Origin of the sequence: Shimia sp. FJ5, assembly GCF_032918335.1 — a bacterium.
Lineage (GTDB): Bacteria > Pseudomonadota > Alphaproteobacteria > Rhodobacterales > Rhodobacteraceae > Shimia > Shimia aestuarii_A.
Window position 1 is genome coordinate 110635 of sequence record NZ_JAWJUV010000003.1, and the last position, 110129, is coordinate 220763.

The following is a 110129-nucleotide window of genomic DNA, read 5'->3' on the forward strand; positions in this document are numbered from 1 at the left end:
GGTCGAGACCACGCCGAGCACGGCAACCCCGGATTGGCCGTCACGCAGGGCGCGCACCTTGTCGAGGCAGCTATCCAGGACGGAATCGATTTGCAGCGCGGTGGACAGAAGCGCCTCGCCCTCGGCGGTCAGCACGGCGCCGCTTGCGCCGCTGCTGGTGAGGACGCGAGAGCCGATGGCGGCGTCGAGACCGCGCAGTTGGGTGTGCACCGCCGGGGGGGTGAGGCCGAGTGTCTCAGCCGCGGCGGTGATGGTGCCGTGATCGGCCACCGCCGCCAGCGCGCGTAACTGCTTGAGAGTTATAGACTCTTTCTTTGGCATCTTCACCACATATTAAAATGTGCTTATGCAGCACGTCCATTTTTTAAATTTTCTAACAATCGCGATTATGGAATGCAATGTCCAACAAACGCCAGTTGGGACAGTGCCATGCCTGAAAACATCTCTCCGATTGTGACCGATCACATCCCCGAGCCGCTGCGCCCGGTGATGGCGGCGATCTGCGCCGTGTCGATGGATGTGGCGCGGATCATTGCGCGCGGGCCGCTTGGCGCTGCGCTGGGCGCGCAGGTGGGGGCGGCGAATGCCGATGGCGATGATCAGAAGGCGCTCGACGTGATTGCCGATGAGATGTTCGCCAAGGCGCTTGCCGCGACCTCGACGCGGTTCTGGGCCTCGGAAGAGCGCGACGAAGTGATCGAGCTCAACCCGAAAGGAAAATATGTCGTTGCGATGGACCCGCTTGATGGGTCGTCGAATATTGACGTCAATGTCTCTATCGGGTCGATCTTTTCGATCTATGAGGCCAAGGAGACGGGCGAGGCGAGTGTCTTGCGACCGGCCTCGGAACAGCTTGCGGGCGGCTACGTGATCTACGGGCCGCAGACGGGGCTTGTCGTGACCTTTGGCGATGGCACGCAGCACTACATCCTTGATCCCGAAACGGGACAGTTCGAACTTGCCGAGGCGCGGATGGTGATACCGGCACAGAGCAGCGAGTTTGCCATCAACGCTTCGAACTATCGCCATTGGACCAAGCCGGTGCGCGCCTTCATCGACGATTGCATCGCGGGCGATTCAGGGCCGCGCGGGCGCAATTTCAACATGCGTTGGGTCGCGTCGCTTGTCGCGGAAACCCATCGGATCATCACGCGGGGGGGCGTGTTCCTTTATCCGTCGGACGAGCGTGAAGGCTATGAGCAGGGGCGGCTGCGGATGCTCTATGAATGTGCGCCGATTGCCTTTGTCGTCGAACAGGCGGGCGGGCGGGCCACGGATGGCTGTGACCCGATCATGGGCAAGGGCGCGAGCCGCCTGCATCAGCGCACGCCCTTCGTATTTGGTTCGTCCGAGAAGGTCGCCCGCGTCGCGACCTATCACGATCTTCCCGACCACGAGGTCTCGGCGCTGTTCGGCAGCCGTGGTCTGTTCCGCAACTGACGCGCGCAAAGGACTCTGACATCATGAGCAAGAAACACCCTATCATCTCTGTCACGGGCTCTTCCGGCGCGGGCACGTCGACGGTCAAATCCACCTTTGACCAGATTTTCCGCCGCGAGGGGATCAGCGCGGTGAGCATCGAGGGCGACGCGTTTCACCGCTATGACCGCGCGGCGATGAAGACCGAGTTGGAAAAGCGCAAGGCGGCGGGCGACGAGACGTTTAGCCATTTCTCATATGATGCCAACGAGTTGGGCGAACTGGAGCGGGTGTTTCGCGACTATGGCGAGACCGGCAAGGGGCGCACACGGCACTATGTGCATGACGATATGGAGGCCGAACGCTATGGCGTGGCGCCGGGGCTTTTCACCGATTGGTCCGAGTTCGAGGAGGGATCGGACCTATTGTTCTACGAGGGGCTGCATGGGGCGGTCGTCAATGACGATGTGAACCTTGCCAAGTTTGCCGATCTCAAGATCGGGGTGGTGCCGGTCATCAACCTCGAATGGATCCAGAAGATCCACCGGGACAAGGCGCAGCGGGGCTATACGACGGAGGCGGTCACGGACACGATCCTGCGCCGGATGCATGCCTATGTGCATTGCATCTGTCCGCAATTTATCGAAACGGACGTGAACTTTCAGCGTGTGCCGGTGGTCGATACCTCGAACCCGTTCTGTGCGCGTTGGATTCCGACTGCGGATGAAAGCATCGTGGTGATCCGGTTCAAGAACCCGCGCGGCATCGACTTCCCCTATCTCACCTCGATGATCGAGGGGAGCTGGATGAGCCGGGCGAATTCCATCGTCATTCCGGGGGGCAAGATGGACCTCGCGATGCAGCTTATTTTCACGCCGATGGTTCACCGTCTGGTGAGCGAGAGCAAGCGCGCCTGAGGCGTGCGCGAGAGGGAGGAGAGACCATGAACCAGCAGGCCAAAATTTCGACCGATATGGAAACCCGGATGGCCAATGCCATTCGTGCGCTCAGCATGGACGCGGTGCAGGCGGCAAATTCGGGCCACCCCGGCGCGCCGATGGGTATGGCGGATGTGGCGACGGTGTTGTTCAACCGTTTCATGACTGTGGATCCGAGCGCCGACACGTGGCCGGACCGGGATCGCTTTGTGATGAGCGCGGGGCATGGCTCGATGCTGGTCTACGCGATCAACAACCTCTTGGGCTATGACGATATGGGCATGGACCAGATCCGCGCCTTTCGCCAATGGGGATCGCGCACGGCGGGGCATCCGGAATATGGCCATGCCAAGGGGATCGAGACGACAACCGGCCCGTTGGGCCAAGGGATCACCACGGCGGTCGGCATGGCGCTTGCCGAGCGGATGATGCAGGCCCGGTTCGGGGATGAGCTGGTCGATCACTACACTTATGTGATCGCGGGGGATGGCTGTCTCATGGAGGGGATCAGCCACGAGGCGATTGATTTCGCGGGCCATATGGGGCTTGGGCGGCTGGTTGTCCTGTGGGACGACAATGACATCACCATTGACGGCAGTGTGAGCCTTTCCTCCTCGACCGATCAGAAAGCCCGGTTTGCCGCGAGCGGCTGGCATGTGCAGGCGGTGGACGGGCATGACCGCGAGGCGGTGGCCGAGGCGATTGCGGCGGCCAAGGCGGATGCGCGCCCGTCGCTCATCGCCTGCAAGACGATCATCGGTTTCGGGGCGCCGACCAAACAGGGCACCAGCGCGACGCATGGCGCGCCGCTTGGGGCAGAGGAGATCGCGGCGGCGCGGGAGGTTTTGGGCTGGCCGCATGATCCGTTCGTGATCCCGGCGGAGGTGCGTGAGGCGTGGGAGGTGATTGCCGCGCGCGGCAAGCGGGCGCGTGAGGCTTGGGAGGCACGGCTTCAGGCCTCGACGTCGCGGGCCGCTTTTGAGGAAGCGATGGCGCCTGTGGATGGGGCCAAGCTCGGCACGGCGATCAATGCCTATAAGGCCAAGCTCTCGGCGGACGCGCCCAAGGTGGCGACCCGCAAGGCGAGCGAGATGGCGCTTGAGGTGGTGAATGCGACCTTGCCGAACACCGTGGGCGGCTCGGCGGACCTTACCGGGTCGAACAACACCCGCACCGGCGGCATGACCCCGGTCAGCCGCGAGAATTACGGCGGGGAGTATATCCATTACGGTATTCGCGAGCATGGCATGGCGGCAGTGATGAACGGGATCAGCCTGCATGGGGGTCTCAAGCCCTATGGCGGCACGTTCCTGGCCTTTGCGGACTATTGCCGCCCGGCGATCCGCCTCTCGGCACTGATGCAGCAGCCGGTGGTCTATGTGATGACGCATGACTCGATCGGGCTTGGCGAGGATGGGCCGACGCATCAGCCGGTCGAGCATGTGGCGAGCCTGCGGATCATGCCGAACGTAAACGTGTTTCGGCCCGCCGATGCGGTCGAGACGGCGGAGGCTTGGGAAATCGCGATCAGCGACACGTCCACACCTTCGGTCCTTGCGCTGTCGCGCCAAGGCTTGCCGACGGTGCGCACCGAGCATGACGAGGAGAACCGAACCAAGCGTGGGGCCTATGTCCTGCGCGAGGCGGAGGGCACGCGCGACGTGACCCTGATGGCAAGCGGGTCGGAGGTTGAAATTGCGCTCACAGCCGCCGATCTGCTTGCTGCTCAGGGGGTACGGGCGGCCGTGGTTTCGGTGCCTTGCATGGAGCTTTTCGCAGCGCAGGACGCAGGCTATCGCGCCGAGGTTCTTGGCGCTGCGCCACGCGTCGCCGTCGAGGCGGCGGTGCAGAGCACGTGGAACGCACTCATTGGAGAGAATGGCGGTTTCGTGGGCATGACGGGCTTTGGCGCGTCGGCCCCGGCGGAAGACCTCTATCGCAATTTCGGCATCACGGCAGAGGCCGTCGCCGACAAAGCCCGCGCCTTGATGGCCTGAGCTGGGAGAGAACAAGACACATGACGATCAAGATAGGCATCAACGGCATGGGGCGCATCGGGCGATGCACCCTCGGCGCGATCATCGAGAGCGGGCGGGACGATATTCAGGTGGTGAAAATGAACGCCACCGGCCCGATCGAGACCAACGCCCACCTGCTCAAATATGACTCGGTGCATGGCCGGTTTCCTGGCGAGATAACCGTCGACAGCGATACGATGGGTGTCGGGCAGGGTCCGATCAAGGTCTTCTCGACCTATGATCCGACCGAGCTCGATTGGTCGGGGGTCGATGTTGTCCTTGAATGTTCGGGGCAGTTCAATTCGCGCGAGGCCTCGGCGGTGCATCTGGGGCAGGGGGCAAAGCGTGTGCTTGTCTCTGCGCCTGCGAAGAATGCCGATCTGACAGCGGTTTACGGTGTGAATCATGAGAAGATGGAGACCGGGCACGCGGTTGTCTCGAACGGATCCTGCACGACGAATTGCCTCGCGCCGATTGCCAAGGTGCTCAACGATGCGGTGGGGATCGAGAACGGGATCATGACGACGGTGCATTCCTATACCGGGGATCAGCCGACGCTCGACCGGCGTCACAAAGACCTCTACCGCGCGCGGGCCGCAGCGATGAGCCTCATCCCGACCTCAACCGGGGCGGCGGCGGCGATTGGCGAGGTGCTGCCGGAGCTGAACGGGAAGCTCGACGGGTCAGCCATACGCGTGCCGACGCCGAATGTCTCGGCTGTGGATCTGACGTTTCAGGCAGGCAAGGATGTCACCGAGGCCGATATCAACGCGATCATCGCAGAGGCGGCGGCGGGCCGGATGCAGGGCGTCCTGTCCTATGAGACCGAGCCGAAAGTGTCGGTCGACTATAACCACAACACCCATTCGTCGAATTTTGCCAGTGACCAGACGAAAGTCATGGGCGGACGGCTTGTGCGTGTCCTTGCTTGGTATGATAACGAGTGGGGGTTCTCGTGCCGGATGGCCGACAACGCCGCTTACATGGGCCAGCTTTAAGGAGACCGCCGACATGGCTTTGATTACGCTTCGCCAACTTCTCGATCACGCCGCCGAAGAGGGCTATGGCGTGCCCGCGTTCAACATCAACAATATGGAACAGGGCCTTGCTATCATGAAGGCGGCCGAGAAGGTCGATGCGCCGGTGATCCTTCAGGCGAGCCGCGGGGCGCGCTCTTATGCGGGCGATATCATGCTGCGCCACATGGTGCAGGCGCTGGCCGAGATGTTCCCGCAAATCCCGGTCTGTATGCATCAGGACCACGGCAACAACGAGGCGACCTGCATGACAGCGATTCGCCACGGGTTCACCAGCGTGATGATGGATGGCAGCCTCGAGGCGGATATGAAGACGCCCGCGTCTTATGAATACAACCTCGACATCACCAAGCGCGTCACCGACATGGCGCATTGGGTCGGCGCGTCGGTCGAGGGTGAGCTTGGTGTTCTTGGCTCGCTCGAGACTGGCGAGGCGGCGGAAGAGGACGGCTCCGGCGCGTCCGGCAAGCTTAGCCAAGAGCAGCTTTTGACCGACCCGGATCAAGCGGTGGATTTCGTCACCAAGACACAGTGTGACGCGCTCGCCATTGCCTGTGGCACGAGCCACGGCGCCTATAAGTTCACCCGTAAGCCCGATGGCGATATCCTGTCGATGAAGACCATCGCGGCGATCCATGAAAAGCTGCCCTCGGTGCATCTTGTTATGCATGGCTCGTCCTCGGTGCCGCAGGAGTTGCAGGACCTCATCAACGCCTATGGCGGCGAGATGCCCCAGACCTATGGTGTGCCGGTCGAAGAGATCGAGAAGGGCATCAAGATGGGTGTGCGCAAGGTCAACATCGACACCGATTGCCGCATGGCGATGACCGGGCAGTTCCGCAAGGTGGCGACGGAAACGCCGACGCAGTTCGACCCGCGCAAGTTTCTCACCGCTGCGATGAATGAGATGGAAGACCTCTGCCGCGACCGGTTTGAACGCTTTGGCACGGCGGGCAACGCCTCGAAGATCACCGTGATCGACATGGACGACATGGCAGCGCGCTATGCCGACGGGGCGCTGGTACAGAAGTCCGCATGAGTTTCTGAGGGGCGGAGGCGTGTCCTCCCCTCAGATGCCCGGCGGGGCGGTCCTCCACTGCCCCGCCGTTTTTGGAAATATATCAGGGGGCTGACCCATGACCTTCAACCGCAACATCAAGATCGCGCCGTCGATCCTTTCTGCTGATTTCGCCAATTTCGGGGCGGAGATTCGGGCGATTGAGGATCAGGGGGCGGATTGGGTGCATGTGGACGTGATGGACGGCCATTTCGTGCCCAACCTGACCTTTGGCCCGCCGGCTGTGAAGGCGTTTCGCCCGCACGTGAAGACCTTTATGGACGTGCATCTGATGATCGCGCCGGTGGACCCGTATATTCAGGCCTATGCCGATGCGGGCGCCGATATGATCGTGGCGCATTATGAGGCCGGGCCGCATCCGCATCGCACGTTGCAGGCGATCAAGGCGACGGGGGCGAAGGCGGGGATCAGCCTTAATCCTGGCACGCCAGCTTCGGCGGTCGAGTATCTGCTCGACCTGTGTGATATGGTGCTTGTGATGAGCGTGAACCCCGGCTTTGGCGGGCAGAAATTCATCCAATCAAGCGTCGAGAGAGTGCGTCAGATCCGCGAGATGATCGGCGATCGGCAGATCCATATTCAGGTCGATGGCGGGGTCGATCCAACGACGATTGGCGCTTTGGTCGAGGCGGGCGCGGATTGCTTTGTCGCGGGCTCGGCGGTGTTCAAGGGCGGCACAGTGGACACGCCCGAGGTCTACGGCGCGAACATCCGTGCCTTGCGCGAGGCAGCGGCAAAGGCGGGGTCGGCATGAGCCCATTGCTATTCATATCTGTGAATGTCAGCATGTTCAGCATCTCGAAACAGGATTAAGAGGATGTTCACATGACACTGACGCGGAGGACCCTTCTTCAGGGAGCAGTGGCCGGAACAGCATTGGCAGGGCTTGGCGGGCGTATGGCCTTTGCCTCGGACAGCGCGACACTTGGCGAAAAGACACTCACCACGCTTTCGGACGGGAACCTTGTCCTGCCAGTCGATTTCACCTTCAACGGTGTATCCGAGGCCGACCGTGCGCCGATCTTCAAGCAGTTCGGCTTTGGCGACGGGATGCTTGAGCCGGAGTGCAATGTCACGCTTTTGCAAGACGGGGAGCGGACGATCCTGTTTGACGCGGGTTCTGGCCCCGCCTTCATGCCGAGCGTCGGGAGGCTTCCCGATGCGCTCGACGAGATGGGACTTTCGGTCGACGATATCACCCATGTGGTCTTTACCCATGCGCACCCCGATCACCTTTGGGGCGTGCTTGATGATTTCGACGATCCGCTCTTTACCGAGGCGACCTATATGATGGGCCGCAAAGAATGGGACTATTGGTGGAACCCCGAGACCGTCGACACGATCGAGGAGTCGCGCAAGACCATGGCCGTGGGCGCCAAGCGCCGGATGGAGGCGCTTGAGGACGCGATCACCTTCTTTGACGATGGTGAGGAAATCCTGCCCGGTATCGCAGCCCGCGCCAGCTATGGCCACACGCCGGGGCACATGGCCTTTGAGGTGCGTTCGGGAAGCGAGAGCGTCATGGTGCTTGGCGATTGCATCGGCAACCACCACGCGGCCTTCATGGCACCGGGGCTTGGCCTTGGTTCGGATCAGGACCGCGAGACAGCGGCTCAGACGCGGCTTGGCCTCATGGATCAGCTCGCCGCCGAGCAGACCCGTATCATTGGCTACCACCTGCCCGGCGGCGGCATGGGCCGTGTCGAGCGCAAGGATGGCGCCTATCGCTTTGTGCCGGAAGGCGCATAATCATGGAGTGCTCGCATGGCCACAATCCCTCCTGTCTGTGACTTCGGATGGCGGGCGCCGGATTTCAGGCTCCCGGCCACGGATGGCAAGACCTATGGGTTTGGGGATGTGGCCGGCGAGAACGGCACGCTCATCATGTTCATCTGCAACCACTGTCCTTATGTGATGGCGGTGCTGGACCGGATCCTGCGGGATGCGGAAGACTTGCAAAAGCTTGGCATCGGTGTCGCGGCGATCAGTTCGAATGACGCCGAAGCCTATCCGCAGGACGGGTTTGACGAGATGAAGAAACTCGGCCTGCCGTTTCCCTATCTTTATGATGAAGATCAATCGGTTGCGCGGGCCTTTGATGCGGTCTGCACGCCGGATTTCTTTGGCTTCGACGCGACAGGCGGCTTGCAGTATCGCGGGCGTCTCGATGCGTCGCGCAAGGAGGCCGGGCCGCCTGATTTGCGGCGCGATCTCTATGAGGCGATGAGGCAGGTGGCCGAGACGGGCAAGGGGCCGCAAGACCAGGTGCCCTCGATGGGCTGTTCGATAAAATGGAAGGAAAGCGCATGAAGGCGATCATCTTTGACCTCGACGGGACGCTTATCGATAGCGCGCCGGATATCCATGCTTCGGTGAACAAAATGCTGGCGGCCGAGGGGCAGGACGCTTTGGACCTTTCCACGGTGACGGCGTTCATCGGCAACGGGCTGCCGAAGCTTGTCGAGCGGGTGATAAAGCGGGTCGGGATGGACATGGCGGAGTTTGATCGGATCGTGGCGGATGTGCTGGCGATCTATAACGCCTCTGCCGCCGATCTGACGCGGCCCTATCCGCATATGGCGGAGGTGCTGGCGGGCTTGAAAGAGGCCGGGTATCGGCTTGGCGTCTGCACCAACAAGCCGCATGAGCCAGCGGTGATTATCCTTCAAGATCTTGGGCTTGAGGGGTATTTCGACGTGGTGATCGGGGGCGACAGCACGGAGGCGAGAAAGCCCGATCCCAAGCCCCTACAAGCGGCGATGGCGGCGCTTGGCGGCGATGTGCTTTATGTCGGCGATAGCGAGATTGATGCCGAGACGGCGGAGCGCGCGGGCGTGCCGTTTGCGCTCTTTACCGAAGGGTATCGCAAGGTGGGCATCGACGAGATGACCCATGCCTATGCCTTCGATGATTTCCGGCAGTTGACCGAGATCACGGGGGCGGTTTTCGCGTGACGCTCAAGGCGTTGATTTTCGACGTGGACGGGACGCTGGCGGAGACGGAAGAGGCGCATCGCGCGGCGTTTAACCGGGTGTTTTCCGAGGAGGGCTTGGGCTGGCATTGGTCGGTTGAGGACTATCGCGCGCTGTTGAAAACCACCGGCGGGAAAGAGCGGATGCGGGCCTTTTGCGGGATGCCCGAGGCTGGGGATGTGACGCTTTCCGATGCGGAGATCGCGCGGATTCATCGTGTGAAAACAGGCTATTACGTGGATATTCTGGCGCAGGGGGACTTGCCCTTGCGGGATGGCGTGCGGGAGGTGATCTCGGCGGCGCGGGCGAAGGGGCTGCGCGTGGCTGTGGCGACGACGACCTCGCGGGAGAATGTCGAGGCGCTGTGCCAATGTTGCTGGGGCGCGTCGGGGGCGGCGGTGTTCGACGTGATTGCCGCAGGCGACGAGGTGCAGGCGAAGAAACCGGCGGGGGATGTCTATGAATTGGCGCTCGCGCGGTTGGGGCTTCGGGGGGAGGACTGTGTCGCGTTGGAGGATAGCGGCAATGGGGTTTTGTCGGCTTGTGCGGTGGGAATTCCGGTTGTCGTGACGCCGTCGGTTTATACGGAAGCGGATGATTTCAGCGGTGCGGAGGCGGTGGTGCCGTCGCTCCGGGGGGACGATTTGGCGGCGACGCGATTGGCGGGTTTGGTTGGATAAAACGCGGGTCTGTATCGCGTCGGTATGACGTCGGTATTGCGGTGGTGGGTTGGAAACCCGGCCTACGGGGTGGTTAGGTCATCGCCCTTGCCACAAGATGCGGGATGCCTGCATCCCGCACGCGCCCGACCCGCCCCCATGGGCGGGCGCGTTCCGCACCCACCCTCGGGTCGGGCGCGGGGTTTGTGGGAGAGATGGTTTGTAGGGTGGGGTTTCCCCAATCTCCTTCTTTGGCGTTCTAGAGATGGGTATTGTGAAGCCCACCCTGCAAACGGCTCATCTGCAACAGCTTTAGCTATTGGATGGAGATTGAAGCCCTAGAAATTAGGCTAGGTGGAATTCCTTCCCGCTTGTTGGACATCCTCAATGAGTAACCGTTCTCAATGTAATTAATGACGTCATCGATTTTCTGAAGCCGTACATAGTCTTTCTTAAAACGTGTCTTGGATACGACATAGGCACCATCTCTATGCCTATGAGGAAAAAGGGATTTGCCAAGATTTTTGCCTCTGGATACGGTAGCGTGAATTTGCATGTGGCCTGTCCAATCTCGAATGTCGTTCTCAAGCGAATCTAAAGTATTTCAATGAGAATTTCTTGAGAATTCGAGAGAATTCGAACGAACAGGTTCAATGCAGATCACTCAAACATCCAACTCCTCCACAAACCGCGCGTTTTCCTGAATATACTGGAAGCGCAGTTCTGGCTTTTTGCCCATGAGACGCTCTACAAGATCGCCGGTTTCGCCGGGTTCGTCCTCGTCGATGGTGACGCGGATGAGTTTGCGTGAGGCGGGGTCCATGGTGGTTTCTTTCAAATCCTTGGCGTCCATTTCGCCCAAGCCTTTGAAGCGGCTCACGTCCATTTTGCCTTTGCCGCCGAGACCCTTCGCAAGCACGGCGTCTTTTTCGGCCTCATCAAGGCAATAGACACGGCGCGCGCCTTGGGTGACGCGGAAGAGGGGCGGGCAGGCGAGGTAGAGGTGGCCTGCGTCGATCATCGGGCGCATCTGGGTGAAGAAGAAAGTCATCAGCAGCGAGGCGATATGGGCGCCGTCCACGTCGGCGTCGGTCATGATGATGACCTTGTCATAGCGCAGGTCGTCGACGTTGAATTTCGATCCCAGCCCGACGCCGAGCGCCTGGGTCAGGTCGTTGATTTCCTGGTTGGAGCCGAGTTTTGAGGACGCGGCGCCAAGGACGTTGAGAATCTTGCCGCGCAGGGGCAGGAGGGCCTGGGTCTTGCGGTCGCGGCCCATCTTGGCCGAGCCGCCCGCCGAGTCGCCCTCGACGATGAAAAGCTCGGTGCCTTCGCGGTTGGTCGCGGTGCAGTCCACGAGCTTACCCGGCAGGCGCAGGCGCTTGGTCGCGGATTTGCGCTGGGTCTCTTTTTCCTGACGGCGGCGCAGGCGTTCCTCGGCACGCAGGATGAGGAAATCGAGGATGGCGCCTGCGGATTTGGTATCGGCGGCGAGCCAGTTGTCGAAATGGTCGCGCACGGCGTTTTCAACAAGGCGTTGGGCCTCGACGGTGGCGAGGCGGTCCTTGGTCTGGCCGACGAATTCCGGCTCGCGGATGAAGCAGGAGACGAGGGCGCAGCCCCCCGTTATGAGGTCTTCGCGGGTGATCTCCTTGGCCTTGCGGTTGTTGACCAACTCGCCATAGGCCTTGATCCCCTTGAGGATCGCCGCCCAGAAGCCCGCGACATGGGTGCCGCCTTCGGGAGTGGGGACGGTGTTACAGTAGGACTGGATGAAACCGTCGCGCGAGGGGGTCCAGTTGATCGCCCATTCGACCTTGCCTGCGGTGCCGAAGCGTTCCTGAAAATCGACGGTGCCGGCGAAGGGCTGGTCGGCATAGGTCGAGGAGCCGTTCATCGTCTCCTTGAGGTAGTCCGAGAGGCCGCCGGGGAAGTGGAAGGTGGCCTCGGTGGGCGTTTCCTTGTCGTCGATGGCGGATTTCCAGCGGATCTCGACACCGGAGAAGAGATAGGCCTTGGAGCGGATGGATTTGAATAGGCGCGCGGGCTTGAAACGGTGCGAGCCGAAGATATCGGGGTCGGCGTGGAAAGTGACGGTCGTGCCGCGCCGGTTGGGGGCGGCGCCGACTTTTTCCACCGGGCCTTGCGGCAGGCCACGCGAGAAGCGTTGCTCGTAAAGCTCTTTGTTGCGGGCGACCTGAACGATCATGGAATCGGAAAGCGCGTTGACCACGGAGGCGCCGACACCGTGGAGGCCGCCCGAGGTCTGATACGCCTTGCCGGAGAATTTCCCGCCCGCGTGAAGGGTGCACAGGATCACCTCGAGCGCGGATTTGTCCGGGAACTTGGGGTGCGGATCGACAGGGATACCGCGGCCGTTGTCGCGGATGGTGATCGAGTAGTCCTCGTGCAGTTCGACCTCGATCCGGTTGGCATGGCCTGCAACGGCCTCGTCCATCGAGTTGTCGAGGACTTCGGCGACCATATGGTGCAGCGCGCGCTCATCGGTGCCGCCGATATACATGCCGGGGCGTTTGCGCACCGGTTCAAGCCCCTCGAGAACTTCGATGGAGGAGGCGTCATAGGTTTGCGATTGGGTCTCGGTCAGGAGATCGTTTGCCATGCGGGTGCGCTGCTCTTCTTGGTGTTGATTGGCACGCATTATGGCAGGGGAGCGGGGCAGGGGAAAGAGCGGTTTCGCGCTGTGCGATCCCCGCAGATTAGGTCATTGGGCGGTGGGAAGGTCTTTGTTCCGCTGCGGCATTTGGGGGTGATGTAGGGGAAGAGTGCAGGCAAGGAGTGTTGCCAATTCTTTTTGCTACCTCTAGAAGAAACTCTTTAAGCGACTTCAATCATTTGGGTGGTTATCCTTACTATGCTCGGACCAGTTATTCAGGGAATTTCAGTGCTTGCACTGTTGGTATCATTGGTGCCGACCTTTTGGCATGGCTACAAATGGAAGCAGAGACATCCAGAGAAGCTTGGCTTTAATTGGGGATACTTCATCGCCTATAGCACGGCATTTTTTTATGTCTTTCCGTTGGGCGGATTGCTTGCGGCTGTTGTTGGGAGCCCGAAAGGCGTTGATTTCGAGTTCGCAGCCCCCTAGCGGTGCTTCTGGTTGTGATAGTGGTGGCATCATTTATGGCCGTGAAGCGCCGTAGATGGGCTTTGATCGTGGTGACGCTGCTTTCGCTGAACCCGCTCTGGATGATTATCAATGTGTTTTACCTGAGAAACCGCTGGGCAGAGTTTCGAGAGGAAGCGGCGGGACGCAGAGCGATTCCTTCGACCTGAAATGCATTGAGAAAGGGTTTTGCCCTGCGTCTGGGTATGCGGAATTGAGCCGCTGACGTCGCAAGCAGATCGAGAGTCAATCGGGGCCGAACTTGGAGATCAGCTCCAGTCGATCACGAGCTCTTCGCGGAAGGCGAAGCGCAGGATGTGGCGGTCGACCACGTCGCGGAAGGTTGCGAGGTCAGCTGTATCCGGGGTCGTGGCCTGCATGGCGAGGTGATCGGGCGCGGCCTGCATGGCGAGTGTGTTGCCATTGGGAAAGGCGATGGTTGCGGCTTCGGGCGTCATGGAGACCTCGGCCTTGTGCGACCAGTGTTTGCCGAGTTGTTGCAGGTAGCGCGAGGCGTGCGCGGTTTGCGCGGTGGCGGTTGCTGTCTGGGTCATGGGGGGTGTCCTATGTTGTGTTGCCCAAGATATCGGCGTTGGCGCGGTTCTGTGCAACGCACAGGAGCGCACCGCCTCTGTGCGCAAAAACAGGCCCGACAAAGGCGCGATTTGTTGACGTGTATCAAGGCCACGTCAAGCAGGATGCAGTAGTCTTCGCACAAGTTCAGAAAAAGGAGACACGAATGACCGCATCCCCTGCGAATGCCCCTGCTGCGATCACGAAAGCCGAAGAGGAGGTCAAGGTTGCATCGGTGAAAAAATCCAGTGCCAACCGCAAGGTACAGCCGACCGCCGAAGAGGTGCGCCGCGCCTTTGAGACGGGCGAGTACCCTTATGACACCAAGCTCTCGCGCCGCGTCTATGAGCGTCAGAAGGCGCAGATTCAGGCCGAGCTTCTCAAGGTGCAGATTTGGGCACAGGAGACCGGGCAGAAATTCGTGCTTCTGTTCGAGGGCCGAGATGCGGCCGGCAAGGGCGGCACGATCAAACGCTTTACCGAGCACCTTAATCCGCGTCAGGCCCGCGTTGTCGCGCTGAACAAGCCGACTTGGGAGGAAAAGGGCCAGTGGTATTTCCAACGCTATATCCAAGAGCTTCCGACAGTGGGCGAAATGGTGTTCTACGACCGCTCTTGGTACAACCGCGCCGGTGTTGAGCGGGTGATGGGCTTTTGCGAGCCGAACGAATATCTCGAATTCATGCGCCAGACACCGGACCTTGAGCAGATGCTCGTGCGCTCGGGTATCCGGCTCTACAAATACTGGTTCTCGGTGACGCAGGATGAACAGCGCGCCCGTTTTGAGAGCCGGGCCACAGACCCGCTCAAACAGTGGAAGCTGTCGCCGATCGATAAGGCGTCTCTCGACAAGTGGGACGACTATACCGAGCCGAAAGAGGCGATGTTCTTCTATACTGACACGGCGGATGCGCCTTGGACGGTGATCAAATCGAACGACAAGAAACGCGCGCGCCTGAACTGCATGCTGCATTTCCTCGATTCGCTCGACTATCCGGGCAAGAACCTCAAGATTGCCCATGCGCCGGACCCGCTCATCGTGTCTTCGGCACACCATGTGATCCACCGCTCCGAGCATATCCTCGGCACGGCGCTGCATCCCGATACACGCAAGGGATAAGGGCCTTCGTAGCACTGTCGCAGGAGGGGCGCGGTGCTGTCTGAACGTCGAATGGTCCTTACTGGACGGCTCTGATCGATGGGCGATCAGGGCCGTCTTCGTCTTTCGAGGCCAAGCCCGCCCGCGTTGGGCCGGTCTCGTCGCAGAGATGCGCCTGTGTCATTTGTGCCGCGGGGGGCTGCTGGATCGCGCATAGCGTGTCTTGCCAATCCCGAAAGCCGCTTCTACTGCTTTTGCCATGACGACGCGAACCCTACCTTCTGCGATGACCCCTCGGGGCCATCTGGCCGCGATTCTCGGCCTTGGCGTGCCCCTGATCGGGGGCCACGTGGCGCAATTTGCCATCCATCTGACAGATACGGTCATGCTGGGCTGGTATTCGGTCGAGGCGCTTGCGGCAGTGGTGCTTGGGTCGAGTTTTTTCTTTGTCCTGTTCATCCTTGAATCGGGCTTTGCCATCGCGGTGATGCCGCTGGTGGCCGAGGCGGCGGCCGAGGATGACGAGACGGCATTGCGCCGTGCGACGCGGATGGGCATGTGGCTCTCGGTGATCGCGGCGCTCCTCACCTTGCCGGTAATGTGGTTCTCCGGGCCGATCCTGCGTGGCCTCGGGCAAGCACCGGCGCTGGCGGCGGATGCGCAGGTGTATCTGCGGATTGCAGGGGTGGGGCTTATTCCGGCGCTTCTCGTGATGGTGCTCAAGTCCTATCTCGCGGCGCTCGAGCGCACGCGGGTGGTGTTCTGGGTCACGGTCGGCGCGGCGGCGTTCAATGCGGTGATCAACTACGCGCTGATCTTCGGCAACTGGGGGGCGCCAGAACTCGGCCTGCGTGGCGCGGCCATTGCCTCGCTCGGTGTGCAGGCGGTGTCGCTCTTGGGGATCGCGCTATATGCGGCGCGCGCCTTGCCTGAGCATGATCTTTTTGCCCGGCTCTGGCGGCCCGACTGGGATGCGTTTGCGCATGTGTTCCGGCTTGGTGTGCCAATCGGGGTCACCAACCTTGCTGAGGTCGGGCTTTTTGCGGCCTCGAGCGTGATGATGGGCTGGCTGGGGACGGTGGCGCTTGCGGCGCATGGGATCGCGCTGCAACTGGCCAGTGTGAGCTTTATGGTGCACTTGGGCCTCTCCAACGCGGCGACGGTGCGTGCGGGCAATGCGCTTGGGCGGCGGGACGCGGATCATCTCGCGCGTGGGGCATGGATCGTCATCGCGCTCTCGATGGGAGTCGCCGTGGCGACGGTGGCGGTTTTCCTGACCGTTCCCGAGGTGCTTTTGGGTCTGTTCCTTGCGCCGGAAGACCCGGACCGCAGCCTGATCATCGCCACCGGGGTGATGCTCTTGATGATGGCGGCGCTGTTCCAGGTGGTGGATGCGGCGCAGGTCATGGCGCTGGGGCTGCTGCGCGGGGTCAAGGATACGCGAGCGCCGATGATCATCGCCACGGTGAGCTATTGGATGGTGGGCGCGCCCTTTGCCTATGTCTTCGGCTTCGTCCTGGGCTGGGAGGGGCCGGGTGTGTGGTTTGGCCTCGTCATGGGGCTGAGCGTGGCGGCGGTCCTGCTGATGCTGCGCTTCTGGCGTGGCAAACTGCCTGCGCTCCGCAGCCATTTCGCGCGCTCCTGATCTTCCCCTTTGTGGAAATACTCCGGGGGTCTGGGGGCAGGGCCCCCAGTTGCAAATGGGGTCTGGGGGCTGCGCCCCCAGCCACGCCCAACACTTTGACGGCGCAGGCTTTGGCCTGCGTTTCAAAAGGGGCGGGAGCCTCCCCCTCAATCCTCTTTCATCAACCGGTCGGCTTTCTTGCGCACAAGCACCGAGCGCAGGTCATGCATCGCCAGAAGAAGCGCATCCGTAACCTCTTCGAGCTGGTCTTCCGAGGCACGGGATTGGGCCCATTGCGTCGTCAGGTTGAGGTGATCCACTGTGCGCAGGATATCGTCGATGTCACGGGCGGCGAGGACGCCCTGGCGTTCGCTCATCCAGTCGCGGATGACCGCGACATCTTCTTCCGACAGCGCGCGATCGCCATGCGGCTTGATCTCGCCGTTGCGGATATTGACCACGGCGATCTGGTCCATCTCGATCCGGCGCTGGCGGTTGTCGCTATCGACGCGGAACACCACGGCGCCGTTCTCGCGGACGCGGAAATAATATTCTGGCAGGTCTGCGCTCATGCCGGGCCTCCGTCTTCCATGATCCGCCACAGGCTGCCGTCGGGATCAATCATGCAGAACATGCCGGGCACGTCGCCCGCTGGGTCGGTGATCCCGGTCAGGCGGGGAATATCGGTCTCCTCTGACCAACATCCTGCCGCGGCCCAGCGGTCCCGGATCGGCGCAATCGCAGGTGTGCGCAGCCCGGCGGAGAACCAGCTTGTCTTCGGGTCGAGATCCGGATGGGGGAAGAACTCCACCAAAAGACCGTCGAAATGCAGGATCATCCAGCCATCCCCCCGGTAGGCGCGTTCAAAGCCGAGCGCGGCGTAGAACGCCTCAGTCGCGTCGAAATCGCGGCTGGGGAGGTTGGCAGTGATCCTGCTTTGTTTCATGACAGCCCCGCGCAGAAGGTCTGGATCCGGGTGCAGGCTTCTTTGAGGTTCTCGTCCGAGGTTGCATAGCTGACGCGGAAGTTCGGCGAGAGCCCGAAGGCCGCGCCAAAGACCACGGCGACGCCGGTTTCTTCGAGCAAGGCAGTGGCGAAGGCCTCGTCACTATCGATCTTGGCGCCGCCCTTGGACGTCTTGCCGATCAGACCGGCGATCGAGGGGTAGACATAGAACGCTCCTTCCGGCACCGGGCAGGTGATGCCGTCGATCTCGGACAGCATGGAAACCACGAGGTCGCGGCGGCGTTTGAAGATCTCGTTATTGGTGGGCAGGAAATCTTGCGTGCCGTTGAGCGCCTCGATGGCGGCCCATTGCGAGACCGAGCAGGGGTTCGAGGTCGATTGCGACTGGATCTTGCGCATGGCGGCAATGAGTTCGACCGGACCAGCGGCATAGCCGATCCGCCAGCCGGTCATCGCATAGGCCTTGGAGACGCCGTTGCATGTCAGGGTGCGGTCATAGAGCGCCGGTTCGATCTCCGCCGGGGTGCAGAACTCGAAATCGTCATAGGCGAGGTGCTCGTACATGTCGTCGGTCATCACCCAGACATGCGGGTGCCGCATCAACACATCTGTCAGCGCCTTCAACTCGTCGCGGCTATAGCCTGCGCCGGTCGGATTGGAAGGCGAGTTAAAGATCAGCCATTTGGTATTGGGGGTGATTGCCGCCTCGAGCTGTTCGGGGGTCAGTTTGAAGCTGTTCTCGAGCGTCGCGGCGGCGATGACAGGGATGCCGCCCGCGAGCAGCACCATGTCCGGATAAGAGACCCAATAGGGCGCCGGGATCACCACCTCATCGCCTTCGTTCAGCGTTGCCATGAGGGCATTGTAGAGGATCTGCTTGCCGCCCGTGCCGACGCTCACCTGCGCCGGGGTATAGGACAGGCCGTTGTCGCGCTCGAGCTTGGCGCAGATCGCCTGTTTCAGCTCGGGGATGCCGTCGACGGGGGTATATTTCGTCTTACCGGCCGCGATGGCGGCGACGGCGGCGTCCTTGATATTCTGCGGCGTATCGAAATCCGGCTCGCCCGCGCCGAGGCCAATCACATCCTTGCCCGCAGCGCGCAATTCGGCGGCCTTGGTCGTCACGGCGATGGTCGGTGACGGTTTCACGCGAGAAAGCGTCTCGGAAAGGAAGGACATGGGAACCTCGTTTGTGTTCAGTACCCCCATGTCTTAGGGTGCGCCCGGGACCCGATCAAGCGGTTAGGCAGAGGAGACCGATAAATGACGGAAGAAACCATCTTGGACCAGACGGACGACAACTGGTTCGGGGAGGACGTGGCAACGTTCGGAGATCGTCTTGCCGCGGCCCGCAACAATGCCTCGATGACGCAAGGCCAACTTGCCCGCCGTCTGGGTGTCAAGCTGACGACCGTGAAAGGCTGGGAGGACGATATTTCCGAGCCGCGCGCCAACAAGCTTCAGATGATGGCCGGCCTTTTGAACGTGTCGGTTGGCTGGCTCCTGATCGGGGAAGGCGAAGGCGTCGATCTCACCCCAGAGGAAGAAGCGGTCCCCGGTCTTGATGCGATCCTCGTCGAGATGCGTGATTTGCGCACTGATCTCAAATTGAAGCTTGACCAGATGGCGCGGCTGGAAAAGAAGCTTCGGTTGAAACTGAAGGATATCGGCTAAGATGACAGAACCCCGCGAGACCCGCCTGAAACGCCTCAAGATGCGCTCTATGCGCCGGGGCATCAAGGAAATGGATATCATCCTCGAGCGCTATGCGGATGATAACCTCGCGGGGATGGATGCAGCGGCTCTCGATCTTTACGAGGATCTGCTGCACGAAAACGATCAAGACCTCTATCAATGGGTGACGGGCCAACAGCCCGCACCCGACCGGTTTCAGGGGCTGATCGGGAATATCTCGCGCGCCATCAGCGGCTAGCGCAGCTTTCACTTTGCATTTTATCTATTCCCGACGCGGTTTAACCGATTGTTGGGCTTTGTCGCGCAATCTCCGACCTCAACACGGACGAGTCGGAGATGCAGATGAGCATTCACACACAGCTTGAGACGCGCCTCGATCAGGGGTTCATGGCCTCCTATCTTGATGCGCTGGCGCTTGTCGAGCGGCTGCATCGGCTCTTGCTCGACGTCATCAAGGACGAATTCGAGCGAGTCGGGGTGCCAGAGATCAACGCGGTTCAGGCGCTTCTTTTGTTCAACATCGGCGACAACGAGGTTACGGCGGGCGAGTTGAAATCGCGCGGCTACTACCAAGGCAGCAATGTCAGCTATAACCTCAAGAAACTCGTCGAGATGGGGTTTATGCACCATCAACGCTGTGAGATTGACCGCCGCTCGGTGCGGGTCCGGCTGACGCAGAAGGGGCGCGAAATCCGCGATGTGGTCGCCGCCCTGTTTGAGCGCCATGCGGATGGCTTGCGCGACAAGGGCGTGCTTGGGGCGGAAGGGATCGAGGAGATCACCTTTGCGCTGCGCCGGGTCGAACGCTATTGGGCCGATCAGATCCGCTATATTTACTAGGCTGTGCACCCCGGACCCCGCGCGTTTTGCACAGTCCTTGGTTAACGAGTGCGGGTGTCTTCCACAGGGGGCAGGAGGCCGAGCGTCGGCGGGCTTAGTTCGCGCTCCAACTTGCGCTTCATGGCGCGTTCGAAATCGGCATAGCCTGTGGCGATCTCGAGAAAGGCGCCGGGGCCGTGCAGGACTTCGTTCTTGTAATAGGGGATGAGATCGGTTTCGGCCTCGAACTCGGCAGCATTGATCGCCAGACCGTTGACCACGATGTCACGGAAGGCAAAGGCGTTGTAGGCCTCTTCCGGGCCGAAGCCTTCATTGTTCTTGCCGTCGCCGGAGACATCGATCGTATTGTAAAGACAGCGTGGCGCGGATTGGAACATCGTCGCGCCATAGCCAAGCGCATAGCCAAGCGCGGTTGGGAATTTCGTGGTGCTGCGCTCGGAGGACGCCAGTGTCGCCGCCGCCTCATAAAGCGCGGCAGGGCTCTCAATCAGGGTCCAGTTGAGGAGGATCTTCTGATTGTAGCGCCCGCTCCATTCATAGACCGCCAGCGCCACATGCTGCGGCGCGATGAAGAAGGCGCGTTCCACATCTGGCGACAAGAGCGCGCGGGCAAGGCCGCGCCGTTGCAGCGCGTCCTCTGTTGCATTGACCGAACTGGACACATCGAGCGCCAGCAGCAGCGCCAAACGACACTCGACCGCACGCGCAGGCCCGGCCGCAAGAAGCGCAAGCCCGGCAGCGGCATATCCCAGCCGCCGCACAGTGCGGAAAGCGCGACCGCGCATCGCGATCACCAGTGGCCCGTGTTTTCCATGCTGAGCCAGGGCTCGGCGGCAGGCAGGGCCTCGCCCTCTTGCAGAAGTTCGATCGAGATATTGTCGGGCGAGCGCACGAAGGCCATGCGCCCATCACGCGGCGGGCGATTAATGGTGACGCCGTTGTCCATCAGGTGCTGACACATCTCGTAGATATTGCCGACCTCATAAGCGAGATGGCCGAAATGACGCGAATCCGAAGGCAGCTCGTCATCGCCGTCCCAGTTATAGGTGAGTTCGACCGGGCAGTCTTCCTGCCCCTCTGGCGCCATGAAGATCAGCGAAAAGCGGCCCGCCTCGCTATCGTAGCGGCGCGTTTCCTTGAGGCCGAGCAGGGCATAGAAGGCCATCGAGGCCTCGAGGTCTTTCACGCGGACCATGGTGTGCAGGTATTTCAGATGCATGTGCGGTTTCCCTTGTCGTCGCTCTTGTTCGTCGTTGCCCCGATGAAAGCAAACCCGCGCCGCCATGGCCAGTGTAATCCGCCTTCCAACGCGATCACGAAGTCTTTATGAGGGAAGGGAGGGATTTTGGATCAGGGAGACCGCCCGTGCAGCAATATCACGACGCGCTGAGGACGATTCTGGATCACGGGGTGGAGTCCTCGGACCGCACCGGCACCGGCACGCTTTCGTATTTTGGGATGCAGGCGCGCTATCCGCTGGCGGATGGGTTTCCGTTGGTGACGACGAAGAAACTGCACCTGCGCTCGATCATCCATGAACTGCTGTGGTTCCTCGCGGGCGATACCAACATCGGCTATCTCAAGGACAATGGCGTCTCGATTTGGGATGAATGGGCCGATGAGAACGGCGACCTTGGCCCCGTTTACGGCCATCAATGGCGCCATTGGCCGGGGCATTTGGGTGAGATCGACCAGGTGGCCGATCTTGTCGAGGCGATCAAGACGACGCCGGATAGCCGCCGTCTCATCGTGTCGGCGTGGAACCCGGCGGATGTGCCGGATATGGCGCTGCCGCCGTGTCACACGCTCTGGCAAGTGCGGATCGCGGGCAACAAGCTGCATCTGCAGCTATATCAGCGGTCGGCGGACATGTTCCTTGGCGTGCCGTTCAACATCGCCTCTTATGCGTTGCTGCAGGTGATGTTGGCGCATGTGACGGGCTATGAACCGGGCGATTTCATCCACACGATCGGCGACGCGCATATCTATTCCAACCATATGGAACAGGTTCAAACACAGCTTGCGCGCCGCCCGAAACCCCTGCCGCAGTTGCGGATCACGCGGGATGTGCCATCGCTTTTTGATTTCAAATACGAGGATTTCGAAATCCTCAACTATGATCCGGACCCGGCGATTTCGGCTCCGGTTGCGGTGTAACTCTATGATTTCATTGATGGTTGGTCGGGGTCGTAACGGCGCGATCGGCAAGGACAACGATATCCCGTGGCACGTGCCGGAAGACCTCAAGGCGTTTCAGCGCGAAACCCTCGGCGGTGCGATCATCATGGGCCGCAACACTTGGGATAGCCTGCCCGTGAAGCCGCTCAAGAACCGGATGAACATCGTCGTGACACGGCAGCCGAGGCTCACGGAGCATCAGGCGGGCTCGGTCGAGGAGGCGATCGCAATCGCCTATGCGGCGGGGTATCGGCGGGTCTATGGCATTGGTGGCGCGGGGATCTATCGTGCGATGATGCCGCTGGCCGAACGTCTATTGGTGACGGAAGTGGATCTTGCCATCGAGGATGCGGATACGTTCTTCCCGGACTTTTCGGAAGAAGATTGGCGGCGGATTGGGACGTATGATCTGCGGGCGCAAGACCCGACTTGTGTCCTGCATGAGTACCTGCGGCGCTAAGCCCGTGAGGGCGCTCCGGAAAACACCTTGTTTCCATTAGGGAAATTGACAGCGCGGCCAGCGCGCCCGTAGGATCGCGGCATTCAACATGCATATTCTCTTCGATGGGAAGGATTCCCGATGACGACGGTTCTCAAGACGATTTCCAAGCTGTCTGCGGCGCTCGTGTTAATGGCGGCGCCGGCCATGGCCCAGACATGGAGCAGCAACGCGCCGCAGATTGGCCAAGTGAACAAGCCAGAAGGCCTGATGATCCACCCCTATCCGGCCTCGGGCAACTACTGTCCGAGCGGGCTTCAGCCGATCACGATGGGGGGTGTGATCTGTTGCGGCACGCCGAACACGGGCGAAACCTATTATAACCGCGCCTCGTATCGCCGCAGCTATGGCGGCTACGATTGCCCGGCTGGTGTCAAAGGGTGTGATTGAGGCAAATCTCGCCGAAAGAGCGGGGCGCTGATCCGGCGCCCCGGCCCACAGCGGGCGTCAAAGCGCCTTGAGATCGCCTGCCATCTGTCGTCCGTCGCGGCCTTCAATCAGTTCGAATGAAATCTTCTGATTGTCCGCAAGTCCGGTCATACCCGAACGTTCCACGGCGGAGATATGGACAAAAATGTCCTTGCCGCCATCTTCCGGCTCAATAAAGCCGTATCCCTTGGTGGTGTTGAACCATTTAACGGTGCCGACCGGCATACCGTGTCTCCTTCTATTGCCTTGCTTGCCGCCGGAGTTCCGGCCCGACGACCGCATTCAGCCGCGCACCCCGGGCCATGGCGCCGCGAGACGAACGGAAATGCTACACCGAGGATTGCACGGCGATTGTAAAAAGCAAGCAAAACGACTTGAAAAACAGGCGTCTTGGCGTCAGGTCTTGGCGCAAAAGAGGGGTAATCCATGCGACTCTATGGTCTTAAGACATGCGATACGTGCCGTAAGGCGTTGAAGGTTCTAGGAAATGCAGAGTTCGTGGATGTGCGGGCAGAGGGCGTTCCGGAGGCGCTTCTCAATCGGGCATATGCGGAATTTGGCGGCGCTTTGGTCAATACACGGTCAACGACATGGCGCGGTTTGAGCGCGGCAGAACGCCAAGAAGCACCGATTTCCCTTTTGCAGAAGCATCCGACTCTGATGAAACGACCGCTGATCGAGGTCGATGGGGCGCTCTATCTTGGCTGGGGTAAGGATGTGCAGGCGGCTCTTGGCTAAGGGCGCGGGCGCTCTTATGTAGACGGTCTGACACGATAACAGGAGGCCTCATGCGCAACGCGGCTTTGACCCTTGGAATTATTGCCGGGCTCGGCGGAATGCTGATCGGCTTTTTCAGCTGGGGCTATACGGACCTCATTGATCGCTATGGCGAGGTGCCAGACCTGTTTGAGCAGGTGCAGAACGTGCAGCTTGTGCGTTTTGGCGGGCTGTTTGCGCCAATGCTGGCGATTGCCGGGGGTGCGATGGCGCGGGCGCGGGCGCTTTGGGGCGGTGTTCTGATGCTTCTGTCGGCGCTCGGCATGTATGTGGCGTTTGATTTCAATGCCTTCACCATGTTCCCGATCAGCTTTGCCCTTCTGGGCGGTGTGCTGGCGATTGCCGCCGGGAAGCCGGATGAGCCGAAATCACATTTCTAAGGCGCGGCGGGGCGCAAGCAGGCGGTCGAGAGCGACCGGACCTGCGCCCTTGATGACCAGAACCAGCAAGAGAAACACCCAGAAGGCGCGTTGATCGAGGATCACGGCATCGGGGATGCGGTCGAACCATGCGCCGAGGGTTTCGGGGTGTTCGATTCCGCCGTGGCCATAGAGATCGGTCAGGGATTGCACAGTGACGAAGCCGATCATGCCAAGCGCGGCAAGGCGGGTTGCGAGGCCGAGAACGATTAGGGCGGGGAGGATGAACTCGGCCCAAGTTCCGGCGAGCACGACGAGGTATTGCAGCAGCGACATTTGCGAACTGTCATAACCTGCGGCCTCGAAGGCGCGCGGGAAGATTTGCACGTATGCGCCTGTCGAGGGAGAGAAAAGCCCGGACACGCCATCGCCGAGCTTGGTCAGGCCAGAGGCCCAGAAATAGCCAAGCAGAACGGCAGCAAAGATCAGCCGCGCAAGAAGCGGCAGGAGGGCATCAAGGCGGGACAAGCGGGCGGTGACGGCGGTGTAGAGCTGGATCAGGGACGACATGGGAAGACCTCAGGGTAGGATCGCGGTGATGGCCTCGGCAGAGAGGAGGCACGCGAGACAGGTGGACAGATCGAAATCGGGGCTGGCCTTGGTGGCGGTCTCGGCGGCTTCGCCGAGGGTTTGGCCCGCCATGAGGGCCGTTGCAAAGGTGAGCCCGCCGGGCGGCAGGAGATGCGGCAGGGGATCATAGCCGGTGCGCGCGACGAGGACGGACTGTGCCTCGGCGCGGGGCTTGGGCGCCTTGGGATCAAGGGCAAGCCGGTAGATCGAGAGAAGCGGCCACTCGGAGCCCAGAAGGCAAACCGCCGGGGCAAAGCCAAAGCGCGTCTCGGGCAGGTCTTCGGGCGCGATATGGGCCAGCGCGTCGGGCGCAATCGGCGCGTGGTCGGCGGCGTGATATGCAGCGCGCAGGGCCTGTTCGAGGCGCGCCACGTCAGCGAGGTAGCCCTTTGCGGCCAGCGCGTCGAGCGAGGCGAGGAAATCGGGAAACCCGGCGCCGTAATGCATCATCAGAGGGCTTTCCGGCGGCGAGCTGCGCAGGAAGCGGCCCGCGACAGCGCGGAAATTTTCGTCCCCGAGAAGGCGTGCCGTGGCAGGAAAGCTTGCCTCGAGCGCCTCGGTCAGGGAAACCGCGACGTTGTTGCGATAGACGTTGAAGCGTTTGGTCGCACTGCGGCCCAGCCCGTCCTGAAGATCGGGCGGCGCGGGGCGCTCGGCGTCAAGGATTGCGGCGCGAAAGGCGCTTTGACGGCTCATGCGGGCACCTTGGCGAGGGCGTCTGCTGCGCGGGCGGCTTCGGATTCTAGCTCGGGCCAGGCGGGCACATCATTGTCCCACTCGATGAGCACAGGGCGCGGGCCGGAGAGGGCAAGCGTGTGGTCCAGAAGCGCCCAGACGGGATCGACGATGGGCGCGCCGTGGCTGTCGATGAGGAGCGGTGCGCCGTGTTCGTCTTCGTCCTCGTCATGGCCGCCGAGATGAATCTCGCCCACGGCGTCGAGGGGAAAATCGTTGATATAGCTGCGCGGATCATAGGCGAGGTTGGTGGCGGAGACGAAGACGTTGTTGACGTCAAGGAGCAGGCCACAGCCGGTGCGGCGGCTCACTTCGCGCAGGAAATCAGGTTCGGACCATGTGCTTTCGGCAAAGGCGAGGTAGCTTGACGGGTTCTCGAGCAGCATGGGGCGGTCGAGGGCCTCTTGCACCTGATCGATATGGGCGCAGACGCGGGCCAGGGTGTCTTCTGTGTAGGGCAGGGGCAGCAGGTCGTTCAGGAAGGCGCTTTCATGGGTGGACCATGCGAGATGTTCTGAGAAGGAGGCGGGGTTGAGCCATCCAATAAGGTGTTTCAGGCGCGCGAGGTGATCGGGATCAAGCGGGGTTTCGCCGCCGATCGAAAGGCCGACACCGTGCACGGAGATCGGGAAGCGTTCGGCCAGCGCACGCAGCTGTGCAAGCGGGCGGCCGCCATCCCCCATGTAATTTTCGGCATGGATTTCGAGCCAGCCGACGGTGCCGGGGTTTTCTACGATGTCGTTGAAGTGCTGTGGCTTGTAGCCGACACCCGGCGTTGCGGGCAAGGCAGGAAAACGGGAGCTTGCATCGAGCATCGGAGGCACCTTTCGTTAGAGAATGTGGCGCCCCGCCGAGGGACGGGACGCCGGGGGTGGCTTATGCCGGCAGGTCGCGGTCGAGTTCTTCGAGCGAGCCCATACGCTTGGAGCCGTCTGCCATGTCGGGCAGTTCGATATCCATGCAGGTGCCCGCGTCGACGAGGGTCCAGGCGTTGCCCTGGTAGTCAACGGTCGAGGTGCCTGCGCAGGTCGTGCCAGCGCCTGCGGCGCAGTCGTTTTCACCTGCGAGCGAAACACCGTAGCACTTTTCCTTTTCCATCGCGGAGGCCGCTTGGGTGGTTGCGGTGAGGGCAGCAGCGACGGCGCTTGCGACGGCGAGGGTTTTGACGGTCTTGGACATAGTTTCTCTTCCCTTTGGTTTAGAAAACTGGCCGACCCGATTGGGCGGCATGGGAAGAACTTAGGTGTGGCAGCCTGTCACGGACCAATCACGGGGCCGTGTGTCACGCGTCCGTCAGGGGACGTGACAAAAGCGTGAGAAATCCACGTTGGATCGGGCGGTTTTGTTTCAAAACGCGAAACGCGCCCCGGTTTTCCGAGGCGCGTCTGCGATTTTGTTGCAATTTCGGCCCACTGCGCTAGGCGAGATCGGGCGGCAGTGCCTCTTTCGCGAGTTCGGTTACAATCTCATCAAGGCTCTGGACCTTGCTTTGCTTCTCGCCGAGGCGGCGGGTCGAGACAGTGCGCTCTTCGACTTCCTTGCGTCCGATGGCGAGGATGACGGGCACCTTACCGACCGAATGTTCGCGGACCTTGTAGTTGATTTTCTCGTTCCGCGTATCGGCCTCGGCACGCACACCCTTGGCGCGCAGGGCGTCCACGACCTCGTACACGTAGTCATCGGCCTCGGAGACAATGGAGGCCACGACAACCTGACGGGGAGCAATCCAGAAGGGCAGCTTGCCTGCGTGTTCCTCGATCAGGATACCGATGAAGCGTTCGAACGAGCCGAGCGTCGCGCGGTGCAGCATGACCGGGCGGTGTTTCGCCCCGTCCTCGCCGATATAGGTCGCGTCGAGGCGTTCGGGCAGGACGAAATCGACCTGCAGCGTGCCACATTGCCAATCACGCCCAATGGCGTCGGTTAGCACGAATTCGAGCTTCGGCCCATAAAAGGCGCCTTCACCGGGGTTCAGATCGAAATCACAGCCCGCCGCGATGGTCGCGGCCTTGAGCGCCTCTTCGGATTTGTCCCAGACCTCGTCCGAGCCCGCACGGGTATCGGGGCGATCGGAGAACTTGATCGAGAACGTCTCGAAGCCAAGGTCGCGATAGATGCGCGACAGGAAGTCGATGAACTTCTTGGTTTCGTCTTCGATCTGAGCTTCGGTGCAGAAGATATGCGCATCGTCCTGCGTAAAGCCGCGCACGCGCATGATGCCGTGCAGCGCGCCCGAAGGCTCATAGCGGTTACACGAACCGAATTCGGCCATGCGCAGGGGCAGGTCGCGGTAGGACTTGAGGCCTTGATTGAAGATCTGCACGTGGCAGGGACAGTTCATCGGCTTCAGGGCGTTGATCGCCTTTTCGCGCGCGTGTTCCTCGTCCACTTCGACGATGAACATGTTTTCCTGGTACTTGTCCCAGTGGCCCGAGGCTTCCCAGAGCTTGCGATCGACAACCTGCGGTGTGTTGACCTCGACATAGCCGCCACGGGTCTGCTGACGGCGCATGTAGTCTTGCAGCATGGTGTAGATCGTCCAGCCGTTCGGGTGCCAGAAGATCTGACCGGGGGCTTCTTCCTGCATGTGGAAGAGGTCCATCTCGCGGCCGAGCTTGCGGTGGTCGCGCTTGGCGGCCTCTTCGAGCATGTGGAGATGCGCCTTGAGGTCTTCCTTGTTCTTGAAGGCGACACCGTAGATGCGCTGAAGCATGGCGCGGTCACTATCGCCGCGCCAATAAGCCCCGGCGACGCTCATCAGTTTGAAGGCATCTGCGGGCACTTGGCCGGTGTGCTGAAGGTGCGGGCCGCGGCAGAGATCTTGCCAATGGCCGTGCCAATACATGCGCAGCGGTTCGTTGCCGGGGATCGCTTCGATCAGCTCGACCTTATAGGGTTCGTTGTTGGCCTCATAGAAAGCCACCGCGCGGTCGCGCTCCCAGATTTCGGTGGTGACGGGATCGCGGCGGTTGATGATTTCCTTCATCTTCTTCTCGATGGCGCCGAGATCTTCGGGGGTGAAGGGCTCTTCGCGGTCGAAATCGTAATACCAGCCATTGTCGATCACCGGGCCGATGGTGACCTTCACGTCAGGCCAGATCTCCTGCACGGCGCGGGCCATGATATGAGCGAGGTCGTGGCGGATCAGTTCGAGCGCCTCGGCGTCGTTGTCCTTCATGGTGTTGATGGCAATAGAGGCGTCGGCCTCGATCGGCCATTGCAGATCCCAATGCTGACCATCGACGGTCGCGGAGATCGCTTTCTTGGCAAGGGAGGAAGAAATGGAAGACGCGACCTCGGCAGGCGTTACGCCTTTGCCGTAAGAACGTGCATTACCATCAGGAAAAGTCAGGGAAATATCGGCCATCAGCCTCAAGCTCCTCGTCAGTTTGGCGCCCACGGAACGCCCGGTTGCGGGTATATGGTTCGGAGACTATTTGCGCCGGATGCGCAGACATGTCAACCGGGCAGCACGCGCCGCCCGGTTGCAAAGATCAAATGTCGCGCCAGAAGGTCAAGCGCGCATGCGTGGCACGTCATGGGGATCAAGGTGCAGCTCGATCAGGGCCGGACCGGATTTATGGCCGCGCAGCATGTCGAGCGCCTTTTCAAGATCCGCGTCCGAGCGCACCTCGACCCCGATTCCGCCAAGGGCGTTTGCCGTGGCGGCGAAAGAGGGCCATTGGAATTCCGACAGAGACGGATCCATCTGGCGGTCGAGGAACTGAATATGTTCGGCGCCATAAGCGGCATCGTTGGCGACGATCACCGTCAGGTTCAGCCCCATACGCACGGCGGTGTTGAACTCGTTGATGCCCCCCATCATGAAGCCGCCATCGCCGGTAAAGAGAACGGTGGGGCGGTCCGGATCGGCCACGGCGGCGCCGATGGCTTCCTGAAGGCCAAGGCCGATGGAGCCGAAATTCACCGTCGGCACAAAGCTATGCGGGTTCGGCACGGAGAGGCGGCACCAGACCTCGGTCATGAAGCGGCCGCCGTCTGTGACGAGGATGCGGTCCTTGGGGAAGAGCTCTTCGAGGTGTTCCAGCGCGTGCACGAAGTTCACGCACCCTTCGGCGGTCTTGTTGGGGCCGACCGGGTGATGGGTCAGTTCGCTGGTCTCGAGGTCGCGGGTAAAGCCGCTGCCGGGGATTTCGGCCTCATCAAGCCAATAGAGGATGGTCTCTGCGGTGAGGCCCGCATCGGCCACGAGTGCGGCATCGGGGTGCAACCCGCCGCCGATCTGCGACGGGGCGATATCGATCTGCACGATGCGTTTGCCCGACATCAGCTTGCCCTTGTCGGTGGTGAAATCATGCAGGCCGGTGCCGAAACAGACGATGCAGTCGGCCTTGGCGATGAGATCATAGGCGGCGGGTGTGCTCAGCGTGCCGAAGATGTCGATATTGTAGGGGTGATCGTTGAACAGCCCCTTGGCTTTGAGCGTGGTGGCGAGCGGTGCCTCGAGGCGGTCGGCAAGCTTGATGAGTTGCTCGCGCGCGGCGACAGCGCCCAGCCCGGCAAGGATCAGGGGGCGGCGGGCGGAAGCGATCATGCCGATGGCATTGTCGAGCGTATCTCCCTCGGCGACGCCGCCGGGGGCCGTAAAGACGTCGAGCACATGGGTTTCGTGGGTCGTCTTTTCCCACATGAAATCAGCAGGCATGTTGAGGACGATGGGACGGCGTTCGACCTGGGCGCGGTAGAAGGCGCGGGCCACGTCCTTGGCGGCGGTGGCCGGGCTGCGCAGTTGTTCGAAGCCTGCGCCGGCGGCTTTCACCACCTCGCGCTGGTCAATGCCTTGCAGGTGGCGCGGGTTGTCGACGGGGGTATCGCCTGCGAGAAGAACAAGCGGGACGTGGCCGCGCACGCCCTCGGTCAGGGCGGTCATGCAGTTGGTGAGCGCCGGGCCGTGGGTCACGGTTGCGACGCCGACCTTGCCCGCGACATGATGATAGGCCATCGCCATCAGGACAGTGCTACCCTCATGGGCGGCGGGGACGAAGCGGCCTTCGCATTCGCGCACGTACGCATCGACCATGAACAGGTTGGCATCGCCCATCAGACCAAAGAGGGTCTCTACGCCTTGATCGGCAAGGGCGCGGGCGATGGATTGGTGGACGTGGATTTCCTGGCTCATGGGGGTGTCTCCTGTTGCGTTTTGTCCTTGATAGAGGAGGAGCGATGCGGGGTGTGCGTAATCTCGCGCGCTCATAAGGTGATCTATGCGGAAACTTTCATTCCCTGCGCAACTCAATGCGTGAACTGCGCGTCAAGGTGGGTGGAGATGCGCTTTGGTGAATTCGAGACGCGGGAGTTGTGGAGCACGCCGTCCCCCGGCATGATGCGGGCAAGACCAACGGGAGACAGAGCATGCATGCCCAATATCTGGACACGCCACAAGGACGGCGGATCGCCTATCACAAGAGCGGGGAGACCGGGCCGACGGTGGTGTTCCTTGGTGGCCTCAAATCCGACATGGAAGGCACCAAGGCGCTTTACCTTGAGGCGTGGGCCAAGGCGCGGGGGCAGAGTTTTCTGCGCTTTGATTACTCGGGGCATGGGGAAAGCTCTGGCGCGTTCGAGGAGGGATGTATCGGGGATTGGCACGAGGATGCGCTCGCGGCGGTCACGGCGCTGACCTCCGGGCCGCTGGTGCTTGTGGGATCGTCCATGGGCGGCTGGCAGGCGCTCTTGCTGGCCCGTGCGATCCCTGAACGGATTGCCGGCCTTGTCACCATCGCCGCCGCGCCGGATTTCACCGAGGACAGCTATTGGGCAGGCTTCTCGGAGGCGCAGAAAGAGGCGATCGAGACCGTGGGACAGGTAGAATTGCCGTCGGATTACATGGACCCCTATATCGTGACGCGCCGCATGATCGAAGATGGGCGCAAGAACCTCGTGCTGCGCGCGCCTTTGAAGTTACCGTTCCCGGTACGGATGGTGCAGGGAACGGAAGACGAGGCCGTGAGCCGTGAGGTGGCGCTGCGCCTGCTCGATCATGCGGAAGCTGAGGATATCCGTCTCACCTTTGTGAAGGGTGCGGACCACAGGTTCTCGGATGAGGCTTGTCTTAAACTGATCGAAGAATGTGTTATTTCGGTTATGAACGCCAAGGAATCTGTCTAATGCGAACATTTGGGCGTTTCTTGGGGCGGATGCTTCTTCTTGTGGGTCTGCTGCTTGGCGGGCTCTGGTTTTTTGGTCCGCGTGAGACGGTTACGCTTGTTCCTGAGTTTGACACTGCCGCGATTGGTCCGGATGTAGACGCCTATCTCGCCGCGCGAGAAGCCGGGTATTCGGGGCTCACGCCGGGCGTCGAGAAGCGCGTTGTCTGGGCCGGGACGACCGGAGAGGCCACGGACCAGGCGATTGTCTATGTGCATGGCTTCTCGGCGACCAGTGAGGAGATCCGCCCGGTGCCGGATCTTGTCGCGGCCGAGCTAGGCGCGAACCTTGTCTATACGCGGCTTGCCGGGCACGGGCTTGGAGGTGCGGCATTGGCGGAGGCGCGCGCCTCGGAATGGATGAGCGATGTCGCGGAAGCTATTGCTGTTGCTCATAAAATTGGAAACGATGTTATCATCATTGCGACATCGACAGGGGCGACGCTTGTTGCCGAGGCGGCGTTGCAGCCGGAGATGATGCAGGGTGTGGCGGGGATCATCCTCGTCTCGCCGAACTTTGCGATTGCTGATCCGGCCTCTGTTGTGCTGACCTTGCCTGCCGCACGGTTTTGGGTGCCGACGGTCGCCGGTCAAACGCGTAGCTGGGAGCCGGGGAACGAAGGCCATGCGACCTATTGGACCCATAGCTATCCGACGCAGGCGCTTTTCCAGATGGCGGCGTTGGTGAAACACGCGCGGGGGCAGGACTATGGCGCCGTCACAATCCCGGCGCTGTTCCGTTTTTCAGACGCGGATCAGGTCGTCGATCACCGCGCCACGCGCGCGGTCGTGGATGCTTGGGGCGGGCCTGTGACGGTTCAGGCGGTGCAGATGACTGAAGGCGATGATCCTTCATCCCACGTTATTGCAGGCGATATCATGTCCCCCGGTCAGACGCAGGATGCGGTCACGGCATTTGTAAATTGGATCAATGCGTTGTGATGGAAAGGTCAAGTCATGGATGAGGCGATTTTCGAGCAGCGGGTGAGCCTCATCACCCTTGCTGTAGACGATATGCAACGGGCAGCGGCCTTCTATGAGGCGCTTGGGTGGTGCCGTGTCGCAAGCCCAGATGGCGTCATCGCATTTGACCTCATCGGGCAGACGCTCGGTCTGTATTCCCGCGCTGCCTTGGCCGAGGAAACCGGACTGCCGGAAGAGGTGCTTCGCGGACCGGGCGGCATGACCTTGGCGTATAACGTGCGCGAGAAGGAAGATGTTGCGACACTGCTCGCGCGGGCGGCGGGCGCGGGCGCGCGGTTGTTGAAGCCCGCGCAGGATGTGTTTTGGGGCGGGCATCACGGGTATTTCGAAGACCCGGACGGCCATATCTGGGAGGTGGCGCATAACCCGTTCTCGCCGCTCGGGCCGGATGGGGCGTTTCGCTGGAACGGATACGGGTAAGTGTTGACCTAGATCGCGCATGGGCGGAAAGTAGAATTGCAAACGTCAGAAGTTGCGGTTCAAGAGAGGCGAGATGAGCATGTCGGAACCCTTGGTTCTGCTTCCCGGAATGATGTGCGATGCGCGCCTGTTTGGGCCGCAGATCGCGGAATTGTCGTCGGAGATGCCGGTGATGACTGCGCCCGTGACGGGCGGGGAGCGCGTATCAGAGATCGCGTCGGGGTTGTTGCCACTCTTGCCGCAGAAATTCGCTTTGGCGGGGTTGAGCTTTGGCGGGATCGTGGCGATGGAAATCCTGCGGCGCGCGCCGGATCGTGTCACGCGCATCGCGCTTTTGGATACCAACCCGCTTGCAGAGACGCCGCAAAGCTCGTCCGCGTATGAGCCGCTCATCGTGAGCGCGAAGGCGGGACAGCTTGGCAAGGTGATCGAGACGTTTATGCAACCCGACTATCTTGCCCCCGGACCGCAGCGGGCGGAGATTCTTGGGATCGTGAAAGAGATGGGTCTTTACCTTGGGCCGGATGTGTTCATCCGTCAGGTGCGGGCGTTGCAACGTCGAAGGGACCAACAAAGCACGTTGCGCAAGTGTAAGGTGCCTGCGCTGGTGATGTGCGGCGAGCATGACACGCTGACGCCGGTCAAACGCCACACGTTCATGGCCGAGTTGATCCCCTATGCGGAATTGAAGGTGATTGAGGGGGCGGGGCATCTTCCGACGCTCGAGCAACCGGCGGCAACGACGGCGGCGCTTCGTGATTGGATGCGACAGCCTTACATTCTTCAGTAGTCCAAAGAAAAACGGAGCCCCGAAAGGCTCCGTTTCATCATGAAAGCGTGCGGTGCAATCAGGCGGCGCTATTCTTGTTGGCCGGTTTCGCGGCGGCTTTGGCCTTGGGGGCCTCGGCGTTGGCGTCAATGAATTCGAGCACCAGCGGACGGATATTGTTGCGCCAGCTTTTGCCGGCGAAAATACCGTAGTGGCCTGCGCCCGGTTCCACGTGGCTCGCCTTTTTCTCGTCTGGCAGGCCGGTGCAGAGGTCGAGCGCGGCGATACACTGACCGGGGGCCGTGATGTCGTCCTTATCGCCTTCGACGGTCTTGACTGCGACGGTCGTGATCTTGCCGATATCGACCTTGCGGCCCGCGACGATGAATTCGTTCTTGGCAATCTCACACTTCTTGAAAATGCGGTCGACGGTTGTGAGGTAGAATTCCGCCGTCATATCCATCACGGCGAGGTATTCGTCGTAGAAACGGTTGTGGGCGTCATGATCAGAGGCCTCGCCGCGAGTCACGCGCATGATCTGGTCGCGGAAGGCTTTGCCGTGGCGGTCGGCATTCATCGACATGAAGGACGAAAGCTGTAGCAGGCCGGGATAGACGAGGCGGCCGACGCCGGGATATTTGAAGCCCACACGCTGGATCGCGGTTTCCTCAAGCTGGCCCATGGTGACGCGGTTGCCGAAGTCCGTCACTTCGGTGGCGACGGCATCGGGGTTGATCGGGCCGCCGATGAGCGTCAGAGAGCGCGGCTGCGCCTCGGGATCTTCCTCGGCGAGATAGGCCGTTGCGGCAAGGGTCAGCGGCGCGGGCTGGCACACGGCGATCACATGGGTGTCGGGGCCAAGCTCTTTCATGAAATCGACAAGGTAGAGTGTGTAGTCTTCGACATCGAACTTGCCAGCGGAAACGGGGATGTCGCGCGCGTTATGCCAGTCGGTGATGTAGACCTCGCAATCGGGCAGGAGCGACAGGACCGTAGAGCGCAGCAATGTTGCGTAGTGGCCGGACATCGGTGCCACGAGGAGCACCTGACGCTTGCGGCGTTTGCGGCCCTGAACGGCGAAATGGATCAGGTCGCCAAAGTCACGTTCGACCACGGTTTCGATCTGCACGAGGTGGTCGCGGCCATCCTCACACGTCACAGAGTGAATGCCCCAGTCGGGTTTGACGACCATGCGTTGGAACGTGCGCTCGGTCACTTCGCCCCATGCGCGCATCCATTGAAGCGCGGGATTGGGCACAAGCGCGAAGGCCGGGTAAGAGGCCATGGCGGCGGCGGACGCGCCCAACCATTGGTTCGTGTTCCGAGCCGTTTCCATCAAGTCGTACGTCGCCATATAGCGCATTTGCGTCTCCTGATTATCCCGTCTACGGTAATTGATGCGGGAGCGGGGAGCCCTGAGGAGGGCCTTTGTTATGCTGCGTAGCAGCGAGGATAGGGCTATTTTTTGAATATGACAACAAAAGAGAATAACTCAGACGCCAATCTGGACGCGCTGAACGAGAACCTGGCGCGCGTGGAGGAGTTGTCGAAACGACTTTCCGAGGTCATGTCGCACCACAAACCGCTGCGCCGCGATCTCAACGCCCCGGACGAAGAAGTCTTCGTCAATGCCGCCAACGCTTATATGCAATCGTTGAACCACAATCCCGGCCAGTTGATTGAGCATCAGCTCGATTTCTGGACGAAATCCGTCAAACATTTCGTTGAAGCGCAGCATATGTTGCTTCAGGGCAAGCTCGAGGCGGCCCCGGATGAAACGCCGTCGGACCGGCGTTTTTCCAATCCGCTTTGGCAGACGCATCCCTATTTCAATTTCATCAAGCAGCAATACATGCGCAACGCCGAGGCCATTCGCACCGCGGTCAAGGATGTGGAGGGGCTTGCCGACAAGGACCGGCATCGGCTCGAGTATTTCTCGCAGCAGATCATCGACATGATGTCGCCGACCAATTTCCTCGGCCTCAACCCGGATGTGATCGAGAAGGCGATCGAGACGGACGGCGAATCGCTTGTGCGCGGTCTCGAGAACCTGATTACCGATCTCGAGGCGAATAATGGCGAGCTACTGGTGCGGCTCTCGGACGAGAACGCGTTCGAGATTGGCGGCAATATCGCCACGACGCCCGGCAAGGTCGTCTTCCGCAATCGCATGTTCGAGCTCTTGCAGTTCACGCCGACGACCGACGAGGTCCACGCGACGCCGCTCATTATCTTCCCGCCGTGGATCAACAAGTATTACATCCTCGATCTCAAGGCACAGAACAGCATGATCAAATGGCTGGTGGAGCAGGGCTATACCGTGTTCATCGTCAGTTGGATCAACCCGGACCGATCCTATTCGGATGTCGGGATGGAAGACTATATCGAGGACGGGTTCCTTACCGCGATCGACGAGGTGAAGAAGATCACCGGCGAGAAGCAGGTCAACGCGGTGGGCTATTGCATCGCGGGCACGACGCTTCACCTGACGCTTTCGCTGATGAAGCATCGCAAGGACAAGTCGGTCAAATCGGCGACCTTTTTCACGACGCTCACCGATTTCTCGGATCAGGGGGAGTTTACGCCGTTCCTGCAGGACGACTTCATCGACGGGATCGACGAGGAGATTTCGGAAGAGGGCATACTGCGGTCTTTCATCATGCAGCGGACGTTTTCGTTCCTGCGTTCTAATGACCTGATCTATGGCCCGGCGATCAAGAGCTACATGATGGGCGAGGCTCCGCCCGCATTCGATCTTCTTTATTGGAACGGCGATGGATCAGGCTTGCCGGGGCGTATGGCGCATGAATACCTCCGCCAGCTTTGCCAGCAGAACCAATTCGTCACCGACGGGATCGAGCTTTGCGGCGAACGGCTGCATATTTCGGATGTGGAATTGCCGCTCTGTTCAGTCACCTGTGAGACCGATCACATCGCGCGCTGGAAGGATTGTTATCGCGGCTTCCAGCAGACCGGCAGCAAGAACCGCACCTTCATCGTTTCGCAATCCGGGCATATCGCCGGGATCGTCAATCCGCCGAGCAAGAAGAAATACGGCCACTACACCAATAAGGATGTGAGCGGCACGGCGGAGGAATGGATGGACGGCGCGAAGTTCACTGAAGGCTCTTGGTGGCCGCGGTGGGACACGTGGCTGTCATCTCGCTCTGGCAAGATGGTTCCAGCGCGAAATCCAGGTGATTCGGAGCATCCCGTGCTCTGCGATGCCCCCGGAACCTACGTGAAGGTCACGGCAACGCGCTGAAATCACTAGACATTCTGAAAATATGCTGCGGTGCAGCAAAAAATACTTGAAATGCTGCACCGCAGAAAGCATATTGTTCCCAGAAAATGAAACGCGGGGTTGGCCCGCACATCCGAAAGGAACTGTAAGATGGCTAAGACTCAAGATCTCAACACGATGCTCAAAGACATGATGGGCGCATTCCCGGTCGACACTTCGGCAATGGAAGACGCGTTCAAGAACACCGCGTCCATGAACGAAAAGCTGACCTCGGTCGCTCTCGAAGCTGCAGAGAAATCTTCGGAAATCTCCTCGAAGTGGACCAAAGAAACCATTTCCAAGCTCTCCGACATGGCGAAAGCCAAGGACGAGCCGGCCGACTACGCCAAGGCAATGACCGATTTCGCTTCGGCTCAGGCAGAAGTTGCCGCCGAGAACATGGCCGCTTTCGCTGAAGTCGCGAAGAAAGTTCAGATGGAAACCGTCGAACTTCTGATGGCTGCCGGCAAAGACGCCACCGAAGAGGCAACCGCCGCTGTCAAGAAAGCCACCGACGAGGTGACTTCGGCTGCCAAGAAGGCAACCGCGAAGTAATCGCGCGCGAATATATCGGCACCACTCTCCTCCCTGTCCGGTGCCGAGCGCGAGGGCGAGCCATTGGCTCGCCCTATTTTTTTGGAATTGCGCGCCCTATGGGCCAACGCCTTGCGTGTTTTTGTTTGTGTTTTCGCTGCAGTCGCATAAGGTTTTCTGCATCGCGCAAGAAATTGGGGAGATGATTGTGGCCGACGACAAGAAACCGCTTCTTATCAAACGATATGCGAGCCGCCGGCTCTACAACACCGAGACCAGCGATTACGTCACGCTTGAGGATATCGCGAATTTCATCCGCGATGGACGCGAAGTTCAGATCGTGGACCTGAAGACCGGGGATGACCTGACGCGGCAATACCTGCTGCAGATCATCGCCGAGCATGAGAGCCGCGGTGAAAACGTGCTTCCAGTCAATGTGCTCAACGATCTGGTGCGCGCCTACACGACGCAGGCCACCAGCATGGTGCCGCAGTTCCTTCAGACCTCCTTTGACATGCTGCGCGAGAGCCAGGAGAAGGTCATGGAGAGCATGGGCGGTGGTATGAAAGTGCCCGGGCTCGAGGCCATGCAGGCCCAGCAAGAGGCATTCCTCAAGGCGATGACCGGGGGTATCAACCCCTGGACCGCGGGGAGCACGACGCCCGGTGAGAGCGAGGATGCGTCCGAAGAGGGCGAGGATCTCGACGAGATTAAGAAGCAACTCGCGGAGTTGCAATCGAAGCTCAACAAGATGAAGTGATCTTTGGCCCGAAAGGGTCGGAGCACGAAAAAGGCGCCTCGCGGATGCGGGCGCCTTTTCTCTTTGATTTGACGATGGCTCAGGTGCCGTAGGCGGCCTGTTGCGGGGTCATGACGTCTTCGGCAGCACCGGTCAGAGCGCCCGCGATAATGTCGAGCTCGTCTTTCGTAAGCCGCGCGGGCAGGCGCACGTCACAGGCGTTCATCAGCATGGCGCGGGTCTTTGGCAATTCCGGCAGATCCTTGATGAATTGCCAATTCCAGAAGGCGCGGGCATTGTCGGTTGAGCGACCAAAGACCTGCACCTTGACACCACGCGCGTTGGCGGCGGCTTGGAAGGCGAGAACCTGATCGTCATCCATGTTGACGATGTTGAACTGGATCGAATCTGGCGCGCGCTCTTCCGGGGCGAGCTTTTCCGGCACGGTGAGCCAGGGCGAGGCGTTCAAAAGGCCCGCCACGTAGTCATGATTGGCACGGCCATCGCGCACGCGGCGCGGCACCTCGAGAAGCTGCGGACGGATCATCGCTGCCGACATGTTGTTGAGGCGCAGGTTGTAGAGCGGCAGCATGTTCTGCCAACGGGCAAAGGCCAATTCGAGCGCGCCGGTGTTGTCGCCTTCCGGGGCTTTATGCTTCTGCCAGGTGTGTTCGTAGGCGCCCGACATGATGACGGCGCGTGCGACGAGATCGGCGTCGTCGGTGATCAGGATGCCGCCTTCGCCCGCATTCACCAGCTTGTAGGATTGAAAGGAGAAACAGCCGATGGCGCCGATGGTGCCGATCTTCTGGCCGTGCCATTCGGTGCCGAGGCTATGGGCGGCGTCTTCGATCACGGGGATATCGCGCGCGTTGCAGAGCGCCATGATCGCGTCCATGTCCGAGGTATGGCCGCGCATATGACTGATGATGACGGCGGAAATGTCGTCGTCGAGGCGGCGTTCGAAATCGGCGATGTCGATGCGGTAATTCTCGCCCACTTCGCAAAGCACCGGTGTGCAATCGGCATGTACGACCGAGGACGGCACGGCGGCGAAGGTAAAGCCGGGGATCAGCACGCGGGCATCGCGCGGAAGGTTCAGCGCCTTGAGCGACAGGAAAAGCGCGGCGGAACAGGAAGACACAGCGAGCGCGTATTTGGCGCCCATCATCTTGGCAAACTCTGCCTCGAGAAGCGAAACAGGCGCGTTTTCCGGCGCGGTATAGCGGAACAGGTCGCCCGATTGCAGAAGGCGGTCGATCTCTTCGCGCGCGGAAGGCGGGATGGGTTCGGCGTCATATACGTTCGGCGGCAAGGTCATAGTTTTCACATTTCTTAATTCGAGTTGTGAAATTTATAAAACAAAAGCCGAAATAAAGCCAGTGGCCGAGGGGCGCCCCTTCGTGAATTTTCGGTAACAGATCAGATGCCGAGGCGGTCGCGCAGGGCAAACCATGTCATCGCCATGGCGAGAAGTGGGGTGCGGAACATGCCGCCACCGGGGAAGGGCGGCGCCGGGACGCGGGACATGATGTCAAAGCCTTCGCTCTGCCCGGCGATGGCCTCGGCCACAAGACGGCCCGCATGGGTTGCGGTACCGACGCCATGGCCGGAATAGCCCGAAGCCGAGAGGATATTCGGGGCGAGCCGGGCAAAGACCGGCATCCGCTTCATGGTGATCCCGAGGGTGCCGCCCCAGGCATAGTCGATCTCGATATTGGCGAGCTGGGGGTAGATCTCGGTCATCGGTTTGCGCACCAGCGCGGCGATGTCCGAGGGGAAGCGATAGCCATAGCTCTCGCCGCCACCAAACAGGAGGCGGTTGTCGTGGCTGAGGCGGAAGTAGTTGATCACAAATTTGGAATCGGCGATGGCCACGTCCCGCCGCAGCACGGTTTGCAGCTCGTCTTCGGCAAGTGGCCGGGTCGCGGCGATATAGTTGTTGATCGGCATGACCCGCGCCGCGACCTTGCGATCAAGCGTGCCGAGATAGCCGTTGCAGGCAAGCACGACGTGCTCGGCGCTCACCCGGCCCTTGTCGGTGCGCACGGTCGGGCGGGGGCCCTTGTCGATATGGTGAACATGGGTGTTTTCAAAGACGCGCACCCCGGCGGCCTTGGCGGCGCGGGCAAGACCGAGCGCATAGGCGAGTGGGTGCAGATGGCCCGCGCCCATATCGAGCGAACCGCCGACATATTTCGGAGAAGGGCAGATCGCCTGAAGCGCGTCATGGTCGAGCGCCTCGATCTGGTCATAGCCGTAGCGGTCCTGAAGATGGTCGACATAGGCGTGTTCATGCCGAACTTCGCGGGCGTTGAAACAGGCATGCGCGACGCCCGGCTTCAGGTGACAGGCGATGTCGTGCTTGGCGATGAGGCCCTTAGTGACGTCTTTGGCCTCTTCTGCGAGCTGCCAGAGCTTGAGCGCGTCGTCCTTGCCGACGAGCGTTTCGAGCCCCTCCTGTTCCATGCGCTGGCCCGAGCCAAGCTGGCCGCCATTGCGCCCCGAGGCGCCAAAGCCGACGCGATGCGCCTCGAGCAGGGCGACATCATAGCCGCGCTCGGCCAGATGGAGCGCCGTCGAAAGCCCGGTATAGCCCGCGCCGATGACACAGACATCAGCCTTTGTCTCGCCGCGCAGCTCTTCGAATGGGGCGAGCGGATCAACAGTCGCCGCGTACCAGCTTTGGGGATATTCCCCTTTCTTATCATTGGCATAAAGGAGGTTCATTGCGGCGCTTTCGTCTTCATCTTGGCCAAATACTCGTGCCGAAGGCAGCGGGCGCAGGCCGCGCCCGTCCGAGGTCAGACGTTGAGCAACAGGTGCTCACGTTCCCACGGTGAGATCACGGAGAGGAATTCCTCATATTCCGTGCGTTTCACGATGGAATAGACGCGGGCGAATTCCGGGCCGAGCACCTCGTGCAGCTTTTCGGCCTCGTCAAAGACATCAAGCGCGCCACCAAGGATACGCGGAATCGCCTCTTCGCCGTCATAGGCGTCGCCCTTGAATTGGGCGGTCGGGCGCTCCTGTTCGATGAGACCGAGATAGCCACAGGCCAGCGAGGCCGCGATACCGAGATAAGGGTTGCAGTCCATGCCTGCGAGGCGGTTCTCGACCCGGCGCGCCTTGGGCGACGAGATCGGAATGCGGATCCCCGTCGTGCGGTTGTCGCGCGCCCATTCGAGATTGATCGGCGCGGCGTGGTCGCGCACATAGCGGCGATAGGAGTTCACATAGGGCGCGAGCATAGCGATGGCCGAGGGTAGGTGATTTTGCAGGCCGGCGATGAAATGGAAGAACGCATCCGTTTCGCCGCCTTGCGGACCGGAGAAGATATTCTCGCCAGTCTCGATATCGAGGATCGAATGGTGCACGTGCATGGCACTACCGGGTTCGTCCTCAATCGGCTTGGCCATGAAGGTCGCATAGCAATCATGGCGCAGCGCGGCTTCGCGGATCAGGCGTTTGAAGTAGAACACCTCGTCGGCGAGTTTCACCGGGTCGCCGTGCAGGAGGTTGATCTCGAGCTGGCCCGCGCCGCCTTCCTGAGTGATGCCGTCGATTTCAAAGCCTTGTGCTTCGGCGAAATCATAGATGTCGTCGATCACCGGGCCGAATTCGTCCACGGCGGTCATGGAATAGGCCTGTCGCGCGGCGGCGGGGCGCCCCGAGCGTCCCATCATCGGCTCGATCGCCTTGGCGGGGTCGATATTGCGCGCGACGAGGTAGAACTCCATCTCTGGTGCGACGACAGGTTCCCAGCCCTTGGCGCGGTAGAGATCGACCACGCGTTTGAGAACGTTGCGCGGGCTATAGGGGATCGGATCGCCCTTGGTATCATAGGCGTCATGGATGACCTGAAGCGTCCAGTCGCCGGTCCACGGTGCGGCGGTTGTCGTGTTCATATCGGGGCGCAGCACCATGTCTTTCTCGATGAACCCGTCATCGCCCGCAGCCTCGCCCCAGCCGCCGGTGATCGTTTGGTAGAAGATTGAGTCGGGCAGGTGGAAATAGTCCTGACGTTCGAATTTCTTGGCCGGGACGGCCTTGCCGCGCGCAATGCCGGGAAGATCACCGATGATGCACTCCACCTCGTCGAGCCGGCGGCCTTCGAGATATTCGCGGGCGGCCTCGGGTGCGGTCTTGAGCCAGTCACTCATGCTGTGCGCTCCTTGCGGAAGAAATCCGCCATCTGGTCGGCAAAGCTTTCGCTTGCCGTGGGTTTGTCGAGGTTGTTCGCTGCGGCGTCGAGCAGGTCGTCGGGCACGTTGCCGCGTCCACGAGTCTCGATCAGGCCGGCGATAAAGGCGGCGTCGAATTCGGGGTGCGGCTGCACTGTGAGGATCTGGTCGCCATAGAGCAGGGCGGCGTTCTCGCAAAAGTCGTTGGAGGCCAACACGATGGCGCCTTCGGGGCGTTCGGTGACCTGATCCTGATGCCAGGCGTTAAAGGCGAGCGGTGCGCCGCCGAAGTCATAGGTCTGGTAGCCCACGGCCCAGCCGCCGGGGTATTTCTCGACCTTGCCGCCAAGCGCTTGGGCGATGATCTGATGGCCGAAGCAGACACCGATCAAGGGGCGGCCCGAGTCCGCGATCTCGCGGATGAGGTCTTCGAGGGGGGGAATCCAAGGGTGATCCTCGTAGGCGCCGTGTTTGGAGCCGGTGATGAGCCAGCCATCCGCGGCACGCGCGTTATCGGGAAAATCGTTGTCCACAACACTGTAGGTTTCGAAGCTAAACCCTTGTCCATGCAGCAAATCTTGGAACATATCTGTGTAGTCGCCGAGGACGGGTTTGAGGTCGTCGGGGGCATGGCCGGTTTGGAGGATGCCGATTTTCATGACGTCACCGATTTTTTGATCAAATTTAAGGTAGCCGAGCGAATCGTTTCCGGCAAGGGGGACCGCTTGTCCCGCCGCTAGCCGTGTCCCGCACGCAGCCCTGCGTGGGCCGCGTGGGGCGCTCAGACCCTTTCGAGGTAGAGCTTCCAGCGATCCCGGCGCGGCACATCGGCGAGGTTGCGCAACTCCTGCCGCTTGGTCATCACGAGGTTGCGGATCAACATACGCGGCAGACAGCGGGCGATGAAGGGATCGCTCTCGAAGAGGTCGATCGCCTCGGCCCATGTCGGGGCAAGTTGCGGCAAGTCGTGCTCATAGGCGTTGCCGTCGATGGGCGGCGGCGGGGTCAGGCTTTCTTCGATGCCTTCCATCGCTGCGCCAAGCACGGCGGCGAGCATCAGGTAGGGGTTGATGTCACCGCCCGCGACGCGGTGTTCGATGCGGCGCGCGGCGGGTGGGCCGCCGGGAATACGGATCGCCACGGTGCGGTTCTCATAGGCCCATGCCGCGCCGGTGGGCGCATGGGAGCCGGGTACGAGGCGGTCATAGCTTGGCCCGTGCGGCGCGAAGATCAGGGTCGAGGCGGGCATGGCGGCGACGCAGCCCGCGACCGCCTGCATCAGCGTCTCGGTGCCTTCAGGGCCGCCATTGTCAAAGACGTTCTTGCCGTCTTCATCGACCACCGAGAAATGCACATGCATGCCGTTCCCGGCGTCTTCGGCATAGGGTTTGGCCATGAAGGTCGCGGCCATGTTGTGCTTACGCGCAAGGCCGCGCACGAGGAGTTTGAACAAGAGCGCGTCATCGGCGGCGCGCATGGCCTCTTGATGGGTGAGGGTCACTTCGAACTGACCAAGGCCCGCTTCGTTGGTGATCGTCTGCACCGCGAGGGACATCTTGCGGCAGCCCTCGTAGAGGTCGGTGAAGAAGTCCTCAAAGGCGTCGAGCTCGTCAATCGAGAGGATGTCGGGGCCGAAGAGGCGGCGTTTGGAGCGCGGATCACGGGGCGGGCGCAGCACCTTGTCACTATCGTCGACGAGGGAGAACTCCATCTCAGTCGCGGCCATGACGGTCCAGCCACGGGCGCTATAGCGCGACAGCACATCGGCCAGAGCGGCGCGGGGGTCGCCGAGGAACGGCGCGCCATCGTCGGTCTTCATGGTCATGAGAACAAGGGCCGAGGGGGAGTTCAGCCACGGCATGCGGACGGGGCCGCGCTCGGTCGGGACGAGGATGCCATCGGCATCGCCGGTCTCGAAGACAAGCGGCGAGTCCTCGATATCGGCGCCCCAGATATCGACGTTGAGGGCGGAAAGGGGCATGCGCACTGCGCCCTTGGCGAGCTTGTCCGCGTTGGACGCGGGGATGCGCTTGCCGCGCAACTGTCCGTTGAGATCAGCCGCGCCGACGCGCAGCGTTGGGAACTGGTCCAGATCCATTGGTCACCCGTGGGTCGGAAAATTTGATCAAAATATTCCCGTCATGCCTTCAATTGTCCAGCCCTTTGTGTCGAGAGGGCCGAAAATGGCACATCTGCATCGCGTCGGTATCACGTCGGTATTGCGTCGGTGCGCGATCGCTTTGAAATAATTCGGCCCGAAAATTTCACGGAAACCGGGGGGCAACGCCTCAGCGGATGAGGTTCGGGCGCAGCTTGACCCGCCGGCGAGCGTTCGAGGGCAGGTGGCGGTTCAGGTGCCGATTGGCGAGACCGAACAGGCCGACGATGCAGAGCGTCAGCAGGATGAAATAGCCTGCGAGGATCGGGTAGGGGATGAAGGGGTTGAACGTCTTGTCGGCGAAGTAGTTCGCGTAGTAGAGCGCGTCGCCCTTTTGCCGCCATGCCGGGAAGCCAGAGAAGAACACCAGCGTCGTCGCGTGGAAGAGGAAGATCGCTTCGTTGGTGTAGGCGGGCCATGCGAGGCGCAGCATGGTGGGGAAGGTGATGCGACGGAAGCGCGCCCAGCCGGACATGCCGTAGGCGTCGGCGGCTTCAAGGTCGCCCTTGGGGATCGACAGAAGCGCGCCATAGAAGATCTCGCCGGAATAGGCGGCAGTGTTGAAGAACAGCACCACCAGCGCGCCGAGCCAGGCGGAGGTCAGTGGCGAGAAGAACGGCACCACTTGTTTCAGGGAGAGGAACAGGAAGTAAGCAAAGAAGAACTGGATGAACAGCGGCGAGCCGCGAAAGATGAAGATGAACCATTCCGCCGGTTTGCGGATCCAACGGTTGCCGGAGGATTTCCCGACCGCCAGTGCGGTGGCAAAGAAGAACCCGGCCATGAGCGCGAGCGCGCCGAAGTAGATATTCCAGATCATCCCCGAGCCGATCAGGGTAAACTGTTGGCAGAGGGTAAAGTCTTCTTTCGGCAGCAGGCGTTCGCCAATGCCGACCGAGCGAAACGCGTAATCTGCGATCGTGTCCCAACAGCTCATGCGGCGGCCTTTCTCTGGGCTTCGCCAGCGGCCGTGGCCTGACCGTGGGTGAGTTTCTTCATGATCCGGTCGAGGGCGATTTCGGAGACCTTGGTAAAGGCGAGGTAGAAGACGAGGAGCGCGAGGAAATACCACATGCGCCAGTCGCCATGCGGGTAATCGGTAAAGCGCGCGTTCTTGGTGCCGCCAAGTTCACGCGCCCAATAAACGATGTCTTCAACTCCGAGGAGGAAGAGGAGCGGTGTCGCCTTGATCAGCACCATCCAGAGGTTCGACAGGCCGGGCAGGGCATAGACCCACATCTGCGGCACCATGATGCGCCAGAACGCCTGGCGTTGGGACATGCCATAGGCTTCGGCGGTTTCCATCTGGGCGCGTGGCACGGCGCGCATGGCGCCGAAGAGGACATTGGCCGCAAAGGCTCCGAAAACGATGGCGAAGGTCAGCACTGCGAGGAAGAAACCATAAGTTTCATGCACCCATTGCGGCGAGGTCGAGAGCGGCAGCTTGGCCGCGGCGCAGACCACGAAGTCATTGCCTTGGCGGACGGGTTGATCCCAGTCTGAGCAAAGCACCTTGTGGCGCAGCCATTCAAAGCCCTGATCAAGGGCGATGACGAAAAACAAGAAGAAGGCGATGTCCGGCACGCCGCGCACGATTGCGGAGTACCCTTTGCCAAGCCAGCGCAGCGGCGCGATATGCGAGCGGGCCGCGGTCGCCCCGGCAAATCCGAACAGGAGCGCGACAGGCGCCGTGATGGCCAGCAGCACAAGCACGGTCACGACCGAGATATAGAGGCCCATATGCTTGCCCGTGGTCAGGTAGCAACTCAGCCACGTGAGCCCGTCTAGCGTCGATGGATCTGCGCAGTAGGAAAACATGCTTGGGTCTGTCCGGTCTGGTCCTGTCGGTGACAGAAGGGTCCGCAGCCTTTGGGGCCGCGGACCCGGGTGTCCCTTTGCGGGATCAGTTTACCACTGGGAAGCGACTTCCCATTTGGCGATCAGCGCGTTGAGCGTGCCGTCGTCTTTCATCGACTGGATGGCTGCGTCAAACTTGGCTTTGAGCTCTTGATCGGATTCGCGCACGCCCATGCCGACGCCGCCGCCGATCTGCTCCATGCGTTCGAGCATGACGAGACCGTCGGTGCCTGCCACGGTGTCGAGGAAGCTTTTGTCGGCGAGAACCGCGTCTGCTTCGCCGTTCTTGACGGCGGCAACGGTTTCATCGGGGGTTGCGAATTCGACCAGCGTCCAGCCTTTTTCGGCGATGAAGGCCGCCTGGATGGTGGTCGCTTGTGCCGCGATCACGCCGCCTTCGACATCCACATCAGCCGACATGGCGACATAAGCGGACGGATCCGGCGGGGTGTAGGCTTGGGTGAAGTCGATGACTTCATCGCGCTCTGCGGTGATCGACATGCCGGCGATGATGGTGTCGTAGTTGCCCGAGACGAGGTTCGGAATGATCGAATCCCAGTCGTTCTTGACCCATTCGCAGGTCAGATCGGCGCGTTTGCAGAGCTCGTCGCCCAGTTCACGCTCGAAGCCGTCGATTTCGCCAGCGTCGTTGACGAAGTTCCACGGTGCATAGGCGCCTTCGGTGCCCATGCGCACGGTGTCTGCCGCGGCGAAGCCTGCGGTCAGCGCCAGTGCGGCGGTGGTCAGGATCAGTTTTTTCATTGATACACTCCCGTTTGGTTGGTTGTTAATGGGCCGTTGCGGAAAGGAACCCGCGCAGGCGTTCTGTCTTGGGGTTTCCGAACAGCTCTTCCGGTGCCCCTTCTTCTTCGATTTTGCCTTGGTGCAGGAACACGACGTGATCAGACACGTCATGGGCCATCTTCATATCATGGGTGACGATCATCATGGTGCGCCCTTCGGCGGCGAGATCCTTAATGACGCGGATCACCTCTTGCTCGAGCTCGGGGTCGAGCGCCGAGGTCGGCTCGTCAAACAAGAGCGCCTCAGGCTCCATGCACAGTGCACGGGCGATGGCGGCGCGCTGTTGCTGTCCGCCCGAAAGCTGGGCAGGGTAGACATCGCATTTGTCGCCGATCCCCACCTTGTCGAGATAGCCCCGTGCGGCCTGTTCGACCTCGGCGCGGTCGCGGCCCAGCACGGTCAGCGGTGCTTCCATGACGTTTTGCAGGATCGTCATGTGGGCCCAGAGATTGAATTGCTGGAACACCATGGAAAGATTGGTGCGGATGCGCAGAACCTGTTTCGGGTCGGCCGGGTGGCGGCCATGGCCAGTGCCTTTCCAAGTCACCGGTTCGCCCTTGAACAGGATGTCGCCCTTTTGGCTATCCTCAAGGAGGTTGGCGCAGCGCAGAATGGTCGACTTGCCGGAGCCGGACGACCCGATCAGGGAAACGACATCGCCACGGCGTGCCGTGATGTCGACGCCCTTGATGACTTCGAGGTCACCATAGGCTTTGTGCAGGTCACGGATGTCGAGAACGGGCGTGTCGTCAGGCAAGGGCAATCCCAGGGGTCAGTGGCAGTTTCAGGGGAACAATAGGACGGAAAAAACGGCTGATTGCAATGCGCAAAACGGCTGACGCAGGGGGAATTCCGGCGAAATGGGCGTTTGGCTGTGCGAATGGTCAGTCGCGATGCACAGGCGCGGGCGGGATCGGCTGGGCAAGGTAGTCGGCGGCGGGCAGGCGGCAGAGGCCGCGCAGGCCGAGCGTGGCGCGATCTTCGTCCGAGAGATCGGCAATGGCCCCCTCAAGCGCGGCGGCAAGAGCTTTGGCGTCGCGGGCGGAGGCGGTGATGAAGGGCAGGGCGGGCGTCGGCGCAGTGCGTGTCACCTCGACCAGATCGGCGGCGAAGGCGTCATAGCGCCGGATCAATTCCCATGTCAGGGCGTCGAGCGCGGCAAAGCGGGCGGTGCGGTTGGCAACGGCCTCGGCGGAGGCGCGGTGACCGCCGGTTTGCACCAGTGCGGCAGGCGCAAGACCGAGACCCGTCAGATGCGCCTCGGGCGCGGCCCAACCTGATTGTGAGAGCGGTTCGTTATAGGCGAGCGCGCCGGTGGCGAGCTCTGCGAGGGAGGCGCCCGCATCGTCGCGATGGGCGACAAAGACGCTATTGTAATGACCGGGCGGACAGCCGGGCAGGCCGTAGTCAGGGGTCGCCACGAGCGTCACCTTGTCATGCAGGCGGGCGCGATAGGGCAATCCACAGGTCTGGGCGAGCAGGAGGTCGGGCGATTGCCATGCCTCCCAGAAATCGCAGCCTCGGGTCAGAGCCTCGGGGCCATAGCCGAGACGGGCGCGGATCGCCGTCCAGAACCGATCATTGGCCGCCGCTGTCTCGGGGCGGTCATACATCCCGAGCAGAACGATCATGTGTCAGGCGTCACGCGTTGGCGGGCGAGCGCCGAATCGCGGTCATTGATGCCAAGCAGGTTTGAGGCGAGGCGCACCAGCGCGTCTTCCTCGGCGTCGCGGATGCCATCGGCAAGGACGACTTTCCAAAGCGCCTCGATCACGCCAATCCGGTCGTCGTAGGGCACGGCGTCCTTGATGGCGCGGGTAAAGCGGACGGTGTCGGGGGCGCTGGCCTCGACCTCTTCGGCCTGTTTGCGCAGTTCGGTCGCCTCAAAGGGTGACAGGCCGTAGCGGTCTCGCGAAACGCGGTCGATCTGGTCGGCCTCTTCGTGGGCATATTCGCCATCGGCGCGCGCAATCCGCACCAGAAGCGCGGTCAGGGCAAGGCGGGCATCGTCATGGGAAACGGTTTCGGGGCTGGCCTGTGTCAGGCGTTTGAAGAACTCTGCAAGCATGGTCTTGATTTACGTCCCGGCCCGGATGGGCGCAAGGCACCTCCTCAAAGCGTGATCCGGTCTTCGGGTTTGATACCGAGCATGTCCTCGATTTCAAGCACTGTGTCCTCTTCGGCCTGCACGTGCACGCCATCTGCGATCACCACGCGACGAAAGGCGGGCAGGATCGAAAGCCGGTGGGCATAGTCGATGTTCTGGCGGATCAAGAGGGCAAAATCCGGCGTGCCGGGGGCCTGTGCCTCGAGACGTTCGCAGGTGGCGCGCATCTTGGCGGCCTCAACGGCGTTCAGATCAAAACTTTCCTGCAGGATATGGTCGATCTCGGAGATTTCCTGAATGTGGTAGTGCGAATCGGATTTTGCGATCCGCACCAGAAGTGCGCCAAGGGCGAGGTGTTCGTCCGGCTCGGGCAGGGGCGGCGTCGACGGTGTGCCGGTCAGGCGCTTAATCAGGTTTTCAAACATCAGGCGTCATACCCTTCCACGATCACGAGTTCACCAGTGCTCACCGGGTCGCGAAGGGCTTTCGCAGCCTGATAGCCAGCGGAATGGTAGCAGTCGAGCGCAGCCTTGTAAGAGGGAAATTCGATCACCACGTTGCGCGACCGGGCCGCGCCCTCGACGGCCTCATAGGTGCCGCCACGCACGAGAAAGCGCGCACCATATTCGGCAAAGGGGGCGGCGTTGGCTTTGACATACTCTTTGTAGGTGTCGATGTCGTCCACTTCGATGCGCCCGATCCAATACCCCTTGGCCATTGCGGTCTTCCCTTCGTTTCTAGAAATCTCAGTAAAGTCTTTGGGTAACTTGGAAGAGGATGTCGTCCAAGGCAATCCCTCCCGGATCGAGATTTGTCACGAGCACGCCTGCGATGCGGGGCAGGTCATCGGAGGTGCGCAAGCCGATCTCGGTGATGCCGGGGCCGGGGCGGAGGGTGTTGCGGGCAAGCTGCTTGCCGGAACGGTCGTAGATATCGAGGGTGACGACGCCTTGGGGGCGGGCGCGACCGAGGGGGGCGGCGTAGTCGGTATGAAGCCGCAGGCCAAAGGCGGATTGGTCGCTATCGAAGAGGAGCGCCACCGCGCCTTCGCCACGTCCGGAGAGGCGGGCAAAGCCGTCAGGGCCGAGTGGCAGGAGCGCGTTGGAGCCAAAGCCGCGGTGAAGGGCCACGGAGAGGTTTTGGCCGGGCGCATCGGTGCGCAGCGCGAGGGGGCGGGTCGGTGTGCCGGGGCCAGGGGCGTCATGGGAGGCGCCGGTGGGGCCTTGGCGCGTGATCAGGGGCTGCCCCGCGAAATGGCTGCCGATGGTGAGGCCGGGGGTGCGTATGTTCTGATCGAGGTTGAAGCCCGGCTCTGGCCGGAGCGGCAGGGTCTCGAAATCCTGCCTCGCGCCCAGTGTCGCGGCGAGCTCAGCGTAGGGCACAGGCCGAATCTCGGCCCGCAAGGGAAGGGCCGAGAGGCAGAAGGTGATGAAGAGGGCCAAGCGCATGGGCAGAGGATAGCGCGTTTGGCCAAGGGACCAACGCCTTTTGAAAGGCGTTGGAGCGCGGGCCTCAGACGAGGCGCGAATTGTCCTTGGCGGCGCGGATGAAATCCTTGAACAGCGGATGCGGATCAAAAGGTTTCGATTTCAGTTCCGGGTGGAACTGCACGCCGATGAACCACGGGTGATCCTGCCATTCGACGATCTCGGGGAGGCGGCCATCGGGGCTCATGCCGGAGAACTTGAGACCGACCTCTTCGAGCTTTTCGCGGTAGGTCGTGTCGACCTCGTAGCGGTGGCGGTGGCGTTCCTCGATGGCGGTGTTGCCATAGACCTCGGCCACTTTGGACCCGCCTTCGAGCACGGCGTCATAGGCGCCGAGGCGCATCGTCCCGCCCTTGTCGTCGCTGGCCTTGCGGGTGACCTTGGCGTTGCCCTGCACCCATTCCTTGAGGTGATAGACCACAGGTTCGAAACGTTTTTTCCCGGCCTCGTGGTCAAACTCCTCAGAGCCTGCATCTTTGATGCCAGCCATATTGCGGGCGGCCTCGATAACGGCCATCTGCATGCCAAGACAAATGCCGAGGTAAGGCACCTTGCGCTCGCGGGCGAATTGCGCCGCCTTGATCTTGCCTTCGGTGCCGCGCTCGCCAAAGCCGCCGGGCACGAGGATGGCGTCGAAGCCTTCGAGATAAGGCGCGGCGTCTTCCTTGTCGAACACCTCGGCGTCGACCCATTTGACATTGACCTTGACCCGGTTGTGCATTCCGCCGTGGATCAGGGCCTCTTTGATCGACTTATAGGCATCTTCGAGTTGGGTATATTTGCCGACGATGGCGACATTGACCTCGCCATCGGTCTTGTGGATGCGGTCGTTGACGTCTTCCCAAGTGCGCAGGTCCGGTTTTGGCGCAGGCGCGATGTTGAAAGCGTCGAGCACCGCTTGGTCGAGGCCTTCACGATGATAGGCCAGCGGCGCTTCGTAGATCGAGTTCAGGTCATAGGCAGCGACCACGGCCTCTTTGCGCACGTTACAGAACAGGGCGATTTTCTCGCGTTCCTTTTCGGGGATCGGCTGTTCCGAGCGGCACACGAGAATGTCGGGGGCGATCCCGATGGATTGCAGCTCTTTCACGGAGTGCTGGGTCGGCTTGGTCTTCAATTCGCCCGAGGCCGCAAGCCAGGGCAGAAGTGTCAGGTGCATGAAGATGCACTGGCCGCGCGGTTTGTCATGCGAAAACTGGCGGATCGCTTCGAAGAAGGGCAGGCCCTCGATATCGCCGACCGTCCCGCCGATTTCGCAGAGCATGAAGTCGACCTCGTCATCGCCGATATCAATGAACTCTTTGATTTCGTTGGTGACATGCGGAACGACCTGGATTGTCTTGCCGAGGTAATCGCCGCGGCGCTCTTTCTCGAGCACGTTGGAATAGATGCGGCCCGAAGAGACGGAATCCGTCATGCGGGCGGGGACGCCGGTAAAGCGTTCGTAATGGCCAAGGTCGAGATCGGTTTCGGCGCCGTCATCGGTCACGAACACTTCGCCATGTTCAAAGGGAGACATCGTGCCGGGGTCAACGTTGAGGTAGGGGTCCAGCTTGCGCAGGCGCACGGTGTAGCCGCGGGCCTGCAGCAATGCGCCGAGCGCGGCAGAGGCAAGCCCCTTGCCCAGAGACGACACAACACCACCGGTGATGAAAATATACCTTGCCATGGGTCGGCAACTCCCGTGATTTCAAACTTTCTGAGGTGCCCACGACAGGAGTTTCCAAACAGAATCTGTCGCAGCATCACGGGACTTAAGTGTATCAGGATTCGCACAGGCTTGGCAACCGAACCGCAAGATGCTGTTGCGATTCAGAGGGATTAATCAAGCAGTGGTGGGGAGGGTGCGCAGCAAGGCGCACCCGAATGAACCGGTTTGGACGTGCCGATCAGTCGGCGCGCGGCACCAGCGGCGCGTCTGCGTCATCGCCGCTTGGCGGCAGAAGCGTATCGCTTGCCGGTGCGTCCTCGGTCTCTTCGACCGCGGCGGGCTGATCGCTCAGACGATCGAGCACCGAGCTGCCGGAAGCGTTTTGCGCGGCAAGAATGGTCAGGGTGATCGAGGTCGCGATAAAACCAATGGCAAGAATCCAGGTCAGTTTGCCAAGCGCGGTTGCCGCGCCACGGCCGGATACGGCACCGCCGCCACCGCCACCCATACCAAGGCCACCGCCTTCCGAGCGTTGCATCAGCACGGCGCCGATCAGCGCCAGCGCGAGGAGGAGATGGATTGTAAGGACGACGTTTTCCATGGGACCTGTCAGCGTTCGGTTGGTTCAGCGCGCTATGTAGGCAAGTTTGCCGCGCGGGGCAAGCGGGTTTCCGAAAGGAATCTGGCGCGCGCGGTCCGTGCGGGCTCAGTGTTCGACGTCGTCGGTATCGAACTGCCCCGAGAGCATCCGGCGCACGATCGACCAGCCGAGACCGATCCCGAGCACCGCCGACAGCGCGAAGATGCCGAGCCATGTGTTGAGGTCAGGGTTTTGCAGAGAGAGCATCTCCCAATCATAGAGCACCCAGATCAGTGCCCCGACCACAGACAGCACGAGGAACATGCCAAAGCCACCGATCGAGCGCAGGGTGGCGCGCAGATAGATGATATAGCCAATCGCAAGGAGCAGCCCCAGAAGGACCGTCAGCGGCGTCTCCTCAAGATAGTTGCCCCGGCTCCAACGGACGTAATTCCATTGGGTGGGATTGTAGGTGAGGGCCAGCAGAATGAATGCAAAGACCCAACGCAGGAACAAGCCCATTGTCTCTCCAAATGCTTTTACAATGGTTTGCTAAAATTTGCGCCCGCTGTCCAGTGCCATGGCACATTTGCGGTTTCGCGCGCCGAACAACGCAGCTAAAAGGGCGCGGGTTTGACCTCTGAAAGGACCGGATATGGCTAACGTTGTCGTCGTGGGCGCCCAGTGGGGCGATGAAGGCAAGGGCAAGATTGTGGATTGGCTGAGCGAGCGTGCCGATGTGATCGCGCGTTTTCAAGGCGGTCACAATGCGGGCCATACGCTCGTGATCGACGCGAAGGTTTACAAGCTGCATGCGCTGCCGTCTGGCGTGGTGCGGGGCGGCAAGCTTTCGGTGATCGGCAATGGCGTCGTGCTTGATCCGTGGCATCTCATGAACGAGATCGAGACCGTGCGTGCGCAAGGGGTCGAGATCAACCCGGAGACATTGATGATCGCGGAGAATACGCCGCTGATCCTGCCGATTCATGGCGAATTGGACCGGGCGCGCGAAGAAGCGGCCTCGAAGGGCACGAAGATCGGCACCACCGGGCGCGGCATCGGTCCGTGCTATGAGGACAAGGTCGGTCGCCGGGCAATCCGGGTTGCCGATCTCGCCGATGATGCGACACTCGAGGCGCGCGTCGACCGCGCCCTTCAGCATCATGATCCGCTTCGCAAGGGGCTTGGGATCGAGGCCGTGGATCGCGACGCGCTTTTGGCGCAACTCAAGGAAATTGCACCGAAAATCCTGCCTTTCGCGGCACCGGTTTGGAAGGCGCTTAACGAAAAGCGCAAGGCGGGGAAGCGGATCCTGTTCGAAGGGGCGCAGGGCGCGCTTCTCGACATTGATTTTGGCACCTATCCCTTTGTCACCTCGTCGAATGTGATTTCGGGGCAGGCGGCAACGGGCGTCGGCATCGGGCCGAACTCGATTGATTATGTGCTTGGTATCGTGAAGGCCTACACCACCCGCGTGGGAGAAGGGCCGTTCCCGACCGAGCTTGACGATGATGACGGGCAGCGCCTTGGCGAACGCGGGCATGAATTCGGCACCACCACCGGGCGCAAGCGGCGCTGTGGGTGGTTCGATGCGGCGCTGGTGCGGCAGACCTGTGCGATCTCCGGCATCAACGGTATTTCGCTGACCAAGCTTGACGTGCTCGACGGGTTCGAGACGCTGAAGATCTGTGTCGGGTATGATCTCGATGGTGAGCGCCTCGACTATCTGCCGACGGCGGCAGACCAGCAGGCGCGCTGCAAGCCGATCTACGAAGAAATGCCCGGCTGGAGCGAATCGACGGAAGGTGCGCGCAGCTGGGCCGAGCTTCCGGCGAACGCGATCAAATACGTGCGCCGCGTCGAGGAGTTGATTCAGTGCCCTGTGGCCCTACTTTCCACCTCGCCGGAGCGTGAGGATACGATTCTCGTCACCGACCCGTTCGCGGATTGAGGAAAGGGCGATCATGGCACTGAGCTACAAGGCGCGCAAACGCTGGGCATTGTTGATCCTGCTGGTGGGGATTCCGGTCTATCTCGGGGTCGCCTGGGGCGTGCTGAGCCGGTTGTCGCTCTGGCAGTTGCCGGTGATGCTTGAGTTCGCGATCTACGTCTTCTTTGGCGTGATCTGGGTCTTTCCGCTCAAGCCGATCTTCAAGGGGATCGGACAGCCCGACCCGGAAGATCCGGATCAGGACCTGTCGTGATCGCGACCAAATAGAAAGGCCTCCCGCTTGGGAGGCCTTTTTGGTTTCCGCCGGGGCGGGCGATCAGCCGGCCGCGCGCTCTTCGGGTTTGAAGGCGATGGAGTCGGAGGCGGTAAAGCGGCCGCCCTCGAGCTTGGCGATCTTCTTTTCGCGCAGCAGTTGGCCAAAGGAACGCAGCGTGTCCTCGCGCGAACAATTGTCCTCGTCGACATTGCGGGCCATGCGGATCACCTGCGGGCGCGAGAATTTCTCCCGGCCCTCGACGAATGTCAGGTAGGCCGCGGCCGCCTCGAGCACGTCGGGCAAACGTGTGGCCCCCATGTTCTCGGCGAAGTCGGCAAAGTCTTGCGCGCTGGCGGCTGCCGCAGCGACCGGCGCAGTGCTGCGCGGCGCGGGGTCGGCCTCCTTGCGTTCTGTTGCGGAGACGCGGCGCGGACGCACGGGCGCGCGCGGCGCTTCCGCGGCCTCTTGCGGGGCGGCGTCCTCCTCTTGGGGGCTGTCATCGACACGTTGCTCGGCGACGAGCTTGAGCGGGGCAGGGCGCTGACCGGCGGGGCGCTTGGGCGTCTCACCGACCACCGAGGCAAGATCTTCGCGATAGGCTTCGGTCTCGTCCGCGGCGTCTTTGGCGTCCCCGGCTTTCTTTTCGGCCTTGGTGGCCGCGACGGCGGCGCGCAGATGGGCGATGGCCTGGCGACGGCGGTTGCCTTCAGGTTCGTCCATATGGTTGTCGGTTTCGCGCATCAGGCGCGACATGTCAGTGCCAGCCTCCGAGAGCGCTTTGGGACGTTTCGGAGCGACGGGGGCGGCCTCTTCCTCCGCGGCGGCGGCGTCGCTCCGGTTCAGTTCGGCCTCGACCTGCGCCAGTTCTGCCAGAAGCTCGGCCTCGTCCTCCGGAGAAAGGCTTGTCGGCATGTCCTGCGCGTCGGCGGCTTGGGCCGCCTCCGCCTCGGCGATTTCGTCGGTGTCTTCTTCTTCTGGCTCGGCCTCGAGAAGACCGTCTGAGACGGCGGCTTCGAAATCGGACTTCTTGAGACGCAGCACGCGGGCGCGCACCTCGCGCGGGGCGGGGTCGGCGTCCGGCATGGCGTCTTCGGCGACGCTTTCCACATCGTCCTCAACCGCGGCGGCGGCCATTTCGTCGTCCAGCTTCAGAACGGATTCGATTTCCCGGCGGGTGTCGGCCAAGAAGCTCTCGGCGTGCTCATCCTCGGAAAAGTCCTCTTCGTCCGGCTCTTGTGCGGATTTGGAGACAACGGCGCGAATGCGCTGAAGCTTGGCTGCGATGCTATCGTCTTCGGCCTCGAAGGTCTTTTCCGGTTCAACGATTTCGGCGTCTGCGAAGTCGGCCTCGTCTTCTGCGATGACCTCGGCCGTCTCTTCGACCGCTTCGACGACGTCGTCGGCAGCGATTTCACCTTCGGCGGTGTCTTCGATGTCGTCCTCAGGTGCACCGGCTTCGTCCATGGGGGCTTGGGCCTGCACAGCTTCGAGGATTTCTTCGGTCACGTCCTCGACTTCGACCTCGGGCTCGGCTTCGACCTCGGGCGCGTCCTCGACCTCTGCGACGTCGGGCGTTGCCTCGGCCTGCTCTTCGAGCGGCGTTTCCTCCGGTGCGTCGGCGGGTGCCTCGGCTTGCGGTTCTTCGGGCGTCTCGAGGTCGGGCTGCGGAGTGTCCGCCGCCACGTCGGCAGCGGCCTCTGCGACGCCTTTATTGTTCGCGCTCAGATAGATGGCACCCGCTTCGGTGCGCGCGCTGACACGGCGTTCGATCTCGCGCTCGGCAATACGAGCGAGCATCTCGGCATCAGGTGTGGGCGGTTCGGCCCCGAAATAGCGGTCGTCGGCGGCAAGATCGCGGAAATACTCGGCAATCGCCTTCATCGTATCAAATGAGTCGTCGAACCCTTCGAGGGTGCATGAAAAAGTCCCATACGAGACCGTCAAAACTTTGTTATTCGTAACCATAGAAGCGGGTCCTTTGAACTACTCGGCGTTCTGTTTACCACGTAAGGCAAGACGAAAGCTGACCGATTCTGTGCAATGCAGCGTATCATTTCTGGGCCAATTTGTGGCGAACTTGCTAATAAAGGGTAAGAATTGACTGTATCCTCCGAGATTGTTGAAGATTTGGAACCAATTACACTGGTCGGGGCCGGACGTCTCGATCTGGGCGACATTGCGCTCGCACGGGGGCATGCGCGACGTGTTGTGGCGGCAGATGGTGGCGGGATCGCCTGTCTGGATGCGGGCATCGAGCCGGAGCTTATCATCGGAGATATGGACAGTAGTGCGGGCCTTGAAGGGCGTGACACCGGCGCGGCGCGGATCCTTCGGATCGACGAACAGGACAGTACGGATTTCGACAAGGCGCTGCGCCATATCCGGTCGCCGTTGGTGATTGGCGTCGGGTTTTCAGGGGCGCGGATCGATCATGAGTTGGCGTGCTATAATGCGTTGGTGCGCCATGCAGAGCGACGGTGTCTCTTAATCGGGGGAGAGGATCTTGTGTTCCTGGCGCCTCCGCATATCACGCTACCGCTTGCGGCAGGCACGCGGGTGTCGCTTTTCCCGATGGGGGAGGTGCAGGGGCGCTCAGACGGCTTGCGTTGGCCGATTGAGGGGCTTCGGTTTGCGCCGGATGGCCGGATTGGCACGTCGAACGTGGCGGACGGGCCGGTGGTCCTTGAGATGACGGCGGCAAAGATGCTTGTGATGGTGCCGCGCGCCTGTCTTGATCTTGTGGTGGCGGCGCTTTTGGAGACCGAGGCGGGCTGGACCCGCTAAAAAAGCGGGCCGGTACAAGACCGGCCCGACAGGGAGCGAGTTCGGCGGATACACAATAGCCGAACATCGGGGAAGGTCCTTGGGACGTTTCCGGGAGTAGGAACCCGCCCCCTCCGAATGCAAGCAACAGGTGGAGGGAGCGGGATATCCGACCTTAGATGGCCAGATATTCGGAGCGCAGCTCTTCGTTGGCGAGCACTTCGTCGGCAGAGCCGTCAAAGACGATGCCGCCCGTGTCGAGGATCACCGAACGGTCCGCCAGTTCGAGCGCCCGCACGGCGTTCTGTTCGACGATGACGGTGGTGATGCCTTGTTCCTTGATGATGCGCAGGGTCTTTTCGATCTCGTCAACGATCACCGGGGCGAGGCCTTCGTAGGGTTCGTCGAGCAGCAGCACCTTGATGTCACGGGCCAGCGCGCGGGCAATGGCGAGCATCTGCTGTTCGCCGCCCGAGAGCGTCACGCCTTCCTGCTTGCGGCGTTCACCGAGGCGCGGGAAGAGTTCGTAAAGGCGATCCAGTGACCAGCCGATGGGCGGGGCGATCTGTGCCAGTTGCAGGTTTTCCTCGACCGTGAGGCCGGGGATGATGCAGCGATCTTCGGGCACAAGGCCGATCCCGGCCGCCGAGGCCTCATGGCTTTTCATCAGGTGCAGCGGCTTGTGGTCGAGCCAGATTTCACCATGCGTGACCTGCGGGCTATCCATGCGGGCGATGGAGCGCAAGGTCGAGGTCTTGCCCGCGCCGTTGCGGCCAAGGAGGGCGAGGATTTCGCCCTCGTGCACGTTGAACGAGATGTTCTGCACGATGTAGCTCTCGCCGTAGTAGCTCTCCATGTTCCACACAGAGAGGTAGGCGGGGGCGGTTTCGGCCAGATTGTGGCCCTTGGAGAAGTCGGGTTTGACGTTCATGGCAGGGTCTCCTTATGCCGTCTCGCCGAGATACGCTTCGCGCACCTTCGGGTTGCCGCGGATGTTTTCCGGGTCGTCTTCGACAAGGGGCGTGCCTTGGGCGAGGACGGTGATCCGGTCGGCCAGCGAGAACACCACGTGCATGTCGTGTTCGATGATGGCGATGGTGATGTCGCGCTCGTCGCTGATCTGCTTGAGTAGGTCGATCGTGTTGTTGGTATCGGCACGCGCCATACCGGCGGTCGGTTCATCAAGCAGGAGCAGGCGCGGTTCTTGCGCAAGGCACATGCCGATCTCGAGGCGGCGCTTGTCGCCGCGCGACATCGAGGCAGAGTGCATGTCCTTCTTGTCCGCCATGTTCATATCAACAAGCATGGCTTCGGCTTTTTCGACCACATCCTTCTCGTTCATCATGCTTTCAATCGCATGCATGCGGAACGATCCGTCGCGCTTGGCGAAGCAGGGGATCAGCATGTTTTCCATGACGGTCAGTTCGCCGAAGATCTCGGGCGTCTGGAACACGCGGGAAATGCCCATCTGGTTGATCTCGTAGGGCTTGCGGCCGAGCACGGACTGGCCGTCGAACATGACGGAGCCGGTATCCGGGATAAGCTTGCCCACGAGGCAGTTGAGCAGCGTCGATTTGCCGGCACCGTTGGGGCCGATGATGGCGTGAACGGTGTTTTCCTTCACGCTCAGGTTGACTTCGGAGAGCGCCTGGAGGCCGCCGAACCGTTTGCCAACGTCTTTGACTTCAAGAATACCCATCGGTCAATTCTCCTTATTCTGCCGGTTCGGTCTTGGCGGTGTTGCTGTTGTCGTCTTTCTTGCTCACGAGCTTCTTGAGGCGCTGACCGCCTTCCACGAGGCCACCGGGCAGGAAGATCACGACGAGCATGAACAGGATGCCGAGGGTCAGGTGCCAGCCCTTGCCGATGAAGGGGTGGATGATGAAGACAACGAAGTCCTCAAGACCATCGGGCAGGAAGCTGAACCAGCCGTGCAGGATGTTGTCGTTGATCTTCGAGAAGATGTTCTCGAAATACTTGATGAAGCCTGCACCGAGGACCGGTCCGATCAGGGTTCCGGTGCCGCCGAGGATGGTCATCAGCACGACTTCGCCAGAAGCGGTCCACTGCATCCGTTCCGCACCAGCGAGCGGGTCCATCGCGGCCATCAGGCCACCGGCGAGGCCGGCATACATGCCCGAGATCACGAAGGCCGCAAGCGCATAGGGGCGCGGGTTGAGGCCTGTGTAGGCCATGCGGGTGTTGTTGGACTTGATCGCGCGCAGCATCATGCCGAAGGGCGAGCGGAAGATGCGGATCGCGAGGTAGAACATCAGCATCAGGACCACGGCACAGAAGTAATAGCCATTGTTGAAGGTGAACTCCCAACCGCCCATGGTCAGCTTGCTTGACTGGTTCATCACCAGACCGAAGAGATGCGGCGAGTTGGCTTCGGTGGCCCCCAAGAGAACCTGCGGGTCTTCGGTATAGACCTGAAGGCCGGTCTCGCCGTTGGTGATCGGGGTCAGAACCGAGTAGGCGAGGTTAAAGGACATCTGGGCAAAGGCCAGCGTCAGGATCGAGAAGTAGATGCCCGAGCGACGCAGGGAGACATAGCCGATCAGGAGCGCGAAGACGCCCGCCGTCGCGACGGCCAGAGGCAGGCCCCAGATAACGTTATAGTCGAGCAGCTTGTACATCCAGACGACCGAGTAAGAGCCCACTCCGAGGAAGGCCGCGTGGCCGAAGGAGAGGTAGCCGGTCAGGCCGAACAGGATGTTGAAGCCGATGGCGAAGATGCCGAAGATCGCGAAACGCTGCATCAGGTCCGGATAGCCCGCGTTGAACTGCGCCATGGCGCTGTCGACGGGGAACGGGTTGAGCAGGATCGGCGCGCCGAGGGCGAGGATCGCCACCACGATCATAAGGCTGGTGTCTTTTTTGTTCATTCCGAGCATGGCTTATTCCTCCATCACGCCTTTGCGGCCCATGAGACCCCGCGGACGGGTGAGCAGGATGATGATTGCAACCAGGTAGATGATGATCTGGTCGATACCGGGCAGGATGGATTTCACTTCGTTCATCGAAGCGAAACTCTCGAGCACGCCAAGGAGGAAGCCTGCGGCCACGGCGCCCGGAAGCGAGCCCATGCCGCCGACAACCACCACGACGAAGGAAAGGACGAGGAAGTCCATGCCCATGTGATAGTTTGGCGAGTTGATCGGCGCATACATGACGCCCGCAAGTCCCGCCACGGCGGCGGCGATGCCGAACATGATGGTAAAGCGGCGGTCGATGTTGATGCCGAGAAGGCCGACGGTTTCGCGGTCTGCCATACCGGCCCGCACCACCATGCCGAAGGTGGTGAACTGAAGGAAGGCAAAGACCCCGCCGATGACGGCGGCTGCGAAGAAGAAATAGACGAGACGCCAGTAGGGGTAGATCACCGTGTTGGGATCAAAGCCGAGCAGCGTGCCGAAATCGAACGCGCCGGTCAGAGCGTCGGGCGCACCGGTGGGGATCGGGTTCGCGCCGAAGAAATATTTGACCACTTCCTGCAGGACGATGGCGAGGCCGAAGGTCACGAGGATCTGGTCGGCGTGCTCGCGCTTGTAGAAATGTTTGATCAGGCCGCGCTCCATGATGAAGCCGATGGCGATCATGATCGGGATCGAGAACAGGATCGAGAGCGGCACCGCCCAGTCGATCAACGAGGCGCCGAACTCGGGGCCGAACCAAGCCTCGACATAAGGGGTCTTCACAACCAGCGGATTGCCGAGGAAGTCCTTTTGCGTCGGGTCGATGGTCTCGAAGCTGATTGTCAGGATTTTCGAGAGGGTGACGGCACAGAACGCGCCGATCATGAACAGCGCGCCGTGTGCGAAGTTCACAACACCGAGCGTGCCGAAAATAAGTGTGAGCCCCAGCGCGATCAGCGCATAGGCCGAGCCCTTGTCGAGCCCGTTCAGAATCTGAAGGATGATTGCGTCCATGGTCCCCACCATTTGACTATTGGGAAAGGCGCCTCATTGGGACATCTGTTGCGTCCCTGTCGCGGCGTTGGCGCTTGCCGGAAAGTGGCGGGCGGAAAACCCGCCCGCCACTCCGCGTGTCGCTAGGATCAGGCGCCCGGGTTGCAGGTGCCGAGCGATGCTTCGGCGCCGCCGAACATTGCGTGATCCGGTGCGTAGGTGACCTGATCGACCGGCGTCTTCTCGACCACTTCGAGCGTATCGTACTCGTTGGTCGGGTTGTCGCGGCCTTTCATGACCAGCACGTCTTTGAAGCACTGGTGGTCTTCTGCGCGGTAGAGGGTCGGACCGTTGCCGAGACCATCGAATTCGAAGCCTTCGAGGGCTTCTGCGACGGCGCAGGGGTTGAACGAACCGGCGCGTGCCACGGCGTCTGCATAGAGCAGGGTCTGGGCATAGCAGGTTTGAGCCGAGTTGGACGGCGGACGGCCATACTTCTTGCCGAAGGACTGCACGAATGCCTTGGTGCCTTCGTCCTGAAGCTGCCAGTTCCAGTTCATCGAACCGTAAACGCCTTTGATGTTCTCACCGGCACCAGCCGCCATCAGCTCGGAGTAGAGCGGAACGACGATCTCGAACTGTTTGCCGTTGACCATCTTGTCACGCAGGCCGAACTGAATCGCGTTGGTGAGCGAGTTGACCATGTTGCCGCCGTAGTGGTTCAGAACCAGCACGTCCGCGCCGGAGTTCAGAACCGGGGCGATGTAGGACGAGAAGTCGGTTGCGGCGAGCGGGGTCAGCACGTTGTTGACGGTTTCCCAGCCCATGGCTTCGGTTGCGGCCGCGATCGACTCCTGCTGGGTCCAGCCCCAGGTGTAGTCGGCGGTCAGGTGATAGGCGCGACGGTCCTTGCCGTATTCTTTCGCCAGCACCGGTGCCAGAGCGGCAGCGGACATGTAGGCGTTGAAGAAGTGACGGAAACCGTTGGCCTTGCGGTCCTTACCGGTGGTGTCGTTGGAGTGGGTCAGGCCAGCCATGAAGATGATGCCTGCCTCTTGGCAGAGACCCTGAACAGCCACGGCCACGCCCGAGGACGAACCGCCGTTGATCATCACGACGCCGTCTTTTTCGATCATCGACTTGGCCGATGCGCGGGCTGCGTCCGATTTCGTCTGCGTGTCGCCGGTGACGAACTCGACCTTCTTGCCGAGAACACCGTCGCCGCCAAGAGCCTTGGAGCTGAAGGTGTTCAGCGCGCCGCCGTCACCCATGCCGTTGATGTGCTCAATGGCGAGCTCCTGAGCGCGCAGCTCGTCCATGCCTTCGTCGGCATAGGGGCCGGTCTGGGGCACGTTGAAGCCGAATTTCACGGTCGAGCCGGTCGGTTCGTTGGTGTAGGCAGCCGCCGAGCTGGCGGTGAAGATGGTCGGCAGCGCAACACCCGCGCCAGCAACGGCACCGGTCTTGAGCACGCCGCGACGTGTCATAGTGGTTTTGGACATGTAATCCTCCCATTTTGTAAATCTTGGCACGCGGCTCCTCTTCCGCAGGCCAAACGCACAGATGTGCAAAGTCATTATCAGGGAGGGATGGAAAATTTCGCAACAACTGCTTTCAAAGCAACAATTTTTTTGTAAAGTAATCCACAATACCATGGTATGCATTGTAAAGAAATTATTCTGCGTTGCGGAAAGCTGTTGAAATAACGGAGAAATGCCCTTGGCTCGTGACACCTTGACCGGAAGCCGTATCCGCGAGCGCCGCGCGATGTCGGGAATGCGTCAATCGGAACTGGCGCGGGAGGTCGGGATCTCGGCGTCCTACCTCAACCTGATCGAGCACAACCGGCGCAGAATCGGCGGCAAACTCCTTGTAGATATTGCGCAGGTATTGGGTGTTGAGCCTTCTTTGCTCAGCGAAGGCGCGGAAGCGGCGATGATCGCGACGCTGCGTGAGGCGGCAGCGGGCACGGGGCGCGCGCAGCCCGAGCTTGACCGGATCGACGAATTCGCGGGGCGGTTTCCGGGCTGGGCGGAGTTGGTGGTCGAGAACCATCGGCGGATTGCTTCGCTGGAGCGGGTGGCGGCGACGCTGACCGACCGGCTTACGCATGACCCTCATCTTGCGACCTCGATGCATGAGGTTCTGACGATGGTGACGGCAATCCGGTCAACCGCGTCGATCCTTGCCGAAACGCAGGAAATCGAACCCGAATGGGAGAAGCGGTTTCAGCGCAACCTCAACGAGGACAGTCGCCGTCTTGCCGAGAGCACCCAGCAGCTTGTGTCATACCTCGACGGAGCCGGGGACGTGGGGGCGAGCCTCACCTCACCGATGGAAGAGGTTGAGGCGATGCTTGCGGCGCACCGCTATCACTTTCCGCAGTTCGAAGAGGCGGATGCGGAGGCGCAGCTTGACCTCGAGGCCTTTATCGCAGAGCAGCCGCAGCTGACCTCGCAGGGCGCGCGCGATCTCGCCTTGGCGGCGCTGCGTCAGTTGCGGGCCGATGCGCGGGTGATGCCGCGGGACGAATTGTCGGGCGTGCTTGAGCAGCACGGCATGGAGTTCACGCAGATCATGCATCATTTCCGGGTGTCGATGGCCACCGTCTTCCGGCGGCTCGCGATTTTGTCGGACACGCTCTTGCCGCAGTCTCTTGGGCTTGTGATGTGTGATGGGTCCGGCACCTTGATGCTGCGCAAGCCAGTCGAGGGTTTTCCGGTGCCGCGGTTTAGTGCCGCCTGTCCGAAATGGCCGCTTTTCCAAGCGTTGAACCGTCCGTTGCGCCCAATTCGGCAGGAGGTCACGGTCACCGGGCGCGAGGCGCGACCGTTTGAGTGTTTTGCCGTGACGGAGGCCATCGGCACGGCCGCGTTCAACGAAGATCCGCTCTATCATTCTTATATGTTGGTGGTGCCGATGGAACGCGCGGTCGCGCAGGCGCGCGAGGTTGGGTCGAGCTGTCGGGTCTGTCCGAGCGTCGATTGCGAAGGGCGCCGGGAGCCTTCGATCCTCATACAGGGTCTCTGATTGTGGTTTGGCCTGCTTTTTTCTACCAGGACCAACAGGCGCGGGGCCTTTGGGATGGCCACGCCTCAGCGCCGAAAACCGCGCGAGATCAGAGGGTTGCTTTGCGCAGTCACGGCCGGGTGGTATGACAGGAAAAGCACGCAGTTGAGGCCGAGCCTTCCCCTGGCCCCTTCGGGTTTCGCGGGGTTCGCGCCTTACGTCGTTGCATGGCTTTGAAATAGAACCACTATTCCTGCGCCCAGGTGCCTTGTGAGCTGCGAGACCTGCGGAACTGAGGCGTGGACATTAACGGACCCTGTGCATAAGATCGCCAGACTACATAAGACGCACAGCGCGTGTCGGGGAGGGCAAGCGGTATGGGCAAAAGGGTTCTTCTTATTGAAGACGAGCCGAATATCATTGAGGCCATCAGTTTCATTCTTTCGCGGGATGGCTGGGCCGTGGCCACCCATTCCAATGGACATGACGCGGTCGATGTCGTGCTAGGCGCGCCGCCGGACCTACTCATCCTTGATGTGATGTTACCGGGCAAAAGCGGGCTCGATATCCTGCGTATGCTGCGCGAAAAGCTCGGGCCGGGGGACTTGCCGGTGATGATGCTGACGGCGCGGGGACAGCTCAAGGATCGTGAGATGGCCGAAAAGGCCGGGGTCAATCGCTTTATGACCAAACCGTTCTCGAATGCAGAGATGCTGGAGGCGGTGCGCGAGTTGGTCGAGACGTGAGCGAAGGACGCTCTCCTCTCTTCCTCGAGCGGCAGGGCTATCGTGGCCGTCGCCTTGTTGATTTTCTGCGCATTCTTCCCTTGATTGGCGGCCTGCTTTGGGCGGTGCCGCTGCTCTGGCCAAGTGGGCCGGACAGTTCGGTGACCACTTCCGAAGCCATCATCTATATATTCGGGGTCTGGTTCTTCATGGTCTTGGTGAGTGCGGTTGTGTCGCTTTTCCTGCGTCGCTCGGGGCTCGATCTTGAGCGCAAGGACGGGTAGGCCGCCATGGCGACAATGAATATCCTTGTCGCGGTTTGCCTTGTTTACGTGACTTTCCTGTTCGCGGTGGCCTTTGGTGCCGAGCGCGCGGCGCGGCAGGGGCAGGGCGGCTGGTTGCGATCGCCGTTGGTCTACACGCTCTCCCTTTCGATCTATTGCACCGCTTGGACGTTTTATGGCGCGGTTGGGTATGCGGCGCGCTCGGGGATGGAATACCTGACCATCTATATCGGTCCGACGCTTGTGATGATCGGCTGGTGGTGGTGCCTGCGCAAACTGGTGCGGATCGGACGCACGCAGCGCGTCACCTCCATCGCCGACTTGATTTCGTCGCGCTATGGCAAATCGAACCTGTTGGCGATCGGAGTCACGGTGCTCGCCGTGATCGGCACCACGCCCTATATCGCGTTGCAGCTTCAGTCCGTGACCCTCAGTTTCTCGGTGTTTGCCGATGCCTCCGAGAGCAATGGCGCGCTGGCCGATATGGATTCCACGGCGCTTCTCGTAGCGATGGGTCTGGCGCTTTTCACGATCCTGTTCGGGACGCGCAACCTTGATGTCAATGAACGCCACCATGGGGTCGTGATCGCCATTGCGGTCGAAGCGATTGTGAAGCTATTCGCGCTTTTGTGCGTCGGGGCCTTCGTCGTCTGGGGCGTTGTCGGGGGTGTCGATGAAATGATGGCGCGCATTGATGCGTCAGAGATCGGACATTGGCAGATGCGGGGCGATCGCTGGGCGTCTCTTATCTTTCTGTCGGCGGCGGCCTTCCTCTGCCTGCCGCGGATGTTCCAGGTCATGGTGGTCGAGAATGATGACGAGGGCCATCTGCGCACCGCGTCCTGGGCCTTTCCGGCCTATCTCATGGTGATGAGCCTGTTTGTGGTGCCGATTGCCGTCACTGGGCTTGACCTGTTGCCGGAAGGGTCGAACCCAGACCTTTTTGTCCTGACCTTGCCTTTGGCCATGGGGAAGGAGGGGCTTGCGATGCTTTCCTTTATTGGTGGGTTTTCATCGGCAACCTCCATGGTCATCGTCGCGGCCTTGGCGCTTTCGACGATGGTTTCGAACCATATCGTGATGCCGATCTGGCTCTCGTTGACGGGCAGCGGTGCGATGGTGTCGGGCGACGTGCGCAACGTGGTCATCATGGCGCGGCGGTTCTCGATCGCGGGGGTTGTGGTGCTGGGCTATCTCTACTTCCGCTTTTCCGGCGGCGGCGCGGCGTTGGCCTCGATCGGGCTTGTCTCTTTTGCCGGGGTGGCGCAGTTTCTGCCGGTGCTTCTTGGCGGTGTGTTCTGGCGCGGGGCAACGCGGGTTGGCGCGTTCACGGGGCTGAGCGTTGGCTTTGTGGTCTGGGTCTATTGCCTGCTTCTGCCGAGTTTCGGCCCGGATGTGCTCATGCCGACACAGATCATGCAGGAGGGGCTGTTCGGTTGGTCCTGGCTGCGTCCACAGGCGCTATTCGGGATCGAGGGGATCGACCCGATGGTGCACGCGATCCTGTGGTCTATCTCTCTCAACGGGTTGAGCTTTGTGCTTGCTTCCATGCTCGGCTTCCCGACGCCGCTTGAGCGTTTGCAGGGCGCGCAATTCGTCAACGTCTATGAACATAGCTCAACCCCGCAAAGCTGGAGCGGGAATGCGGCGCAGAGCGAAGACCTGATGATCATGTCGCAGCGTATCCTTGGGGCGCGCGAGGCGCAGGCACTGTTTGAGAGCGAAGCGAGGCGGCAGGGTGTGAGCGGCTATCTCCCGGACACCACGCCGGACTTCCTACAGGCGCTGGAACGCGCGTTGTCCGGCTCGGTCGGCACGGCAACGGCGCATGCGATGATCGGGCAGATTGTCGGCGGCGCCTCTGTCTCGGTGGAAGACCTGCTTGCGGTGGCGGATGAGACGGCGCAGATGATGGAATACTCCAACCGTCTTGAGGCGAAATCCGAAGAGCAGGCGCGCACGGCGCGGCAATTGCGGCAGGCCAACGAGAAGCTACAGCAGATTTCGGTTCAGAAAGACGCCTTCCTCAGTCAGGTGAGTCATGAATTGCGCACGCCAATGACGTCGATCCGGGCGTTTTCGGAAATCCTGCGGGACAGCGAAAAGCTTAGCGAGACGGAGCAGGTCAAATACGCCTCGATCATCCATGATGAAGCGCTGCGCTTGACGCGGCTTTTGGATGATCTTCTTGACCTCAGCGTGTTGGAAAACGGTCAGGTGAACCTCAATATCCAGCAAGGACAACTCTCGCGGGTTCTTGACCATGCGATTGCCTCGGCGCTGACGGGAAGCGGGCAAGAGGGCCTAAAGATCAGCCGCGACACGGCGCAGGAAACGGTGCTGCTTAGCACGGATCTCGACCGGCTTAGCCAGGTGTTTATCAATCTCATCTCGAACGCGCGCAAATATTGCGACGCGGAGGTGCCCGAACTCGTGCTTCGGGTGACCCATCGTGATGACACCATTTTGATTGATTTCATCGACAACGGGTCGGGGATATCGAAGAACGATCAAGCGGTGATCTTCGAGAAATTCGCCCGCGTTGGCGCGATGCGTGCCGGCGGGGCGGGGCTTGGGCTGGCGATCTGTCGCGAGATCATGGCGCGGCTTGGGGGATCGGTCAGCTATCTGCCGGGACAGGGCGGTGCGGCGTTTCGTGTGATCCTGCCAGCATCAAGCGCAATGGCCGCGCAATGACAGGCCTGTAAAGGGCTTGGTAACCCAGGCGCGTTAAGGATTGGGCATGACGCAGAATGCCATGACCCATGCCTGAGACCGCCAAACCATCGATCCTGCAGAAGATGACCTCGCCGAAAACCGGTGCGGGGCTTCCGGTTGCGCGCCAGTTGCGGCGCGCGTTGGAGACCGCAGCGGACCGCAGGCTTGGCTTGTCGGTTGAGGTGCGGGCGGTGCATCAATCCCTGCGCCCGCTCGAAGAGGTGCGCGGGCTTCTTGACGGAAGCGGCTTTCTTGCCCTCTTGGAAGGGCGCCCCGGGGCCGGGTTCGGCCTCGACATGGCGCTGCTTGGTGGCTTGGTCGAGCACCAGACGATTGGTCATATCCCGCCGCGGGCCGATGTGGCGCGGGCGGCGACCCGGGTAGACGCGGCGCTCCTTGCCCCGTTGCTAGACGATTGCCTTGCGCGGTTCAGCGAGGCGCTCGTGGCGGATGGCGGGGGGCCTTGGGGCTGTGGCTATGGGTTCGGAGCGATGGTCGGCGCCGCGCGGGCGCTTGTTCTGGCGTTGAATGAGGGGCTTTACCATGTGTTCGAATTGGACGTGGCGCTCATGGGGGGCGTGCGGGAAGGGCGGATGGTTTTTGCCTTTCCCGACAAGGTCGAGGCCCCACAATGCGCAGAGAAAGAGGAAAAGACCCCGGTCCCCCCGGGCGAGAGCCTGCGTGCGGGTGTGTTGACGGCGCAGGCGACGCTCGATGCGGTGCTGGCGCGGGTACCCTTGCCGTTGGCGCGGCTACAGGGGTTGCAGGTTGGAGAGATGATTGCCCTCCCGCCGGGTGCCCTCAAGGAGGCGCGGCTCGAGATGGGGGGCGACGGCGGCGGTCTTTCGGTCACGCTTGGCCAGTTGCATGGTTTTCGTGCCGTGCGGCTTAGGACCGGGCAAGACCGGAGCCGCGACGAGGCGGTCCTGGAGACATCGAAGCCCCCCGCGCCGTCGTTGCGCGATGCACTTTCGGAGACGCCGGATGTGGCGGAGGTGCCGCTTGAGGCGGTGGCGGTCGCAGAGGAGGTTGACGCAGCAGAGGGCCTTGATGCGCCTGTCGCGCCTTCGGCGGAAGACCCGCTAGAGGATCTCGATGATTTGTTGGATGAAGCGGACCTGCCAGAGGCGTTACCCGCCTGAGTCACCCTGTGACTGTGCTTCGAGATAGGGCTGGATCGGCGAGAGATCATAGCCGGCCTCTGCCGCGGCGGTGAGAATGGTCTCGGGCGCGAGAACCCCGGCATTGGCGAGGCCCCAGACGAAGGTCGACCGTGTGCCAGAGCGGCAATAGGCCAGCGTCTTGCCGGTTTCCGTCGCCAGCGCGTCTTGCTGAAGGGCGATGTTGTCCGGGGTCATGCCAGCATTCGAGACCGGATTTAGCACGAACGCGAGACCCGCGGCCTCTGCGGCCGCGCGCAGGGCGTCGGCCTGAAGCTCTGGCGGCACTTCTTCGTCCGGGCGATTGCAGATGATCCGGGTAAATCCGGCCTCGGCAAGGGCAGGTATGTCTTCCACCGCGATTTGCGGGGCAACGAAATAGCTATCGGTGATTTTACGCGCGTCCATATGGTCTTCTATACCGTATCGAGAAAGGCCTGCAACGAGGCTTTTGCAACAGGCGGCCTCCGGTGGGGAGAACGCCTGCCGGTGGTCTCGGGCTGGTGTCAGGCGGCAGAGCCGCGCCCATCGACCGCGCGTCGCAGGGCAGGGGTCAGGGCCATGCCAAGGAGCATCGCGCCGAAGAAGACCCAATGGGGCCAGCCGCCGTAGCTTAGCGAAGCGATGGCCGGGCCGGGGCAAAGGCCGGCGAGCCCCCAGCCTGCGCCGAAGAGGACCGAGCCGACGACAAGGTCGGAATCCGTTTCCGCCTTGGCGCGCTCGGGGAAGGTGCCGCCGACAAGCGGTTTGCGGCCCTGTGTGAGGCGCCAAGCGATGAGCATCGGCAGGATCGCCCCGCCCATGACGAAGGCCAGTGTCGGATCCCAGTCGCCAAAGACATCAAGCCAGCCCTGCACCTTCTTGGTGTCGGTCATGCCGGAGATGAACAGGCCTGCGCCAAAGAGGCCCCCAGCGAGAAAAGCAAAGATCTTGCGCTGCATCAGATGACCCCCAGGATGTGACGGAACAGGAGGACGGTCAGGCCGCCCGCGAGGATGTAGAACACCGTTGCGACGATGCCGCGCAGGGAAAAGCGCGAGATGCCACAGACTCCATGCCCAGAGGTGCAGCCATTGGCGATGCGTGTGCCGATGCCAACGAGAAGTCCTGCCGAGATCAGCACCGCGAGGTTCTCGCTCGCATGGGTGGAGAAGGGGCGGTAGATCGGGTTGAGGAGGATTGGCAAAAGCACCACCCCGGCGAGGAAGGCGAGGCGCTCGCCCGCGCTATTGCGGCCAGACCCATCGACGAGCCCGCCGAGAATACCGCTTGCGCCCATGATGCGACCATTGGCGAGGAGGTAAACCGCGCCGCCGGTGCCGATCACTAGGCCCCCGATCAGGCCCCAGATCCAGTCTGCGGGAATGGAGTCAAACATATGCGTTTCCTTTTTCAGTCCTTGGCACCGCCGAAGCGATGAGAAAGCGCGGCGCATCCCTGTTCGCGGTGGATGCGCCGTCTTGTTGGGGGTGGTCCTTAGAGTTTGTTGACCGGCACTTTGAGGAAGACATCGCCCTGCTCGTCGGGCTCGGGCATTTGGCCCGCGCGCATGTTGACCTGCAGCGAGGGGATGATGAGCTTGGGCATGGCGAGGGTGGCATCGCGGGTGTCGCGCATCTCCACGAAGGTGTTCTTGTCCTTGCCAGCGCCGACATGGATATTCGCGGCCTTCTGTTCCCCGACCGTGGTTTCCCATGCGTATTCATCACGGCCCGGCGCCTTGTAATCGTGGCCGACGAAGATGCGGGTTTCATCCGGCAGGGCGAGGATTTTCTGGATCGAATTGTAGAGCGTCTCGGACGAGCCGCCGGGGAAATCGCAGCGCGCGGTGCCGAAATCGGGCATGAAAAGCGTATCGCCCACAAAAGCCGCGTCGCCGATCACATAGGTGAGGCAGGCGGGCGTATGGCCCGGCGTGTGCAACACGTCGCCGCGCAGCTGGCCGATGTGAAAGCTGTCGCCTTCTTGGAAAAGCTGGTCAAACTGGCTCCCGTCGCGTTGGAATTCGGTGCCCTCGTTGAAGACCTTGCCGAACGTGTCCTGCACGATCTTGATCCGATCTCCGATGCCGATCTTGCCGCCGACGCGTTCCTGAATATAGGGCGCGGCCGAGAGGTGGTCGGCATGGACGTGGCTTTCGAGGAGCCATTCCACGGTCAGCCCCTCCTTCTGCACATGCGCGATCACGGCATCTGCGGATTTGGTATCTGTGCGGCCCGAGGAATAGTCAAAGTCGAGGACACTATCGATGATGGCACAAGAGGTGCCTTGCGGGTCTTTCACGACGTAGGAAATCGTATTCGTGGCGTCGTCAAAGAATGCGGTGACTTCAGGGTTCATGTCGCTACCTCCGTTTCGAAGGAACATATAAGGCTTTGCGCATGTGTCGCAAGGGGCGACTGACGGTTGACCTATGTCAATGCCATCTTGAAGTGTTCATGACAGGGTGTTTCGGCAATTGAAGGAACACGCGATGATTGATATCGAAGCACGCAAGACCGCGCTTATGGACCGTCTTCGGGAGTTGGATACGCGTCTTCACGAGATCGAAGACGAACTGGACAATCCGCCCTCCAAAGACTGGGAAGAAGCTGCCGTGGAGCGGGAAGGGGACGAGGTTCTCGAACAGCTTGGGCAAAGCGGGCAAGACGAAATCCTGCGTATTCGTGCAGCATTAAAGCGGATACGTGATGGAGAATACGGCATTTGCGTCCGGTGTGGCGACGAAATCTCGCCTGAACGTTTGGATGTGCTTCCGGATGCGCCATTGTGCAAAGATTGCGCGGCAGCCGTCGCGCGGTGACATTGGGACAGATTGAGGAGGATCCCGCCGTGACCATTGAAGACCTTTTGGAAAAAGCCAAATCGCTTGAAGCAAAGATCGCGACTGCTGAGGGGGATGCGCGCTATGCGTTGCATCAAGAGCTCCATCGCGCGCTTGAAAACATTCGCGCCAAAGGCGGCGCCGTGCCTGCGCATTTGCGCAATCTCGATCTTGAGCTCGTGGATGAGGAGGTCGAAGACTCCTTCGACAACATGCCGGTCTGACGCCAACACAAGATCGGTTCTGAATCGTATCACACCGGGCGCGCGCAGGTTTCTGCGGGCGCCTTTTCTATTGCAGGCTTGCGTGAAAGGGCGGTCCGCCTAAAGATAAGGTTAAGGTTTTGTGAAAGTGTGTCCGGGAGGGCAGCGGCACATGGGAGAGACGGTCGGCTACGAGGTCAAGGAAGGGATCGCGGTGCTTGCGATCCGCAATCCGCCGGTCAACGCGGTTGGCGCGGACGTCCGCAAGGGATTGGCTGAGGGGCTGCGTCGCGGCATAGCCGATCCACAGGTGGCCGCGATCGTGATCCTTGGGGCTGGGCGCACCTTTCCGGCGGGGTCGGACATGCGCGAGTTTGGCGAGACGCCAGCCGATCCATGGCTGCCGGGGCTTTGCAACGAGATCGAAGCCTGTCCGAAGCCGGTCGTGGCGGCCATTCACGGCACAGCGCTTGGCGGTGGGTTCGAACTGGCCTTGTCGGCGCATTATCGTATCGCCTCAGAGCGCGCGCGGATCGGTTTTCCGGAGGTGACGCTTGGCATTCTGCCCGGTGCGGGCGGGACGCAGCGCGCGCCGCGCCTAGCCGGAGCGGCGGACTCGCTTGACCTCATGTTGTCCGGACGCCCGATCGGCGTCACACGCAAGGAGGCGGCGCCCTATATTGACCAGATCGTGCATGGCGATCTTGAGACCGAGGCGATTGCCTTTGCGCGGGGCCTCCTGGCGCAGGGCAAAGGGCCAAGGCCGACGCGGGACTGTCGGAAAGGGTTTGACGATCCCGCCGCGTATCAGAGGGCGATCACGCTTCGCAAAGAAGTGGTCGCGGACCGTCCGGACCGCGCGCCGGGGGAGATCGTCAAATGCGTCGAGGCGGCCGAGCTATTATCCTTCGATATGGGGATGGCCTTTGAGCGCGCGGCCTTTGAAGATTGCGTGCGTTCGGATCAAGCTGCGAGCTTGCGGCACGTTTTCTTTGCCGAGCGGCGGGCCGCCAAGTTTCCAGAGCTTGATGGCGCAAGGCCAAGGCGCGTTGCGCAGGTCGGGATCGTGGGGGGCGGCACCGCGGGGCGGGGCCTTGTCCTTGCCTGTCTCGAGGCCGAGTTCGATGTGGTCCTGATCGAGCGCAATGGCCCGGCGCTGCGCGACAGTCTTGGCAAGATCAATGCCTATCTCGACCGACAGGTGGCGCAGGGGCGCCTCCGGGGGCAACTGCGCGACGAACGCATGATGCGGATACATGGCAAGACAGATTTCGTTGCCCTGTCAGAGGCCGATCTGGTGATCGAAGCGGTGGCAGATGACCTACGCGAAAAAGAGCAGGTGTTTTATCAACTTGATGCCGTGGTGCCGGAGGGCGCGGTGCTTGTCACTACGACGATGCGCCATGATGTCAGCCGGATTGCAAAGCAGACCGGCGATCCGGGGTCTGTGCTTGGGCTTGGGATCGGGACGCCAGCGCATCTTCAGCGGGTGGCAGAGGTGATCGTGCCCAGCGAGGCCTCGGCGGATGCGGTGGCTGCGTTGGTGGGTGTCTTGCGCCAGATCAGAAAAATTCCTGTCCGGGTCGGGGGCGCGACGGCGCATATCGGACGTGCGATGGCTGATGCGTGTCGTCATGCGGCCGAGCTCATGGTCGAGGACGGGACGACGCCTTACCTCGTAGATGAGGCGATGCGCGCCTATGGCATGGCGATGGGGCCATTCGAGCGGCTTGACCGCGACGGTCTTCGGGAGGACTGGGCGCTGCGTCGGGCGATGGCGGAGCGCGGTGCGCCGGAGGGGCGGCAGGTTGCCATCTTGGACCGGCTTTGCGAGGCGGGGCGTTTTGGCAAGGCCGCGGGCAAAGGGTATTACATTTATGACAGCGAGAGCCCGCAAGGGCGCAAGGATCCCGAAGTGATCGCGCTTATTCGGGCCGAACGCGAAAGCAAGGGGATTCAGGCGCAGGGGATCTCGGCGGACGAGATCCAGCGCCGGTGCCTTGCTGCGATGGTCAATGAGGGAGCGCGGCTCTTGCGGCTTGGCGTGGCGCGGTGCCCGTCGGATATCGACGTGGTGATGGTGCACGGCTACGGGTTTCCGCGGTGGCGCGGCGGTCCGATGAAGGCGGCAGACCTTATCGGCCCGCGCATCATCCAGAGGGACATCGAGAGCTTTGCAGCGCAAGACGGCGTGTTTTGGTCGCCAGAGCCCGTCTTTGACAGTTTGTTCAAGGCCGGGCAGGGCTTTGATGCGCTGAACGCTTAGCCGAGAAAAATGCCGAGGATCACCAGCATCAGGCCGATGACCGACAGGAAGAGCGAACCGAGGTTAAGCGGCATAACCTTTTGAACGGCAGCGCGCAGCTCTTCGTCCGACAGGCCGGCCTTGCGGGCGCGCGCGACGCGCACGATCGAGAGAACGAGGCCACAAAGCCCCACGAGCGAGACGGTTGCCCCGCCCCAAACCAGCCATTCCATGCGTTCATTCCTTCAGGCATTGATTGCGCAGGACGTAGCCGATGGGCCCGGATTGGGCAAGCGGGCAAATTTTCGCGCGGGCGGGGCTCTTGGCCGCTTGCGACGCCGCAGGGAGGGCGATAGGTTGCGGCTTCGTTCCCATTGCCGATCCGCTTCGGCCAATCCCATAGGAGTGCTCAATGAGCGATAATCCAAGCGATGAAAGCTATCGCGTGACGGCTGGCGAGCTGCGCCAGTTCATTGAACGGTTCGAAAGGCTCGAGATCGAGAAGAAGGACCTTGCGGACCAACAGAAGGAAGTCATGGCCGAGGCCAAGGCGCGCGGGTACGACACCAAGGTGATGCGCAAGATCGTGGCGTTGCGCAAGCGCGACAAGGACGACATTGCCGAGGAAGAAGCGGTTCTCGAGATGTACAAGGAAGCGCTCGGGATGTGAGCGCGGCGCGGCGTCCTAGGGGGAGATGAAGGTCACCCCGGGCATCCGCGCGATTTCATAGACGTCCTCGTCGTAGATATCTGTCAGGGCGTCGACGACATCCTCGGTCCAGCCGGGGATGTCCAATTCTTCCTCAAGCTCTTCCTCAATCGCAAATTTATCGAGGAAGGCGGCGATGACCCGGCGCTTTTGCATCTCGGTCAGGCCGGGGTGTTTCTCGACATAGGCATCGAACCGCTCGAGCCCTTCGACTGTCATGATTTCATGCAGAAGGTCGTTGCCCCCATCCAGCGGTTGAGTCGGTTCGACTCCCGAAAGCTCTCGCAGCAATTGCTCCCAGATCAGCGGCGTATCTTCGTTGCACCAGACCGTCAGTGAGGCGTTGGGCAGGGCGTGGCGCACACGGTGGATCATTTCTGACCAGCGAAGCGCGGTCGGTGCAGAGCCGCCGGTGATATCGTCAATACGGTCGTCCGGCGTGCCATCGAGCAATGCGGGAAGGAGCGTGGCCGGATTACGGATCGCAAAGAAGATCTCGACCTCGTCACTGTGGAAGATGCTGCAGAAATCCTGCAGCCGTTCCTCGCCACGCGGATAGTAGGCATTGTTGCGGATCGCGAGGCGCGGCACGCAAAAGAAGCTGCTATTGGAGAAAATGATGCGGTCCGGTTCGCTGACGCTTGGGTCTTTGAGGTCGGAAAGCACGTCTTCGCGCACGCTTTCGTCGATCAGATGGTCATGCAGGAAGCCACGCAACTTGTTGCGATAGCTTCGCGGTTTGGGAATGGAAACACCGCGTGCCGCCAGAACGTCCCGGTTTTTCCCCAAGGATTTCAAGAGCCTGTCATCGTCAGTGAAATGGGCGCCTGCGTGAAGGACTATCTGCATTGCGTTTCGGAAGGCCTTTGCTATCAGCGTCTCATTATATCTTCGTTTCTGGACAGTGAAACCAGATTCAGGCAACACGGGGCGCATGAAACTGTCGCAGTCATTTTCGGGGCCGTTCCCCTTCCGAATCCGGGTACCAAGCATCTGGTCCATCGGGGCGCTGGTGATTGCCGCGATCGTGCTGCTTCCGATCGCCGCGGTGGTCGTTTTGGCGCTCAATCCGACCGAGAACATCTGGGGGCACCTGATCTCGACGACCCTGCCGCGATACATGCGCAACACGGTTGTTCTCATGCTTTGTGTCGGGCTTGTTGCTGCGAGTATCGGGACGGTGGCGGCGTGGCTCGTGACCCGATACCGCTTTCCGGGCGTCGGCTGGCTGCAATGGGCGCTCTTGCTGCCGCTGGCGATCCCGGCCTATGTCGGGGCCTATGCGCTCGTGGATTTCCTCGAATATGCCGGACCGGTGCAGACGGGGCTGCGCACGCTGTTTGGTTGGCAGAGCGCCCGAGACTATTGGTTCCCGGAAATCCGCTCTCTCGGCGCGGCGATCCTGGTCTTGTCCGCGTCGCTATTTCCTTATGTCTATATCCTTGCGCGCGCCGCATTCCGCGAGCAATCCGGTGCAGGCGAAGAGGTCGCGCGCTCGCTCGGGGCGGGGGCCTTTGAACGGTTCTGGCGCGTCGGCCTTCCGATGGCACGCCCGGCAATCGCCGCAGGCACGGCGATTGTCATGATGGAAACCGTGAATGATTTCGGCACTGTCGACTATTTTGCCGTGCAAACCCTGACCACCGGCATTTTCAGCGTCTGGCTTGAAAGCAACAATGCGGGCGGCGCGGCGCAGCTTGCCTGTGTTGTCCTTGCTTTGGTGATCTTGCTGGTGACCATGGAGAAGGTCAGTCGCCGCAAACTCCGTTATTTCAGTATGACAACGCGCCAACGCCGGCCCGAGCCGACAGAGCTTCATGGGGGCGCCAAATGGATCGCGACCTTGGCCTGTCTGATGCCGTTCCTCATTGGTTTTGTCTTGCCGATCAGTGTCATCACCTCGCATGCCATCGGGAATTTCGAACGGTGGAGCGATCCGATGTTGCTCCGCGCGCTTGGTAATACGCTCATGGTGGGCGGTCTGGCTTCGGTGATCACCGTGGCGGCGGGGGTCTTCCTTGTCTACGGGGTGCGGCTCTCGGGGCGTCGCATGCCACGGTTGCTTTTGCCGTTGACCACGATTGGATATGCGGCACCGGGTGCCGTTCTTGCGGTCGGTATCCTTATTCCCTTGGCGCTTCTCGACAATCACCTTGCCGATTCCCTCGAGGCGCTCACCGGTCAGTCGATGGGGCTTCTTTTGACCGGGTCGTCCTTTGCCATCGTGCTTGCCTATTGCGTGCGTTTCTTTGCCATTGCGCAAGGGGCGGCGGATGGTGCGATGGGGCGTGTGACGCCGAGCCTTGCCATGGCGGCGCGCTCGCTTGGACGCACGAAAGGGCAGGTGCTTGGCGATGTGTATTATCCGCTGATCCGCACCACGATCGGCTCGGCCTTGCTATTGGTCTTTGTCGATTGCGTGAAGGAGTTGCCTGCGACCATGCTTCTGCGACCTTTCAACTTTGATACGCTTGCCACACAGGTCCACGATCAGGCGAGCCTTGAAAACCTCGGGGATGCAAGCCCTGGCGCGGTTTTGATCATGCTCGTCGGGCTTTGTGCCGTTGCTCTTCTCGCACGGGCAAACCGATAGCGGATTTAGACTTGCAGGCCTGAGATTTTCACCGTAAATCCCCTCCAGCGCCCCTATAGCTCAGCTGGTAGAGCAACTGATTTGTAATCAGTAGGTCCGCGGTTCGAGTCCGTGTGGGGGCACCATCTTACTGCAATTTGCGATGCTGTCAGCCTATGGTGAGCTGGGTGGCGATCTCGTTGGGCAGGTCGAAGTATGTCTCGCCCAGCACGCTTTTCCAGAACGGCAGGTTGTAGAGTTCGAAAGCGTGGCATCCGGACGGAAGCTGTTGCTTGTTGAGGTCATAGAGGGTTTCCGGGGCCGCTTCGAAGGCGAAGCGTATCGCGTCTTCGGTCGGGGCGAGGCGGTAGTCTTGGTTGATCTTTGGCGCAACCTTGCCCCAGAAAAGATCTTCGTTGATCCGGGTTCTGAGCGGGCCAGTGGTTCGCGCGAGGATGTATTCGTGCTCGATCTTGTTCAGGAGGTTCCAAAGCGTGCTTCGAGAACGGCCCCATTCTGTAAAGGGAGCGTGGCGAAAGTCCGTGAGGGTCTGGAGCGCGCGTGGGATGGAGCGGAGCGAATAGCCGCCATTTCCAACGCCTTTCATGCGTAGATGTGGGAAGGGACCGGGCTCTGTCGGCTCTTTGACCCATTCGATCCAAGGCGCGCCGATGTAGTCGTACCCGGCCGCGCACCACTGCTCGAGATCATCTCTGAAGGTCAGCGTGTCGGTCTGGGCGATCAGCATGTAGTCATAGGCCGCGAAGGTCTTGAAGAAGGCAGGCGACATCAAGAGCTTGTTGTAGGTCTTGGTGGAGCGGAAGAAAGCCGCATCAAACGTCTCGAGGTGGATGTCTGCGCCATTCAGGCTTTGGGGGGCGACCTGGTGGAGCCACGGCGGCCCGACCATGTAAATATCGTGATTGCACAGGACTTGCGTGGTCTTGTCGACCGAAAGCGCGTCCATCCGAGTCAGGGGCCAGCGATAGATCGGAATGATGATCGCGCAGGTGCGGTGCGGTTGTCGCGGTCTTGCTGACTTGGCTGACTTCAGGTCTTTCATATCAGGTTTCTAATACCTCGAGGGCAAGCGCCGTGCGCCAAGAGTACGGCTTTGGTCTTCAACCTGCCTTGTTTGTGCAGATTGATCCAGTGGGTTCTGTGCAGCTAGCAAATGTTCGAAGAAGGGCATGTGGCGCGTGCCGGCACAGAGGGGTGTGCCTGATGTTGACAGGGGCGCGTTCGGGTGATGTTGTCGGCGGCGTTTTACCTTGTCTCACGGGAGCGTAGCGATGACTCTTCACCTTGCCGATATCCTCGCTGCGCGTCAGCGGATCAAGGGCGTTGCCGATGCAACGCCACTTATCCCATCGCCTTTCATGTCCAAGGCAATCGGGCAGGAATTCCTAATGAAGATGGAGATCATGCAGCCGATTGGCGCGTTTAAGCTGCGTGGGGCAGTGTCGGCAGTGATGGCTTTGCCTGAAGATGTGCAGGGGGTGACTTGTTGTTCGACAGGTAACCATGGCCGCGGCGTGACTTTTGCCGCGAACCAGCGTGGCATGAAGGCCGTGATCTGCATGTCGGAGCTTGTACCGCAGGCCAAGGTCGACGGGATTCGCGCGCTTGGGGCGGATGTGCGGATCGTGGGACAGTCGCAGGACGAAGCAATGGCCGAGAGCCAGCGTCTTTGCGAGGCGGAAGGTCTTGTCGAAATCTCGCCTTTCGATGATCCGCACGTGATTGCCGGGCAGGGGACCATCGGGGCCGAAATGCTCGAGGCGCGGCCTGATCTCGAGACGCTTCTGGTCCCTCTGTCTGGTGGTGGTCTCGCGGCGGGCGTGGCGGTCGCGGCGAAAGCGATCAACCCTGAGATCAGGGTGATCGGTATTTCAATGGATCGCGGTGCGGCGATGTATGAAAGTATCCGCGCAGGGCATCCTGTTGAGGTGCCGGAATATGCCTCGCTTGCCGATAGTCTTGGCGGGGGCATTGGTCTTGAGAACCGTCTGAGCTATCCCTTGTGCCGCGATCTCTTGGATGACACGGTGCTTGTCACCGAAGAGGATATTCGCCGCGCGATGCAGGTCATGTTCTACGAGGATCGCATTGTGGCGGAAGGGGCCTCTGTCGTTGGGCAGGCGGCATTGCTTGCAGGTAAGATCGCCATGCCAAAAGGACCAGTGGGCACGATTGTCACTGGGCGCAACCTTGATATGGCGAGTTTCGCGCGCATCATGGTGGGCGAAGATGTGGAGATCGGGGATCTTCTTGTGAAAGGACAAGCCTATGGCGCATGACATCCAGATTGTCACCGAGGCCCAGCTTCGCGAGGTCGTCTCGCTTGATCTGCGGGTTGTGGATGTGGTTGAACAGGCTTTTGTCGCGCTCGCCGGTGAGGGCGTCGTGATGCCGCCGATCCTATCCATGGACCTGCCGGAGGCGAATGGCGAGGTGGATGTCAAAACGGCGTTCATTCCCGGCTTTGACGGGTTCGCCATCAAGGTCAGCCCCGGCTTTTTCGACAACCCGACACTCGGTCTTGCGAGCCTCAACGGGCTGATGATCCTGTTCTCAGCCAAGACGGGACTCGTGGAGGCGCTCTATCTCGACAATGGATACCTCACGGATATTCGCACGGCGGCGGCGGGCGCGGTGGCGGCCCGGCATATGGCGCCGGAGACCGTCGAGACTGCGGGCGTGATCGGAACCGGCGTGCAGGCGCGGCTCCAGATGCAGGCGGCGCATCTCGTGCGTCCGTTCAAGCGGGTGCTGGTGTCGGGGCGCGATCTCGAGAAAGCGGCGCTTTGCGCGGCGGACCTTCAAGACATGCTGGGAGTCGAGGCCGAGGTGGTGAGCGATCCGGCAGAACTCGTGGCGCGGTCTCAGCTTGTGGTGACGACGACGCCCTCGCGCGCGCCGGTCTTGAAGGCCGAGTGGCTTCATCCGGGTTTGCATGTCACGGCGATGGGATCAGATCAGGCCGGCAAGAACGAGATCGACCCGGCGGCACTTGCGGCGGCGGATGCCTATGTTTGCGACCGGGTGAGCCAATGCGAAGTCAGTGGCGAGTTGGAAGCAGCGATGGCTGCTGGTGTCTGGGATAAGGGGACGCCTGCGGAGCTGGGCGAGGTGATCCTTGGCAAAGCCACTGGTCGGCAGGGCGACAAGGATGTCACCATCTGTGATCTGACAGGCACCGGTGCGCAGGACACGGCGATCGCGAGTTTTGTGCGCCAAGAGTTCGCCCGTATCGGCACTGTGATCGAGGCCTGATGCGAGATGCAGCTTGATCAACGAGATATCGAGATTCTGCGTGTTCTGACGCGAGAGGGGCGGATCACGAAGGCCGCGCTGGCCGATCGTATTGGTCTTTCGCCGACGCCATGTTGGGACCGTCTGCGCAAGCTTGAAAAGGCGGGGCTTATTGAGGGGTATGGCGCGCGAGTCAACCTGCGCAAACTTGCGCCGCATGTGACGGTTTTCGTGGCCGTTGAGATCGCAGATCACACGGCAGCGAGCTTTCGCGCCTTTGAAGAGGCGATGGAGCGCTATGACGAGGTAGTGGCCTGTTGGGCGCTTGGCGGGGGGTTCGACTATATCTTGCAGATCGTCACCCGCGATATCGACGCCTATCAGAGGCTGATTGATGCCATGCTCGATGCGCGGATCGGTTTGTCGCGCTATTTCACCTATGTGGTGACCAAGCCCGTCAAAGGCGGTGGTGTGCCTCCGTTCGATATCCTTCTCTCAGGTGAGTGATGAAATCCGGGCTGTGAGAGGCAGTGCGCGCAGTTGAATCGTCTGCGTGTGGGCGAAAGTTCAGCCACCTTTTCTGTGACAAACAGGCACTCTCTCTGGGCAAACAGGGGAGAAAGCGATGTGTGAGACAGCTCTTTCAGCGCGCAGCGATATTGAGGACAAGGCGCTTGTGCGGTCTTTTTCTTATATCAACGGCAAATGGTGTGCGGCCAAGGATGGCGCCGCGATCAAGGTTACGGACCCATCGAACGGCGAGTTGATTGGCGACGTGGCAAGCCTTTCAGCAGAAGAATCAACTGCGGCAGTGGATGCGGCGCAGGCCGCATTCGACGCCTGGGCCAATCTCTTGCCACAGGATCGCTCGGCGCTTCTGCGCAAATGGTTCGATCTGATGATCGCGCATAAGGAAGACCTTGCGCGGATCATGGTGCTCGAGCAGGGCAAACCGCTTTCCGAGGCGCGGGGAGAGATCGACTATGGCGCGGCCTTTGTCGAGTTCTACGCCGAGGAAACCAAGCGTCCGAACATCGAAGGCGTGACAAGCCACCTGCCGGATGCCGAGGTTGAGCTTTGGCGCGAGCCAGTGGGCGTTGCGGCACTCATCACGCCTTGGAACTTTCCCTCGGCGATGCTCACCCGCAAAGCCGCCGCTGCGCTTGCCGCAGGCTGCACGGTTGTGGCGCACCCGTCGGCGGAGACGCCGTTCAGCGCGTTGGCGCTGGCCGAGTTGGCCGAGCGTGCGGGCATTCCCGCCGGGGTCTTCAACGTGGTGACGGGGGATGCGGCGACGGTCGTCAAGCCTTGGACCGAAGACCACCGCGTGCGCGCGCTCTCGTTCACCGGCTCGACGCCGGTCGGAAAGCTGCTTTATCGCCAGTCGGCAGATACGGTCAAACGGCTCGTGATGGAGCTGGGTGGACATGCGCCGGTCATCGTTTTTAAGAATTGCGACCTCGACCTCGCGGTAGAAGAAACCATCAAGGCGAAATTCGCGACCTCCGGGCAGGATTGCCTAGGGGCGAACCGGATTTTTGTCGAGAAGGCCATCTACGATGCCTTTTGCGCCAAGTTCGTCGAGGCGACCAAGGCGTTGAGCGTCGGAGTTGGCATGGATGACCCCGATATTGGGCCACTCATGAACGAGAAGGCGGTTCTCAAGCAGGAAGAGCATGTCGAGGATGCGCTTGCCAAGGGGGCGAAGCTGGCTTGTGGCGGTGCGCGTCTTGATCTTGGGCCGCTGTTCTATGCGCCGACGGTCCTTGTTGATGTACCGATGGAGGCCAAGATCATGCATGACGAGACCTTTGGCCCGGTCGCGGCGATCACGCCGTTTGAGACCGAGGACGAGGTCGTCGCCAAGGCCAATGACACGGAGTATGGCCTTGTCGCCTATCTCCACAGCCATGACCCACGCCGCATCTATCGCATGAGCCGGTCGCTGCAATTCGGGATGGTCGCCGTGAACCGCACCAAGGTCACTGGCGCGCCGATTCCCTTTGGCGGGACCAAGCAATCCGGCCTTGGGCGCGAGGGATCGCGTCTTGGCATGGAAGAGTTTACAGAAATCAAATACGTCTGCCGTGATTGGGCATAAGAAAGGACAACAAATGCTTCGTAATGACCAACTGGAACAATGGGATCGCGAGAACTTCTTCCATCCCTCGACCCATCTTGCCCAATTCGCGCGCGGCGAAGCGCCGAACCGTGTCATCCGCACCGCCGAGGGCGTCTTCATCGAAGACCGTGACGGCAACAAGCTTCTCGACGGGTTTGCCGGGCTCTACTGTGTGAATGTCGGCTATGGTCGTCAGGAGATCGCCGAGGCCATCGGTGAGCAGGCGAAAGAGCTTGCGTATTATCACGCGTATGTGGGTCACGGCACCGAGGCGTCGATTACGCTTTCGAAGATGATCCTTGATCGCGCGCCGAAGAACATGTCGAAGGTCTATTTCGGTCTTGGCGGCTCGGATGCGAACGAAACCAACGTCAAGCTGATCTGGTATTACAACAACATCCTTGGCCGCCCCGAGAAGAAGAAGATCATCTCGCGCTGGCGCGGCTATCATGGCTCTGGTCTCGTGACGGGCTCGCTGACCGGGCTGGAGTTGTTCCACAAGAAGTTCGACCTTCCGGTCGAGCAGGTGATCCACACCGATGCGCCCTATTATTTCCGTCGTGAGAACCTCGACCAGACCGAGGCAGAGTTCGTGGCCGAGTGCGTGGCTTCGCTCGAGGCGCTGATCGAGCGCGAAGGCGCGGATACGATCGCGGCCTTCATTGGCGAGCCGGTGCTTGGCACGGGCGGGATCGTGCCGCCGCCGGCGGGTTACTGGGAAGCAATCCAGGCGGTGCTCAAGAAGCATGACATCCTTCTCGTCGCGGATGAGGTTGTGACCGGCTTTGGCCGTCTCGGGACGATGTTTGGGTCTGAGCATTACGGGATCGAGCCGGACCTCATCACCATCGCCAAAGGTCTGACCTCGGCCTATGCGCCGCTTTCAGGTTCCATCGTGGGCGACAAGATGTGGAAGGTGCTTGAGCAGGGCACGGACGAGAACGGCCCGATTGGCCACGGCTGGACCTATTCGGCCCACCCGATCGGAGCGGCGGCAGGTGTCGCGAACCTCAAGCTTCTGGACGAGTTGAACCTCGTGTCGAACGCAGGGGAGGTTGGCGCCTATCTCAACAAGGCCATGTCGGACGCGCTTGCAGGTCATGCCAATGTCGGCGATGTGCGCGGCGAAGGGATGCTCTGTGCGGTTGAGTTCGTGAAGGACAAGGACAGCCGGACCTTCTTTGACGCCGCCGACAAGATCGGCCCGCAGGTGTCGGCGAAGCTTCTCGAGCAGGACAAGGTCATCGCACGCGCCATGCCGCAGGGCGATATCCTCGGCTTTGCGCCGCCGTTCTGCCTGACGCGTGAGGAGGCCGACACCGTGGTCGCCGCCACCGTGCGCGCCGTGAAATCGGTTCTTGGATAAGTGCCGCACAATACAAGGGAGAGGCCGGCCATTGCGCCGGCCTTTTTCATGTCAGAGCACGTCGAGTGAGACCTTGACCCGGTCCATGACCACGGCGGTCTTGAAGCGGCTGATGTTGGATTCATCAAAGAAATAGGTCTGGGTGAACGCCTCGTATTCCTGAATATCCTCGACGGTGAGGATCAGGACGAAATCCGCTTCGCCAGTGGTATAGTAGCATTGCTGCACACAAGGTGCGCCACGCATCCGGCGCTTGAACGCGTCGAGATGGGCGCGGCTTTCGCGTTCAAGGATCACCTCGACGATGATCGTCATTTCGCGTCCGAGCTTCGATGGCGACAGGACGGCGATATCGCGTTCGATCACCCCGCTTTCGCGCAGGCGTTTGAGCCGCTTCTGAACGGCGGGCGCAGAGAGTCCGACCTCGTGGCTGATTGCGTCTGCGGTCAGACGGGCGTCACGTTGTACGAGTCGCAAAATGTCGAGGTCTTTGTCATCCATGTGCCGATTTTGATCGCTCAAAGCGCGATTGGAAATGAAATTCGTCACGGCGGCGGGAATTTCGACATTGCGCCGCCCGTGTTTGCGCTAGGCTGGCGCAACAACGCTGGATCAAGACAAAAGCCCAATGGACACATTCGAACAAAAGCTGGTGGCGCTTCGGCATGCCTTCCACACGTCGCCGGAGATCGGGTTCGCCTTGGATCGCACCAAGGCGCGGGTGGCAGACGCCCTGCGGGATCTCGGTCTCGAGGTGCATGAAGGTGCGGGCGTGGTGGGTATCCTGCGCGCGGGGACGGGCAATCGCGCCATCGGTTTGCGCGCGGATATGGATGCGTTGCCGATTCAGGAGCGCGGGACGCATGACCATGTCTCGGAAATCGATGGTGCTATGCATGCCTGCGGCCATGATGGACATATGACCATGCTCCTTGGGGCGGCGGAAACTCTTGCCAAGGACGGCGGCTTTGACGGCACGGTGGTTTTCTTGTTCCAACCGAACGAGGAGCACGGCCTCGGTGCGCAGGCGATGATTGCAGAAGGGGTGCTTGAGCGGTTCCCGGTCGAGGAGGTTTATGCGATCCACAACCTGCCCGGTGCGCCAGTGGGGCAGGTCTCGACCCGCAAGGGGCTTATCTGCAATAGTGAGAGCCTTTTCGAGATCCGTATCATGGGCCAGGGCGGACATGCGTCGATGCCGCATGTGGGGGTGGATGCGCTCACCGTGGGGTCTGAGATGGTGCTGGCGCTTCAGACGGTGGTCGCCCGCAAGATGGCTCCGGGGTCGGGGGCGGTTTTGTCTGTGACGGAATTCTTGACCGATGGACAGCGCAACGTCCTGCCCGGCGAAGCGGTGCTCAAGGGGGATGCGCGTGCCCAGGCGCCGGAGGATCGCATCGCGCTTGAGGCGCATATGCGGCGGCTTGTCGAGGGGATTGCGGCGGCGCATGGGGTCAAGGCCGAGATGTCCTTTGAGACAGAGTTCATCGAGACGATCAACGCATCCGGGCCTGTCGAGGCGGTCTATCGCGCGGCAGAGGGTGCGGGGCTTGCCGTGGTGAAAGAGCGCCCGTCGATGAGTTTCTCCGAGGATTTCGCGCATTTCGCCGCCGCCGTGCCGGGGTGTTTCCTATTGATGGGGAATGGCGAGGACGGGGCGCATGGGCAGCCGCTCCACTCGGATACGTATGATTTCAATGATGCTCTGCTCACCCGAGGGGCCGCGTTCTGGGCGTCGCTTGTGCGTGATCGGCTGAAGACGGAAAGGACAGATCCATGAACGAGGCATTTGCCAAGGCCAAGCTGGCGCATGTGGCCGTAGCACCCGAGAGAGGCGACGCTGCAGAGCGGGTCCTCACGCGGGATGATTTTGCGCGCGCCTATGAGGAGATCACGCAGTGGGCGGGCTATGCGCCGACGCCTTTGGTCTCCTTGGAGGGGTTGGCCCGTGCGCTGGGCGTGGCACGGATCGAGTATAAGGACGAAGGGCCGCGTTTTGGACTTGGCAGTTTCAAGGCGCTGGGCGGGTCTTACGCGGCGTTGCGCGTATTGCAGAGAGAGATCGTGCGACGCACAGGCGAGGAGGTGGCACTCGAAGCGATCAGGGAGGGACGCTATGCCGATGCCTGTCGTGAGATCACGCTTGTGTCGGCGACGGATGGCAACCACGGTCGTTCGCTCGCCTGGGGGTGTCAGCGGTTTGGCGCGCCTTGCCGGATCTATATCCATGCGGAGGTGAGCGAAGGGCGCGCACAGGCGATGCGCGATCTTGGCGCCGAGGTGGTGCGAATTACCGGGGACTATGACGACTCGGTTGCGCTTGCCAAGGCAGAGGCAGAGGCGAATGGCTGGTTTGTGGTCTCGGACACGTCCTGGCCCGGCTATAGCGCCCCGCCTCGTGACGTGATGGCAGGCTATGGTGTCATGGTGCGCGAGGCCTGCGAAGCGATGGAGGCCGCGCCGACCCATGTGTTCCTTCAAGGCGGTGTCGGCGGGCTTGCGGCTGCGGCGGCGGCGGCCCTGCGCCAGTATTGGGGGGCGGAGAGCCCCCGTGTTGTTGTGGTTGAGCCGGAGCTTGCCGCGTGCTTGATCGAGAGCGCCCGCAAAGGGGCAGCGACGCAGGTTGTCATTGCCGAAGAAACGATCATGGCGGGGCTCTCTTGTGGGGAGCCTTCGGAGATGGCTTGGGACGTGCTTCGGGAGGAGGCAACGGACTTTCTTACGATCCCCGACAGTATCGTCGCGCCGACCGTGCGCCTCCTTGCGCGCCAAGAGACCGGGGACGCCAAGGTCGAGGCGGGCGAGAGCGCGGTCGCGGGACTTGCGGCATTGATCGCGGCACAGATGGATGACACGCTTTGGCAGGCACTTGGCCTTGGGGCAAACTCGCGGGTGCTGTTGATTGGCTCCGAGGGCGTGACAGACCCGGAGATTTTCCGGCAGATCATGGAGGGCGATATGCATGGCTAAGACGCCGCTGCGTGGGTTCGCGGAAGCGGAGTTCAGCGCGCGCACAGAGCGGGCGCAAGCGGGCATGAGGGAAAAGGGGCTTGCCGGGCTTCTTCTTATGACCGAGCCGGAGGTACGCTATTTCACAGGGTTCTTCACGCCGTTCTGGCAAAGCCCGACGCGGCCTTGGTTCCTGTTTGTACCAGTGAAGGGCAAACCGATTGCCGTGATCCCAGAGATCGGCGCGGTGCTCATGGGTAAGACTTGGATCGACGATATCCGCACATGGGCGGCCCCGTGCCCGCAAGATGACGGCATCAGCCTTCTGCGCGACCTTCTTCAGCCGCTTGCGGCGGGTGGCGAGAGTGTCGGGCTGATGATGGGGCATGAAACAACGCTCCGGATGCCGCTGGCCGATTTCGAACGCCTGCGCGCGGCGTTGCCGGGGTTGATGTTCCGGGATGCGACGGACCTCGTGCAGGGGTTGCGCATGGTGAAGTCAGAGGCGGAGATCGCGAAGATCCGCCATATTTGTGGGATTGCGTCCCGTAGTTTTGACCGTGTGCCAGAGTTGATCTCGGAAGGCATGCCCTTTGAAGAGGTCTTTCGCAGCTTCCGGCGCGAGGCGCTTTTGCAAGGGGCGGATGAGGTGCCGTATCTTGTCGGCGGAGCGGATCAGGGCGGCTATCACGACGTGATCTCTCCACCGTCGATGCGACCCTTGCAGGCTTGGGATATCTTCATGCTCGACACAGGCATGACTTGGGACGGGTATTTCTGTGATTTTGACCGGACTTATGCCGTGGCACACGCGGATGCAGCGTCCTGTCGCGCCTATGAGGCCCTGTGGCAGGCGACAGAAGCAGGTATTGCCGCGGCACGTCCCGGTGCGACTTGCCGCGACGTGTTTGCCGCAATGAACGGTGTTCTGAAGCAGGCCGGGGGCGAGGGCGGCGATGTCGGGCGGCTTGGCCATGGATTGGGGATGCAACTCACCGAGGTGCCCTCGATCGCGGGGTTTGACGAGACGGTTCTTCAAGAGAACATGGTCTTGACCCTCGAACCCTCTCTGGACTACGGCGAGGGGCGTCTCATGGTGCAGGAAGAGAATATCGTGATCCGCGCGCAGGGCGCAGAACTGTTGACGAAACGCGCGCCGGAGTGGCTTCCGGTGATCGGGGGAACTGCATGAAACTTGGCTTCGAAACAGACAACGGCATTGGCACCCGTGCGACGCTCGGTGCAATCGTTCTGTCGACGGATGAGACCTTTGAGCCGGAATTGGCGCAGATGACCGGCACGCTCGATCATGTGGCGCTCTACCATAGCCGCATCCCGATGAAGACAGAAGTGAGCGAATCCACGTTGGCACAGATGGAGGCGGACATGCCTGCCTCCGCGGCGCTTCTGCCGCAGGCGCTTGATTTTGACGTGATTGGGTATGGCTGTACCTCGGCATCCTCGGTGATCGGGTCAGAGAACGTCGAGAAGGCAATTCAAAGTGTTTTTCCCAAGTCTCGCGTGACAAACCCCCTTGCCGCGATCATTGCGGCGGGAAGACGGCTTGGGATGACGCGGATCGGGTTTGTGACGCCCTATGTGCCTGCCGTGTCGGCGCGGATGCGGTCGCGGCTGGAGGATGCGGGGTTTGCGATCGCGGGGTTTGGCTCTTTCGAAGAAGGCGACGACCGCGTGGTGGCGCGGATCACCGAAGCGTCCATTGAAACAGCGGCGCGCAAAATGGCGGAGACGACCGACTGTGACGGGATCGTCATCGCCTGCACCAACCTGCGGTGTCTCAATGTGATTGACCGGGTTGAGAGCGCGACTGGGGTTCCTGTCCTGTCGAGCAATCAGGCGCTGGGCTGGCATATGTTGCGCCTTGCGGGGGTGCAGGAGGCGATGCCGGGTATGGGGCGGCTTTTCACATCTGACCTGCCCGAGGGCTAGTCCCTAGAGGTCGAGCAAAGCAAGGCTCTGATCGGCGATCACGTGCTCTTCGTTGGTGGGGATCACGAGGGCTTTGACCTTGCTGCTCTGCTTGGAGATCACGCGCGCGTTCTGGCTGTTGGCGTCGTCGTCGAGGTCTACGCCAAGCCATTCACATCCTTCAAGAATTCCCTTGCGCACCGTGGCGGCGTGCTCTCCGATCCCAGCAGTGAAGACAATCGCATCGACCCCGCCAAGCGCGGCGGCCTTGGCGCCAATTTGAGTCACACAGCGATAGATGAAGAGGTCGATGGCTTCTTGTGCGGCGGGATCGTCACTGGCTGCAAGGTCGCGCATGTCGCTGCTAAGGCCGCCGGAGACACCGAGCAGGCCGGATTGCGAGGAAAGGAGGGTTTCGGTCTCGTCGGTGTTCAGACCCTTGGCGCGTTGCAGATGAAAGATCACACCGGGATCAATCGCGCCGCACCGCTTGCCCATCATTAGCCCGTCGAGCGCCGTGAACCCCATGGAGGTCGCGATGCTTTGGCCGTCTTTCATGGCGCAGAGACTCGCGCCGTGGCCGAGATGCAGGACGATGACGCGGCGGCGATCTTCTTTGGCGAGGTGGGCAGGGAGCCGGGAGGCGATATAGTCATAGCTCAGCCCGTGAAAACCGTAGCGCAGGATGCCTTCGTCGCTCAATGCGCGCGGGATCGCGAAAAGCTGGGCGAGGCGCGGTTGCGAACGGTGGAACGCGGTGTCGAAACAGGCGACCTGTGGCAGGTCGGGCCAAACGGCGGCAATGGCCTCGATCCCGGCAAGGTTATGTGGCTGATGTGCCGGGGCGAGTGGCGAAAGCGCTGCAATCTTTTCAAGGGCTTGCGGAGTGATCCTCGTGGGCTCTGAGAAATCCTGTCCACCGTGCACGACGCGGTGCCCGGCGGCGATCACTTGCACCTCGGGGAAGCGAGATTGCAGGCGGTCCGTCAGCCATGCGAGGGCGGCTTTGTGGTCGGTGCCTCCGGACGTCGGCAAAGGGGTGTCGCCCTCGGTATCATGATGCTCTGGGGATTGGCCGATGCGATCGATCAGTCCCTTGGCGATCAAAGGGCGCTCTGCGTCGGTGCCATAGAGGGCATATTTGATTGACGAACTGCCGGCGTTGAGGGTCAGGATCGCGGATTGGCTCACAGGATGCCCTTTCCGAGGCGGTGATGCACGAGAAGTTGGGCAAGAGCGGCAGAGACCACGCGCGACAGGGTGCCGTCGGCGCGGCTTGTCAGCATGACGGGCACACGTCCACCAAGGACAAGGCCCGCGGAATCGGCGCCGGCGAGATACATGAGCTGTTTTGCGATCATGTTCCCAGCCTCGAGATCGGGAGCGATCAGAATGTCGGGATCACCCGCTACATCCGAAACAATCCCTTTTGTTTCAGCGGCTTCCTTGGACACCGCGTTGTCGAAGGCAAGCGGGCCATCGAGGATGCCACCAGTGATCTGACGCCGGTCGGCCATCTTGCAGAGCGCGGCGGCTTCGACCGTGGAGGGGATGCGCGGGTTCACGGTCTCGAGCGCCGACAGGATCGCGACTTTGGGGGTGTCGACGCCGATGGCCTGGGCCAGTTCGATGGCGTTCTGGACGATGTCGGCCTTGGTTTCGAGGTCGGGAAAAATGTTGATGGCGGCGTCGGAGATCAGGAGAGGCTTGGGGTAGGTTGGCACATCAAGCACAAAGATATGGCTCATGCGGCGTTCGGTGCGCAATCCACGCTCCTTGTGAACCACTTCGCCCATCAATTCGTCCGTGTGCAACGCGCCTTTCATCAGCGCCTGTGCCTTGGCCTCATGCACCAGGCAGACCGCTTTCTTGGCTGAGTCGTGACTGTGCAAAGAAGGAACAATTTCAATGCCTTGGATGTTGAGATTCGCAGCCTTTGCGGCGGCGCGGATCTTGGTTTCGGGGCCGACGAGGATGGGGGTGATGAGGCCGTTTTGTTGGGCGTAGAGGGCGCCTTCTAGGGAGGCTTCGTCGCAAGGATGCACCACGGCAGTCGGGATCGGGTCGAGATCGCGGGTCGCAACGAGCATCTGATCGAAGGTCGCGCCCTTGGCGTGCACTTCCTTTGTGGCGTGATCGGCGGGATCTACGGGCAAAATCAAGGGCTTGTCTCCTATGTCGGCGCGTGCGGAAGGGGCACGGGGAAGCGGGGTTGCCCCGTCATAGACCAGTTCTAGCAAGGGCAAATGACATAGGGCAAATTCCGTCGCGTATCGCAGGGGTTCCGTAACGGAAGTGCGTGTCATTTCGGCAAAAAACGCAGGTCTGCATCGCGTCGGTATCACGTCGGTATTGCGTCGGTGCACAAGTCACAAAGGAAAACCCCCGGTGCAAGGACCGGGGGCTTAAGAGTTTATTCGGCGTTGTAGGTAAAGAGCTTTTCGCCGTTCAGCGTGTAGCCATCAATCAGGGCCTTGGCGCGGTCACTCAGAAACCAGTCCTGAAGCTTGGCGGCGAGGTCGGGTTTCACGTGACCGTGCATCTCTGGGTTCACCATGATGTAGCTATACTGATTGAAGAGCACCGGATCGCCGGAGAACAGGAGCGCCAGATCGCCCTTGTTGGCGAATTTGAGCCAGCTCGCGCGGTCGGACATGATGTAGGCGTTCATGCCGGAGGCGGTGTTGAGGGCCGCGCCCATGCCGGCGCCGACGGCGCGATACCATGCGGTGTCGAAACCGGAGGCATCGAGCCCTGCACCGGACCAGAGCGAGAGCTCTTTCTTATGGGTGCCGCTATCGTCGCCACGGCTGACGAAGGGCGCCTCGGCGGTACGGATCGCGTTCAGGGCGTCGGCGGCGGTCTCGGTCGAGGCAATGCCTGCCGGGTCGGCGGAGGGGCCGATCAGAACAAAGTCGTTATACATGAACGGCACGCGCGCGACGCCGTGGCCTTCGGAGACGAATGCCTCTTCTGCCGCCTTGGCATGGACGAGGATTGCGTCCACGTCGCCCGCGCGGCCAAGGCGCAGGGCTTGGCCCGTGCCGACGACGACGAGGTTCACCGTCAGATAGAGGTCTTCCTTGATTTCGGGCAGGAGGACTTCGGCGAGACCGGAATTGTGGAACGAGGTCGTGACGGCCATGCGGATGTCATCGGCAAGCGCCTGACCGGCGAGCAGGGTTGAGGCCGCAAGGGCCATGAGGGTGGTGCGGATCATAGGACGATATCTCCCTTGAGGAAGGCCTTGGCTTCTTGGGTGGCTGGGCCTGTGAAAAACGAAGTGGCGGGGGCGTGCTCTTGGACTTTGCCTTTGTGGACAAAGAGCACGTCTGTTGCGAGGCGGCGGGCCTGTCCGAGGTCATGGGTGGCCATGACGAGCCGGGTGCCGTGGGCGCTTGCGTCTTGCAGGAGGGCTTCGATCTCGGCGGTGGCCTGACCGTCGAGATTGGAGCAGGGCTCATCCAGGAAAAGCACCGAAGGCTCGCGAATGAGGGCGCGGGCCATGGCCATCTTCTGTCGCTCGCCGCCGGAAAGCGTATTCGCGGCGCGGTTGGCATGGGCTGTGAGGCCGATCCGGTCGAGCCAGTCGCAGGCCGCATCGCGGGCGGCCTTGCGGGGCGTGCCGTGGGCGATCAGCGGGTAGGCGATATTGTCGAGCACGGAGCGGCGCAGGAGGATCGCATGTTGGAAGACAAAGGCCTGATGCAGGTGAGCGATGTCGCGTGGTGCAGCCCAAGAGACCGAACCGGAGGCGGGGCGGTCGAGCCCGTGCATGAGGCGCAGGAGCGTTGATTTCCCGGCACCGTTGGGCCCGAGGAGGATCGTGGTGCCAGGGCCGGAAAGGGATAGGGACACAGGGCCGAGGATCGTGCGGCCACCTTTGCGCACGCTGGCTTCGGTCACGGTCAGGGGCAGGAGATCTACCATCGCGGCGTCCTTTCCGTCCTCGACAGGCCGTGCACGGCGAGGTTCACGCCAATGGCCAGGGCGATCAGGATCAGGCCGAGGGCGAGCGCCATGGCGAGGTTGCCCTTGGAGGTTTCAAGCGCGATGGCCGTGGTCAATACGCGGGTCACGTGGTCGATATTGCCGCCGACGATCAGGATCGCGCCGACCTCACCGATGGCGCGGCCAAAGCCTGCGAGCGAGGCGGTGAGGAGCGCGCGGCGTCCGTCCCAGAGAAGCGTGCGGATGCGGGTCAGGCGGCTTGTCGAGATCGAGATCAGGAGATCATGGTACTCCGCCCAGAGATCGCGCAGTGCTTGGTGGGCGATAGAGGCGATGAGGGGCGTGATGATGATGCATTGGGCGATGATCATCGCTGTGGGGGTAAAGAGCAGCCCTAGGACGCCGAGGGGACCGGCGCGCGAGAACATCAGGTAGACGATCAGGCCGACCACGACCGGCGGCAGGCCCATCAGGGCGTTCAGAAGCGAGATCACCACGCGGCGCTGGCGAAAGCGGCTCACGGCGAGCCATGCGCCAAGTGGCAGGCCAATGGCGGAGGCGATGAGCGTGGCGGTCAGCGTGACATAGAGCGAGCGGCCGATGATCTCGAACAGGTCCGCATCCAGCGCCACGATAAGGCGCAGGGCCGCGAGCATGCCTTGCCAGAGGTCGTCCATATCTATCGCGCTTTCCTGCCGAGTCGGGGGCAGGTTAGGCGATTAAGGCGCTGGAGCAAGGGGCTGAAAGCGGCAGGGTTTGATGCGAAAGCGGATCAGGCGTCTTGAAAGGTGCCGTAACCGTGCTGGCTAAAGATCAGAGGTTTGCCGGTGTCGTTGAGAAAGACGTTTTCCACGGCGCCCACGAGGATCGTGTGGTCGCCCGCGTCGTGGCGGGCCTCGGTGCGACATTCGAAGCGGGCGAGGCAGGCGTCGAAGACCGGGACGTTTGCGGCGTTGAGGCGGGGCGAGACCAGCGAGAGCGCATCGGTGTCCTTGGCAAAGGCTTTGGCGATGTCGAACTGATCCTCGCGCAGCACATGGATGGCAAAATGCGTCGCCTGCTTGAAGATCGGGTAGCGCAGAGAGTCTTTGGCCGCCGACCACAGGATCAGCGCCGGGTCGAGCGAGACGGAGGCGAAGGAGTTCGCCGTCATGCCGATGCCGCCCTCGGGGGTGGGAGCTGTGATGACGGTGATGCCGGTCGCGAACTGCGCCAGCGCGTGGCGGTAGTCGCGTTGATGGTCGCCCTCGGGGATGAACGTCGTGGCCATTGTCTCGTGCTTTCCTGTTCGCGCGTCCCGCCGCATGTAGCGGTGGCGGCGTCGGGTGTCCAGCAGGTCAGTTCAGGTCTTCGAGAAGGCGACCGTGTTTGCGGGTCTGGCGGATGACCTCGCCAAAGGTCACGTAGCCGCGCGACTTGAGCATCGGGATCATCTTGCAGAGCACTTCTGCCGTGGCCTGGGCATCACCGAGCGCGGTGTGGCGCAGGTGCGGCGGGATGGTCACCCCGAGCCGATCACAGAGCGCGTCGAGCGTATGGGTTTCCGAGGCCCCGAAGAGCACGGCCGACAGGAGCACCGTGTCGATGATCGGGTGATCCCACGCAAGGCCGAGGCGTTTGCCGTGACGCTTGAGAAAGGCCATGTCGAAGGGGGCGTTATGGGCGACGATGACGGCGCCGCCGGCGAATTTGTGAAAGTCGCTTGCGGCAGTGTCGATGAGGGGCGCGTCGGCCACCATGGCATTGGTGACATGGTGCACCTTGGTCGAGGCGGGCGGGATCGGCATGCCGGGATTGACCAGTTGGTTGATCTCTTCGCCGGGCACGATACGGCCATTGACGACACGCACGGCACCGATCTGGACGATCTCGTCCTTGTGGGGCAGGAGGCCCGTCGTTTCGGTGTCGAAGACCACGTAGGTCAGCGATTGGATCGCGCGTTCCTCGATGGCGCGTTCGCTGTCGTGTTCCATGAGGTCGAAATCATAGATCAGCGGGCGCGCGGCCTCGGGCGATATCTCGGCGTGGGCGTCGTCGATCAGGAGCATATACCCCGGCGCGTGGCCAAGCGGCTTGAGGCGGGCGTCAAAGGAGAGCTGACCCTCGGAGCCGTGGGCAGTAAAGGGGATTTCCTCGTCTTTCTCGATCAGTTTGGCATGGGCGGCGCGCAGTTCGTCCTCGCGCAGGTATTCAAAGATCGAAGCGTTGAGGCGAGGCGGGTGAATCTGGCCCAGAACAGAGGCGGCCTGACCATCGTAGAGCACGATCTGGTGGGTCGGGCTTATGAGGACCATGGCGACGGGAATCTCGGTCAGGAGCGCGGTGAGGCGTTCTTTCTCCGATGCGAGGCGGGCGGTCTCGGCGGCGACGGCCTCGGCGGTGTCGAGGGTCGATTGGCTCAGCTGGGTTGAGACGGCGGCAGCAGCGGGGGCGAGATCGCCGAGGTAGCGCGCCGCGTGCGTGTCGAGATCGAGCGATACGCCAGCATGGGCGCGGGTGCGCATGGAGGCGGCGATACGTTCGATTGGTTTGGCCACGTTCTCATCAAACAGAAGCCAGACCCCTGCGGCGAGCGCCGACAAGCCAAACCCGGACAGGATCGCGGAGAACAGGAAGGCTGAGCCGAGACCGGTGTCGCCGCCAAGGCTGCGGCGATAGCCGACGTAGAGGGCGCCGGAGGTCACGACGATCCCGGCGAGCGCAAGGAAGACGAAGAAGAGGAAGACGCGCAGGCGGAGGCTCAGGGTCATCAACATCAGCTTACCTCGCACATGGTCGAGACAAGCGGATCATCCAGCGGCACGGGGAGCCAGGCCGCGCCAGTGGCGGAGCCATCGGCGTTCAGGGTCACGCCTTCGGTGACGGCGGCGCGGCGCAGGGCGGCGCAGTCGGCAATCACGCTTAGTTTGTTCACCGGGGCCCAGCGACCGAAGAAATACATATCGGCCATACGCATCGCGGGGGCCTCGTCGTGGCGCTGCACCGATTGCACGTCGAGCGCGGCGAACCGGTCGACATAGGGACGCACGTAGGTCCAGGGGCGGTAGAGCGCCTTGCTTTCAACGGTATCGACGATCATGAACTCGTCGGGGAGCGATTTCGACGTGCGGCCATACCAGCCGTATTCATTGGAAATCGTAGCAGCGATCATCGCGGCTCCCGCCGCAACGGGCGTGAGCCATTTGGGCAGGCGTCCACCGCTGGCGCGGGTGATAACCATCATGATACCGGCGGCTGCGATCCCGGCGACAATCGTCGCGATCAATTCTAGAAACATGTTTTCCTCCTAAGGGGTGTTTGCCCCGGCCCGATCTGTCCGGCCTCCGCTCCGGCCAGATCGGGGTAGATGACTTATTAGCTTAACATGCCCCGGCCGTGGCCGATGGCGGATTGTAGGGTTTTGACGACGACAAAGGCGTCGCGCAGGTGGCTTCGCTCGAAGTCCGACAGATCAGACGGCAGCAGATAGTTGTCCGGGGAGTCGCCCCGTTTGACGAGATTTGCCTGATGCTGAAGCCGGGTTTCGGCAATCAGGTCATAGGCGTCGATCAGGTCGCGCGCGCCGGAGGCGCTCAGCACGCCCGCATGTTCGGCGGCCTCGAGCCGGGCGCGGGTATTGATTGCCGTGAGCTCGCCCTGAAGCGTGTAGATGCGGGCAAGATCGACGATTGGCACGACGCCGTTGTGTTTCATATCGAGTTGGTTCTTGTGCTCGCCCGAGCGGATCGTCGCAAAGCCGCGCAGAAGGCCGAGCGGCGGTGTGTGCTTGAGCGAGTTGGAGACCATATGGGCGACGAAGATCGAATTCTTGGCCGCTTTGCGCAGGGTGTCTTCTTGCAGGTCTTGGAACAGGTGGGTGTGGCCTCCGATGGGACGCAGATCAAACATCACCGAGGCGAGCATCTGTGCCTCTGGGTCGGGCTTGTTGATCCAGCCCTCGAAATAGCTTTGCCAGACTTTCAGCGGCTGGCACCAGCGCGGGTTTGTGGCCATCATATCGCCGGGGCAATAGACATAGCCGCAGGTGTTCAGGCCGTCGCAGACGAAGGCCGCGAGGTCGCGGAAATAGGGCATGTCGGCCTCGGTCACCGAGTCATGCAGGAAGAGGCAGTTGTCCTGATCTGAGACGCCGGTCTGTTCCTGGCGCCCTTGGGAGCCGCAGGCGAGCCAGAGGTACGGCGCGGGCGCGGGGCCGAGTTTCGCCTCTGCAAGGGCCAAAAGGCGGCGCGTTGCGGTGTCGGCGATATCGGTGATGAGCCGGGTGACGACTTCGTGGCGATTGCCGCCCGCAACAAGCTGTACGAGAAGTTTCGGAATGCGGGCCGTGACCTTGGCCATCTCTTCGGGCGTGTTGGCCTGAGCGATTTCGGAGACCAGTTCGGCAGAGGATACCGCTTGAAAGCGGGTGAGGTCGGTCTGTGTCACCATGCCGACGAGCTTGGTGTTCTCGACGATGGGGATATGCGAGATGCGCCGTTCCATCATCACGTGCAGCACATCCGAGCCAATGGCAGAGGGGGCGAGGGTGACGGGGTTCGGGGTCATGATCTCGGAGACCGGGGTCGCGACGGGCAGGGCATTGGCCAGCACCTTGCCCGAGAGATCGCGGGTCGTGAGGATGCCTTCGAGCGCGCCGGATTCGTCACAGATACAGACTGACGAGATGCGTTTGTCGCGCATGAGGATGGCGGCGTCCTGCGCGCTGGCATCGGCGGCGCAGGTGACGGGGCTATGGGCCATGAGCGTTTCGACGCGGCTCGTCGCGAGGTCGTTGCCGCGGGGCTTCTCGACACGGGTGCGATCAAAGAACTTGCGCGCCACCTCGTGATCTTCGACCAGCTTGTAGAAAGGAATTGGCGGCAGCACGAGGACGATGGAATGTGCCTCGGCGCGGGCGCTTGTCGCGGCTGTGCCGTCGCGCAGCAGGCCACGTTCACCAAAGGAATTGCGGACACCAAGATGCGAGACCACCACGTCGTTCTCATCGCGCACCTCGATCTGACCCTCATAGACGAGGAACAGGCCGGGGAGCTTGTCGCCAAGGTCATAGACGGAAAAGCCCTGTTCGACCTCCCAGGCCTCGAAGAGCGGGACGAGGTCTTCGACAACGCCCGGCGCGAGCGCGTCATAGGGGTGCACGGATTTCAAAAAGCGAATGATCTGGTCTTGGGTGAGCGGCATGGAAATCAGCCTTGCAAGCGATAAAGAAAAAGTCCTGCCCGATATGCACCGGGCAGGACCAGATTAGAAGAGGACGGGCCGTCGCAAGGGGCGGCCCATCGAGACCATCTTAGTGATCCTGCGCGGCGCCTGCACCTTTCGGCACGCGGACGCTTTCGACGAGATCCTTGATCTCCTGCGGGGTCTCTTTCGTTGCGTTCGCCACGAGATAGGCAACGGTGAAGTTCACCGCGGCCCCGATGGCGCCGAACGAGGTCGACTTGACGGTGCCCAGCAGCGGGTCCGCATCCGTGAAGGAGTTGGTGCCCGGTACGAAGAACCAGCCTTTGTGCAGGAAGATGTAGATGAGGGTCACAACCAGACCGGCCAGCATACCAGCGACTGCGCCGGTGTTGTTGATCTTGGTCGAGAAGATACCCATCATCAGCGCCGGGAAGATCGACGCAGCGGCCAGACCGAAGGCGAGAGCCACGGTTTGCGCGGCGAAGCCCGGAGGGTTAAGGCCGAGATAGGTTGCCACGGCAATCGCAACAGCCATCGCAACACGTGCCGACATCAGTTCGCCTTTTTCCGAGATACCCGGGTTGATGGCGCCTTTGATGAGGTCGTGCGACACAGCCGAGGAGATCGCGAGCAGAAGGCCTGCTGCGGTCGAGAGGGCTGCGGCGAGACCACCGGCTGCGACCAGACCGATCACCCAACCCGGCAGGTTGGCGATTTCGGGGTTGGCCAGAACGAGGATGTCACGGTTGAAGTTGGTCAGCTCGTTTTCAGAGCCCCAGCCGGCCGCTTCCATCTTGGCCACGGTGTCTGCGTCTTTGTCGTTGAAATACGCAATCTTACCGTCGCCGTTCTTGTCTTCCCAGCCGAGAAGGCCGGTCTGCTGCCAGGTCTGCATCCAGTCATAGGCGGCATCGTTGGCGATGGTTTCCGAAGAGACCGGTTCGCCCGAGGCGCCGTTCGGCCAGAACTGTTCAGAGATGTTCAGGCGTGCCATGGCACCCACAGCAGGCGCGGTGAGATACAGAAGCGCGATGAACACCAGTGCCCAACCTGCCGACCAACGAGCGTCAGCGACGCGCGGGACGGTGAAGAAGCGCATGATGACGTGCGGCAGACCCGCGGTACCGATCATCAGCGACAGGGTGAAGAGCACCATGTTGAAGGTATCGGCGTGATGCGCGGTATACTCGTTGAAGCCGAGCTCGGTCACGATCGCGTCGAGTTTCGCCAGAAGCGGCTCGCCCGATGCAGCGTGGTCACCGAACAGGCCGAGGGCCGGGATCGGGTTGCCCGTCAGTTGCAGCGAGATAAAGATCGCCGGGATGGTGTAGGCCATGATGAGCACGACATACTGGGCCACCTGAGTGTAGGTCACACCCTTCATGCCGCCGAACACCGCGTAAGCAAACACAACACAGGCGCCGATGAGGAGGCCGGTGGTGTTGTCCACTTCGAGGAAGCGACCGAAGGCCACGCCAACACCGGTCATCTGACCGATCACGTAGGTGGTCGAGGCGACGATAAGGCAGACCACGGCCACGATGCGGGCAGTCTGGCTATAGAAACGGTCGCCGATGAATTCCGACACGGTGAACTTGCCGAACTTGCGCAGGTAGGGCGCGAGAAGCAGGGCGAGAAGCACGTAGCCGCCGGTCCAGCCCATCAGGAAGGAGGAGTTGTCATAGCCGGTGAAGGCGATGAGACCTGCCATCGAGATGAACGATGCTGCCGACATCCAGTCGGCGGCGGTTGCCATACCGTTGGTGACGGGGTGAACGCCGCGACCTGCAGCGTAGAATTCCGATGTGGAACCCGCGCGGGCCCAGATCGCGATGCCGATGTAGAGCGCAAAGGACGCGCCAACAAACAGCAGGTTGATAGTAAACTGATCCATCTGTGTCTGTCCTTCTTACTCTTCACCGACGCCGTGTTCGGCATCAAGCTTGTTCATCCGCCAGGCATAGTTGAAAATCAGTGCCAGGAAGACGAGGATCGAACCTTGCTGGGCGAACCAGAAGCCCAGATCGGTTCCGCCGACGGCGATGCCGCTCAGCATGGGGCGCAGCAGAATGCCGAACCCGAAAGAGACCAGCGCCCAGATGACGAGGCTGATCAGAATGATCCGCACGTTTGCGGACCAGTAGGCGTTGTTATTGGATGAGTTGTCGGCCATTTTTGGCTCCTCCCTCTATATCCGTTTCCTCCGCAAGAAGATCGCCCGCCAGGCGTGCAATCCCCCCACATTCCCCTTTGCGCGCTTGCCGAAACGGCCCTCACGCTCAGATTTGCCGCGAGTGCGCCCGTGTCGCCAGAGGCGGGGGGCGGTCGAGGCTGCCCTTGTCCTGAAATCCTGGACCGGGGCGGTGCCGGGTGACCGTGATGGCACGTATTCTTGCTGTCACAGTGTCGGCGATATCGTCGGCGCGTCATTAGAAATCCGTGCCGCCGCATCTTCTTGCGGTCTGCCCGGTGGGGCAGGCCGCGTTCTTAGGTGTTGGCCTAGCTCCCGGCCTTGTCGACGATCGCGCCGATGCTGACCGCGACTTCGTCGATCGCGCCGAGGCCATCGATCGACTGAAGGGCGCCCTTGGCGTGGTAATAGCCAATCAGCGGCGAGGTCTTCTTGTAATATTCCATCAGACGCAGCTTGAGGCTCTCCTCGTTGTCGTCCGCGCGGGCCGTTCCGCCCGCGGCGACTGCCTCGGCTGCGCGGCCCACGATGCGGCCGACGAGAACCTCGTCATCCACCTGCATCTCGATCACGGCATCAAGGCTCTGGCCGGTCTTCTCAAGCAATGCGCCAAGCGCGTCGGCCTGGGCCAGCGTGCGCGGGAAGCCGTCGAAGATGAACCCATTGCCTTTGGCGGTGGTCAGTTGTTCTTCGATCAGGCCGATCACGATCTCGTCTGTCACAAGCTCGCCACGGGCCATCACGTCGGCGACGCGCTTGCCCATTTCGGTGCCGCTGTCCTTGGCGGCACGCAGCATGTCACCGGTGGAAAGCTGCACCATGTTGCGTTCTTCCACGAGGCGGGCGGCTTGAGTGCCCTTCCCGGCGCCCGGAGGGCCGAGAAGGATGACGTTGACGGGGGTCTTTGCAGTCATATTGCCGATTACCCTTTGTTCATGCGGTTTTCGATGAGGTCATCGACCACCGAAGGATCGGCGAGCGTCGAGGTGTCGCCGAGCGAGCCATAGTCGTTCTCGGCGATCTTGCGCAGGATACGGCGCATGATCTTGCCCGAACGGGTCTTCGGCAGGCCGGGGGCCCATTGGATGAGGTCGGGCGATGCGATCGGACCGATCTCGGTGCGGACCCAGGTGCGCAGTTCCTTGTAGAGCTCATCGGAAGGTTCGACGCCGTTCATCAGGGTGACGTAGCAATAGATGCCTTGGCCCTTGATGTCGTGCGGGTAGCCGACAACGGCGGCTTCGGCGACCTGTGCGTGGGCGACGAGGGCGCTTTCGACCTCGGCGGTGCCCATACGGTGGCCGGACACGTTGATGACGTCATCGACGCGGCCGGTGATCCAGTAGTCGCCATCTTCGTCGCGACGGCAGCCGTCACCTGCGAAGTAGTAGCCTTTGTAGTCGGAGAAGTAGGTCTTCTCGAAACGCTCGTGGTCGCCCCAAACGGTGCGCATCTGCGAAGGCCAGCTATCGGCGATGCAGAGCACGCCCTCGGTCGGGTAGCTGTCGATTTCCTCGCCGGAATGCGGGTCGAGGACGACAGGTTTGACGCCGAAGAAGGGCTTCATCGCCGAGCCGGGTTTGGTCGCGTGGGCGCCCGGCAGCGGGGTCATCATGTGACCGCCGGTTTCGGTCTGCCACCAGGTGTCGACGATGGGGCATTTCCCTTTTCCGACAACGTCATTGTACCAGTTCCAGGCTTCCGGGTTGATCGGCTCGCCCACGGTGCCGAGGATGCGCAGGTCAGAGAGATCGCATTTTTCGACATACTCGTTGCCCTGACCCATCAGGGCGCGGATCGCGGTCGGCGCGGTGTAGAATTGATTCACCTTGTGCTTTTCGCAGACCTGCCAGAAGCGCGACGCGTCCGGGTAGGTCGGCACGCCTTCGAACATGACGGTGGTCGCGCCATTGGCGAGCGGGCCATAGACGATATAGGAGTGGCCGGTGACCCAACCCACATCCGCGGTACACCAGAAGATGTCGCCGTCTTTGTAGTCGAACGTGTATTCGTGGGTCATCGAGGCGAAGACAAGGTAGCCGCCCGAGCAATGCACAACACCCTTCGGCTGACCTGTGGAGCCAGAGGTGTAGAGGATGAAGAGCGGATCTTCGGCATTCATCTCGGCGGGCTTGGAATACTCGTCCGCCTCGAGCGCCATTTCATTGTAGTCATAGTCACGGCCATCGATCCATGTGGTCTGGTCGCCGGTGCGCTTGACCACGAGGCACTTCACCGTGTCTTTGCAGTGCAGCAGCGCCGCGTCGCAGTTCGACTTGAGCGCGGTTTTGCGGCCCCCACGCGGTGCGGTGTCGGCGGTGATGACAACTTTTGCGTCAGAGCCGTTGATGCGGGCCGAGAGCGCGTCCGGGCTGAAGCCTGCGAAAACGATCGAGTGGATCGCGCCGATGCGGGCACAGGCCAGCATTGCGTAGGCAGCTTCAGGGATCATCGGCAGGTAGATGACAACGCGGTCGCCTTTGCGCACGCCGAGATCTTCGAGGATGTTGGCCATCTTGCAGACCGACACGTGCAGCTGCTTGTAGGTGATGTGCTGCGCTGCTTCGTTGGGATCATCGGGCTCAAAAATGATGGCGGTCTGGTCGCCGCGGGTGGCGAGGTGACGGTCGACGCAGTTGGCGGCGACGTTCAGCGTGCCGTCTTCAAACCATTTGATGTCGATGTTGCCCGGGGTAAAGGAGGTGTTCTTGACCTTCGTGAAGGGCTTGATCCAGTCGACCCGCTTGCCGTGCTCGGCCCAAAAACCTTCCGGATCATTGATCGAGGCCGCGTACATCTCCTCATATTTCGCGGCGTCGATATGGGCAGATGCGGCGAGCTCTTTCGACGGCGGATAGGTGGGGTTTGCGGTTGCGTCAGACGACATCGAGGTTCCTCCCTCATTTCAAAAAGAATGCTGTGGTGAACAGCCGGACTGCCGGAAAAATGCGGTTATCCGGAGTTGCGCAGATCATACCCAAGACTGAAAATTTTGAAATAAGTGCCGAAAAGGAAAGGAAGTTTTTGTAAAAACATTTCCATTTGTAAAGGGTGCTTTGTAAAGACTTGTGAAAATGTTAAGAAAACAAAGTAAAAGCAATGGCTTGCTAGTAAAGGGTGCGGGGGTGTTCTTGCACGGTATCACGTTCGTGTGAGGTGTTTTCCGCTCCTACCCAAAAATAGGTATGAAAACCTGATCTTTTGGTCAAGCGACGCGGCGTCACTTCGCGGGAATCAAGTCCTGCTTGTTTTCGGTTTCGCTGTGCTCCAAATCATGGCAAACGAGGGCTTTCGCGCCGAGGGGTGCGGTTTGCTTGCAACGAGAGGCTCGGGGAGCGGTTGTTCGGATGACGGCGACGGGACAACTTGATTGGGCGGCGCGCCTGTCGGTGGCGCCGATGATGGACTGGACGGACCGGCATTGCCGTTACTTCCACCGTCTCATGTCGCGCGAGACATTGCTTTATACTGAGATGGTCACATCGCCTGCATTGGTGCGGGGCGGGGCGCTACATCTTCTTGATTACAACCCCGAGGAACACCCCGTCGCGCTTCAGCTTGGTGGGTCAGATCCGAAAGAGCTTGGTCAGGCGGCGAAGATCGGGGCGGATGCGGGCTATGACGAGATCAACCTCAACGTCGGCTGTCCGTCCGACCGGGTTCAGTCTGGCACGTTTGGCGCAGTTCTGATGCGTCAGCCGGAGCTTGTCGCCGAGTGTGCCGCGGAGATGATCGCGACGCAGGGCCGGGAGGTCACGGTCAAATGCCGGATCGGCGTCGACGATCAAGAGCCGCGCGAGATCCTACCGCAGTTCCTTGAGACTGTGACCAAGGCCGGGGTGCGTCGTTTCACGATTCATGCGCGCAAGGCGTGGCTTCAGGGTCTGTCGCCCAAGGAGAACCGGGATATTCCGCCGCTCGACTATGGTCTCGTGCAGGAGATGAAGGCGGCCTATCCTGCTCTTCACCTGTCGATCAATGGCGGGATCGAGACGCTCGACGCGGCAGAGGCGTTTCTTGCCGCGGGTCTTGACGGTGTGATGATCGGGCGCGCGGCCTATCATACGCCGGCAGATATCCTGCTTGAAGCGGACGCGCGGATTTATGGAAGGGCCCATGCGACGACGGCGCGGCAGGCGGTGATCGACATGGTGCCTTATATCGAGGCGCACCTGTCGCAAGGTGGCAAGCTCAACCAGATCACACGGCATATGCTTGGCGTGTTCGCCGGAAAACCGGGTGCGCGGGCGTGGCGGCGATATCTTTCGGAAAACGCCTCGCGCCCCGGCGCAGGGCCAGAGGTTGTCCTTGATGCGCTCGCGCATGTGGATGGGGCAGGGGAATTCAACAAGGTGGGGACGGCGTGATGCCATCAATCGTAGATATCTGGCCGCTGGTGGTCATGCTCGTGGTGATCGGTGGCTTTGCCGGGGTCCTTGCGGGGCTTCTTGGGGTCGGTGGCGGGATCATCCTTGTGCCAGCGTTCTTCTATGCGTTTCAGGGTCTAGGCTATGGCGGGCCGCAGATCATGCAGGTCTGTCTTGCCACGTCGCTTGCCACGATCATTGTCACGTCGATCCGATCGGTGCTTAGCCACAACAAGAAAGGTGCGGTGGATTGGTCAATCCTGCGCGCCTGGGCGCCGGGAATCGCGATTGGTGCGGTACTGGGCGTGCTTGTCGCTGCGTCGCTACGTTCCATGACGCTTCAGGCGATCTTTGGCTGTCTCGGTGTCGTGATCGGCCTTTATATGGGGTTCGGGCGCTCGGAATGGCGGCTTGGTGAGGCGATGCCCGGCGGTCTGCGCCGTGCGGTGATGAGCCCGGTGGTCGGGTTCCTTTCGGTTCTGATGGGGATCGGCGGCGGCAGTTTTGGCGTCCCGCTGATGAGCCTCTACAACACGCCGATCCACCGAGCGGTGGCCACGGCGGCGGGTTTTGGCGTTCTCATCGCGGTGCCGTCCGTGGCGGGCTTCCTGCTTTTGGACATCGCAGCGGAGTCAAAGCCGCCCTACACGGTCGGCGCGGTGAATGTGCCGTCCTTTCTCCTGGTGATCGCGATGACGCTTTTGACTGCGCCGATTGGCGTCAAGCTGGCGCATTCGCTTGATCCCAAACCCCTCAAACGGGTGTTCGCGGTTTTCCTGACGCTTGTGGCGTTGAACATGCTGCGCAAGGCGTTCGGATGGTAGACGCGCTTTTGCAACGTGGCTGGTGCCGCTTTGCAGAGGATGCGGCGGTCCGCGCTTGGGCCGAGGCGGCGTTGCCAGCCGCGCGGGTGGCGATGCACGATCCCGCGCAGGCGCATTGGTGGCAATGCGAAGACACATGGTTTGTCGGGGTGGACGCTCTCGACAATGATGCACGGGGCGCGGTGGCCGGTGGGCCTTCGCTTTGCGGCGCACCTGTGAGCGTCATTTCAGAGATGTTCGGGTCGCTGCCCGCGCTGCACAAGGCACAGGTTTCGGTGGTGCGGGAAGGGTATCCCAAGCCGCGCGCGGGCGAGAGTGAGGCGGCGTTCGGCTATCGCCTGCGCCGGGACGCGGCGCATGTGGATGGCATTCGCGCCGAAGGGGCGGCGCGGCGGCGCAGGATCGCGGAGCCACATATGTTCATCCTTGGCCTGCCGCTTACGGATGCAGGGCCGGAGGCTGCCCCGATGGTGCTTTGGGAAGGCAGTCACGAGATCATGCGCACCCGTCTTCGCGACGCACTTGCAGATCACAAGGCCGAGGATTGGGGGCAGGTCGATATCACGGAGGCCTATGTCGCGGCGCGGCGCGAGGTGTTCGAGACCTGCGAGCGGGTCGAGGTGCATGCTGTGCCGGGAGAGAGCTATATTCTGCACCGGCTGACCTTGCATGGTGTTGCGCCGTGGCGTGCGGGGGCAGGGGATCGCATCATCGCCTATTTCCGTCCCGAGGTTGCCACAGTCGCAGAGTGGATCGAAGCGCCCTAGCGGTCGAGGCGTGCAGCCCGCCCGCCGCGGCGTTTCTTGAGGCGCGGCGCGCGGGAGGGAAGCTCTTCCATGATGGCGCGGCGCTCTTCCGGGGTCTTGCGGGCCCAGCCTGTGATTTCTTCAATCGACCTGTAGCAGCCCGTGCAGATGCGTTCCTCAGGGTGAATCACGCAGAGCTTGATACAGGGGCTTTCGATTTCGTCGCGTTTCCAGACCTTGTCTGTCTCGGTGGGTCCGCTCATGACAGGCTCCTCAGATGGCGCAGGCGATCCAGCGCTCCTTGGAGGATATAGGAGGCGGCGACGTGATCGATAACCTCTGCGCGACGTTTTCTTGACGTATCCGCCTCAAGCAGCGCACGTTCGGCGGCCACGGTCGACAGGCGTTCATCCCAGAAGCAGATCGGGATTGCCGTCAATTGCGCCAGATTGCGCGCGAAAGCGCGGGTCGATTGGGCGCGCGGGCCTTCGCTTCCGTCCATGTTGCGAGGGAGGCCGAGGACGATACCGCCGACGCTTCGGGAATCGATGATCTCGATCAGGCGAGCGGCATCTATTCCGAATTTCTTGCGCTTGATGGTCTCGGTGGGCGTGGCGACCGTCTGGAAGCTGTCGGAGAGCGCGACGCCGATGGTCTTGGTGCCAAGATCCAGCCCCATGAGCGTCTGGGTGTCGGCGATGGCCGGCAGGAAATCTTCGACGCTTTCATGGATGTGGATCATTCGGCCACACCTGCGCGGGCAGCACCGTTGAGCAAGATCGCCAGAGCGGCCTCATCCCCGGCAAAGATCTCTTGAGCTTCGGCATAGGCGGCTGCGGCGCGGGGCGTGTCGCCAAGGACGCCATAGGCGCTGATGAGTTGCGACCATTCCATCGCGGAGCCGCCTTCCTCGGCGAGACGCTCGGAGAGCTGCGAGACCATGTTCTGAATCATCGCCTGCTGGTCCTCTGCGGTCATCTCGGAGGCGTTTTCCATGTCTTCCTCGCTCGGACCGCGCAGCATCGGGGCGTTTGCGGCGGGTTGTTCCGGGGGGAGGGTGAACTTTTCGCCCGCGCGCCATGCGAGCTCTTCGATCCGGCTTCGGATGGCGGGAATCCAGGGCGCGTTTGGCGGGCCTTCGCGCAGGAGGCGTTCCCACATGTCAAAGGCAAGGTCCGGGCGATCGCTTTGAACCAGCATCAGGCCCCAGTAGTAGCGCACAACCGGGTGGCGCGGGTTCTTCTCCATTGCGGCGCGCAGTGACGCTTCGGCTTCGGGCGAGACATAGCCCTGTGCGGCGTTGATGAGCAGTTCTGCATGGAACAGGTAGTCTTGCACCTCGGCCTCGGCACCCTTGAGGCGCAGAACCTCGCCCTGTGCCTTATAGGCGGGGCGCACATTGCCGAGATTGGCCTCGTTCCGTGCAAGAAGCACTTGTCCCTGAAGGTCATCGGGGCGTTCGGCCACCGTGTCGCGCAGCTTGGCGATCAGATCCTTGAATTCGCCCTGCGGTTCATTCAGGGGCATTGGCGGCAGCTTGGCTTCGTACTCGGCTTGGCTTGGTCGCGTGTTGTGCTTTTCCTCGGCTTCGGCGATGCGGGTTTCGAGGGGCAGGTCGCGGAACCCTGGTTTTCCGACGGTGAAATAAAGACCAACGCCACCGGCCACCACGATGAGCGCGACAAGAGCGGCAAGGGGGGCGTCGCCGCGGGTATCGGATTTGCCGCCTTCTTCGGCATGGCGCAGCTGAGCGTCTGCCGACAGGATGCGGCGCGAGACTTCGGCGCGCAGACGTTCGCCATCTTCTTCGCCGATCACACCGCGCGCGACATCCTTGTCGATCTCCTTGAGCTGATCTCGGTAGACGCGGAGATCATAGGCAGCGGGATGCTCTTGGCCTTGCTGGCCACGCGTCAGGGCGCGGGCCAGAAGCCCTGCGACGATCAACGCGAGAACGAGAGCGATAATCCAGAATGCCATGGTGCCTCCTTGGGGTGCCAGCAAAGGTATTTCGCCTCTTCATCTATAGTTTCGGGGCGATGTGAAAAAGGGCAAATGGACGCGGACGACATAGATGTCGCAACCAGGATGCAAACTGACGGTTTACGGTCGTGGTTTTCCTGCGTGACGGTCCAATACAGGATGACACCCGTTTCAGATCGGAATCAGCTGCACATGAGACGTTATTCAGCCTTTGCCATCGCCCGTGAAGCCGCCCGGTATCATACCGGTTGGGAGCGCGCATGGCGTTCGCCCGAACCTAAGAAGAAATACGACGTGATCATCGTCGGTGCCGGGGGGCATGGTCTTGCGACCGCCTATTACCTCGGTAAGAACCACGGCATCACAAATGTCGCGATTATCGAGAAGGGGTGGCTTGGCGGCGGCAATACCGGCCGGAACACGACCATCATCCGCTCGAACTATCTTCAGGATCCTTCGGCCGCGCTCTACGAAAAAGCGCGCTCGCTCTATGAGACGATGAGCCAGGACCTGAACTATAACGTGATGTTCTCGCCGCGCGGCGTCATCATGTTGG

At 61.4% G+C, this 110129-nt stretch carries 116 protein-coding genes and 1 tRNA gene (2 of these 117 only partly in view); 54 read left to right on the forward strand and 63 right to left on the reverse strand.

Annotated features, from left to right (window positions below; all coding sequences use genetic code 11):
* On the reverse strand, positions 1–321 hold the 5' end (the start) of the coding sequence (cbbR, locus tag R1W01_RS11200) for a LysR family regulator CbbR (RefSeq protein WP_243612119.1). Its footprint begins 615 nt before the window's first position; 321 of the gene's 936 nt are visible here — the first part of the coding sequence; the start codon lies at positions 319–321; the stop codon falls past the left edge of the window.
* Positions 322–429: 108 nt separating this feature from the next.
* Here cbbR and R1W01_RS11205 point away from each other — a divergent pair, with 108 nt between their 5' ends.
* The 10 genes from R1W01_RS11205 to R1W01_RS11250 all read left to right on the forward strand — a co-directional run bounded on the left by R1W01_RS11205 (position 430) and on the right by R1W01_RS11250 (position 10142).
* Entirely contained in the window at positions 430–1440 is a 1011-nt protein-coding gene (locus tag R1W01_RS11205) for a class 1 fructose-bisphosphatase (protein ID WP_297756592.1), read from the forward strand.
* Positions 1441–1463: 23 nt separating this feature from the next.
* Positions 1464–2336, forward strand: coding sequence for a phosphoribulokinase (locus R1W01_RS11210; protein WP_243612118.1), 873 nt, complete (start codon positions 1464–1466; stop codon positions 2334–2336).
* 26 nt (positions 2337–2362) lie between these two features.
* Positions 2363–4354: a transketolase gene (gene tkt, locus R1W01_RS11215; RefSeq protein ID WP_297756591.1), complete on the forward strand. Its 1992-nt coding sequence runs from the start codon at positions 2363–2365 to the stop codon at positions 4352–4354.
* A gap of 20 nt (positions 4355–4374) precedes the next feature.
* Positions 4375–5373 carry a type I glyceraldehyde-3-phosphate dehydrogenase gene (gap, locus tag R1W01_RS11220; protein WP_297756590.1) on the forward strand — a complete coding sequence of 333 codons (999 nt, stop codon included), beginning with the start codon at positions 4375–4377 and terminating at the stop codon, positions 5371–5373.
* A gap of 13 nt (positions 5374–5386) precedes the next feature.
* Positions 5387–6451, forward strand: a complete 1065-nt coding sequence (gene fba, locus R1W01_RS11225; RefSeq protein ID WP_243612115.1) for a class II fructose-bisphosphate aldolase — start codon at positions 5387–5389, stop codon at positions 6449–6451.
* A 97-nt stretch (positions 6452–6548) separates the two neighbouring features.
* Positions 6549–7244 carry a ribulose-phosphate 3-epimerase gene (gene rpe / locus R1W01_RS11230; RefSeq protein WP_317275232.1) on the forward strand — a complete coding sequence of 232 codons (696 nt, stop codon included), beginning with the start codon at positions 6549–6551 and terminating at the stop codon, positions 7242–7244.
* Positions 7245–7315: 71 nt separating this feature from the next.
* On the forward strand, positions 7316–8239 hold the full coding sequence (locus tag R1W01_RS11235; RefSeq protein WP_243612113.1) for an MBL fold metallo-hydrolase: 924 nt from the start codon (positions 7316–7318) through the stop codon (positions 8237–8239).
* 15 nt (positions 8240–8254) lie between these two features.
* The gene (locus R1W01_RS11240; RefSeq protein ID WP_297756741.1) at positions 8255–8800 is read left to right on the forward strand and encodes a thioredoxin family protein; all 546 of its coding nucleotides are present in this window, start codon (positions 8255–8257) and stop codon (positions 8798–8800) included.
* Positions 8797–9444 (forward strand): phosphoglycolate phosphatase, encoded by a 648-nt coding sequence (gene gph / locus R1W01_RS11245; RefSeq protein WP_297756742.1) that lies wholly within the window; start codon positions 8797–8799, stop codon positions 9442–9444. The genes R1W01_RS11240 and gph overlap by 4 nt, the downstream gene beginning before the upstream one ends.
* The gene (locus tag R1W01_RS11250) at positions 9441–10142 is read left to right on the forward strand and encodes an HAD-IA family hydrolase (protein ID WP_297756743.1); all 702 of its coding nucleotides are present in this window, start codon (positions 9441–9443) and stop codon (positions 10140–10142) included. Before gph ends, R1W01_RS11250 begins: the two co-directional genes overlap by 4 nt.
* Positions 10143–10785: 643 nt before the next feature.
* On the opposite strand, the gene parE is transcribed toward R1W01_RS11250, so the two are convergent.
* Positions 10786–12744, reverse strand: a complete 1959-nt coding sequence (parE, locus tag R1W01_RS11255; RefSeq protein ID WP_243612108.1) for a DNA topoisomerase IV subunit B — start codon at positions 12742–12744, stop codon at positions 10786–10788.
* A gap of 773 nt (positions 12745–13517) precedes the next feature.
* Complete coding sequence (locus R1W01_RS11260) at positions 13518–13802, reverse strand: DUF2218 domain-containing protein (protein WP_243612106.1); 285 nt, start codon at positions 13800–13802, stop codon at positions 13518–13520.
* A 185-nt stretch (positions 13803–13987) separates the two neighbouring features.
* On the opposite strand from R1W01_RS11260, the gene ppk2 reads away from it, so the two are divergent.
* Both ppk2 and R1W01_RS11270 read left to right on the forward strand, forming a co-directional pair.
* Complete coding sequence (ppk2, locus tag R1W01_RS11265; protein WP_317275233.1) at positions 13988–14941, forward strand: polyphosphate kinase 2; 954 nt, start codon at positions 13988–13990, stop codon at positions 14939–14941.
* Positions 14942–15179: 238 nt separating this feature from the next.
* On the forward strand, positions 15180–16565 hold the full coding sequence (locus R1W01_RS11270; RefSeq protein ID WP_297756746.1) for an MATE family efflux transporter: 1386 nt from the start codon (positions 15180–15182) through the stop codon (positions 16563–16565).
* Between the two features lie 146 nt (positions 16566–16711).
* Here the strand turns inward: R1W01_RS11270 and R1W01_RS11275 are convergent, their stop codons facing one another.
* From R1W01_RS11275 to R1W01_RS11285, 3 genes are read right to left on the reverse strand one after another with little or no spacing between them, the layout of a single operon-like run.
* A complete protein-coding gene (locus tag R1W01_RS11275) occupies positions 16712–17116 on the reverse strand; it encodes a hypothetical protein (RefSeq protein ID WP_243612103.1) in 405 nt (134 codons plus the stop codon).
* Positions 17113–17490 (reverse strand): bleomycin resistance protein, encoded by a 378-nt coding sequence (locus R1W01_RS11280; protein ID WP_297756747.1) that lies wholly within the window; start codon positions 17488–17490, stop codon positions 17113–17115. The genes R1W01_RS11275 and R1W01_RS11280 overlap by 4 nt, the downstream gene beginning before the upstream one ends.
* Entirely contained in the window at positions 17487–18689 is a 1203-nt protein-coding gene (locus R1W01_RS11285; protein ID WP_297756748.1) for a pyridoxal phosphate-dependent aminotransferase, read from the reverse strand. The genes R1W01_RS11280 and R1W01_RS11285 overlap by 4 nt, the downstream gene beginning before the upstream one ends.
* 84 nt (positions 18690–18773) lie before the next feature.
* Here R1W01_RS11285 and R1W01_RS11290 point away from each other — a divergent pair, with 84 nt between their 5' ends.
* The 3 genes from R1W01_RS11290 (at position 18774) to R1W01_RS11300 (ending at position 20045) form a co-directional block, all read left to right on the forward strand.
* Positions 18774–19184, forward strand: a complete 411-nt coding sequence (locus R1W01_RS11290; RefSeq protein ID WP_243612100.1) for a multiprotein-bridging factor 1 family protein — start codon at positions 18774–18776, stop codon at positions 19182–19184.
* A 1-nt stretch (position 19185) separates the two neighbouring features.
* A complete protein-coding gene (locus R1W01_RS11295) occupies positions 19186–19443 on the forward strand; it encodes a succinate dehydrogenase assembly factor 2 (RefSeq protein ID WP_243612099.1) in 258 nt (85 codons plus the stop codon).
* 104 nt (positions 19444–19547) lie between these two features.
* Positions 19548–20045: a MarR family winged helix-turn-helix transcriptional regulator gene (locus tag R1W01_RS11300; protein ID WP_243612098.1), complete on the forward strand. Its 498-nt coding sequence runs from the start codon at positions 19548–19550 to the stop codon at positions 20043–20045.
* A 41-nt stretch (positions 20046–20086) separates the two neighbouring features.
* Here the strand turns inward: R1W01_RS11300 and R1W01_RS11305 are convergent, their stop codons facing one another.
* Both R1W01_RS11305 and R1W01_RS11310 read right to left on the reverse strand, forming a co-directional pair.
* Positions 20087–20830, reverse strand: coding sequence for a DUF1194 domain-containing protein (locus R1W01_RS11305; RefSeq protein WP_243612097.1), 744 nt, complete (start codon positions 20828–20830; stop codon positions 20087–20089).
* Positions 20831–20835: 5 nt separating this feature from the next.
* Positions 20836–21264: a VOC family protein gene (locus R1W01_RS11310; RefSeq protein ID WP_297756749.1), complete on the reverse strand. Its 429-nt coding sequence runs from the start codon at positions 21262–21264 to the stop codon at positions 20836–20838.
* A gap of 146 nt (positions 21265–21410) precedes the next feature.
* Between R1W01_RS11310 and R1W01_RS11315 the strand changes: the two genes are divergently transcribed.
* The 3 genes from R1W01_RS11315 to R1W01_RS11325 all read left to right on the forward strand — a co-directional run bounded on the left by R1W01_RS11315 (position 21411) and on the right by R1W01_RS11325 (position 23112).
* On the forward strand, positions 21411–22202 hold the full coding sequence (locus tag R1W01_RS11315) for a thymidylate synthase (RefSeq protein WP_243612095.1): 792 nt from the start codon (positions 21411–21413) through the stop codon (positions 22200–22202).
* Between the two features lie 4 nt (positions 22203–22206).
* A complete protein-coding gene (locus R1W01_RS11320) occupies positions 22207–22683 on the forward strand; it encodes a dihydrofolate reductase (RefSeq protein ID WP_297756750.1) in 477 nt (158 codons plus the stop codon).
* Positions 22684–22803: 120 nt separating this feature from the next.
* Complete coding sequence (locus R1W01_RS11325) at positions 22804–23112, forward strand: hypothetical protein (protein ID WP_243612093.1); 309 nt, start codon at positions 22804–22806, stop codon at positions 23110–23112.
* A 57-nt stretch (positions 23113–23169) separates the two neighbouring features.
* Here the strand turns inward: R1W01_RS11325 and R1W01_RS11330 are convergent, their stop codons facing one another.
* Positions 23170–23376 carry a cold-shock protein gene (locus R1W01_RS11330; protein ID WP_243612092.1) on the reverse strand — a complete coding sequence of 69 codons (207 nt, stop codon included), beginning with the start codon at positions 23374–23376 and terminating at the stop codon, positions 23170–23172.
* Positions 23377–23577: 201 nt separating this feature from the next.
* Between R1W01_RS11330 and R1W01_RS11335 the strand changes: the two genes are divergently transcribed.
* Both R1W01_RS11335 and R1W01_RS11340 read left to right on the forward strand, forming a co-directional pair.
* Entirely contained in the window at positions 23578–23889 is a 312-nt protein-coding gene (locus tag R1W01_RS11335) for an ArsC/Spx/MgsR family protein (RefSeq protein ID WP_297756751.1), read from the forward strand.
* A 50-nt stretch (positions 23890–23939) separates the two neighbouring features.
* The gene (locus tag R1W01_RS11340; RefSeq protein ID WP_243612090.1) at positions 23940–24308 is read left to right on the forward strand and encodes a hypothetical protein; all 369 of its coding nucleotides are present in this window, start codon (positions 23940–23942) and stop codon (positions 24306–24308) included.
* Here the strand turns inward: R1W01_RS11340 and R1W01_RS11345 are convergent.
* The 6 genes from R1W01_RS11345 to R1W01_RS11370 form a co-directional block, all read right to left on the reverse strand.
* The gene (locus R1W01_RS11345) at positions 24297–24857 is read right to left on the reverse strand and encodes a DoxX family protein (RefSeq protein WP_297756752.1); all 561 of its coding nucleotides are present in this window, start codon (positions 24855–24857) and stop codon (positions 24297–24299) included. The genes R1W01_RS11340 and R1W01_RS11345 overlap by 12 nt on opposite strands.
* A gap of 9 nt (positions 24858–24866) precedes the next feature.
* Positions 24867–25613 (reverse strand): DNA-binding domain-containing protein, encoded by a 747-nt coding sequence (locus R1W01_RS11350; RefSeq protein ID WP_297756753.1) that lies wholly within the window; start codon positions 25611–25613, stop codon positions 24867–24869.
* Positions 25610–26467, reverse strand: a complete 858-nt coding sequence (locus tag R1W01_RS11355) for a DUF692 domain-containing protein (protein ID WP_297756754.1) — start codon at positions 26465–26467, stop codon at positions 25610–25612. The genes R1W01_RS11350 and R1W01_RS11355 overlap by 4 nt, the downstream gene beginning before the upstream one ends.
* A gap of 61 nt (positions 26468–26528) precedes the next feature.
* Positions 26529–26831: a DUF2282 domain-containing protein gene (locus R1W01_RS11360; RefSeq protein WP_243612086.1), complete on the reverse strand. Its 303-nt coding sequence runs from the start codon at positions 26829–26831 to the stop codon at positions 26529–26531.
* Positions 26832–27069: 238 nt separating this feature from the next.
* The gene (gene thrS / locus R1W01_RS11365) at positions 27070–29019 is read right to left on the reverse strand and encodes a threonine--tRNA ligase (RefSeq protein WP_243612085.1); all 1950 of its coding nucleotides are present in this window, start codon (positions 29017–29019) and stop codon (positions 27070–27072) included.
* A gap of 147 nt (positions 29020–29166) precedes the next feature.
* Positions 29167–30792: a thiamine pyrophosphate-binding protein gene (locus tag R1W01_RS11370; RefSeq protein WP_297756755.1), complete on the reverse strand. Its 1626-nt coding sequence runs from the start codon at positions 30790–30792 to the stop codon at positions 29167–29169.
* Between the two features lie 233 nt (positions 30793–31025).
* Between R1W01_RS11370 and R1W01_RS11375 the strand changes: the two genes are divergently transcribed.
* From R1W01_RS11375 to R1W01_RS11390, 4 genes are all read left to right on the forward strand, one after another.
* The gene (locus tag R1W01_RS11375) at positions 31026–31781 is read left to right on the forward strand and encodes an alpha/beta fold hydrolase (RefSeq protein WP_297756756.1); all 756 of its coding nucleotides are present in this window, start codon (positions 31026–31028) and stop codon (positions 31779–31781) included.
* Positions 31781–32761, forward strand: a complete 981-nt coding sequence (locus R1W01_RS11380) for an alpha/beta hydrolase (RefSeq protein ID WP_297756757.1) — start codon at positions 31781–31783, stop codon at positions 32759–32761. The genes R1W01_RS11375 and R1W01_RS11380 overlap by 1 nt, the downstream gene beginning before the upstream one ends.
* A 15-nt stretch (positions 32762–32776) precedes the next feature.
* Complete coding sequence (locus R1W01_RS11385) at positions 32777–33223, forward strand: VOC family protein (protein ID WP_297756759.1); 447 nt, start codon at positions 32777–32779, stop codon at positions 33221–33223.
* A gap of 79 nt (positions 33224–33302) precedes the next feature.
* A complete protein-coding gene (locus R1W01_RS11390; RefSeq protein ID WP_297757190.1) occupies positions 33303–34013 on the forward strand; it encodes an alpha/beta fold hydrolase in 711 nt (236 codons plus the stop codon).
* A gap of 58 nt (positions 34014–34071) precedes the next feature.
* Here the strand turns inward: R1W01_RS11390 and phaZ are convergent, their stop codons facing one another.
* Positions 34072–35355: a polyhydroxyalkanoate depolymerase gene (phaZ, locus tag R1W01_RS11395; RefSeq protein ID WP_243612079.1), complete on the reverse strand. Its 1284-nt coding sequence runs from the start codon at positions 35353–35355 to the stop codon at positions 34072–34074.
* 108 nt (positions 35356–35463) lie between these two features.
* Between phaZ and R1W01_RS11400 the strand changes: the two genes are divergently transcribed.
* The 3 genes from R1W01_RS11400 to phaR all read left to right on the forward strand — a co-directional run bounded on the left by R1W01_RS11400 (position 35464) and on the right by phaR (position 38569).
* Complete coding sequence (locus R1W01_RS11400) at positions 35464–37257, forward strand: PHA/PHB synthase family protein (protein ID WP_243612078.1); 1794 nt, start codon at positions 35464–35466, stop codon at positions 37255–37257.
* A gap of 129 nt (positions 37258–37386) precedes the next feature.
* Positions 37387–37830, forward strand: coding sequence for a phasin family protein (locus tag R1W01_RS11405; RefSeq protein WP_243612077.1), 444 nt, complete (start codon positions 37387–37389; stop codon positions 37828–37830).
* Positions 37831–38017: 187 nt separating this feature from the next.
* Complete coding sequence (gene phaR, locus R1W01_RS11410) at positions 38018–38569, forward strand: polyhydroxyalkanoate synthesis repressor PhaR (RefSeq protein WP_243612076.1); 552 nt, start codon at positions 38018–38020, stop codon at positions 38567–38569.
* 79 nt (positions 38570–38648) lie between these two features.
* Here phaR and R1W01_RS11415 read toward each other — a convergent pair whose 3' ends face one another.
* The 17 genes from R1W01_RS11415 to R1W01_RS11495 all read right to left on the reverse strand — a co-directional run bounded on the left by R1W01_RS11415 (position 38649) and on the right by R1W01_RS11495 (position 53898).
* The gene (locus R1W01_RS11415) at positions 38649–39869 is read right to left on the reverse strand and encodes a DegT/DnrJ/EryC1/StrS family aminotransferase (protein WP_297756762.1); all 1221 of its coding nucleotides are present in this window, start codon (positions 39867–39869) and stop codon (positions 38649–38651) included.
* Between the two features lie 101 nt (positions 39870–39970).
* On the reverse strand, positions 39971–41278 hold the full coding sequence (locus R1W01_RS11420; RefSeq protein ID WP_297756764.1) for an NAD(P)/FAD-dependent oxidoreductase: 1308 nt from the start codon (positions 41276–41278) through the stop codon (positions 39971–39973).
* A gap of 74 nt (positions 41279–41352) precedes the next feature.
* Positions 41353–42711, reverse strand: a complete 1359-nt coding sequence (locus R1W01_RS11425) for a glutamine synthetase family protein (protein ID WP_297756766.1) — start codon at positions 42709–42711, stop codon at positions 41353–41355.
* Entirely contained in the window at positions 42708–43391 is a 684-nt protein-coding gene (locus R1W01_RS11430; RefSeq protein WP_297756768.1) for a type 1 glutamine amidotransferase, read from the reverse strand. Before R1W01_RS11430 ends, R1W01_RS11425 begins: the two co-directional genes overlap by 4 nt.
* A 122-nt stretch (positions 43392–43513) precedes the next feature.
* Positions 43514–44830 carry a glutamine synthetase family protein gene (locus tag R1W01_RS11435; RefSeq protein WP_297756770.1) on the reverse strand — a complete coding sequence of 439 codons (1317 nt, stop codon included), beginning with the start codon at positions 44828–44830 and terminating at the stop codon, positions 43514–43516.
* A gap of 190 nt (positions 44831–45020) precedes the next feature.
* Complete coding sequence (locus R1W01_RS11440; protein ID WP_243612070.1) at positions 45021–45827, reverse strand: ABC transporter permease; 807 nt, start codon at positions 45825–45827, stop codon at positions 45021–45023.
* Positions 45824–46708: an ABC transporter permease gene (locus R1W01_RS11445; RefSeq protein WP_243612069.1), complete on the reverse strand. Its 885-nt coding sequence runs from the start codon at positions 46706–46708 to the stop codon at positions 45824–45826. Before R1W01_RS11445 ends, R1W01_RS11440 begins: the two co-directional genes overlap by 4 nt.
* A gap of 90 nt (positions 46709–46798) precedes the next feature.
* A complete protein-coding gene (locus R1W01_RS11450; protein ID WP_297756773.1) occupies positions 46799–47509 on the reverse strand; it encodes a transporter substrate-binding domain-containing protein in 711 nt (236 codons plus the stop codon).
* Between the two features lie 25 nt (positions 47510–47534).
* Positions 47535–48308: an ABC transporter ATP-binding protein gene (locus R1W01_RS11455; RefSeq protein ID WP_243612067.1), complete on the reverse strand. Its 774-nt coding sequence runs from the start codon at positions 48306–48308 to the stop codon at positions 47535–47537.
* Between the two features lie 127 nt (positions 48309–48435).
* Positions 48436–49182, reverse strand: a complete 747-nt coding sequence (locus R1W01_RS11460) for a phosphate/phosphite/phosphonate ABC transporter substrate-binding protein (protein ID WP_297756775.1) — start codon at positions 49180–49182, stop codon at positions 48436–48438.
* Positions 49179–49619: a TerB family tellurite resistance protein gene (locus R1W01_RS11465; protein WP_243612065.1), complete on the reverse strand. Its 441-nt coding sequence runs from the start codon at positions 49617–49619 to the stop codon at positions 49179–49181. The genes R1W01_RS11460 and R1W01_RS11465 overlap by 4 nt, the downstream gene beginning before the upstream one ends.
* Before the next feature lie 44 nt (positions 49620–49663).
* Positions 49664–50083, reverse strand: a complete 420-nt coding sequence (locus R1W01_RS11470) for a TerB family tellurite resistance protein (protein ID WP_243612064.1) — start codon at positions 50081–50083, stop codon at positions 49664–49666.
* Entirely contained in the window at positions 50083–50376 is a 294-nt protein-coding gene (locus tag R1W01_RS11475) for a DUF1330 domain-containing protein (protein ID WP_243612063.1), read from the reverse strand. Before R1W01_RS11475 ends, R1W01_RS11470 begins: the two co-directional genes overlap by 1 nt.
* A 28-nt stretch (positions 50377–50404) precedes the next feature.
* Entirely contained in the window at positions 50405–51106 is a 702-nt protein-coding gene (locus tag R1W01_RS11480; protein WP_297756777.1) for a hypothetical protein, read from the reverse strand.
* Between the two features lie 64 nt (positions 51107–51170).
* Positions 51171–52814 (reverse strand): CTP synthase, encoded by a 1644-nt coding sequence (locus tag R1W01_RS11485; RefSeq protein WP_243612061.1) that lies wholly within the window; start codon positions 52812–52814, stop codon positions 51171–51173.
* 220 nt (positions 52815–53034) lie between these two features.
* Entirely contained in the window at positions 53035–53397 is a 363-nt protein-coding gene (gene secG, locus R1W01_RS11490) for a preprotein translocase subunit SecG (protein ID WP_243612060.1), read from the reverse strand.
* Between the two features lie 105 nt (positions 53398–53502).
* The gene (locus R1W01_RS11495; protein WP_243612059.1) at positions 53503–53898 is read right to left on the reverse strand and encodes a DUF6524 family protein; all 396 of its coding nucleotides are present in this window, start codon (positions 53896–53898) and stop codon (positions 53503–53505) included.
* A 133-nt stretch (positions 53899–54031) separates the two neighbouring features.
* Here R1W01_RS11495 and R1W01_RS11500 point away from each other — a divergent pair, with 133 nt between their 5' ends.
* Together R1W01_RS11500 and R1W01_RS11505 are read left to right on the forward strand one after the other, a co-directional pair.
* A complete protein-coding gene (locus tag R1W01_RS11500; RefSeq protein WP_297756780.1) occupies positions 54032–55327 on the forward strand; it encodes an adenylosuccinate synthase in 1296 nt (431 codons plus the stop codon).
* A gap of 13 nt (positions 55328–55340) precedes the next feature.
* Positions 55341–55580 carry a DUF2842 domain-containing protein gene (locus tag R1W01_RS11505; protein WP_243612057.1) on the forward strand — a complete coding sequence of 80 codons (240 nt, stop codon included), beginning with the start codon at positions 55341–55343 and terminating at the stop codon, positions 55578–55580.
* Positions 55581–55643: 63 nt separating this feature from the next.
* Here R1W01_RS11505 and R1W01_RS11510 read toward each other — a convergent pair whose 3' ends face one another.
* Positions 55644–57548: a hypothetical protein gene (locus R1W01_RS11510; protein ID WP_317275234.1), complete on the reverse strand. Its 1905-nt coding sequence runs from the start codon at positions 57546–57548 to the stop codon at positions 55644–55646.
* A gap of 132 nt (positions 57549–57680) precedes the next feature.
* Between R1W01_RS11510 and R1W01_RS11515 the strand changes: the two genes are divergently transcribed.
* The gene (locus R1W01_RS11515; RefSeq protein ID WP_317275235.1) at positions 57681–58367 is read left to right on the forward strand and encodes a thiamine diphosphokinase; all 687 of its coding nucleotides are present in this window, start codon (positions 57681–57683) and stop codon (positions 58365–58367) included.
* 154 nt (positions 58368–58521) lie between these two features.
* Here R1W01_RS11515 and R1W01_RS11520 read toward each other — a convergent pair whose 3' ends face one another.
* From R1W01_RS11520 to R1W01_RS11540, 5 genes are all read right to left on the reverse strand, one after another.
* Positions 58522–59277, reverse strand: a complete 756-nt coding sequence (locus R1W01_RS11520) for an ABC transporter ATP-binding protein (RefSeq protein WP_243612054.1) — start codon at positions 59275–59277, stop codon at positions 58522–58524.
* 12 nt (positions 59278–59289) lie between these two features.
* Positions 59290–60045 carry an ABC transporter ATP-binding protein gene (locus R1W01_RS11525; protein WP_243612053.1) on the reverse strand — a complete coding sequence of 252 codons (756 nt, stop codon included), beginning with the start codon at positions 60043–60045 and terminating at the stop codon, positions 59290–59292.
* Positions 60046–60058: 13 nt separating this feature from the next.
* Positions 60059–61243 carry a branched-chain amino acid ABC transporter permease gene (locus R1W01_RS11530; RefSeq protein WP_297756785.1) on the reverse strand — a complete coding sequence of 395 codons (1185 nt, stop codon included), beginning with the start codon at positions 61241–61243 and terminating at the stop codon, positions 60059–60061.
* 3 nt (positions 61244–61246) lie between these two features.
* A complete protein-coding gene (locus R1W01_RS11535) occupies positions 61247–62278 on the reverse strand; it encodes a branched-chain amino acid ABC transporter permease (protein ID WP_243612051.1) in 1032 nt (343 codons plus the stop codon).
* Positions 62279–62406: 128 nt separating this feature from the next.
* Positions 62407–63759 (reverse strand): substrate-binding protein, encoded by a 1353-nt coding sequence (locus R1W01_RS11540; RefSeq protein ID WP_297756788.1) that lies wholly within the window; start codon positions 63757–63759, stop codon positions 62407–62409.
* 217 nt (positions 63760–63976) lie between these two features.
* On the opposite strand from R1W01_RS11540, the gene R1W01_RS11545 reads away from it, so the two are divergent.
* From R1W01_RS11545 to R1W01_RS11565, 5 genes are all read left to right on the forward strand, one after another.
* On the forward strand, positions 63977–65287 hold the full coding sequence (locus tag R1W01_RS11545; RefSeq protein ID WP_297756790.1) for a helix-turn-helix domain-containing protein: 1311 nt from the start codon (positions 63977–63979) through the stop codon (positions 65285–65287).
* A 356-nt stretch (positions 65288–65643) separates the two neighbouring features.
* Positions 65644–66012: a response regulator transcription factor gene (locus R1W01_RS11550; protein ID WP_243612048.1), complete on the forward strand. Its 369-nt coding sequence runs from the start codon at positions 65644–65646 to the stop codon at positions 66010–66012.
* Positions 66009–66275 (forward strand): hypothetical protein, encoded by a 267-nt coding sequence (locus R1W01_RS11555; protein WP_243612047.1) that lies wholly within the window; start codon positions 66009–66011, stop codon positions 66273–66275. Before R1W01_RS11550 ends, R1W01_RS11555 begins: the two co-directional genes overlap by 4 nt.
* 6 nt (positions 66276–66281) lie before the next feature.
* Complete coding sequence (locus tag R1W01_RS11560; RefSeq protein ID WP_297756792.1) at positions 66282–68972, forward strand: ATP-binding protein; 2691 nt, start codon at positions 66282–66284, stop codon at positions 68970–68972.
* Positions 68973–69040: 68 nt separating this feature from the next.
* The gene (locus R1W01_RS11565; RefSeq protein ID WP_297756794.1) at positions 69041–70135 is read left to right on the forward strand and encodes a hypothetical protein; all 1095 of its coding nucleotides are present in this window, start codon (positions 69041–69043) and stop codon (positions 70133–70135) included.
* Here R1W01_RS11565 and R1W01_RS11570 read toward each other — a convergent pair.
* The 4 genes from R1W01_RS11570 to R1W01_RS11585 form a co-directional block, all read right to left on the reverse strand.
* Positions 70124–70561 (reverse strand): TIGR01244 family sulfur transferase, encoded by a 438-nt coding sequence (locus R1W01_RS11570; RefSeq protein WP_297756796.1) that lies wholly within the window; start codon positions 70559–70561, stop codon positions 70124–70126. The two genes, R1W01_RS11565 and R1W01_RS11570, sit on opposite strands and share 12 nt — an antisense overlap.
* A 98-nt stretch (positions 70562–70659) precedes the next feature.
* Positions 70660–71094, reverse strand: coding sequence for a DUF6691 family protein (locus R1W01_RS11575; protein WP_243612043.1), 435 nt, complete (start codon positions 71092–71094; stop codon positions 70660–70662).
* Positions 71094–71519, reverse strand: a complete 426-nt coding sequence (locus tag R1W01_RS11580; RefSeq protein ID WP_243612223.1) for a YeeE/YedE family protein — start codon at positions 71517–71519, stop codon at positions 71094–71096. Before R1W01_RS11580 ends, R1W01_RS11575 begins: the two co-directional genes overlap by 1 nt.
* A gap of 110 nt (positions 71520–71629) precedes the next feature.
* The gene (locus R1W01_RS11585) at positions 71630–72493 is read right to left on the reverse strand and encodes an MBL fold metallo-hydrolase (protein ID WP_243612042.1); all 864 of its coding nucleotides are present in this window, start codon (positions 72491–72493) and stop codon (positions 71630–71632) included.
* A gap of 133 nt (positions 72494–72626) precedes the next feature.
* On the opposite strand from R1W01_RS11585, the gene R1W01_RS11590 reads away from it, so the two are divergent.
* The 3 genes from R1W01_RS11590 (at position 72627) to R1W01_RS11600 (ending at position 75446) form a co-directional block, all read left to right on the forward strand.
* Positions 72627–72956: a TraR/DksA family transcriptional regulator gene (locus R1W01_RS11590; RefSeq protein ID WP_243612041.1), complete on the forward strand. Its 330-nt coding sequence runs from the start codon at positions 72627–72629 to the stop codon at positions 72954–72956.
* A 29-nt stretch (positions 72957–72985) separates the two neighbouring features.
* Positions 72986–73201 carry a hypothetical protein gene (locus tag R1W01_RS11595; RefSeq protein ID WP_243612040.1) on the forward strand — a complete coding sequence of 72 codons (216 nt, stop codon included), beginning with the start codon at positions 72986–72988 and terminating at the stop codon, positions 73199–73201.
* 151 nt (positions 73202–73352) lie between these two features.
* Positions 73353–75446, forward strand: a complete 2094-nt coding sequence (locus R1W01_RS11600) for a 3-hydroxyacyl-CoA dehydrogenase NAD-binding domain-containing protein (RefSeq protein ID WP_297756800.1) — start codon at positions 73353–73355, stop codon at positions 75444–75446.
* Here R1W01_RS11600 and R1W01_RS11605 read toward each other — a convergent pair.
* On the reverse strand, positions 75443–75658 hold the full coding sequence (locus R1W01_RS11605; RefSeq protein WP_243612038.1) for a hypothetical protein: 216 nt from the start codon (positions 75656–75658) through the stop codon (positions 75443–75445). The two genes, R1W01_RS11600 and R1W01_RS11605, sit on opposite strands and share 4 nt — an antisense overlap.
* A 179-nt stretch (positions 75659–75837) precedes the next feature.
* On the opposite strand from R1W01_RS11605, the gene R1W01_RS11610 reads away from it, so the two are divergent.
* Positions 75838–76095 carry a DUF2312 domain-containing protein gene (locus R1W01_RS11610; RefSeq protein ID WP_243612037.1) on the forward strand — a complete coding sequence of 86 codons (258 nt, stop codon included), beginning with the start codon at positions 75838–75840 and terminating at the stop codon, positions 76093–76095.
* A gap of 15 nt (positions 76096–76110) precedes the next feature.
* Here the strand turns inward: R1W01_RS11610 and R1W01_RS11615 are convergent, their stop codons facing one another.
* The gene (locus R1W01_RS11615) at positions 76111–76983 is read right to left on the reverse strand and encodes a hypothetical protein (protein WP_297756802.1); all 873 of its coding nucleotides are present in this window, start codon (positions 76981–76983) and stop codon (positions 76111–76113) included.
* 85 nt (positions 76984–77068) lie between these two features.
* Between R1W01_RS11615 and R1W01_RS11620 the strand changes: the two genes are divergently transcribed.
* Positions 77069–78727, forward strand: a complete 1659-nt coding sequence (locus tag R1W01_RS11620) for an ABC transporter permease (RefSeq protein WP_297756804.1) — start codon at positions 77069–77071, stop codon at positions 78725–78727.
* 49 nt (positions 78728–78776) lie between these two features.
* Positions 78777–78852: transfer RNA gene (locus R1W01_RS11625), tRNA-Thr, on the forward strand.
* A gap of 23 nt (positions 78853–78875) precedes the next feature.
* On the opposite strand, the gene R1W01_RS11630 is transcribed toward R1W01_RS11625, so the two are convergent.
* Positions 78876–79769, reverse strand: a complete 894-nt coding sequence (locus R1W01_RS11630; RefSeq protein WP_297756806.1) for a DUF5672 family protein — start codon at positions 79767–79769, stop codon at positions 78876–78878.
* A 229-nt stretch (positions 79770–79998) separates the two neighbouring features.
* Here R1W01_RS11630 and eutB point away from each other — a divergent pair, with 229 nt between their 5' ends.
* The 5 genes from eutB to R1W01_RS11655 all read left to right on the forward strand — a co-directional run bounded on the left by eutB (position 79999) and on the right by R1W01_RS11655 (position 85449).
* Positions 79999–81006: a hydroxyectoine utilization dehydratase EutB gene (eutB, locus tag R1W01_RS11635; RefSeq protein WP_297756807.1), complete on the forward strand. Its 1008-nt coding sequence runs from the start codon at positions 79999–80001 to the stop codon at positions 81004–81006.
* A complete protein-coding gene (locus R1W01_RS11640; RefSeq protein WP_297756808.1) occupies positions 80996–81982 on the forward strand; it encodes a cyclodeaminase in 987 nt (328 codons plus the stop codon). The genes eutB and R1W01_RS11640 overlap by 11 nt, the downstream gene beginning before the upstream one ends.
* A 6-nt stretch (positions 81983–81988) precedes the next feature.
* Positions 81989–82468: an Lrp/AsnC family transcriptional regulator gene (locus R1W01_RS11645; RefSeq protein ID WP_297756810.1), complete on the forward strand. Its 480-nt coding sequence runs from the start codon at positions 81989–81991 to the stop codon at positions 82466–82468.
* Positions 82469–82586: 118 nt separating this feature from the next.
* Positions 82587–84062 carry an NAD-dependent succinate-semialdehyde dehydrogenase gene (locus tag R1W01_RS11650; RefSeq protein WP_243612030.1) on the forward strand — a complete coding sequence of 492 codons (1476 nt, stop codon included), beginning with the start codon at positions 82587–82589 and terminating at the stop codon, positions 84060–84062.
* A gap of 13 nt (positions 84063–84075) precedes the next feature.
* Positions 84076–85449, forward strand: coding sequence for an aspartate aminotransferase family protein (locus tag R1W01_RS11655; RefSeq protein WP_297756812.1), 1374 nt, complete (start codon positions 84076–84078; stop codon positions 85447–85449).
* Between the two features lie 51 nt (positions 85450–85500).
* On the opposite strand, the gene R1W01_RS11660 is transcribed toward R1W01_RS11655, so the two are convergent.
* Positions 85501–85950: an Lrp/AsnC family transcriptional regulator gene (locus R1W01_RS11660; RefSeq protein ID WP_243612028.1), complete on the reverse strand. Its 450-nt coding sequence runs from the start codon at positions 85948–85950 to the stop codon at positions 85501–85503.
* Positions 85951–86077: 127 nt separating this feature from the next.
* Between R1W01_RS11660 and R1W01_RS11665 the strand changes: the two genes are divergently transcribed.
* Genes R1W01_RS11665 through R1W01_RS11680 form a run of 4 tightly spaced genes read left to right on the forward strand, consistent with a single transcriptional unit; the run spans position 86078 to position 90348 of the window.
* Positions 86078–87229, forward strand: a complete 1152-nt coding sequence (locus R1W01_RS11665; protein ID WP_297756814.1) for an amidohydrolase — start codon at positions 86078–86080, stop codon at positions 87227–87229.
* Complete coding sequence (locus R1W01_RS11670; RefSeq protein WP_297756816.1) at positions 87226–88419, forward strand: diaminopropionate ammonia-lyase; 1194 nt, start codon at positions 87226–87228, stop codon at positions 88417–88419. The genes R1W01_RS11665 and R1W01_RS11670 overlap by 4 nt, the downstream gene beginning before the upstream one ends.
* Complete coding sequence (locus R1W01_RS11675) at positions 88412–89590, forward strand: M24 family metallopeptidase (protein WP_297756818.1); 1179 nt, start codon at positions 88412–88414, stop codon at positions 89588–89590. The genes R1W01_RS11670 and R1W01_RS11675 overlap by 8 nt, the downstream gene beginning before the upstream one ends.
* Positions 89587–90348 carry an aspartate/glutamate racemase family protein gene (locus tag R1W01_RS11680; RefSeq protein WP_297756820.1) on the forward strand — a complete coding sequence of 254 codons (762 nt, stop codon included), beginning with the start codon at positions 89587–89589 and terminating at the stop codon, positions 90346–90348. The genes R1W01_RS11675 and R1W01_RS11680 overlap by 4 nt, the downstream gene beginning before the upstream one ends.
* A gap of 3 nt (positions 90349–90351) precedes the next feature.
* On the opposite strand, the gene R1W01_RS11685 is transcribed toward R1W01_RS11680, so the two are convergent.
* The 13 genes from R1W01_RS11685 to acs form a co-directional block, all read right to left on the reverse strand.
* Positions 90352–91518, reverse strand: coding sequence for an acetate/propionate family kinase (locus tag R1W01_RS11685; RefSeq protein WP_297756822.1), 1167 nt, complete (start codon positions 91516–91518; stop codon positions 90352–90354).
* Positions 91515–92489: a bifunctional enoyl-CoA hydratase/phosphate acetyltransferase gene (locus tag R1W01_RS11690; protein ID WP_297756824.1), complete on the reverse strand. Its 975-nt coding sequence runs from the start codon at positions 92487–92489 to the stop codon at positions 91515–91517. The genes R1W01_RS11685 and R1W01_RS11690 overlap by 4 nt, the downstream gene beginning before the upstream one ends.
* 251 nt (positions 92490–92740) lie before the next feature.
* Positions 92741–93547 carry a substrate-binding domain-containing protein gene (locus tag R1W01_RS11695; RefSeq protein ID WP_297756826.1) on the reverse strand — a complete coding sequence of 269 codons (807 nt, stop codon included), beginning with the start codon at positions 93545–93547 and terminating at the stop codon, positions 92741–92743.
* Complete coding sequence (locus tag R1W01_RS11700) at positions 93544–94257, reverse strand: ATP-binding cassette domain-containing protein (RefSeq protein ID WP_297756827.1); 714 nt, start codon at positions 94255–94257, stop codon at positions 93544–93546. The genes R1W01_RS11695 and R1W01_RS11700 overlap by 4 nt, the downstream gene beginning before the upstream one ends.
* Positions 94251–94955 carry an ABC transporter permease gene (locus R1W01_RS11705; protein WP_243612019.1) on the reverse strand — a complete coding sequence of 235 codons (705 nt, stop codon included), beginning with the start codon at positions 94953–94955 and terminating at the stop codon, positions 94251–94253. Before R1W01_RS11705 ends, R1W01_RS11700 begins: the two co-directional genes overlap by 7 nt.
* A gap of 95 nt (positions 94956–95050) precedes the next feature.
* A complete protein-coding gene (locus R1W01_RS11710; protein WP_297756830.1) occupies positions 95051–95548 on the reverse strand; it encodes a flavin reductase family protein in 498 nt (165 codons plus the stop codon).
* Positions 95549–95615: 67 nt separating this feature from the next.
* Entirely contained in the window at positions 95616–97034 is a 1419-nt protein-coding gene (locus tag R1W01_RS11715; RefSeq protein WP_297756832.1) for a PolC-type DNA polymerase III, read from the reverse strand.
* Positions 97034–97555 (reverse strand): hypothetical protein, encoded by a 522-nt coding sequence (locus R1W01_RS11720; RefSeq protein ID WP_243612016.1) that lies wholly within the window; start codon positions 97553–97555, stop codon positions 97034–97036. Before R1W01_RS11720 ends, R1W01_RS11715 begins: the two co-directional genes overlap by 1 nt.
* Positions 97556–97632: 77 nt before the next feature.
* Positions 97633–99459, reverse strand: a complete 1827-nt coding sequence (locus R1W01_RS11725; RefSeq protein ID WP_297756834.1) for a DUF294 nucleotidyltransferase-like domain-containing protein — start codon at positions 99457–99459, stop codon at positions 97633–97635.
* A gap of 109 nt (positions 99460–99568) precedes the next feature.
* A complete protein-coding gene (locus R1W01_RS11730; RefSeq protein ID WP_243612014.1) occupies positions 99569–101356 on the reverse strand; it encodes a sodium:solute symporter family protein in 1788 nt (595 codons plus the stop codon).
* Positions 101357–101371: 15 nt separating this feature from the next.
* Positions 101372–101635 carry a DUF4212 domain-containing protein gene (locus tag R1W01_RS11735; RefSeq protein WP_243612013.1) on the reverse strand — a complete coding sequence of 88 codons (264 nt, stop codon included), beginning with the start codon at positions 101633–101635 and terminating at the stop codon, positions 101372–101374.
* 326 nt (positions 101636–101961) lie between these two features.
* Entirely contained in the window at positions 101962–102567 is a 606-nt protein-coding gene (locus tag R1W01_RS11740) for an adenylate kinase (protein WP_297756837.1), read from the reverse strand.
* An 8-nt stretch (positions 102568–102575) separates the two neighbouring features.
* Entirely contained in the window at positions 102576–104540 is a 1965-nt protein-coding gene (gene acs / locus R1W01_RS11745) for an acetate--CoA ligase (protein ID WP_243612011.1), read from the reverse strand.
* A 460-nt stretch (positions 104541–105000) separates the two neighbouring features.
* On the opposite strand from acs, the gene dusA reads away from it, so the two are divergent.
* The 3 genes from dusA to R1W01_RS11760 are packed head-to-tail and all read left to right on the forward strand — an operon-like array spanning position 105001 to position 107611.
* Positions 105001–106020, forward strand: coding sequence for a tRNA dihydrouridine(20/20a) synthase DusA (dusA, locus tag R1W01_RS11750; RefSeq protein WP_297756839.1), 1020 nt, complete (start codon positions 105001–105003; stop codon positions 106018–106020).
* Positions 106020–106844, forward strand: a complete 825-nt coding sequence (locus R1W01_RS11755) for a sulfite exporter TauE/SafE family protein (RefSeq protein ID WP_243612009.1) — start codon at positions 106020–106022, stop codon at positions 106842–106844. The genes dusA and R1W01_RS11755 overlap by 1 nt, the downstream gene beginning before the upstream one ends.
* On the forward strand, positions 106838–107611 hold the full coding sequence (locus R1W01_RS11760; RefSeq protein WP_297756842.1) for a hypothetical protein: 774 nt from the start codon (positions 106838–106840) through the stop codon (positions 107609–107611). The genes R1W01_RS11755 and R1W01_RS11760 overlap by 7 nt, the downstream gene beginning before the upstream one ends.
* Here R1W01_RS11760 and R1W01_RS11765 read toward each other — a convergent pair.
* Genes R1W01_RS11765 through ccmI form a run of 3 tightly spaced genes read right to left on the reverse strand, consistent with a single transcriptional unit; the run spans position 107608 to position 109570 of the window.
* Positions 107608–107853, reverse strand: a complete 246-nt coding sequence (locus R1W01_RS11765; RefSeq protein WP_297756844.1) for a DUF1289 domain-containing protein — start codon at positions 107851–107853, stop codon at positions 107608–107610. The genes R1W01_RS11760 and R1W01_RS11765 overlap by 4 nt on opposite strands.
* Positions 107850–108332 carry a Holliday junction resolvase RuvX gene (ruvX, locus tag R1W01_RS11770; RefSeq protein WP_297756846.1) on the reverse strand — a complete coding sequence of 161 codons (483 nt, stop codon included), beginning with the start codon at positions 108330–108332 and terminating at the stop codon, positions 107850–107852. The genes R1W01_RS11765 and ruvX overlap by 4 nt, the downstream gene beginning before the upstream one ends.
* The gene (gene ccmI / locus R1W01_RS11775) at positions 108329–109570 is read right to left on the reverse strand and encodes a c-type cytochrome biogenesis protein CcmI (RefSeq protein WP_297756848.1); all 1242 of its coding nucleotides are present in this window, start codon (positions 109568–109570) and stop codon (positions 108329–108331) included. Before ccmI ends, ruvX begins: the two co-directional genes overlap by 4 nt.
* Positions 109571–109765: 195 nt before the next feature.
* On the opposite strand from ccmI, the gene R1W01_RS11780 reads away from it, so the two are divergent.
* On the forward strand, positions 109766–110129 hold the 5' portion of the coding sequence (locus tag R1W01_RS11780; protein WP_297756850.1) for a sarcosine oxidase subunit beta family protein. Its footprint extends 884 nt past the window's final position; 364 of the gene's 1248 nt are visible here — the first part of the coding sequence; it begins with the start codon at positions 109766–109768; the stop codon falls past the right edge of the window.

Excerpts from the sequence above, each read along its gene's own strand:
- R1W01_RS11270 (WP_297756746.1), top strand. The coding sequence starts at position 15,180 with ATGACGACGCGAACCCTACCTTCTGCGATGACCCCTCGGGGCCATCTG.
- R1W01_RS11730 (WP_243612014.1), bottom strand. The coding sequence starts at position 101,356 with ATGGATCAGTTTACTATCAACCTGCTGTTTGTTGGCGCGTCCTTTGCG.
- R1W01_RS11675 (WP_297756818.1), top strand. The coding sequence starts at position 88,412 with ATGGCTAAGACGCCGCTGCGTGGGTTCGCGGAAGCGGAGTTCAGCGCG.
- R1W01_RS11470 (WP_243612064.1), bottom strand. The coding sequence starts at position 50,083 with ATGTTTGAAAACCTGATTAAGCGCCTGACCGGCACACCGTCGACGCCG.
- R1W01_RS11760 (WP_297756842.1), top strand. The coding sequence starts at position 106,838 with ATGGTAGACGCGCTTTTGCAACGTGGCTGGTGCCGCTTTGCAGAGGAT.
- R1W01_RS11435 (WP_297756770.1), bottom strand. The coding sequence starts at position 44,830 with ATGGATCTGGACCAGTTCCCAACGCTGCGCGTCGGCGCGGCTGATCTC.
- parE (WP_243612108.1), bottom strand. The coding sequence starts at position 12,744 with ATGGCAAACGATCTCCTGACCGAGACCCAATCGCAAACCTATGACGCC.
- gph (WP_297756742.1), top strand. The coding sequence starts at position 8,797 with ATGAAGGCGATCATCTTTGACCTCGACGGGACGCTTATCGATAGCGCG.
- R1W01_RS11495 (WP_243612059.1), bottom strand. The coding sequence starts at position 53,898 with ATGGGCTTGTTCCTGCGTTGGGTCTTTGCATTCATTCTGCTGGCCCTC.
- R1W01_RS11585 (WP_243612042.1), bottom strand. The coding sequence starts at position 72,493 with ATGAACCCTGAAGTCACCGCATTCTTTGACGACGCCACGAATACGATT.
- R1W01_RS11725 (WP_297756834.1), bottom strand. The coding sequence starts at position 99,459 with ATGCCGCTCACCCAAGACCAGATCATTCGCTTTTTGAAATCCGTGCAC.
- R1W01_RS11530 (WP_297756785.1), bottom strand. The coding sequence starts at position 61,243 with ATGCTCGGAATGAACAAAAAAGACACCAGCCTTATGATCGTGGTGGCG.
- fba (WP_243612115.1), top strand. The coding sequence starts at position 5,387 with ATGGCTTTGATTACGCTTCGCCAACTTCTCGATCACGCCGCCGAAGAG.
- R1W01_RS11390 (WP_297757190.1), top strand. The coding sequence starts at position 33,303 with ATGTCGGAACCCTTGGTTCTGCTTCCCGGAATGATGTGCGATGCGCGC.
- R1W01_RS11295 (WP_243612099.1), top strand. The coding sequence starts at position 19,186 with ATGACAGAACCCCGCGAGACCCGCCTGAAACGCCTCAAGATGCGCTCT.
- R1W01_RS11240 (WP_297756741.1), top strand. The coding sequence starts at position 8,255 with ATGGCCACAATCCCTCCTGTCTGTGACTTCGGATGGCGGGCGCCGGAT.
- R1W01_RS11650 (WP_243612030.1), top strand. The coding sequence starts at position 82,587 with ATGTGTGAGACAGCTCTTTCAGCGCGCAGCGATATTGAGGACAAGGCG.
- R1W01_RS11375 (WP_297756756.1), top strand. The coding sequence starts at position 31,026 with ATGCATGCCCAATATCTGGACACGCCACAAGGACGGCGGATCGCCTAT.
- R1W01_RS11320 (WP_297756750.1), top strand. The coding sequence starts at position 22,207 with ATGATTTCATTGATGGTTGGTCGGGGTCGTAACGGCGCGATCGGCAAG.
- R1W01_RS11300 (WP_243612098.1), top strand. The coding sequence starts at position 19,548 with ATGAGCATTCACACACAGCTTGAGACGCGCCTCGATCAGGGGTTCATG.
- R1W01_RS11305 (WP_243612097.1), bottom strand. The coding sequence starts at position 20,830 with ATGCGCGGTCGCGCTTTCCGCACTGTGCGGCGGCTGGGATATGCCGCT.
- R1W01_RS11710 (WP_297756830.1), bottom strand. The coding sequence starts at position 95,548 with ATGGCCACGACGTTCATCCCCGAGGGCGACCATCAACGCGACTACCGC.
- R1W01_RS11605 (WP_243612038.1), bottom strand. The coding sequence starts at position 75,658 with ATGGAATGGCTGGTTTGGGGCGGGGCAACCGTCTCGCTCGTGGGGCTT.
- R1W01_RS11700 (WP_297756827.1), bottom strand. The coding sequence starts at position 94,257 with ATGGTAGATCTCCTGCCCCTGACCGTGACCGAAGCCAGCGTGCGCAAA.
- R1W01_RS11615 (WP_297756802.1), bottom strand. The coding sequence starts at position 76,983 with ATGCAGATAGTCCTTCACGCAGGCGCCCATTTCACTGACGATGACAGG.
- acs (WP_243612011.1), bottom strand. The coding sequence starts at position 104,540 with ATGTCGTCTGACGCAACCGCAAACCCCACCTATCCGCCGTCGAAAGAG.
- R1W01_RS11355 (WP_297756754.1), bottom strand. The coding sequence starts at position 26,467 with ATGCTCGATGCAAGCTCCCGTTTTCCTGCCTTGCCCGCAACGCCGGGT.
- ppk2 (WP_317275233.1), top strand. The coding sequence starts at position 13,988 with ATGACCGCATCCCCTGCGAATGCCCCTGCTGCGATCACGAAAGCCGAA.
- R1W01_RS11565 (WP_297756794.1), top strand. The coding sequence starts at position 69,041 with ATGCCTGAGACCGCCAAACCATCGATCCTGCAGAAGATGACCTCGCCG.
- R1W01_RS11340 (WP_243612090.1), top strand. The coding sequence starts at position 23,940 with ATGCGCAACGCGGCTTTGACCCTTGGAATTATTGCCGGGCTCGGCGGA.
- R1W01_RS11550 (WP_243612048.1), top strand. The coding sequence starts at position 65,644 with ATGGGCAAAAGGGTTCTTCTTATTGAAGACGAGCCGAATATCATTGAG.
- R1W01_RS11765 (WP_297756844.1), bottom strand. The coding sequence starts at position 107,853 with ATGAGCGGACCCACCGAGACAGACAAGGTCTGGAAACGCGACGAAATC.
- R1W01_RS11480 (WP_297756777.1), bottom strand. The coding sequence starts at position 51,106 with ATGCGCTTGGCCCTCTTCATCACCTTCTGCCTCTCGGCCCTTCCCTTG.
- R1W01_RS11755 (WP_243612009.1), top strand. The coding sequence starts at position 106,020 with ATGCCATCAATCGTAGATATCTGGCCGCTGGTGGTCATGCTCGTGGTG.
- R1W01_RS11600 (WP_297756800.1), top strand. The coding sequence starts at position 73,353 with ATGGGAGAGACGGTCGGCTACGAGGTCAAGGAAGGGATCGCGGTGCTT.
- R1W01_RS11510 (WP_317275234.1), bottom strand. The coding sequence starts at position 57,548 with ATGGTTACGAATAACAAAGTTTTGACGGTCTCGTATGGGACTTTTTCA.
- R1W01_RS11695 (WP_297756826.1), bottom strand. The coding sequence starts at position 93,547 with ATGATCCGCACCACCCTCATGGCCCTTGCGGCCTCAACCCTGCTCGCC.
- R1W01_RS11280 (WP_297756747.1), bottom strand. The coding sequence starts at position 17,490 with ATGAAACAAAGCAGGATCACTGCCAACCTCCCCAGCCGCGATTTCGAC.
- R1W01_RS11425 (WP_297756766.1), bottom strand. The coding sequence starts at position 42,711 with ATGAGTGACTGGCTCAAGACCGCACCCGAGGCCGCCCGCGAATATCTC.
- eutB (WP_297756807.1), top strand. The coding sequence starts at position 79,999 with ATGACTCTTCACCTTGCCGATATCCTCGCTGCGCGTCAGCGGATCAAG.
- R1W01_RS11575 (WP_243612043.1), bottom strand. The coding sequence starts at position 71,094 with ATGCAGCGCAAGATCTTTGCTTTTCTCGCTGGGGGCCTCTTTGGCGCA.
- tkt (WP_297756591.1), top strand. The coding sequence starts at position 2,363 with ATGAACCAGCAGGCCAAAATTTCGACCGATATGGAAACCCGGATGGCC.
- rpe (WP_317275232.1), top strand. The coding sequence starts at position 6,549 with ATGACCTTCAACCGCAACATCAAGATCGCGCCGTCGATCCTTTCTGCT.
- R1W01_RS11475 (WP_243612063.1), bottom strand. The coding sequence starts at position 50,376 with ATGGCCAAGGGGTATTGGATCGGGCGCATCGAAGTGGACGACATCGAC.
- R1W01_RS11335 (WP_297756751.1), top strand. The coding sequence starts at position 23,578 with ATGCGACTCTATGGTCTTAAGACATGCGATACGTGCCGTAAGGCGTTG.
- R1W01_RS11715 (WP_297756832.1), bottom strand. The coding sequence starts at position 97,034 with ATGTTGATGACCCTGAGCCTCCGCCTGCGCGTCTTCCTCTTCTTCGTC.
- R1W01_RS11500 (WP_297756780.1), top strand. The coding sequence starts at position 54,032 with ATGGCTAACGTTGTCGTCGTGGGCGCCCAGTGGGGCGATGAAGGCAAG.
- R1W01_RS11385 (WP_297756759.1), top strand. The coding sequence starts at position 32,777 with ATGGATGAGGCGATTTTCGAGCAGCGGGTGAGCCTCATCACCCTTGCT.
- R1W01_RS11485 (WP_243612061.1), bottom strand. The coding sequence starts at position 52,814 with ATGGCAAGGTATATTTTCATCACCGGTGGTGTTGTGTCGTCTCTGGGC.
- R1W01_RS11465 (WP_243612065.1), bottom strand. The coding sequence starts at position 49,619 with ATGCTTGCAGAGTTCTTCAAACGCCTGACACAGGCCAGCCCCGAAACC.
- R1W01_RS11370 (WP_297756755.1), bottom strand. The coding sequence starts at position 30,792 with ATGAGCCAGGAAATCCACGTCCACCAATCCATCGCCCGCGCCCTTGCC.
- R1W01_RS11735 (WP_243612013.1), bottom strand. The coding sequence starts at position 101,635 with ATGGCCGACAACTCATCCAATAACAACGCCTACTGGTCCGCAAACGTG.
- thrS (WP_243612085.1), bottom strand. The coding sequence starts at position 29,019 with ATGGCCGATATTTCCCTGACTTTTCCTGATGGTAATGCACGTTCTTAC.
- R1W01_RS11665 (WP_297756814.1), top strand. The coding sequence starts at position 86,078 with ATGGACACATTCGAACAAAAGCTGGTGGCGCTTCGGCATGCCTTCCAC.
- R1W01_RS11310 (WP_297756749.1), bottom strand. The coding sequence starts at position 21,264 with ATGCATCTGAAATACCTGCACACCATGGTCCGCGTGAAAGACCTCGAG.
- R1W01_RS11535 (WP_243612051.1), bottom strand. The coding sequence starts at position 62,278 with ATGGACGCAATCATCCTTCAGATTCTGAACGGGCTCGACAAGGGCTCG.
- phaZ (WP_243612079.1), bottom strand. The coding sequence starts at position 35,355 with ATGCGCTATATGGCGACGTACGACTTGATGGAAACGGCTCGGAACACG.
- ruvX (WP_297756846.1), bottom strand. The coding sequence starts at position 108,332 with ATGATCCACATCCATGAAAGCGTCGAAGATTTCCTGCCGGCCATCGCC.
- R1W01_RS11640 (WP_297756808.1), top strand. The coding sequence starts at position 80,996 with ATGGCGCATGACATCCAGATTGTCACCGAGGCCCAGCTTCGCGAGGTC.
- R1W01_RS11620 (WP_297756804.1), top strand. The coding sequence starts at position 77,069 with ATGAAACTGTCGCAGTCATTTTCGGGGCCGTTCCCCTTCCGAATCCGG.
- secG (WP_243612060.1), bottom strand. The coding sequence starts at position 53,397 with ATGGAAAACGTCGTCCTTACAATCCATCTCCTCCTCGCGCTGGCGCTG.
- R1W01_RS11205 (WP_297756592.1), top strand. The coding sequence starts at position 430 with ATGCCTGAAAACATCTCTCCGATTGTGACCGATCACATCCCCGAGCCG.
- R1W01_RS11235 (WP_243612113.1), top strand. The coding sequence starts at position 7,316 with ATGACACTGACGCGGAGGACCCTTCTTCAGGGAGCAGTGGCCGGAACA.
- R1W01_RS11520 (WP_243612054.1), bottom strand. The coding sequence starts at position 59,277 with ATGAACGTCAAACCCGACTTCTCCAAGGGCCACAATCTGGCCGAAACC.
- R1W01_RS11450 (WP_297756773.1), bottom strand. The coding sequence starts at position 47,509 with ATGAAAAAACTGATCCTGACCACCGCCGCACTGGCGCTGACCGCAGGC.
- R1W01_RS11525 (WP_243612053.1), bottom strand. The coding sequence starts at position 60,045 with ATGGGTATTCTTGAAGTCAAAGACGTTGGCAAACGGTTCGGCGGCCTC.
- R1W01_RS11430 (WP_297756768.1), bottom strand. The coding sequence starts at position 43,391 with ATGAAAATCGGCATCCTCCAAACCGGCCATGCCCCCGACGACCTCAAA.
- R1W01_RS11260 (WP_243612106.1), bottom strand. The coding sequence starts at position 13,802 with ATGACCCAGACAGCAACCGCCACCGCGCAAACCGCGCACGCCTCGCGC.
- R1W01_RS11680 (WP_297756820.1), top strand. The coding sequence starts at position 89,587 with ATGAAACTTGGCTTCGAAACAGACAACGGCATTGGCACCCGTGCGACG.
- R1W01_RS11630 (WP_297756806.1), bottom strand. The coding sequence starts at position 79,769 with ATGAAAGACCTGAAGTCAGCCAAGTCAGCAAGACCGCGACAACCGCAC.
- R1W01_RS11660 (WP_243612028.1), bottom strand. The coding sequence starts at position 85,950 with ATGGATGACAAAGACCTCGACATTTTGCGACTCGTACAACGTGACGCC.
- R1W01_RS11720 (WP_243612016.1), bottom strand. The coding sequence starts at position 97,555 with ATGTTTCTAGAATTGATCGCGACGATTGTCGCCGGGATCGCAGCCGCC.
- R1W01_RS11345 (WP_297756752.1), bottom strand. The coding sequence starts at position 24,857 with ATGTCGTCCCTGATCCAGCTCTACACCGCCGTCACCGCCCGCTTGTCC.
- R1W01_RS11415 (WP_297756762.1), bottom strand. The coding sequence starts at position 39,869 with ATGACCTTGCCGCCGAACGTATATGACGCCGAACCCATCCCGCCTTCC.
- R1W01_RS11570 (WP_297756796.1), bottom strand. The coding sequence starts at position 70,561 with ATGGACGCGCGTAAAATCACCGATAGCTATTTCGTTGCCCCGCAAATC.
- R1W01_RS11540 (WP_297756788.1), bottom strand. The coding sequence starts at position 63,759 with ATGTCCAAAACCACTATGACACGTCGCGGCGTGCTCAAGACCGGTGCC.
- R1W01_RS11350 (WP_297756753.1), bottom strand. The coding sequence starts at position 25,613 with ATGAGCCGTCAAAGCGCCTTTCGCGCCGCAATCCTTGACGCCGAGCGC.
- R1W01_RS11285 (WP_297756748.1), bottom strand. The coding sequence starts at position 18,689 with ATGTCCTTCCTTTCCGAGACGCTTTCTCGCGTGAAACCGTCACCGACC.
- R1W01_RS11705 (WP_243612019.1), bottom strand. The coding sequence starts at position 94,955 with ATGGACGACCTCTGGCAAGGCATGCTCGCGGCCCTGCGCCTTATCGTG.
- R1W01_RS11460 (WP_297756775.1), bottom strand. The coding sequence starts at position 49,182 with ATGATCGTTCTGCTCGGGATGTATGACCGCCCCGAGACAGCGGCGGCC.
- R1W01_RS11610 (WP_243612037.1), top strand. The coding sequence starts at position 75,838 with ATGAGCGATAATCCAAGCGATGAAAGCTATCGCGTGACGGCTGGCGAG.
- R1W01_RS11405 (WP_243612077.1), top strand. The coding sequence starts at position 37,387 with ATGGCTAAGACTCAAGATCTCAACACGATGCTCAAAGACATGATGGGC.
- R1W01_RS11420 (WP_297756764.1), bottom strand. The coding sequence starts at position 41,278 with ATGAACCTCCTTTATGCCAATGATAAGAAAGGGGAATATCCCCAAAGC.
- R1W01_RS11400 (WP_243612078.1), top strand. The coding sequence starts at position 35,464 with ATGACAACAAAAGAGAATAACTCAGACGCCAATCTGGACGCGCTGAAC.
- R1W01_RS11440 (WP_243612070.1), bottom strand. The coding sequence starts at position 45,827 with ATGAGCTGTTGGGACACGATCGCAGATTACGCGTTTCGCTCGGTCGGC.
- R1W01_RS11740 (WP_297756837.1), bottom strand. The coding sequence starts at position 102,567 with ATGACTGCAAAGACCCCCGTCAACGTCATCCTTCTCGGCCCTCCGGGC.
- R1W01_RS11590 (WP_243612041.1), top strand. The coding sequence starts at position 72,627 with ATGATTGATATCGAAGCACGCAAGACCGCGCTTATGGACCGTCTTCGG.
- R1W01_RS11325 (WP_243612093.1), top strand. The coding sequence starts at position 22,804 with ATGACGACGGTTCTCAAGACGATTTCCAAGCTGTCTGCGGCGCTCGTG.
- R1W01_RS11360 (WP_243612086.1), bottom strand. The coding sequence starts at position 26,831 with ATGTCCAAGACCGTCAAAACCCTCGCCGTCGCAAGCGCCGTCGCTGCT.
- R1W01_RS11275 (WP_243612103.1), bottom strand. The coding sequence starts at position 17,116 with ATGAGCGCAGACCTGCCAGAATATTATTTCCGCGTCCGCGAGAACGGC.
- R1W01_RS11505 (WP_243612057.1), top strand. The coding sequence starts at position 55,341 with ATGGCACTGAGCTACAAGGCGCGCAAACGCTGGGCATTGTTGATCCTG.
- R1W01_RS11670 (WP_297756816.1), top strand. The coding sequence starts at position 87,226 with ATGAACGAGGCATTTGCCAAGGCCAAGCTGGCGCATGTGGCCGTAGCA.
- R1W01_RS11330 (WP_243612092.1), bottom strand. The coding sequence starts at position 23,376 with ATGCCGGTCGGCACCGTTAAATGGTTCAACACCACCAAGGGATACGGC.
- R1W01_RS11210 (WP_243612118.1), top strand. The coding sequence starts at position 1,464 with ATGAGCAAGAAACACCCTATCATCTCTGTCACGGGCTCTTCCGGCGCG.
- R1W01_RS11560 (WP_297756792.1), top strand. The coding sequence starts at position 66,282 with ATGGCGACAATGAATATCCTTGTCGCGGTTTGCCTTGTTTACGTGACT.
- gap (WP_297756590.1), top strand. The coding sequence starts at position 4,375 with ATGACGATCAAGATAGGCATCAACGGCATGGGGCGCATCGGGCGATGC.
- R1W01_RS11645 (WP_297756810.1), top strand. The coding sequence starts at position 81,989 with ATGCAGCTTGATCAACGAGATATCGAGATTCTGCGTGTTCTGACGCGA.
- R1W01_RS11290 (WP_243612100.1), top strand. The coding sequence starts at position 18,774 with ATGACGGAAGAAACCATCTTGGACCAGACGGACGACAACTGGTTCGGG.
- R1W01_RS11655 (WP_297756812.1), top strand. The coding sequence starts at position 84,076 with ATGCTTCGTAATGACCAACTGGAACAATGGGATCGCGAGAACTTCTTC.
- dusA (WP_297756839.1), top strand. The coding sequence starts at position 105,001 with ATGACGGCGACGGGACAACTTGATTGGGCGGCGCGCCTGTCGGTGGCG.
- ccmI (WP_297756848.1), bottom strand. The coding sequence starts at position 109,570 with ATGGCATTCTGGATTATCGCTCTCGTTCTCGCGTTGATCGTCGCAGGG.
- R1W01_RS11445 (WP_243612069.1), bottom strand. The coding sequence starts at position 46,708 with ATGTTTTCCTACTGCGCAGATCCATCGACGCTAGACGGGCTCACGTGG.
- R1W01_RS11380 (WP_297756757.1), top strand. The coding sequence starts at position 31,781 with ATGCGAACATTTGGGCGTTTCTTGGGGCGGATGCTTCTTCTTGTGGGT.